This window comes from Rhizobium sp. FY34, assembly GCF_005222845.1.
Lineage (GTDB): Bacteria > Pseudomonadota > Alphaproteobacteria > Rhizobiales > Rhizobiaceae > Neorhizobium.
In genome coordinates, this window is record NZ_STFZ01000018.1 from 1 (window position 1) to 115,343 (window position 115,343).

Annotated in this window: 98 protein-coding genes and 3 pseudogenes (1 of these 101 running past the window's edge); 52 read left to right on the plus strand and 49 right to left on the minus strand. The window is 60.5% G+C overall.

The genetic code is table 11. From position 1 onward, the window contains the following. Window positions 1–90: 90 nt before the first annotated feature. The 5 genes and pseudogenes from E8M77_RS14270 to E8M77_RS14290 form a co-directional block, all read left to right on the plus strand. Window positions 91–534: pseudogene (locus E8M77_RS14270) on the plus strand (HNH endonuclease); the annotation flags it as partial. 150 nt (window positions 535–684) lie between these two features. Further along, the gene (locus E8M77_RS14275; protein WP_137131318.1) at window positions 685–912 is read left to right on the plus strand and encodes a helix-turn-helix domain-containing protein; all 228 of its coding nucleotides are present in this window, start codon (window positions 685–687) and stop codon (window positions 910–912) included. Next, the gene (locus E8M77_RS14280; RefSeq protein WP_137131319.1) at window positions 909–2,171 is read left to right on the plus strand and encodes a type II toxin-antitoxin system HipA family toxin; all 1,263 of its coding nucleotides are present in this window, start codon (window positions 909–911) and stop codon (window positions 2,169–2,171) included. The genes E8M77_RS14275 and E8M77_RS14280 overlap by 4 nt, the downstream gene beginning before the upstream one ends. A 454-nt stretch (window positions 2,172–2,625) precedes the next feature. Next, window positions 2,626–2,829: an ArdC-like ssDNA-binding domain-containing protein gene (locus tag E8M77_RS14285; RefSeq protein WP_137131320.1), complete on the plus strand. Its 204-nt coding sequence runs from the start codon at window positions 2,626–2,628 to the stop codon at window positions 2,827–2,829. A 96-nt stretch (window positions 2,830–2,925) separates the two neighbouring features. Beyond that, window positions 2,926–3,102 (plus strand): annotated as a pseudogene (locus E8M77_RS14290) (IS3 family transposase); the annotation flags it as partial. A gap of 219 nt (window positions 3,103–3,321) precedes the next feature. Here E8M77_RS14290 and rhaI read toward each other — a convergent pair. After that, on the minus strand, window positions 3,322–4,614 hold the full coding sequence (gene rhaI, locus E8M77_RS14295) for an L-rhamnose catabolism isomerase (RefSeq protein WP_137131321.1): 1,293 nt from the start codon (window positions 4,612–4,614) through the stop codon (window positions 3,322–3,324). 272 nt (window positions 4,615–4,886) lie between these two features. Continuing rightward, on the minus strand, window positions 4,887–6,983 hold the full coding sequence (locus E8M77_RS14305; RefSeq protein WP_137131323.1) for a bifunctional rhamnulose-1-phosphate aldolase/short-chain dehydrogenase: 2,097 nt from the start codon (window positions 6,981–6,983) through the stop codon (window positions 4,887–4,889). 204 nt (window positions 6,984–7,187) lie between these two features. Here E8M77_RS14305 and E8M77_RS14310 point away from each other — a divergent pair, with 204 nt between their 5' ends. From E8M77_RS14310 to E8M77_RS14345, 7 genes are all read left to right on the plus strand, one after another. Beyond that, on the plus strand, window positions 7,188–8,000 hold the full coding sequence (locus tag E8M77_RS14310) for a DeoR/GlpR family DNA-binding transcription regulator (RefSeq protein WP_137131324.1): 813 nt from the start codon (window positions 7,188–7,190) through the stop codon (window positions 7,998–8,000). 60 nt (window positions 8,001–8,060) lie between these two features. Next, window positions 8,061–9,065 (plus strand): rhamnose ABC transporter substrate-binding protein, encoded by a 1,005-nt coding sequence (gene rhaS / locus E8M77_RS14315; protein WP_137131325.1) that lies wholly within the window; start codon window positions 8,061–8,063, stop codon window positions 9,063–9,065. Between the two features lie 260 nt (window positions 9,066–9,325). Continuing rightward, on the plus strand, window positions 9,326–10,861 hold the full coding sequence (locus E8M77_RS14325; RefSeq protein ID WP_170975885.1) for a sugar ABC transporter ATP-binding protein: 1,536 nt from the start codon (window positions 9,326–9,328) through the stop codon (window positions 10,859–10,861). Between the two features lie 11 nt (window positions 10,862–10,872). Continuing rightward, window positions 10,873–11,862: an ABC transporter permease gene (locus E8M77_RS14330; protein ID WP_137131326.1), complete on the plus strand. Its 990-nt coding sequence runs from the start codon at window positions 10,873–10,875 to the stop codon at window positions 11,860–11,862. Beyond that, complete coding sequence (locus tag E8M77_RS14335) at window positions 11,859–12,869, plus strand: ABC transporter permease (RefSeq protein WP_137131327.1); 1,011 nt, start codon at window positions 11,859–11,861, stop codon at window positions 12,867–12,869. The genes E8M77_RS14330 and E8M77_RS14335 overlap by 4 nt, the downstream gene beginning before the upstream one ends. Beyond that, window positions 12,866–13,186 carry an L-rhamnose mutarotase gene (gene rhaM, locus E8M77_RS14340; protein ID WP_137131328.1) on the plus strand — a complete coding sequence of 107 codons (321 nt, stop codon included), beginning with the start codon at window positions 12,866–12,868 and terminating at the stop codon, window positions 13,184–13,186. The genes E8M77_RS14335 and rhaM overlap by 4 nt, the downstream gene beginning before the upstream one ends. After that, complete coding sequence (locus tag E8M77_RS14345) at window positions 13,183–14,565, plus strand: FGGY-family carbohydrate kinase (protein ID WP_137131329.1); 1,383 nt, start codon at window positions 13,183–13,185, stop codon at window positions 14,563–14,565. The genes rhaM and E8M77_RS14345 overlap by 4 nt, the downstream gene beginning before the upstream one ends. 18 nt (window positions 14,566–14,583) lie before the next feature. On the opposite strand, the gene iolG is transcribed toward E8M77_RS14345, so the two are convergent. Continuing rightward, window positions 14,584–15,573 (minus strand): inositol 2-dehydrogenase, encoded by a 990-nt coding sequence (iolG, locus tag E8M77_RS14350; RefSeq protein ID WP_137131330.1) that lies wholly within the window; start codon window positions 15,571–15,573, stop codon window positions 14,584–14,586. Window positions 15,574–15,696: 123 nt separating this feature from the next. Here iolG and E8M77_RS14355 point away from each other — a divergent pair, with 123 nt between their 5' ends. From E8M77_RS14355 to iolB, 6 genes are all read left to right on the plus strand, one after another. After that, a complete protein-coding gene (locus E8M77_RS14355) occupies window positions 15,697–16,512 on the plus strand; it encodes a MurR/RpiR family transcriptional regulator (protein WP_137131331.1) in 816 nt (271 codons plus the stop codon). Window positions 16,513–16,631: 119 nt separating this feature from the next. Then, window positions 16,632–18,554, plus strand: a complete 1,923-nt coding sequence (iolC, locus tag E8M77_RS14360) for a 5-dehydro-2-deoxygluconokinase (protein ID WP_137131332.1) — start codon at window positions 16,632–16,634, stop codon at window positions 18,552–18,554. After that, window positions 18,551–20,371 (plus strand): 3D-(3,5/4)-trihydroxycyclohexane-1,2-dione acylhydrolase (decyclizing), encoded by a 1,821-nt coding sequence (gene iolD / locus E8M77_RS14365; RefSeq protein ID WP_137131333.1) that lies wholly within the window; start codon window positions 18,551–18,553, stop codon window positions 20,369–20,371. Before iolC ends, iolD begins: the two co-directional genes overlap by 4 nt. 1 nt (window position 20,372) lies before the next feature. Next, window positions 20,373–21,266 carry a myo-inosose-2 dehydratase gene (gene iolE / locus E8M77_RS14370; RefSeq protein WP_137131334.1) on the plus strand — a complete coding sequence of 298 codons (894 nt, stop codon included), beginning with the start codon at window positions 20,373–20,375 and terminating at the stop codon, window positions 21,264–21,266. A 21-nt stretch (window positions 21,267–21,287) separates the two neighbouring features. Further along, window positions 21,288–21,536, plus strand: coding sequence for a hypothetical protein (locus E8M77_RS14375; RefSeq protein ID WP_137131335.1), 249 nt, complete (start codon window positions 21,288–21,290; stop codon window positions 21,534–21,536). Continuing rightward, window positions 21,533–22,342, plus strand: a complete 810-nt coding sequence (iolB, locus tag E8M77_RS14380; protein WP_137131336.1) for a 5-deoxy-glucuronate isomerase — start codon at window positions 21,533–21,535, stop codon at window positions 22,340–22,342. Before E8M77_RS14375 ends, iolB begins: the two co-directional genes overlap by 4 nt. A gap of 65 nt (window positions 22,343–22,407) precedes the next feature. Here the strand turns inward: iolB and E8M77_RS14385 are convergent, their stop codons facing one another. The 11 genes and pseudogenes from E8M77_RS14385 to E8M77_RS14435 form a co-directional block, all read right to left on the minus strand. Beyond that, window positions 22,408–23,067, minus strand: coding sequence for a TetR/AcrR family transcriptional regulator (locus tag E8M77_RS14385; RefSeq protein ID WP_137131337.1), 660 nt, complete (start codon window positions 23,065–23,067; stop codon window positions 22,408–22,410). A gap of 130 nt (window positions 23,068–23,197) precedes the next feature. Beyond that, on the minus strand, window positions 23,198–23,560 hold the full coding sequence (locus E8M77_RS14390; RefSeq protein ID WP_137131338.1) for a hypothetical protein: 363 nt from the start codon (window positions 23,558–23,560) through the stop codon (window positions 23,198–23,200). Window positions 23,561–23,646: 86 nt separating this feature from the next. Next, window positions 23,647–24,957 (minus strand): L-fuconate dehydratase, encoded by a 1,311-nt coding sequence (locus E8M77_RS14395; protein WP_137131339.1) that lies wholly within the window; start codon window positions 24,955–24,957, stop codon window positions 23,647–23,649. A 35-nt stretch (window positions 24,958–24,992) separates the two neighbouring features. Continuing rightward, window positions 24,993–25,838, minus strand: coding sequence for a fumarylacetoacetate hydrolase family protein (locus tag E8M77_RS14400; RefSeq protein ID WP_137131340.1), 846 nt, complete (start codon window positions 25,836–25,838; stop codon window positions 24,993–24,995). Window positions 25,839–25,862: 24 nt separating this feature from the next. Continuing rightward, window positions 25,863–26,594, minus strand: a complete 732-nt coding sequence (locus E8M77_RS14405; RefSeq protein ID WP_137131341.1) for an SDR family oxidoreductase — start codon at window positions 26,592–26,594, stop codon at window positions 25,863–25,865. Window positions 26,595–26,715: 121 nt separating this feature from the next. Then, window positions 26,716–27,723, minus strand: a complete 1,008-nt coding sequence (locus tag E8M77_RS14410) for a zinc-binding alcohol dehydrogenase family protein (protein ID WP_137131342.1) — start codon at window positions 27,721–27,723, stop codon at window positions 26,716–26,718. Window positions 27,724–27,727: 4 nt separating this feature from the next. Continuing rightward, a pseudogene (locus tag E8M77_RS14415) lies at window positions 27,728–28,546 on the minus strand (amidohydrolase family protein). Window positions 28,547–28,550: 4 nt separating this feature from the next. Further along, on the minus strand, window positions 28,551–29,564 hold the full coding sequence (locus E8M77_RS14420; protein WP_137131343.1) for an aldo/keto reductase: 1,014 nt from the start codon (window positions 29,562–29,564) through the stop codon (window positions 28,551–28,553). A gap of 63 nt (window positions 29,565–29,627) precedes the next feature. Further along, a complete protein-coding gene (locus E8M77_RS14425; protein ID WP_137131344.1) occupies window positions 29,628–30,575 on the minus strand; it encodes an ABC transporter substrate-binding protein in 948 nt (315 codons plus the stop codon). Window positions 30,576–30,666: 91 nt separating this feature from the next. Further along, window positions 30,667–31,686: an ABC transporter permease gene (locus tag E8M77_RS14430; RefSeq protein ID WP_137131345.1), complete on the minus strand. Its 1,020-nt coding sequence runs from the start codon at window positions 31,684–31,686 to the stop codon at window positions 30,667–30,669. Between the two features lie 7 nt (window positions 31,687–31,693). Beyond that, window positions 31,694–33,259: a sugar ABC transporter ATP-binding protein gene (locus E8M77_RS14435; RefSeq protein WP_170975888.1), complete on the minus strand. Its 1,566-nt coding sequence runs from the start codon at window positions 33,257–33,259 to the stop codon at window positions 31,694–31,696. A gap of 235 nt (window positions 33,260–33,494) precedes the next feature. Here E8M77_RS14435 and E8M77_RS14440 point away from each other — a divergent pair, with 235 nt between their 5' ends. The 3 genes from E8M77_RS14440 (at window position 33,495) to E8M77_RS14450 (ending at window position 36,319) form a co-directional block, all read left to right on the plus strand. Continuing rightward, on the plus strand, window positions 33,495–34,190 hold the full coding sequence (locus E8M77_RS14440) for a FadR/GntR family transcriptional regulator (protein ID WP_137131346.1): 696 nt from the start codon (window positions 33,495–33,497) through the stop codon (window positions 34,188–34,190). A 52-nt stretch (window positions 34,191–34,242) separates the two neighbouring features. Then, window positions 34,243–35,775 (plus strand): altronate dehydratase family protein, encoded by a 1,533-nt coding sequence (locus tag E8M77_RS14445; protein ID WP_137131347.1) that lies wholly within the window; start codon window positions 34,243–34,245, stop codon window positions 35,773–35,775. A gap of 187 nt (window positions 35,776–35,962) precedes the next feature. Beyond that, entirely contained in the window at window positions 35,963–36,319 is a 357-nt protein-coding gene (locus E8M77_RS14450) for a DUF4112 domain-containing protein (protein WP_137131759.1), read from the plus strand. A gap of 3 nt (window positions 36,320–36,322) precedes the next feature. Here E8M77_RS14450 and E8M77_RS14455 read toward each other — a convergent pair whose 3' ends face one another. The 4 genes from E8M77_RS14455 to E8M77_RS14470 form a co-directional block, all read right to left on the minus strand. Continuing rightward, window positions 36,323–37,333, minus strand: a complete 1,011-nt coding sequence (locus tag E8M77_RS14455) for an acyltransferase (protein WP_137131348.1) — start codon at window positions 37,331–37,333, stop codon at window positions 36,323–36,325. Window positions 37,334–37,357: 24 nt separating this feature from the next. Continuing rightward, the gene (locus E8M77_RS14460) at window positions 37,358–38,629 is read right to left on the minus strand and encodes an O-antigen ligase (RefSeq protein WP_137131760.1); all 1,272 of its coding nucleotides are present in this window, start codon (window positions 38,627–38,629) and stop codon (window positions 37,358–37,360) included. A gap of 5 nt (window positions 38,630–38,634) precedes the next feature. Continuing rightward, complete coding sequence (locus E8M77_RS14465) at window positions 38,635–39,900, minus strand: polysaccharide biosynthesis/export family protein (protein ID WP_137131349.1); 1,266 nt, start codon at window positions 39,898–39,900, stop codon at window positions 38,635–38,637. A 131-nt stretch (window positions 39,901–40,031) separates the two neighbouring features. Further along, entirely contained in the window at window positions 40,032–40,712 is a 681-nt protein-coding gene (locus tag E8M77_RS14470; protein WP_137131350.1) for a sugar transferase, read from the minus strand. 679 nt (window positions 40,713–41,391) lie between these two features. Here E8M77_RS14470 and E8M77_RS14475 point away from each other — a divergent pair. Beyond that, window positions 41,392–41,682, plus strand: coding sequence for an exopolysaccharide production repressor protein (locus E8M77_RS14475; RefSeq protein WP_137131351.1), 291 nt, complete (start codon window positions 41,392–41,394; stop codon window positions 41,680–41,682). A gap of 91 nt (window positions 41,683–41,773) precedes the next feature. Then, window positions 41,774–42,787: a glycosyltransferase family 2 protein gene (locus E8M77_RS14480; RefSeq protein WP_137131352.1), complete on the plus strand. Its 1,014-nt coding sequence runs from the start codon at window positions 41,774–41,776 to the stop codon at window positions 42,785–42,787. 19 nt (window positions 42,788–42,806) lie between these two features. Here the strand turns inward: E8M77_RS14480 and E8M77_RS14485 are convergent, their stop codons facing one another. Together E8M77_RS14485 and E8M77_RS14490 are read right to left on the minus strand one after the other, a co-directional pair. After that, window positions 42,807–43,757, minus strand: coding sequence for a polysaccharide pyruvyl transferase family protein (locus E8M77_RS14485; protein ID WP_137131353.1), 951 nt, complete (start codon window positions 43,755–43,757; stop codon window positions 42,807–42,809). Between the two features lie 32 nt (window positions 43,758–43,789). After that, a complete protein-coding gene (locus tag E8M77_RS14490; protein WP_137131354.1) occupies window positions 43,790–44,776 on the minus strand; it encodes a glycosyltransferase family A protein in 987 nt (328 codons plus the stop codon). Window positions 44,777–45,472: 696 nt separating this feature from the next. On the opposite strand from E8M77_RS14490, the gene E8M77_RS14495 reads away from it, so the two are divergent. The 7 genes from E8M77_RS14495 (at window position 45,473) to E8M77_RS14520 (ending at window position 53,952) form a co-directional block, all read left to right on the plus strand. Further along, window positions 45,473–46,618, plus strand: coding sequence for an acyltransferase (locus E8M77_RS14495; protein ID WP_137131355.1), 1,146 nt, complete (start codon window positions 45,473–45,475; stop codon window positions 46,616–46,618). Window positions 46,619–46,621: 3 nt separating this feature from the next. After that, window positions 46,622–47,410, plus strand: coding sequence for a glycoside hydrolase family 16 protein (locus E8M77_RS14500; RefSeq protein WP_137131356.1), 789 nt, complete (start codon window positions 46,622–46,624; stop codon window positions 47,408–47,410). Between the two features lie 71 nt (window positions 47,411–47,481). Beyond that, window positions 47,482–48,681: a glycosyl transferase family 1 gene (locus tag E8M77_RS23900; protein ID WP_246659269.1), complete on the plus strand. Its 1,200-nt coding sequence runs from the start codon at window positions 47,482–47,484 to the stop codon at window positions 48,679–48,681. A 3-nt stretch (window positions 48,682–48,684) separates the two neighbouring features. Continuing rightward, window positions 48,685–49,695: a glycosyltransferase family 2 protein gene (locus E8M77_RS23905; RefSeq protein ID WP_246659270.1), complete on the plus strand. Its 1,011-nt coding sequence runs from the start codon at window positions 48,685–48,687 to the stop codon at window positions 49,693–49,695. Then, complete coding sequence (locus tag E8M77_RS14510) at window positions 49,679–50,614, plus strand: glycosyltransferase family 2 protein (protein WP_137131357.1); 936 nt, start codon at window positions 49,679–49,681, stop codon at window positions 50,612–50,614. The genes E8M77_RS23905 and E8M77_RS14510 overlap by 17 nt, the downstream gene beginning before the upstream one ends. Further along, window positions 50,611–51,576, plus strand: coding sequence for a glycosyltransferase family 2 protein (locus E8M77_RS14515; protein ID WP_137131358.1), 966 nt, complete (start codon window positions 50,611–50,613; stop codon window positions 51,574–51,576). Before E8M77_RS14510 ends, E8M77_RS14515 begins: the two co-directional genes overlap by 4 nt. Window positions 51,577–51,615: 39 nt before the next feature. Next, window positions 51,616–53,952, plus strand: coding sequence for a Wzz/FepE/Etk N-terminal domain-containing protein (locus E8M77_RS14520; protein ID WP_137131359.1), 2,337 nt, complete (start codon window positions 51,616–51,618; stop codon window positions 53,950–53,952). A gap of 6 nt (window positions 53,953–53,958) precedes the next feature. On the opposite strand, the gene E8M77_RS24395 is transcribed toward E8M77_RS14520, so the two are convergent. From E8M77_RS24395 to cyoA, 6 genes are all read right to left on the minus strand, one after another. Beyond that, window positions 53,959–54,081, minus strand: coding sequence for a hypothetical protein (locus E8M77_RS24395; RefSeq protein ID WP_281408197.1), 123 nt, complete (start codon window positions 54,079–54,081; stop codon window positions 53,959–53,961). A gap of 93 nt (window positions 54,082–54,174) precedes the next feature. Next, entirely contained in the window at window positions 54,175–54,849 is a 675-nt protein-coding gene (locus E8M77_RS14525) for an SURF1 family protein (protein ID WP_246659294.1), read from the minus strand. Window positions 54,850–54,951: 102 nt separating this feature from the next. Beyond that, window positions 54,952–55,359, minus strand: a complete 408-nt coding sequence (cyoD, locus tag E8M77_RS14530) for a cytochrome o ubiquinol oxidase subunit IV (RefSeq protein WP_137131361.1) — start codon at window positions 55,357–55,359, stop codon at window positions 54,952–54,954. Beyond that, window positions 55,356–55,979 (minus strand): cytochrome o ubiquinol oxidase subunit III, encoded by a 624-nt coding sequence (gene cyoC / locus E8M77_RS14535; protein ID WP_137131362.1) that lies wholly within the window; start codon window positions 55,977–55,979, stop codon window positions 55,356–55,358. Before cyoC ends, cyoD begins: the two co-directional genes overlap by 4 nt. Window positions 55,980–55,984: 5 nt before the next feature. Continuing rightward, window positions 55,985–57,991 (minus strand): cytochrome o ubiquinol oxidase subunit I, encoded by a 2,007-nt coding sequence (cyoB, locus tag E8M77_RS14540; protein WP_137131363.1) that lies wholly within the window; start codon window positions 57,989–57,991, stop codon window positions 55,985–55,987. Window positions 57,992–58,021: 30 nt separating this feature from the next. Beyond that, window positions 58,022–59,170 (minus strand): ubiquinol oxidase subunit II, encoded by a 1,149-nt coding sequence (gene cyoA / locus E8M77_RS14545; protein ID WP_137131364.1) that lies wholly within the window; start codon window positions 59,168–59,170, stop codon window positions 58,022–58,024. 328 nt (window positions 59,171–59,498) lie between these two features. Here cyoA and E8M77_RS14550 point away from each other — a divergent pair, with 328 nt between their 5' ends. Beyond that, window positions 59,499–60,857 carry an MFS transporter gene (locus E8M77_RS14550; protein ID WP_137131365.1) on the plus strand — a complete coding sequence of 453 codons (1,359 nt, stop codon included), beginning with the start codon at window positions 59,499–59,501 and terminating at the stop codon, window positions 60,855–60,857. Between the two features lie 135 nt (window positions 60,858–60,992). Beyond that, window positions 60,993–61,721 (plus strand): hypothetical protein, encoded by a 729-nt coding sequence (locus E8M77_RS14555; RefSeq protein WP_137131366.1) that lies wholly within the window; start codon window positions 60,993–60,995, stop codon window positions 61,719–61,721. 65 nt (window positions 61,722–61,786) lie between these two features. On the opposite strand, the gene E8M77_RS14560 is transcribed toward E8M77_RS14555, so the two are convergent. Continuing rightward, window positions 61,787–62,566: a ParA family protein gene (locus E8M77_RS14560; protein WP_137131367.1), complete on the minus strand. Its 780-nt coding sequence runs from the start codon at window positions 62,564–62,566 to the stop codon at window positions 61,787–61,789. Window positions 62,567–62,850: 284 nt separating this feature from the next. Between E8M77_RS14560 and treZ the strand changes: the two genes are divergently transcribed. Next, window positions 62,851–64,632, plus strand: a complete 1,782-nt coding sequence (treZ, locus tag E8M77_RS14565) for a malto-oligosyltrehalose trehalohydrolase (protein WP_137131368.1) — start codon at window positions 62,851–62,853, stop codon at window positions 64,630–64,632. Between the two features lie 56 nt (window positions 64,633–64,688). Here the strand turns inward: treZ and cysG are convergent, their stop codons facing one another. The 9 genes from cysG to E8M77_RS14615 all read right to left on the minus strand — a co-directional run bounded on the left by cysG (window position 64,689) and on the right by E8M77_RS14615 (window position 77,380). Continuing rightward, window positions 64,689–66,191 (minus strand): siroheme synthase CysG, encoded by a 1,503-nt coding sequence (gene cysG / locus E8M77_RS14570; protein ID WP_137131369.1) that lies wholly within the window; start codon window positions 66,189–66,191, stop codon window positions 64,689–64,691. Next, on the minus strand, window positions 66,163–68,814 hold the full coding sequence (locus E8M77_RS14575; protein WP_137131370.1) for a nitrate reductase: 2,652 nt from the start codon (window positions 68,812–68,814) through the stop codon (window positions 66,163–66,165). The genes cysG and E8M77_RS14575 overlap by 29 nt, the downstream gene beginning before the upstream one ends. A gap of 226 nt (window positions 68,815–69,040) precedes the next feature. Next, window positions 69,041–69,373 (minus strand): nitrite reductase small subunit NirD, encoded by a 333-nt coding sequence (gene nirD, locus E8M77_RS14585; RefSeq protein WP_137131371.1) that lies wholly within the window; start codon window positions 69,371–69,373, stop codon window positions 69,041–69,043. A gap of 196 nt (window positions 69,374–69,569) precedes the next feature. Continuing rightward, complete coding sequence (nirB, locus tag E8M77_RS14590) at window positions 69,570–72,032, minus strand: nitrite reductase large subunit NirB (RefSeq protein ID WP_137131372.1); 2,463 nt, start codon at window positions 72,030–72,032, stop codon at window positions 69,570–69,572. A gap of 5 nt (window positions 72,033–72,037) precedes the next feature. Next, the gene (locus E8M77_RS14595; protein WP_137131373.1) at window positions 72,038–72,838 is read right to left on the minus strand and encodes an ABC transporter ATP-binding protein; all 801 of its coding nucleotides are present in this window, start codon (window positions 72,836–72,838) and stop codon (window positions 72,038–72,040) included. Between the two features lie 11 nt (window positions 72,839–72,849). Beyond that, entirely contained in the window at window positions 72,850–73,746 is an 897-nt protein-coding gene (gene ntrB, locus E8M77_RS14600) for a nitrate ABC transporter permease (protein WP_137131374.1), read from the minus strand. A 74-nt stretch (window positions 73,747–73,820) separates the two neighbouring features. Beyond that, window positions 73,821–75,110, minus strand: a complete 1,290-nt coding sequence (locus E8M77_RS14605; RefSeq protein WP_137131375.1) for a CmpA/NrtA family ABC transporter substrate-binding protein — start codon at window positions 75,108–75,110, stop codon at window positions 73,821–73,823. A gap of 361 nt (window positions 75,111–75,471) precedes the next feature. Further along, a complete protein-coding gene (locus tag E8M77_RS14610) occupies window positions 75,472–76,752 on the minus strand; it encodes a CmpA/NrtA family ABC transporter substrate-binding protein (RefSeq protein ID WP_170975889.1) in 1,281 nt (426 codons plus the stop codon). A 40-nt stretch (window positions 76,753–76,792) separates the two neighbouring features. Beyond that, window positions 76,793–77,380, minus strand: coding sequence for an ANTAR domain-containing response regulator (locus tag E8M77_RS14615; RefSeq protein ID WP_137131761.1), 588 nt, complete (start codon window positions 77,378–77,380; stop codon window positions 76,793–76,795). A gap of 198 nt (window positions 77,381–77,578) precedes the next feature. On the opposite strand from E8M77_RS14615, the gene E8M77_RS14620 reads away from it, so the two are divergent. From E8M77_RS14620 to E8M77_RS14635, 4 genes are all read left to right on the plus strand, one after another. Then, the gene (locus E8M77_RS14620; protein WP_137131377.1) at window positions 77,579–78,619 is read left to right on the plus strand and encodes a LacI family DNA-binding transcriptional regulator; all 1,041 of its coding nucleotides are present in this window, start codon (window positions 77,579–77,581) and stop codon (window positions 78,617–78,619) included. 259 nt (window positions 78,620–78,878) lie between these two features. Then, entirely contained in the window at window positions 78,879–79,802 is a 924-nt protein-coding gene (locus tag E8M77_RS14625; RefSeq protein WP_137131762.1) for a nucleoside hydrolase, read from the plus strand. Continuing rightward, entirely contained in the window at window positions 79,799–81,586 is a 1,788-nt protein-coding gene (locus E8M77_RS14630; RefSeq protein WP_137131378.1) for an adenine deaminase C-terminal domain-containing protein, read from the plus strand. The genes E8M77_RS14625 and E8M77_RS14630 overlap by 4 nt, the downstream gene beginning before the upstream one ends. A gap of 159 nt (window positions 81,587–81,745) precedes the next feature. After that, a complete protein-coding gene (locus tag E8M77_RS14635) occupies window positions 81,746–82,111 on the plus strand; it encodes a hypothetical protein (protein ID WP_137131379.1) in 366 nt (121 codons plus the stop codon). 28 nt (window positions 82,112–82,139) lie between these two features. Here the strand turns inward: E8M77_RS14635 and E8M77_RS14640 are convergent, their stop codons facing one another. Next, window positions 82,140–82,895 carry a response regulator gene (locus E8M77_RS14640; RefSeq protein ID WP_137131380.1) on the minus strand — a complete coding sequence of 252 codons (756 nt, stop codon included), beginning with the start codon at window positions 82,893–82,895 and terminating at the stop codon, window positions 82,140–82,142. 126 nt (window positions 82,896–83,021) lie between these two features. Between E8M77_RS14640 and E8M77_RS14645 the strand changes: the two genes are divergently transcribed. Beyond that, window positions 83,022–83,774, plus strand: a complete 753-nt coding sequence (locus E8M77_RS14645) for a helix-turn-helix domain-containing protein (RefSeq protein ID WP_246659271.1) — start codon at window positions 83,022–83,024, stop codon at window positions 83,772–83,774. Between the two features lie 32 nt (window positions 83,775–83,806). Continuing rightward, window positions 83,807–85,714 (plus strand): PAS domain S-box protein, encoded by a 1,908-nt coding sequence (locus E8M77_RS14650; protein ID WP_137131381.1) that lies wholly within the window; start codon window positions 83,807–83,809, stop codon window positions 85,712–85,714. A gap of 25 nt (window positions 85,715–85,739) precedes the next feature. Here the strand turns inward: E8M77_RS14650 and E8M77_RS14655 are convergent, their stop codons facing one another. Continuing rightward, on the minus strand, window positions 85,740–87,935 hold the full coding sequence (locus E8M77_RS14655; RefSeq protein ID WP_137131382.1) for an EAL domain-containing protein: 2,196 nt from the start codon (window positions 87,933–87,935) through the stop codon (window positions 85,740–85,742). 97 nt (window positions 87,936–88,032) lie between these two features. Beyond that, window positions 88,033–89,805 (minus strand): ABC transporter ATP-binding protein/permease, encoded by a 1,773-nt coding sequence (locus E8M77_RS14660; protein WP_137131383.1) that lies wholly within the window; start codon window positions 89,803–89,805, stop codon window positions 88,033–88,035. Window positions 89,806–90,110: 305 nt separating this feature from the next. On the opposite strand from E8M77_RS14660, the gene E8M77_RS14665 reads away from it, so the two are divergent. From E8M77_RS14665 to E8M77_RS14695, 7 genes are all read left to right on the plus strand, one after another. Beyond that, the gene (locus tag E8M77_RS14665) at window positions 90,111–91,724 is read left to right on the plus strand and encodes an AMP-binding protein (protein ID WP_137131384.1); all 1,614 of its coding nucleotides are present in this window, start codon (window positions 90,111–90,113) and stop codon (window positions 91,722–91,724) included. Window positions 91,725–91,903: 179 nt separating this feature from the next. Next, a complete protein-coding gene (locus E8M77_RS14670; protein ID WP_137131385.1) occupies window positions 91,904–93,040 on the plus strand; it encodes an ABC transporter substrate-binding protein in 1,137 nt (378 codons plus the stop codon). A 9-nt stretch (window positions 93,041–93,049) separates the two neighbouring features. Further along, window positions 93,050–93,970 (plus strand): branched-chain amino acid ABC transporter permease, encoded by a 921-nt coding sequence (locus E8M77_RS14675; RefSeq protein ID WP_137131386.1) that lies wholly within the window; start codon window positions 93,050–93,052, stop codon window positions 93,968–93,970. Between the two features lie 13 nt (window positions 93,971–93,983). Then, entirely contained in the window at window positions 93,984–94,955 is a 972-nt protein-coding gene (locus E8M77_RS14680) for a branched-chain amino acid ABC transporter permease (RefSeq protein WP_137131387.1), read from the plus strand. Next, on the plus strand, window positions 94,948–95,697 hold the full coding sequence (locus E8M77_RS14685; RefSeq protein WP_137131388.1) for an ABC transporter ATP-binding protein: 750 nt from the start codon (window positions 94,948–94,950) through the stop codon (window positions 95,695–95,697). The genes E8M77_RS14680 and E8M77_RS14685 overlap by 8 nt, the downstream gene beginning before the upstream one ends. Then, a complete protein-coding gene (locus tag E8M77_RS14690) occupies window positions 95,694–96,380 on the plus strand; it encodes an ABC transporter ATP-binding protein (RefSeq protein WP_170975906.1) in 687 nt (228 codons plus the stop codon). The genes E8M77_RS14685 and E8M77_RS14690 overlap by 4 nt, the downstream gene beginning before the upstream one ends. Window positions 96,381–96,496: 116 nt before the next feature. Continuing rightward, window positions 96,497–97,978 carry a PbsX family transcriptional regulator gene (locus E8M77_RS14695; RefSeq protein ID WP_137131390.1) on the plus strand — a complete coding sequence of 494 codons (1,482 nt, stop codon included), beginning with the start codon at window positions 96,497–96,499 and terminating at the stop codon, window positions 97,976–97,978. 50 nt (window positions 97,979–98,028) lie between these two features. Here the strand turns inward: E8M77_RS14695 and E8M77_RS14700 are convergent, their stop codons facing one another. From E8M77_RS14700 to E8M77_RS14710, 3 genes are read right to left on the minus strand one after another with little or no spacing between them, the layout of a single operon-like run. Further along, on the minus strand, window positions 98,029–99,243 hold the full coding sequence (locus E8M77_RS14700; RefSeq protein WP_137131391.1) for a pyridoxal phosphate-dependent aminotransferase: 1,215 nt from the start codon (window positions 99,241–99,243) through the stop codon (window positions 98,029–98,031). Between the two features lie 15 nt (window positions 99,244–99,258). Continuing rightward, window positions 99,259–99,903, minus strand: a complete 645-nt coding sequence (locus E8M77_RS14705) for a TetR family transcriptional regulator C-terminal domain-containing protein (RefSeq protein WP_137131392.1) — start codon at window positions 99,901–99,903, stop codon at window positions 99,259–99,261. Further along, entirely contained in the window at window positions 99,900–100,778 is an 879-nt protein-coding gene (locus tag E8M77_RS14710) for an arginine deiminase family protein (protein WP_137131393.1), read from the minus strand. The genes E8M77_RS14705 and E8M77_RS14710 overlap by 4 nt, the downstream gene beginning before the upstream one ends. Before the next feature lie 185 nt (window positions 100,779–100,963). On the opposite strand from E8M77_RS14710, the gene E8M77_RS14715 reads away from it, so the two are divergent. The 4 genes from E8M77_RS14715 to E8M77_RS14730 all read left to right on the plus strand — a co-directional run bounded on the left by E8M77_RS14715 (window position 100,964) and on the right by E8M77_RS14730 (window position 104,180). Beyond that, window positions 100,964–101,737: an ATP-binding cassette domain-containing protein gene (locus E8M77_RS14715; RefSeq protein ID WP_137131394.1), complete on the plus strand. Its 774-nt coding sequence runs from the start codon at window positions 100,964–100,966 to the stop codon at window positions 101,735–101,737. Between the two features lie 45 nt (window positions 101,738–101,782). After that, window positions 101,783–102,565, plus strand: coding sequence for a transporter substrate-binding domain-containing protein (locus E8M77_RS14720; protein ID WP_137131395.1), 783 nt, complete (start codon window positions 101,783–101,785; stop codon window positions 102,563–102,565). Between the two features lie 83 nt (window positions 102,566–102,648). After that, complete coding sequence (locus E8M77_RS14725; protein WP_137131396.1) at window positions 102,649–103,371, plus strand: ABC transporter permease; 723 nt, start codon at window positions 102,649–102,651, stop codon at window positions 103,369–103,371. Then, the gene (locus E8M77_RS14730) at window positions 103,368–104,180 is read left to right on the plus strand and encodes an ABC transporter permease subunit (protein WP_137131397.1); all 813 of its coding nucleotides are present in this window, start codon (window positions 103,368–103,370) and stop codon (window positions 104,178–104,180) included. Before E8M77_RS14725 ends, E8M77_RS14730 begins: the two co-directional genes overlap by 4 nt. A gap of 6 nt (window positions 104,181–104,186) precedes the next feature. Here E8M77_RS14730 and E8M77_RS14735 read toward each other — a convergent pair whose 3' ends face one another. Then, window positions 104,187–105,398, minus strand: coding sequence for an MFS transporter (locus E8M77_RS14735; RefSeq protein ID WP_246659272.1), 1,212 nt, complete (start codon window positions 105,396–105,398; stop codon window positions 104,187–104,189). A 1-nt stretch (window position 105,399) separates the two neighbouring features. Then, entirely contained in the window at window positions 105,400–106,761 is a 1,362-nt protein-coding gene (locus tag E8M77_RS14740; protein ID WP_137131398.1) for an LLM class flavin-dependent oxidoreductase, read from the minus strand. A 101-nt stretch (window positions 106,762–106,862) separates the two neighbouring features. Between E8M77_RS14740 and E8M77_RS14745 the strand changes: the two genes are divergently transcribed. Beyond that, complete coding sequence (locus tag E8M77_RS14745; RefSeq protein WP_137131399.1) at window positions 106,863–107,429, plus strand: XRE family transcriptional regulator; 567 nt, start codon at window positions 106,863–106,865, stop codon at window positions 107,427–107,429. A 113-nt stretch (window positions 107,430–107,542) separates the two neighbouring features. Here the strand turns inward: E8M77_RS14745 and cydB are convergent, their stop codons facing one another. From cydB to E8M77_RS14760, 3 genes are all read right to left on the minus strand, one after another. Next, a complete protein-coding gene (gene cydB, locus E8M77_RS14750) occupies window positions 107,543–108,547 on the minus strand; it encodes a cytochrome d ubiquinol oxidase subunit II (protein WP_137131400.1) in 1,005 nt (334 codons plus the stop codon). Beyond that, window positions 108,537–109,982, minus strand: a complete 1,446-nt coding sequence (locus E8M77_RS14755; RefSeq protein ID WP_137131401.1) for a cytochrome ubiquinol oxidase subunit I — start codon at window positions 109,980–109,982, stop codon at window positions 108,537–108,539. Before E8M77_RS14755 ends, cydB begins: the two co-directional genes overlap by 11 nt. A 260-nt stretch (window positions 109,983–110,242) precedes the next feature. Next, the gene (locus E8M77_RS14760) at window positions 110,243–111,001 is read right to left on the minus strand and encodes an endonuclease/exonuclease/phosphatase family protein (protein WP_137131402.1); all 759 of its coding nucleotides are present in this window, start codon (window positions 110,999–111,001) and stop codon (window positions 110,243–110,245) included. 89 nt (window positions 111,002–111,090) lie between these two features. Here E8M77_RS14760 and E8M77_RS14765 point away from each other — a divergent pair, with 89 nt between their 5' ends. Then, on the plus strand, window positions 111,091–112,032 hold the full coding sequence (locus E8M77_RS14765) for a lysylphosphatidylglycerol synthase domain-containing protein (RefSeq protein ID WP_137131403.1): 942 nt from the start codon (window positions 111,091–111,093) through the stop codon (window positions 112,030–112,032). On the opposite strand, the gene E8M77_RS14770 is transcribed toward E8M77_RS14765, so the two are convergent. Together E8M77_RS14770 and asnB are read right to left on the minus strand one after the other, a co-directional pair. Continuing rightward, window positions 112,006–113,553 carry a phospholipase D-like domain-containing protein gene (locus E8M77_RS14770; protein WP_246659273.1) on the minus strand — a complete coding sequence of 516 codons (1,548 nt, stop codon included), beginning with the start codon at window positions 113,551–113,553 and terminating at the stop codon, window positions 112,006–112,008. The two genes, E8M77_RS14765 and E8M77_RS14770, sit on opposite strands and share 27 nt — an antisense overlap. 69 nt (window positions 113,554–113,622) lie before the next feature. Beyond that, window positions 113,623–115,343: the 3' portion of an asparagine synthase (glutamine-hydrolyzing) gene (gene asnB / locus E8M77_RS14775; protein ID WP_137131766.1), read on the minus strand. 226 nt of this gene lie beyond the right edge of the window; the window shows 1,721 of its 1,947 coding nt (coding positions 227–1,947); the start codon falls outside the window, past its right edge; its stop codon occupies window positions 113,623–113,625.

The following is a 115,343-nucleotide window of genomic DNA, read 5'->3' on the forward strand; positions in this document are numbered from 1 at the left end:
CGCAAACTCGAAAGCCAGCCATGGCGGATCATGTCTATCGGACGCAGAGAATGGGCCAATGGGTTCTGATCAATGAGGACGCGTATTACAGATGAAGCTCAAGCGCCGTTCATATTCGAGCAGGAGCGCGACCGGGTCACGCAACTCTCGTCGCGAATCGTTCGAAATCGGCTGTTTCGCCGGCTTGTTCTGCAGGCCTATGACAAACGATGCGCCATCACGGGATTGAAGCTCATCAATGGCGGCGGCCGAGCGGAGGTTGATGCCGCACATATTCGCCCCGTGGAAGCGAGCGGGCCTGACATTCTTTCCAACGGGATTGCGCTTTCGGGTACCGCGCACTGGATGTTTGACCGCGGTCTGATTGGCCTCTCGGATGATCTTGATATCCTCATCTCGCGTCAGGCGAACGATCCTGGCAGCATTCAAGGCCTCCTCAACAAGACCGGAAGGGCGATCGTTCCGGGCAGGGTTTTCGAGCGGCCACATCCCCAGTTCCTGAGGTGGCATCGTGAGAACTGCTTCAAGCAGTGAACACTAGGGTAGTCTTGCCCTGTAGGATATTCATCCCGAACGGGTCTATTTCGGTGTTTTAACGCAAGTGTCCTTGCAAATCATCCCGATCGGTTCTTTTGTCTTCCCTTTGGACTTTCTGATGATATAATCGTCCCGATAGGGGTGATTATGGAAAAGATCAAAGATACGAAAAGCCTCGGCATGCTGATCCGTCAGGAGCGCAAACAGCAAGGATTAACGCAAGAGCAGCTCGCCGGGATGATTGGCGTTGGCGTACGTTTTCTGCGTGAACTCGAAGCCGGAAAAGAGAGCTGCCAGATTGGCCGTGCGATGCAAGTCCTGGCTGGTCTTGGCCTCGTCGTTTCGGTCGGGCGTCGCCAGAGTTTGCGATCATGACCCGGGTATTGGACGTCTATTTTCGCGACACCAAGGCTGGCGTGCTCGGCCGGCTGGACGACGGCCTGCTAACCTTCACCTATGGCGACGCGTATCTTCTGGACCAAAGATCGTGGGCGATATCGTTCTCAATGCCCCTGCAAGAAGAACCCTTTGGTGATCAGGTGGTGCGCCCGTTTTTCTCCGGTCTCTTGCCGGACGAAGGCGCGCGGCAACGGCTTGCTGGCGCGCTCGGCCTTTCGGCAGGCAACGCCTTCGGACTGTTGGAAGTTATCGGCGGCGAATGCGCAGGTGCCTTGTCACTCTATCCCACGGGCACGGCACCCGAACCTTCCGGCCAATCCCACGCCGAAATTCTCAATCCGGAACGTCTGGATGAAATTCTCAGCAGGCTGCGGACCCGCCCTCTGCTTGGTGGAGACGAGGGCATTCGTCTATCGCTCGCCGGCGCGCAGGATAAACTGGCGGTCATTGTCGATGGAGATTCCATTGCCCTGGCAAAAGACGGCAGACCAACGACCCATATCTTGAAACCAGTCATCCAGGCGTTGGAAGGCACGGTGGAGAACGAGTATTTTTGTATGCGCCTTGCTGCGCGCCTCAAGCTGCCGGTGCCCCATGTTGAGATTCGCTTGGGCGGAGCCACTGCTTTTCTCCTGGTTGAACGTTATGATCGGACGAAGGCTGCAGACGGCATCATTGAGCGCCTGCACCAGGAGGACTTCTGCCAGGCGCTTAGCGTTCCGCCCGAGTTGAAGTATGAGGCAGAGGGCGGACCGGGAACAGAACGATCTCTCGGGCTGATAGACCAGGCCTGCGCGAGACCTGTCGCGGATCGGTTACAGTTCATCCGAATGCTGATCTTCCATTATCTCGTGGGCAACGCCGACGCCCACGGCAAGAACTACGCCCTGCTTTACGGCTCCGATACACCGGATCTGGCACCGATCTATGATGTCGTTTGCACGGCCGTCTATCCCCGCTTGTCAAAGAGGCTCGCCATGAAGATTGGCGGCCGCGATGTGCCCGACACGATCCAGCTGAAGCATTGGACGACACTTGTGCCTGACACCAAATCTGCTCAACGCATCCTTGTTCGAGACCTTGCCCAAATGGCCGAGAGGATTGGGAGCGAGGCTGATGCCCTTGTTGCCGATTTGGCCAACGAAGGGGTCAAACATCCTATCCTGGACGCAATTCTCAAGGTCATCGCAAGTCGGGCTGGATCGCTGCAGAGGATCACCGAACAGATGGCTTAGCAATGAATGGTCGGCAGAATGTGGCGGTCTGTCCCTTGGATAGGCCGAGGTGAGTTGCGCCGGGATTGCCATGACATTCACATAAGGTGGGACAACCTGCCCAGAATGGCGTGCGTCTGGTAACGCGACGCATCCTGCGGACCGGGCTGTCGTGAACCGAGCCCATAGTCTCGGCCATCCGGCTTCCATCCCTTGCGTTTGACGGGCAGCTTTTGCGGCCCGTTTGCTGAGCACGGCTCATTTCTGAGCCCTGCGACTTTCCGCGGTTTGTTGGGGGCTTGCAGCCCCGTCCTCCGTCAAGGCCAAGCCCTTCGGGCAAAAGCATCCGGGCCGTGGCTCGGCGTTCGCCTGCGCCCGCACCACCCCGGACGCGTTTGGTCTGGACGGTTTCCCCCCTCTCTTCGCCAGAGGGGCAGATCGGTTGCATGCGCAACCCGATCAAAGGAAAAGGGACATGAAGAACGATGTTTACAGCCAAGTGACGGATAAGATTGTCGCCGATCTGGAAAAGGGCGAGCTGACTTGGCTGAAGCCTTGGAGTGCTGGCCATATGGAGGGAAGGATCACCAAACCATTACGGCACAACGGACTGGCCTATAGCGGCATCAACGCCTTGATGCTGTCCCGGATCAGCGCCCATGAGGCAGATTTGGTTTAATTGAGAAGAGAGGATTTTCGGCTCATCGTAGCTCATTCAAAGGAAGCGAAGATGAGATAGAAATCCGGGCCGCAGACATCGACGGTCGAGAAGACAATCAAGGACATTCGCCGCGCGACGCGCAAGCATCATTCGGCCGAGGACGAAATCCGCATCGTGCTGGAAGGCCTGCGTGGCGAAGACAGCATCGCCGTGATCTGCCGCCGTGAGGGGATCGCCGAAAGCCTGTCTTATAGCTGGCCGAAGGAATTCCTTGAGGCGGCCAAGATACGGCACATTTTCAACGTTGAAGACATTTAGCGCGGGCAACGAAACTGCGTTCGCATTTCGCCATCTCTTCAGCAAGTAGAAATGACTCATGGCGCGTCGTGCATCGTTTGACCCTGGACGTAACCAGTGTGACCGGTCTCATCACTGCGATCCCGATGGCGAACGGCCTGCAACTGCGCGATAGCAAGGCGGCCATAGCCGCCGCCCGGCTGATCCTCTGTCTCAGACAATGCCTCCGGAGCCGCCCTTGACGGCGGGACGTTGTGCGGCAACCCTTGCGCGGTAACCGCTCGACCGATAGGCGGCAACGGGATCGATAGCGCCGCCCGTGCGACGGCGGGCCTCAGCCAGGATCGGTTCCACATCGGTGCGATAGGCGCGCTTCAGGGTGTCGCTTGCCATCAGCGCATCATTGCCGGCCTGAAAGCCCTCAAGGCCTGCCCGATCCACCAGAAGCGCCTGCGCATAGGCACGGCGGATCTCATTGGCTGATGAAATGAGGCTCTCGATTGGGTCGGTGACATTATGGCTCTGGTCGATCATGTGCGCCGGGTGAAAGCCCTTCACGCCCCGGTGTTCGGCATCTACCAGTTCGTTGAACACCAGGAATAGGCGATAGGGCTCGACGGAGCCGGCATCCAGATCGTCATCGCCATATTTTGAATCGTTGAAGTGGAAACCGCCGAGCTTGCCGAACTGGATCAGGCGGGCAACGATCATCTCGATATTGGTATTGGGCGCGTGATGGCCAAGATCAACGAGGCAGAAGGCCTTTTCGCCCAGCGTCTGGGCGATCATGTAGCTTGTGCCCCAATCCTGCACGACGGTGGAATAGAAGGCCGGCTCATACATCTTGTGTTCGGAAAACAAGCGCCAGTCATCCGGCAAGGCCTTGTAGATGTCGCGCATGGCATCGAGATAGCGTTCGAACTGGCGGGTGAAATTCGTCTGTCCGGGGAAGTTCGAGCCGTCGCCGATCCACACGGTCAGCGCCTTGGAGCCCAGTGCTGCGCCGATTTCGATACATTCGATATTGTGCTCCACCGCCTGGGCGCGGGTTGCCGCATCCCCATGGCTGAGCGAACCGAACTTGTAGGAATGCAGCTGGTCGGGCGCGTCTGAAAACGTGTTGGAATTCATCGCATCAAAGCCGAGACCCAGTGCTGCGGCCTTGGCCTTCAACTCGCCCGGATCTGCCTTGTCCCATGGGATGTGTAGCGACACGGTGGGCGTTGCGCGGGTTAATTGCTGGATGACGCTGCAATCATCGAGCTTGTCGAAGATATGGCGCGGCTCGCCGGGGCCAGGGAAACGGGCAAAGCGTGTTCCGCCGGTGCCGACACCCCATGAGGGAACGGCGACGTAAAACTCCGAGACCTTTTTCGTGATGGCGCCGATATCGGTGCCGCTGCGAGCGAGTTTTTCACCCAGCGCCGCGTAATCGGCGGCCTGATCTGCTGCATGTCGGTCATTGTGTGCAGCGATCACGTCGCCTGCAATTTTCAGATCTGTCATTGGTTCCTCCCAAGTAGATCATTCATTCTCGATGGTTGCGCCATCTTAAGGCTTGCATTGTGGACGGTACCCCCCTCTGTCCTGCCGGACATCTCCCCCTCAAGGGGGGAGATCAACAGAACCGCCACCGCCTTACCCTGAAAAGATGCCAGGACGGTTCGGCATATCGATCTCCCCCCCCCTTGAGGGGGAGATGCCTGGCAAGGCAGAGGGGGGGCTAAATCAGACTGCAAGCGCAGAATGGCATCCCGTTTCAGCGAGATAGTGTCACTTCACCGCGTAAAGCTCTGCGCATTGCCGGCATCGACATTGATGATGTTGCCGGTCGATTTGGCTGAAAGATCCGACGCCAGGAAATAGATGGCCTCGGCGATGTCTTCCGGAAACACATTGAGCTTCAGCATCGAGCGCTTGCGGTAATGCTCTTCCAGATCGTCCACCTCGATCTTGGACGAGGCAGCGCGCTGTTCGCGCCACTCGCCGTTCCAGATCTTGGAGCCGCGCAACACCGCATCCGGGTTGACGGTATTGACGCGGATGCCGGCATCCGCCCCTTCCAGCGCCAGGCAGCGGGCGAGATGGATTTCGGCGGCCTTTGCCGTGCAATAGGCCGAGGCATTGGGCGAAGAGGCAAGGCCGTTCTTGGAGGCGACGAAGACCACGTTGCCGCCGAGCTTCTGGCGGCGGAAGAGACGGAAGGCTTCGCGCGAGACGAGGAAATAACCGGTCGCCAGAATGCTGATATTCTTGTCCCACATGGCAAGCGTGGTGTCTTCCACCGGCGCCGAGGAGGCAATGCCGGCATTGGAGACGAGGATATCGACGCCACCGAATTCGACGCAGGCGGCCGCAAAGCTGTCGATGACGGCGTTTTCCTTCGTCACGTCGAGCGTGACAGCGCGTACCGCATCGGCGCCGTGGCGTTTGGCAAAGTCGGCAAGCGTTGCGGCAAGCGCATCCGCATCGATATCGGCCAGAACCACGCAGGCGCCTTCGGCAACCAGGCGTTCAGCGGTTGCCCGGCCAATGCCGCCGGCACCGCCGGTGACGAAGGCAACCTTGCCGGCAAGGCTTTTCGGCTTTGGCATGCGCTGAAGTTTTGCCTCTTCCAGCAGCCAGTATTCGATATCGAAGGCTTCCTGTTCGGGCAGGCCCTGATATTCGGACACGGTGGAGGCGCCGCGCATGACGTTGATGGCGTTGACATAGAATTCGCCGGCAATGCGGGCGGTCGCCTTGTCTTTCGCAAAGGAGAACATGCCGACGCCGGGTATAAGGAAGATCACCGGGTTCGGATCGCGGATTTTTGGGGAATTATCGTGGCGGCAGGCCTCGTAATAGCGCGTGTAATCGGCGCGGTAATCTTCCAGCGCCTTGTCGAGCGCCGAAATGACGGCATCGACATCCGGCTTGGCCGGGTCGAAATCGAGGATCAGCGGGCGGATCTTGGTGCGCAGGAAATGGTCGGGGCAGGAGGTTCCCAGATTGCCGAGCGGCTTCAATTGCGCAGAATTGACGAATTCCAGCACGGCATCCTGATCGTCGAAATGGCCAAGCTTGCGCTCGGCCTTACCGATGCGGCCGCGGATTTCCGGCATCAGTCTGGCTGCCACGGCGCGGCGCTCATCGGCGGGAAGGCTCACCGTGACGCTGCCGCCAAAGATCAGCTTGCCATCGGTTTCTGCCGCAAACCAGGTGATCGCCTTGTTGATGATCTCAAGCGTCAGCAGATAGCAATCCTTGGCATCATTGGCCCAGGTAAACAGGCCATGGCTTTCCAGAACCACGCCCTTGGCTGTCGGATTGGCCTTCACAAAGGCTTCAAGATCAAGGCCCAGTTGAAAGCCGGGGCGGCGCCAGGGCAGCCAGCCGATTTCTGCGCCAAAGATCTGCTGCGTCAGTTCTCTGGAATTCTTGGAGGCGGCAATTGCGATGATCGCATCCGGATGCATGTGGTCCACATGGCTGAAATCGACGAAGCCATGCAGCGGCGTATCGATGGAGGCGGCGCGCGGGTTGAGGTTGAAGGTGCAATGGGGCAGGAAGCCCACCATGCGGTCTTCATCTTCGACGCCCTTGTAGATACCCTTCAGAGCATCCAGCTTCTCCTGGTAGAGCGTTGCAAAACCGTCCAGCTTGATCGTGCCGACATCGCCGCCGGAGCCCTTGACCCAGAGAACTTTGACCGTCTGACCGGTCAGCGGATCGGTTTCCATGACCTTGGCCGATGTATTGCCACCGCCATAATTGGTGATGCGCTTGTCGGCGCCCAACAGGTTCGAGCGGTAGAGCAGCTTGCCCGGTTCATCCAGGCCCGCTGCATAAGCGTCATCCCAGCGGTTATCGAGAAGGCGGGTTTTGCCCGTCATGGAAAGTCCTCCCAAGGTCGTGTCATTCGTGGCCACGCATCTGGTGACCACCTCCTTCTGGAACAGGGTATCGCGCAGGCTTGTGCAGTATGTCAATCAAAAACGATCACGATTGACCATTGTGCGCTGCAATATAATGTAATTTGATTGAAGATGATTGACATCAATCTTTTGCTAAGAATATATGAGCGGCAGGAGGAGCCCATGCACGAACGTGAACGCCATCGCATCATCCTGAGTGCCGTGCAGGAAAAACCTGTCATCACCGTGCAGGATATTGCCGAATTGACGGAGGCTTCCGAAGCCACGATCCGGCGCGATATTGCGGCCCTTCATGTGCAGGGCAAGCTGCGCCGGGTGCGCGGTGGGGCTGAAGCGGTGCATCCTCCACAGCTTGGCAATCTGGCGGCGCGGCCGTTCAGGGTTTCAGAATCGCTCAATATCGACAAGAAGCGCGCAATTGCGCGCGCCGCGGTGGAACTATGCGAAGAGGGCGATTCGATCATCATCAATGGTGGCACCACCACATTCCAGATGGTGCATTACATGTCGGCCCGCCGGTTTCAGGTGATGACGAATTCCTTCGTCATTGCCGAACATCTGGTGAAGCAGTCGAAATGCACGGTGAATGTGCCGGGCGGCGCGATCTACCGCGACCAGAGCCTGATCCTGTCGCCCTTCGAGAATGATGCCATCCGCCATTTCTATGCAAGGCGCATGTTCATCGGCGCGCAGGGCATTTCGGCGCTGGGTGTGATGGAGCCGGATGCGCTGGTCATCCAGAGTGAGCAGCGGCTGATGCGCCAGGCCGACGAATTGATTGTCATGGTCGATTCCAGCAAGTTTTCCCGTCGTTCGGCCATGATCCTCTGCCCGCTGGAAAGCGTGTCGACCATCATTACCGACGATGGAATTTCAGACGAGGCGGCGGCGATGGTGGAGAGCGTCGGCGTCAGACTGATTACCGTCAAGGCTTCGGCTGCGGCGGACAAGGAGAATACCCCTTCGGTCGCTTGAGGAGTGACCGTCGATCGTTGGGGGGAGTTCAACGGTCTTTGAACCTGGGAGGAATAAGACATGAAGATTTCGAGAAGACTGTTCGGTGCTGCATCGCTTGCGCTTGCGGCCTCCGTTTCCATGGCCGGCATGGCATCTGCGGCTGACATGAAGATCGCGATTGTCGTCAAATCGCTTGGCAATGGCTTCTTTGAAGCGGCCAACAAGGGCGCCGAGGAAGCAGCCAAGGAACTCGGTGGCGTCAAGATCATCTATACCGGCCCGACGACGACGACGGCGGAAGGCCAGATTGAGGTGATCAATTCGCTGATCGCCCAAGGGGTGGATGCAATCGCGATTTCCGCCAATGATCCGGATGCTGTCATTCCGGCGCTGAAAAAGGCCGCCCAGCGCGGCATCAAGGTGATTTCCTGGGATTCGGGCGTGGCACCTGCCGGCCGCATCATGCATCTCAACCCGTCGTCCAACGAGTTGATCGGCAAGATGTGCCTGACGCTTGCCAAGAACCACCTGCCGGGCGGCAAGGGCGATTTCGCCATTCTATCGGCCACCACCACCTCCACCAACCAGAATATCTGGATTGCGGAGATGAAGAAGCAGCTGAAGGATTTCCCCGGCCTGACCCTTGCCACCACCGTCTATGGCGATGACCTGGCCGACAAGAGCTACCGCGAAGCGCAGGGGCTTTTGAAGTCGCAGCCGAATGTGAAGGTGATCGTTGCCCCGACCACCGTTGGTGTTCTGGCCGCTTCGCAGGCGGTGAAGGATGCCGGCAAGATTGGTCAGGTCTATGTGACCGGTCTTGGCCTACCGTCTGAAATGGCGGGTGCCATCAAGTCCGGTGCGACGAAGGAATTTGCCATCTGGAACCCAATCGATCTCGGCTACTCGGCCACGCAGATCGCCTATCATCTCGTCAAGGGTGATGCGACCGGCAAGCCGGGCACGGAGATCAAGGCCGGCCGCATGGGCTCGATCAAGATCGGTGAGAATGGCGAAGCCGCGATGGCCGACCCGTTTGTCTACAATGCAGGCAATATCGACCAGTTCTCGAAGATCTTCTGATTGGTCTGTGGACGTCAGGCGGGAGCGGTATTGTTTACCCCCCTCTGCCCTGCCGGGCATCTCCCCCTCAAGGGGGGAGATCGGATGGGCGCGCCGCCTTTATCCACCTTCAACCTTTTTGCTCTCGGTATCCACCGAGGGATAGCTGCAGAACCGGGCTAGCTGTCTTGCCGATCTCCCCCCCCCCTGAGGGGGAGATGTCCGGTAGGACAGAGGGGGGTGCTCGGCTGCGATGACATTGAAACTGACCGGTCGAGCACATGATGCCTTTACGAAACCAGCCAATCGTAACCGAGTCGATCTCGGCCACCACCGCCATTCTGGAAATGCGCGGCATCAGCCAGATATTTCCGGGCGTGAAGGCGCTTGATCAGGTATCCATCAGCCTCTATCCGGGCCAGGTGACGGCGCTGATCGGCGAAAACGGCGCCGGCAAATCCACGCTGGTGAAAATCCTCACCGGCATCTACCGCCCCAATGAGGGCGAGATCCTGATCGACGGGCAGGCCGTGACATTTGCCAGCGCGCAGGCCGCCATCGATGCTGGCGTCACCGCTATTCACCAGGAAACCGTGCTGTTTGATGAGCTGACGGTTGGCGAAAACATCTTTCTCGGTCACGCGCCGCGCGGGCGTTTCGGCACTATCGACTGGGCCAGTATCCATGCTCGCTCGCGTGACCTTCTGCGCCAGCTGGAAAGCGATATCGATCCAAAAATCCGGCTGAAGGACCTGTCGATTGCCCAGCGGCATCTGGTGGCGATTGCCCGTGCGCTATCCGTCGATGCGCGCATCGTCATCATGGATGAGCCGACAGCGGCTCTGTCACGCAAGGAAATCGACGACCTGTTTCGTATTGTCGAGGGCCTGAAGCGGCAGGGCAAGGCGATCCTCTTCATCAGTCACAAGTTCGACGAGGTCTATGAGATCGCCGAGAATTTCGCCGTGTTTCGCGATGGCAAGGCGGTAGGCCATGGCCGCCTGAAGGAAACGCCGCAGGCGGAAATCGTCCGGCTGATGGTTGGTCGTGATGTGCATGATGTTTTCCCGAAACTTTCCGTCGAGATTGGCGGCACTGTGCTGGCGGTACAAAATTACTGCCACCCGACCGAGTTCCACGATATTTCCTTCGAGTTGAAGCGCGGCGAAATCCTCGGTGTCTATGGGCTGATCGGTGCCGGGCGATCCGAGCTTTGCCAGTCGCTGTTTGGCATCACCCGGCCATCTTCGGGCAGGCTGGTGCTGGATGGCAGACCCGTCGAGATCCGCTCATCGGCGGATGCCATTGCCGCCGGCATCGTCTACGTGCCGGAAGAGCGCGGCCGTCATGGCCTGGCGCTGCCCATGCCGATTTTCCAGAACATGTCGCTGCCGTCGCTTGCCCGCACCTCGCGGGCCGGATTTTTGAGCGCTGCCAATGAGCTGAAGCTTGCCCGCCAATATGCCGAGCGGCTGGATCTGCGCGCCGCTGCCTTGTCGGTTCCGGTTGGAACACTGTCCGGCGGCAATCAGCAGAAAGTCGTCATTGGCAAGTGGCTCGCCACCCAACCGAAAGTGATCATTCTCGATGAACCGACCAAGGGCATCGATATCGGCTCCAAGGCCGCCGTGCATGGCTTCATTTCCGAACTTGCCTCCCAAGGCCTCTCCATCATCATGGTCTCGTCCGAACTGCCGGAAATTCTCGGCATGTCGGACCGGGTCATGGTGATGCGAGAGGGGCTGCAGGCGGGATTTTTCGAGCGGGCAGGCGCAACAGCCGAACAGCTGGTGCGCGCCGCAACCGGCAATGCGTGAGAGTTTTCATCATGTCCAAGCTACTTAAAAATCGCGAATTGCTGCTGGCGGGGATCATCGCCCTGATGATTGCAGGCTTTGCCACCCGCGCGCCGGGCTTTGCAGCACCTGCCAATCTTGCCAATATTTTCAACGATACGTCGATCCTCATCATTCTGGCGCTCGCCCAGATGACGGTGATCCTGACGAAATCCATCGACCTTTCGGTGGCCGCCAATCTTGCCTTTACCGGCATGGCGGTGGCCATGACCAATGCCGCCTTTCCGGATCTGCCGCTTGTTGTGCTGATCGTGATGGCGCTCGGCATTGGCGTATTTTTAGGGGCCATCAACGGCTTTCTCGTGTGGATCCTGCAGATCCCGCCGATCGTGGTGACGCTTGGAACGCTCACCATCTATCGCGGCATGGCGTTTGTGCTGTCGGGCGGCAGCTGGGTGAATGCTCATCAGATGACGCCGAGTTTCCTCAACGTGCCGCGCTTTTCGCTGCTTGGTCTGCCGGTTCTCTCCTGGGTCGCCATTGCCGTGGTGCTTGCCATGATCTTTCTTCTGACCCGCACGCCATTTGGCCGCGCCGCCTATGCCAGCGGTGGCAATCCGGTCGCAGCCGTCTATGCCGGCATTGATATCGGCGCCACGCGGTTCTTTGCCTTCGTGCTGTCTGGCGCCATGGCCGGGCTTTGCAGCTATCTCTGGGTGTCACGCTATGCGGTGGCCTATGTCGATATCGCCAATGGCTTTGAACTGGATAGCGTAGCAGCCTGCGTCATCGGCGGCATTTCGATTGCCGGCGGCATCGGCTCGGTCATCGGCGCGGTGCTCGGCGCACTGTTTCTCGGCGTCATCAAGAATGCGCTGCCGGTGATCGGCATTTCACCCTTCGCCCAGATGGCGATTTCCGGCGTGGTGATCGTGCTGGCCGTTGTGTTCAACGCCCGCGCCGAAGCCCGCAAGGGCCGCATCATCCTGCGCAATCGCCAAACGACCGAGGTGCCGGCATGAGCGACAAGACCGTGAACCCCGCCCGCCGCGCGATCCCCGATCGGCTCGGCACGCCCCTGACCCGCAGTCTCGCCAGTTGGGAAGTGCTGCTGTTTGGCGTTGCCGTGTTGATCTTCATGGCCAATTCGCTGGCCTCGCCTTACTTTCTCGACGCCTGGAACCTCTCGGACGCGACATTCAACTTCACCGAAAAGGCGATGATTGCCTTTGCCATGGCGCTGTTGATCATTGCCGGTGAAATCGATCTCTCCGTGGCTGCCATTATCGCGCTTGCCTCGACGGCGATGGGGGCCGCTGCCCAGGCGGGTGTCGATACGCCCGGTCTGGTTGCCATCGGCATTGGCACCGGCCTTGCCTGCGGTGCCTTCAACGGTTTTCTGGTGGCAGGGTTGAAACTGCCCTCCATCGTGGTGACCATCGGCACGATGAGCCTGTTTCGCGGCATTTCCTATCTGGTGCTGGGCGACAAAGCCTATGGCGGCTATCCGGAAAGCTTTGCCTATTTCGGCCAGGGCTATCTGTTCTGGGTGTTTTCCTTCGAGTTCGGCCTGTTCCTGACCTGCGCTGCCTTGTTTGCGGTTCTGCTACATCGGACGAATTTTGGCCGGCAGGTCTTCGTCATTGGCAATAACGAGTTTGCCGCGCGCTTTTCCGGCGTGCCGGTGGAGCGGGTGAAGTTCATCCTGTTTCTCCTGACCGGGTTGATGAGCGGCATTGCGAGCGTCTGCCTCACCTCGCGGCTCGGTTCCACGCGGCCCTCCATCGCGCAAGGCTGGGAGCTGGAAGTGGTGACCATGGTCGTGCTCGGCGGTGTTTCCATTCTTGGCGGTTCCGGCACCATTCTCGGCGTGGTCATTGCCGCCTTCGTCATGGGCCTCGTCACCTTTGGCCTCGGGCTCCTCAACGTTCCGGGCATCGTGATGTCGATCTTCGTCGGCCTGCTGCTCATCATCACCATCGCGCTGCCCATTCTGGCGCGCCGCATCAAACAGGCGAGAAAATCATGACGCTTGAGAAACACGCCTTCAAGATGAAGCTCAATCCGGGCATGGAAGCTGAATATCTGAAGCGGCATGATGAGATCTGGCCGGAACTCATCGATCTTCTGCATCAGGCGGGTGTCAGTGATTATTCGATCCATCTCGATCGCGAGACGAATATCCTGTTTGGCGTTCTGACGCGTCCCAAGGATCACGGCATGGCAAGCCTGCCGGAACAGGCAGTGATGAAGCGCTGGTGGGCGCATATGGCCGATATTATGGAGACGAACCCGGATAATTCGCCCAAGGCGAGTGATCTCGTCACGGTGTTTCACCTGCCATGAGCACGCCGTCGCGCATTGCCGTTCTCGATATCGGCAAGACCAATGCCAAGCTGGTGCTGCTGGATTGCGCGACCGGTGAAGAGCTTGCTGTGCGCCGCATGGCCAACCGTGTTCTGGCCAGCCCGCCTTATCCGCATTACGATACCGATGCGCTGTGGGCCTTTGCACTTGATGCGCTCGCCGCCTTTGCCGTTGCCCCCGGATATGATGCGATATCCATCACCACGCATGGTGCCTCGGCCGTTTTGTTGGACGCGTCGGGTGATCTCGCCATGCCGGTGCTGGATTACGAGCATGCCTATCCAGCGGATATCCGAGAGGCCTATGCGGATCTTCGCCCGCCGTTTGCCGAAACCTTTTCTCCGGCTTTGTCCGGCGGGCTGAATGTCGGCGCGCAGATCCATTATCAGAAGACGGCGTTTCCCGAAGAATTCGAAAGCGTTCGGCACATTCTCACCTATCCGCAATACTGGGCCTACCTGCTGACCGGCGTGATGGCAAACGAGGTCACCTCGCTCGGCTGCCATACGGATCTCTGGAGACCGGCCACCGGCGACTATTCAAGCCTTGTCGACAGGCTTGCCATCCGGCCGCTGATGGCGCCCCTGCGCTCGGCTTTCGAGGTGCTGGGTCCGGTTTGCGCCGATATCGCTTCGCAGATAGGCCTCTCGAAATCGGTGCCGGTTCATTGCGGTATCCATGACAGCAATGCCTCGCTTCTGGCCCATCTGACAGATCGCGAGCCGCCGTTTGCCGTGGTCTCGACCGGCACCTGGGTCATCAATTTTGCCGTCGGCGGCGATCTGGACCATCTCGATCCGGACCGCGATACGCTTGCCAATGTCGATGCCTATGGCCGCGCCGTGCCATCCTCGCGCTTCATGGGCGGGCGGGAATTCGAGATGCTGGTGGCCGAGCTTGGACCGCTGGATATTGCGGCAGCGCTTGGCGCCATGCCGGATGTCATGGCCAGGGGCCTGATGCTCTTGCCGAACATCGCCTCCGGTTCCGGCCCCTATCCGGGGCAGATGCGCCAGTGGATTGCCGCAGACGAGGCAAGCGCGACGGATAAATGGGCGGCGGCCTGTCTCTATCTGGCGCTGATGACGCAGACCTGTCTGGATCTGATCGGTGCCAGGGGGCCGGTTCTGGTGGAAGGGCCGTTTGCCATCAATACGGCCTATCTGCAGGCTTTGCAGGCGCTGACCGGCCGTGAGGTTCTGGCGGTTGCCGGCTCGACGGGGACCGCGCAAGGCGCCGGATTGCTGGCCGGTGTCACGCTTGCCTCGGTATCGAGGGAAGTCGAAAGCCATCTGGATGGGGCGACAGTGCAAGCCTATGCGAAAGAGTGGCGGACAAGCGTGCGAGCCGCTCGTTAAGCGGCTCGCAGTGTTGCATCAAAGCGTGACGACCATGCCCGTAGTGGCGGATTTCAGCGCCGCATCGGCAAGCTTCAGTGCCAGAAGGCCGTCTTCTGCAGAGGGCGAAGGGGCCGTGCCCTTATCCAGGCAATCGATGAAGGCGGAGATTTCCGCCGCATAGGCCGCCGTGTAGCGCGTCATGAAGAAATCATGCAGCGGCGGGCGGGTATAGCCGTCCTTCGTCGCCACTTCGATGGAAACCGGGCGCTGGTTTTCAGCCGCAACCGAACCAAGCGAGCCATGCACTTCGATGCGCTGGTCGTAGCCATAGGTGGCGCGACGCGAGTTGGAGATGACGGCCTGGCGGCCGCTGGCAGTCGTCAGGATCAGGCTTGCGCTGTCGAAATCGCCGGCTTCGCCGATCTTCGGATCGACCAGAACGGCAGCGGATGCCATCACCGTCTTGATTTCTTCGCCGAGCAGATAACGCGCCATGTCAAAGTCATGGATCGTCATGTCGCGAAAAATGCCGCCGGAGACCTTGATATATTCGACCGGGGGAGCGCCCGGATCGCGGCTGGTGATCGTCACCATCTCGACCTTGCCGATGGTGCCCTTGTCGATTTCAGCGCGAACCGCCTGGAAATGTGGGTCAAAACGGCGGTTGAAGCCGAGCATAACCTTGGCGCCGGTTTCCTTCACCACATCGATGCAGGCCTGTGCGCGGGCGACATCCAGATCGATCGGCTTTTCGCAGAAGATCGCCTTGCCGGCGCGGGCGAATTTCTCGATCAGGTCCGCATGCGTATTGGTCGGCGTGCAGATGATGACTGCGTCCACGTCCTTGTTGGCCAGCACCGCCTCGATCGTGCTGACCTCGCAGCCCGCTTCGTCGGCAATCGCCTTTGCGGCTGCTTCCATGGCATCCACCACGGCCACCAGTTTTGCACGCGGGTCAGAGGCGATGGCCTTTGCATGCACCTTGCCGATACGTCCTGCCCCAAGCAGGGCCAATCTCGTCACCATGGGTTTCTCCTCCACTGAATGGCTGTGCGGCCCGCACTTAAGCTGGGGCCGAATTTGGAATTTCTGTTCCATTTTGCTAGAGTGTGGTCATATTCGTGTCAAGCGCAGAAAAGGGGTGATTGCATGGCAGAACCGGGGGCGCCCGCAAGTGTGAAGGAGTTTGAGGAGAGGCTCTTGGATGTCGCCCTCTCGCTTCCCAAACGGCTGAAGCAATGCGCCGATTACGTGGCTGCCAATATAGACCGGATTGCCGTCTCCACCGTGGCGGAAATGGCGGAAGCCGCCGGCGTGCAGCCGTCTGCCTTCATGCGCTTTTGCCAGATCATGGGATTTTCCGGCTATTCGGAAATGCAGCGGCTGTTTCGCGAGAGCTATGTCGGCGGCTGGCCGGATTATGCGACGCGGCTCGATCACCTGCGCGAAATGGGTGAAAACAGCGGACCCCGGCTTCTGGCAGAATTTGTCGATGCGGGGCGGGCCTCGCTGGAAAATCTTTTGAATACCGTTGACCCAACGGCGCTTGAACAGGCAGTCGAGGTGCTGGCCGGTGCCAATCTCATCCATATCATTGGTCTTCGCCGCTCGTTTCCGGTGGCAAGCTACCTGGCTTACGCATTTGAAAAGATGCAGGTACCGGCCATGCTGCACAGTGTCGCAGGCCGGCTCGACAGCACATCGGCCATCCGGCCCGGCGATGCGCTATTGGCGGTCACCTTCTCGCCCTATTCGGCTGAAACGCTGGATCTGGTGGAATTGGTGCGCGGTCGCGATGTGCCGGTTGTGGCGCTTACCGATGCTTCGGTGAACCCTCTGCGCAAGCTGGGGGCGGTGACGCTGACCGTGTCGGAAGTGGATTTCGGTGCCTTCCGCTCGCTCTCGGCCACGCTCTGTTTGGCCATTGCCCTGTCCACGGCAGTGGGTGCGCAGCGCAGAAGCTGAATATTCGTATTGAAAGCGTCAAAAATAGAATTTATAGTCCAAATATGAACGGCGGCTCGGGAGAGGCTGCTGAACGCGCCGAACCGGCGCCATTGCCATCTTGGCCAAGGGAGGGCCTCTTGAAGCCACTCGATCTGATTACCATCGGGCGTTCGTCCGTGGACCTCTATGGCGCCCAGGTGGGTGGCCGTCTGGAGGATATGTCCTCCTTCAACAAATATATCGGCGGCTCGCCGACGAATATTGCCGCAGGGGCTGCGCGCCTTGGCTTGAAGAGCGCGCTGATTACCCGCGTCGGGGCCGAGCATATGGGCCGCTTCATCCGCGAACAGCTGGTGCGCGAAGGCGTCGATGTGCGTGGCGTGGCGACCGATCCGGAACGGCTGACTGCGCTCGTGCTTCTCGGTATTCGAGATGAAAACCAGTTTCCGCTGATCTTCTACCGGGAAAACTGCGCGGACATGGCGCTGTGCGAAGACGATATCGATCCGGCTTTCGTGGCCGAAGCGCGCTGCGTCACCGTTACCGGCACGCATTTGTCGCATGCGCGCACGGAAGCCGCCGTGATGAAGGCGCTCAGGCTGGCGCGCGAAAATGGCGCGCAGACGGCGCTCGATATCGATTATCGCCCCAATCTCTGGGGTGTGGCGGGCCATGGTGACGGCGAAAGCCGTTTCGTTGAATCCGCCAAGGTGACCGCAAAGCTTCAGGGCACGCTGCATCTGTTTGATCTTATCGTCGGCACGGAAGAGGAATTCCACATTGCCGGCGGCTCCACCGATACGCTGGAAGCGCTGCGCGCCGTGCGCAAGGTGTCCAAGGCCGCTCTGGTATGCAAGCGCGGGCCTATGGGTGCTGCCGTGTTTGAGGGCGAGATCCCCGACAGCCTCGACAAGGGCCAGACGGGGCCGGGCTTTCCGATCGAAGTGTTCAACGTTCTGGGTGCCGGCGATGGTTTCATGGCCGGCCTGCTGAAAGGCTGGCTGACCGGTGAGGATTGGCCGACAACGCTGAAGTTCGCCAATGCCTGCGGTGCTTTTGCCGTGTCGCGCCATGGCTGCACGCCCGCTTACCCCAGCTGGGAAGAGCTGCAATATTTCTTCAAGACGGGCATCAAGAACAAGGCGCTGCGCAAGGATGCCGCACTCGAGCAGGTGCATTGGTCGACCAACCGCAAGGGTGACTGGTCGACCATGCGCGTCTTTGCTTTCGACCACCGCATGCAGCTGGAAGCGATGGCGGAAGAGGCGGGCGTGCCGGCGGACCGCATTGGCGCCTTCAAGACGCTCTGCCTTCAGGCGGCAACCACGGTGGCCGACGGGCAGGGCGGCTATGGCATTCTCTGCGATGGGCGTCTTGGCAAGGAAGCACTTTATGCCGCTGCCGGCACCGGTCTCTGGATTGGCCGTCCTGCCGAATGGCCGGGCTCCCGTCCGCTGACGTTGGAGCCGGAACTCGGCCTCGATTGCGGCGGGCTTGGCGAATGGGCTGCCGAGCACGTGGTCAAGGTGCTGTGCTTCTATCATCCCGATGATACGCCCGAGATGAAGAAGGACCAGGAAGATACGGTAAAGCGCCTGTTTGAGGCGGCGCGCCGTAACCGGCTGGAATTCCTGCTGGAGGTTATCCCCTCCAAGGTCGCTCCGGTGACTGACGAAACGACGGCGGCGATCATCGACCGTTTCTATGAGATCGGCGTTTATCCTGACTGGTGGAAGCTGGAGCCGATGAAGACGACGGCTGCCTGGGCCAATGCCTGCGCGGCTGTGGAGCGTCATGACGCCTATACGCGCGGCATCGTGGTTCTCGGTCTCGATGCGCCGCAGGCAGAGCTTGAGGAAAGCTTTGCGCTTGCGGCAGGCTTTGATCTGGTCAAAGGTTTCGCCGTCGGTCGCACGATCTTTGGCGATGCAGCCCGCAAATGGCTGGCCGGCAAGATCAGCGATCAGGACGCCATTGATGACATGGTGGCTCGCTACAAGAGCCTCTGCGCGATCTGGGATGGCGCGCGGGCCAAGGCCGCTCAGGGAGGACAGGCATGAAAACGATCCGTTTGACTGCAGCGCAAGCGCTTGTTCGCTATCTCGCCAACCAGCTGAACGAGGATGGCGTCCCCTATATCGCAGGCGTCTGGGCCATCTTCGGCCATGGCAATGTGGCTGGTATTGGTGAAGCGCTTTACGGTATCCGCGAGGAATTGCCGACCTTTCGCGGTCAGAATGAGCAGTCGATGGCGCATGCGGCGATTGCCTATGCCAAGCAGCTTGGCCGTCGGCGCGCCATGGCGGTGACCTCTTCGATTGGTCCTGGCGCCTTGAACATGGTGACGGCTGCAGCGCTCGCACATGTCAACCGTCTGCCGGTTCTCTTCATTCCGGGCGATGTGTTTGCCAATCGCGGCCCCGATCCGGTTCTCCAGCAGATCGAGGATTTCGGCGATGGCACCATCTCGGCCAATGATTGCTTCAAGCCGGTCAGCCGCTATTTCGATCGCATCATGCGCCCCGAGCAGCTGTTGACGGCATTGCCGCGCGCATTCCGCACACTGACCGACCCGGCCGATTGCGGTCCGGTAACGCTCGCCTTCTGCCAGGATGTGCAAGCCGAGGCTTACGATTACCCGGAAAGCTTTTTCGAGGCGAAGACCTGGCGCTTCCGTCGCCCCGAGCCGGATCTGGTGGAGTTCGACGCGGCTGTTGCGGCGCTAAAGGCCGCCAAAAACCCGGTGATTGTTGCCGGAGGCGGCGTGCATTTTTCTGGCGCCGCAGACACGCTGAAGGCCTTTGTAGAGAAGCACAAAATCCCGGTTGTCGAAACGCAGGCGGGCAAGTCGGCGCTCGCCTGGGATCACGCCTATAATTTCGGTCCGGTTGGTGTGACGGGCTGCGAAAGCGCCAATATCGTCTCGGAACAGGCGGATCTGGTCATCGGGATCGGTACGCGCTTTCAGGATTTCACCACCGGTTCCTGGGCGCTGTTCAAGAACCCGAACCGCAAGATCCTGGCGCTCAATGTGCAGGCTTATGACAGCGCCAAGCATGATGCCATTCCGCTGGTGGCCGACGCCAAGGTGGGGCTCGAGAAGCTATCTGCCGCACTTGGCGATCATGCCTTTGCGAGCCCGGATGCCGGCCTGAAGGCTAGCTGGTTTGAAAAGGCCGATGCGGTGACGGCGCCGCCGACGGATGCCAATACGCTGCCGACCGATATGCAGGTGATCGGTGCCGTGCAGCGCGCCTCGCGCGACAATACGGTCGTCATGTGCGCGGCGGGCACCATGCCGGGCGAATTGCACCAGCTGTGGAAGGCGAAGTTGCCGCTGTCCTACCACATGGAATACGGTTTCTCCTGCATGGGGTACGAGATCGCCGGCGGCCTTGGTATCAAGATGGCTGAGCCGGAGCGCGACGTGATCGTCATGGTCGGCGACGGTTCCTACATGATGATGAATTCGGAGCTGGCAACGGCGGTCGGCATGGGTGTGAAGATCACGCTCGTCATTACCGATAATCGCGGTTACGGCTGCATAAACCGGCTGCAGATGGGCACCGGCGGGGCGGAGTTCAACAATCTCTACGCCCATTCGAATGTGAGCCCGATCGGCATTGATTTTGCCGCCCATGCGGCATCGATGGGGGCACAATCGCACAAGGTTTCCTCGATTGCCGAGCTCGAGACGGCGCTCGATGCCGCCCGCGAGGCGACTGAGACGACCGTGATCGTCATCGATACCGACCCCTATCCGACAACCGGTGCCGGCGGGTACTGGTGGGATGTCGCGGTGCCGGAAGTCTCTGCAAGACAAGAAGTATTAAACGCCCGCGCCGCTTATGAGGCCGCGCTTAAGGAAAGACAGTAAGATGGTTCTGTTTGGCACCAATCCCATTGCCTGGTCTAACGATGATGACCGCACGCTCGGCGCCCATATCAGCCTGGAGCAGTGCCTGGACGAGACCGCAAAGATCGGTTTCGACGGCATCGAAAAGGGCCATAAGCTGCCCACCGATGCAGCTGGCCTGAAGTCGGTTCTCGAGCCGCGCGGTCTGAAATTCGTTTCTGGCTGGCATTCGCTGAACCTGCTGACCAACACGATCGAAGAGGAAAAGGCTGCCATGCAGCCTTTTCTCGACGTGCTGAAGGCCATGGGCTGCAAGGTCATCATCGTCTGCGAAACCTCCAATGCCATCCACGGTGCCGATGATACGGCGCTGGCAGATCGCCCGAAGCTTGCTGAAGCAGACTGGGCAAAGTTCGGTGCGGGCGTAGAAGCGCTGGCGGAATACTCGGCGGCTCAGGGGATTTCGCTCGTCTATCACCACCACATGGGAACAGTGGTCGAAAGCGAAGCGGAAATCGATCTTCTGATGCAGCACACCGGCCCACATGCCAAGCTGCTGCTGGATACCGGCCATTGCTATTTCGGTGGCGGCAATCCGGAAGCGGTCGCGAAAAAGTATATGGGCCGCGTCGGCCATATCCATGCCAAGAATGTGCGCCCGGTGATTGCCGATCAGGTGCGCAACGAACGGCTCTCCTTCCTCGAAGGCGTGCGCCGTGGCGTCTTCACCGTTCCGGGCGATGCCGAAGGTGGCGTTGATTTCCCGCCGGTTCTGAAAATTGCTGCCGAGCATGGTTATGAGGGCTGGATTGTCATCGAGGCCGAACAGGACCCGGATGCGCGCAATCCGTTCGAATATCAGAGCCTCGGCTTGAATTCGCTGAAGGGCTTCGCCAAGGATGCAGGTCTCATCTGATCCGTTCCGAAGGAAAAGCCGTTGAAGCTGCTCGATCCCACGCACCCGTTCTTCAAACCCCTCTGGGCACGCATCCTCACCGTGGTGCTGCCAGCACTCTGGGGCGGGGTGGAAGCCTATAACCAGTCGTGGGGTTGGGCGCTCATGTTCTTAGGCGCAGCTGCCTATGCGGCCTATGAATTGCTGATCATATACGATCGTTCGATCGCCAAAGCGGAAGCAGAAAAGGCGAAAGCCGCTGCCGCTCGCAAGGAAGGAAACGAGGAATGACCAATCTGCTACGCAAGCCATCCGGCACATCCGGCAAGGTGCATGACATCACGCCGGAAAGCGCCAATTGGGGCTATGTGGGCTTCGGCCTTTACCGGCTGAAGGCTGGCGAGACGGCCGCTGAGCCGACGGGCGAGACGGAAGTTATTCTGGTGCTTGTCGAGGGCAAGGCTGACATTTCCGGCGCGGGCAAGAGCTTCGGCGAACTTGGCGACCGCATGAGTGCGTTTGAAAAGAAGCCGCCGCATTGCGTCTATGTGCCGGCCGGAGCCGACTGGTCGGCGACCGCCACGACGGATTGCACGCTGGCCATCTGCACGGCCCCTGCCAAGCCCGGACGCGAAGCTGCCATCATCGGGCCTGCCGGTATCAACCTGACGGAGCGCGGCAAGGGTGCCAATACGCGTCACATCTTCCCGATTGCCATGGAAGACCGCGATGTCGCCGATAGCCTGCTGGTGACGGAAGTTTTCACGCCCTCGGGCAATTGGTCGTCCTATCCGCCGCACCGGCATGATGAGGATAATTTCCCGGACATGACCTATCTGGAAGAGACCTATTATCACCGGCTGAACCCGGCGCAGGGTTTCGGCTTCCAGCGCGTCTTCACCGAGGATGGTTCGCTGGATGAGACCATGGCAGTTTCCGACGGTGATCTCGTTCTGGTGCCTAAGGGGCATCATCCCTGCGGCGTGCCGCATGGCTATGAGATGTATTATCTGAACGTCATGGCGGGCCCCTTGCGCAAATGGCGCTTCCAGAACCACCCGGATCATGACTGGATCTATCAGCGCGATAATGCCTGACGCCTGATATCCGTCACACTTCGCCCGGCGGCCTTCCTGGTTCCGGGCGTACGTTTTTATGGTGTCTATCCGGGCTTATGCGGTGGCTTCTGCGTGCCGCGCACAAAGATCCCGATGGCCTGTTCCATGTGGCGCCGACGTTCTCCAAGGTCCTTCCAGCGCAAGGGTCCTGGGCCGCTGAACAGCAGGTCCATCAACATGCGGGCACCGTTCATCGGGTCCTCCAGCTGCAGGCGTCCTCGTTCCACCTGGCCGGCAAGCCATTCCGCCAGCTGCCGCTGCGATGTCTGCGGTCCTTCGCGGAAGAGGATTTCCGCCATATCCGGCAGCTGATGTGCCTCGCGCATAATGATATGAATGAAGGCGCTGCGTTCACGCTCCATGTCAGCATCGATGTCGATCATGAAAATGCTCGCGATGACATCGGCCAGGGGCGCATCCTCATCGGTAGGTCGCGGGAGATCCAGCATCATCTGCCGATGGGCTGCAACCACTGCGATGAACAGATCCGTCTTGCTGGGAAACAGCCGATAGAGCGTCTGTTTGGATATCTTGCAGCGGCTTGCCACGATATCCGTGGTAGTGCCGATCAGGCCCAGTTCGACAAAGGTGCGCCGGGCAGTCTCCAGAATGGAGCTGCGCCGGTCGCTGTCGCTGGCCGCTTTGGGACGGCCGCGCCCCCGTTTGGCGGGTGGGGCCGGTTCGCTGGATGTGTCTTGCGTCATCATATTTCGGCTAGGTTGTGCTTCTCGCCGACGATAGCGGAATGAGACGACCTAGTACAATTGCTGATGAGGAAATAGCGTCTTCTAAAGTGACGATACTATATTTCGTGCAAAGACGACCTGTAAACCATCACACATAGGCGGTTCGGTCGCCAAATTCGCTGTCCTCATCGAAATTCTTCGTTCCGATACGTTCGCTTTCTCCCGACATTTCGAGAGCCTCTTCCTGTCGTGCGGGTTCTGCCGGCTGGACTGCCGCAGTTTCCTGCTTGGCGGCTGCCGCCTTTGCCTGCTCGATCTGCTTTTGAAGGGCGGCGATCTGCACTTGCAACTCGTCCTGCTCCGCTTCGTCCTCGCTCTCGGCAAGCTTTGCCTGCTTGGCGGCAAGCTGGGATTCCAAGCTTGCCACATCCGATGTCGAAGACGAAGTGGATGTGGACGAGGATGTGCCACCTAAGAGCGTGGCGGCGGAACTGGATATGGCATCGACCATGGTGAAGCTTCCTTGTTGGAGAACACCACGAACGTTATTCGCCAGAAATGAACGCACTCCTAAATTTCTGTACTGATTCGTACTAATTATTGCAGCTTCTTTTCGCCGGTGCTGTTCTTCACCGGGGCGAAGGCGAATGCCTTCAGCGTCTCCTCCTTCATCTCGATGGAAAAGCCGGGTAGCGAGGGCGGCATATAGGCAGCGTCCCGGATCACGCAAGGATCAAGGAAATGCTCGTGCAGATGATCGACATATTCAATGACGCGGCCTTCCTTGGTGCCGGACACTGCCACATAATCGATCATCGACAGGTGCTGCACATATTCGCACAAGCCCACACCTCCGGCATGCGGCCAGACCGGCAGGTTGAACTTTGCGGCAATCAGCAGCACCGCCAGCACCTCGTTCAGCCCGCCCATGCGGCATGAATCGATCTGCACCACGTCGATGGCGCCTTCGGCGATGAACTGCTTGAACATGATGCGGTTCTGGCACATCTCGCCGGTTGCGACCTTCACCGGCGTGATCGCCTGGCGGATCTTGCGATGGCCGGCCACGTCGTCCGGGCTTGTCGGCTCCTCGATGAAGAAGGGGTTGCAGAAGGAAAGCTGCTTCACCCAGTCGATCGCCTGATCGACTTCCCAGACCTGGTTGGCATCGATCATCAGGTAGCGATCCGGGCCGATCACCTCGCGGGCTATGGTCAGGCGACGGATATCGTCTTCCAGATCGCGGCCAACCTTCATCTTCACATGGTTGAAACCGGCATCGATCGCCTCCTGGCAGAGGCGGCGCAGCTTGTCATCGTCATAGCCCAGCCAGCCGGCAGAGGTCGTGTAGCAGGCATAACCCTCGCGCTCGAGGATTGCGATGCGTTCCGCCTTGCCCGCCTCGGCCTTTTCAAGGATGGCCAGTGCCTCGTCGCGGGTCAGCACATCGGTAATGTAGCGGTAGTCAACGATATCGGCGATTTCTTCCGGCGAAATGTCGGCCACCAGCCGCCAGACGGGCTTGCCAGCCTGCTTGGCCAGAAGATCCCAGATGGCGTTGACGACGGCACCTGTCGCCAGATGCATGGCGCCTTTTTCCGGGCCGATCCAGCGCAACTGGCTGTCGCTCGTCAGATGCCGCCAGAATTTGCCCGGATGCGCCTTCACCACCGCAAGATCCGTTCCGACCACCAGATGCCGCATGGCGTGGATTGCCATGCAGCAGATGTCGTTACCACGGCCGATGGTAAAGGTCAGGCCGTGCCCGGCAAGACCGGGCACGTCGGTTTCCAGAATGACATAGGCTGCCGAATAATCCGGGTCCGGGTTCATCGCGTCTGAGCCATCAAGCGATTGCGAGGTTGGAAAACGCAGGTCGATGATGCGCATATCGGTGATTGTGGCCATGCTCGTATCTCCGGCAGGAATGTCAGTCAGAAAGATCAGGTATCGGCGCGGAAGGTCTGCTTCTGCGTGCCGAGCCCTTCTATGCCCAGTTCCACCACGTCGCCGGGCTTCAGGTAACGCTGCGGCTTCATACCCATGCCGACGCCGGGCGGCGTGCCGGTGGAGATGACATCGCCGGGATGCAGGCTCATGAACTGGCTGAGATAGGAGACGAGGAAGGCCACGCCATAGACCATGGTGGAGGTCGTGCCGTTCTGCATGGTCTGGCCGTTCACCTTCAGCCACATGGAGAGATTCTGCGGATCGGCGATCTCATCCTTCGTCACCAGCCAGGGGCCGATTGGGCCAAACGTGTCGCAGGACTTGCCCTTGGTCCACTGGCCGGACCGCTCCGTCTGGAAGGCGCGTTCGGACACGTCATGGGACACGCAGTAGCCGGCGACGTAATCGAGGGCGTCGGCTTCCGACACGTATTTTGCCGTCTTGCCGATGACGACGCCCAGTTCCACTTCCCAATCGGTCTTTTGCGAGCCGCGCGGGATCAGCACATCGTCATTCGGGCCAACGATGGCGGAGGTTGCCTTCATGAAGATCACCGGTTCGGGCGGAACGGCCATGCCGGATTCGGCGGCATGGTCGGAATAGTTGAGGCCGATGCAGATGAATTTACCGGTGCCGGCGACGCAGGCGCCCAAGCGCTCGGTGGCGGATACTTCCGGCAGGGCGGCCGTATCAAGCGCTGCGAGCTTGGAGAGATTGACCGGATCAAGCGCCAGGCCGGAGAGATCCGTCATATGGGCGGAGAGGTCGCGGATCGTGCCATTGGCATCGACGAGGGCGGGGCGTTCTGCGCCGGAGGCGCCGTAACGAAGCAGTTTCATGAGATTTCCTTCCCTGGATTTTGTTCAGATGGTCCAGCCGCCATCGATGGCGACAGCCTGGCCGGTGGTATAGGTTGCGCCGGCAAGATAGACGGCAAGGTCTGCGATTTCTTCCGGTGCGCCAAGCCGGCCGATCGGCTGGCGGGCGATGAAGGCGGCACGCGCCGCGTCATAATCGCCTTGCGCGCGTAGACGCTCCTGCAGCGAGGGGCTTTCCACCGTGCCGGGGCAAATCGCGTTGCAGCGGATGTTGTGGCCCACGTAATCAGCGGCAACCGCTTTGGTGAGGCCGATGACGGCCGCTTTCGAGACACCATAGGCAAAGCGGTTAGGCACGCCCTTGATGGAGGAGGCAACCGAGGACATGTTGATGATGGCGCCGTCGCGGCGTTCCATCATGCCCGGCAGCACGGCGCGAATGGTGCGGATCATCGCCTTCACATTGAGGTCGATGGCGAAATCCAGATCGCTGTCCTTCATCTCCAGCACCGAACCGCCATGCACGACGCCAGCGCAATTGAACAGTACATCCACCTGTCCGATGCCGGCCACGCAGGCCTGCACCGCCTCGGTATTCAACACGTCCAGCTTTTGTGTCTTGAGGTTCGCATGCCTCGGCAGTTCCGCCAAAGCCTGTTCGTTGATATCTGTGGCATAGACCAGTGCGCCAGCCTCTGCGAAAGCTATGGCGCTTGCCCGCCCGATGCCCTGGCCGGCAGCCGTGATCAGCACCGTCTTGCCTTGAAGATTAGCCATGTTCATTCCTCTCTAACGTCATGATCTGCTTGCCTGCCTTTCCATCCGCACGACTCATTGGCCGCGAATGGCCGCAGCCTTCAACCTCGCCAGTTTGATTGCAAGGCCAAGGCGACGGGTCTCAGACTTCCACCATGGCCTTCACGACACCGGCTGTCGGGTCAGTCAGGCCGGCAAATTTCTGCGGCACCTCGGACAGCGCCATGCGATGGGTGATCAGCGCATCCGGCACATGGCCGGCGCGCATGGCGTCCATCACATGCTCAAAATCGGCAAGCGTCGCGTTGCGGCTGCCGAGTAACGTGGTTTCCCGCTTGTGGAATTCCGGATCCGAAAAGCTGATATGGCTTGCCACGATCGACACCAGAACATAGGTGCCGGCATGGGCCACAAAGCCGAAGCCGCGCTCAATGGCTTTCGGGTTGCCGGTTGCATCAAACACGGCATCGAAGAAATTACCCTGGGTAATAGTGGACAGTTCCTCCACATCGCCTTCGCCCAGAAGCACGGTGGAGGTGATGCCCAGATGCTGGCGGGCGAAATCGAGGCGATCCTTGCGCCCATCGATCAGCGTGACCGAAGCTCCTTCCATCTTGGCAAACACGGCAACCGCAAGGCCGATCGGGCCAGCGCCGGCAATCAGCACGGTTTCGCCGACGCGTGTTCTGGCCCGTGCTACCGCATGGGCGCCAATGGCCAGAAACTCCACCATGGCCGCCTGATCGAGCGAAAGCCCCTCAGCCTTCACCAGAAATTCCGCTGGCACGCAGAGATATTCGGTCATGCCGCCATCGCGGTGAACGCCGAGCACGCCGATATTGCGGCAGCAATTGCTGCGGCCCTTCAGGCAGGCATTGCAGTGGCCGCAGGAAATATAGGGAATGACTGAAACAGTATCGCCAATCGCCAGATGGCTGCCGGGCGGTGCTTCTTCTACGGTTGCCGCCAGCTCGTGCCCCATGACCCGCGGATAGGAGAGATAGGGCTGGTTACCGGTGAAGATATGCAGGTCCGTGCCGCAGACGCCGATGCGCCGGATGCGCAGCAGCGCTTCGCCGGGACCGGGCTTCGGTTTTTCCCGCTCGATGGCAGAAAGCGTGCCGGGAGTATCGCAGATAATTGTCAGCATGGACTTACCCATTTAACCGGTAGAAGGATTGCGCATTGGCACCGAAGACGGCGGCGTGATGATCGTTCGGCACAATGTCGCGGCACTGATCGAACCAGCTGCGATAATCGCTGGCAAGCCGTATCACCGGCCAGTCACTGCCCCAGATCACGCCCCTTGCGCCAAACAGGCCAAGGATGGTCTCGGCATAGGGCCGCACGGCCTCACGCTTCTGGTCGCCCGCTTCGGTCAGCAGGCCCGACAGCTTGCACGACACATTGGGAAGGCTGGCCAGATCGGCCATGGCGGCGCGCCATTCGGTGAATTTGCCGTGGGCAATGTCGGGCTTGGCGCCGTGATCAATGACGATGCGCAGATCGGGCTGGCGTTCTGCAAAGGTAACGAGATGCGGAAGGTGTCTTGGAAAGACCAGCGCATCGAGGGCCAGGTCGGTTGCGATCATCGCTGCCACGGCCTCGTCCAGCGCCGGATCGGTGATCCATGCATCATCGGCCAGCCCCTGCAGCATGGGGCGCAGGCCCTTCAGCTTCGGATGCGCCGCAAGCCTTGCCACGGCCTTTGCCGCGTCCTTGGCTTTCAGGTCCGTCCAACCGACGACGCCCAGAATAACAGCGTGACGGTCGGCCAGATCCAGCATGAAACGGGTGTCGGCCTCGCTTTCCATGGTCTACACCAGAACGGTACCGGCAACGCCGCAGGCATCCAGCAGCGGCTTCAGGTCTTCCGGCATAAAATCGCGATGGATCGCCTCAAGCTCTGCCGGTGGCCATTCGCCCACCCGGTCTGCCAGCGTCCAGAAGTGCTGATGGGCATCGATCAGCATAAGATCAGGCTCCTTTACCCGGCAGGGGGGCACCCTCGGCAATCAGGCCCTTGTCCTTGAGGCGCGCCCAGAAGGAGGCCGGGATTTCCTCCTCGAACCAGCTGACATTGGCGGTGAGTTGCTCGGCATTGCGGGCGCCGGATACAATGGTCAGCACTGCCGGGTGGGCGAGCGGAAACTGAAGCGCTGCGGCCTGCAGGCTCACACCTTCCGCATCGCAGGCCTCCTGCAGAGCGGCCACTTTCGCCAGGATGTCTGCCGGAGCATCGGCATAGTTGAACTTGCGATTGCCGGCGAGAATGCCGGAATTGAACGGCCCGGCGATCACGATGCCGACGCCCTGTCTTGCGCAATCATTCATGAAGGCCAGGCTCTGTTGTTCGAGCAGCGTATAGCGCCCGGCCAGCATGCAGATGTCGATCTCAGCGACCCGCATGGCATCGGCAATGATCTCCCATTCATTGACGCCAAGCCCGATTGCCTTGGTCGAGCCTTCCTCGCGCAGCTTGACGAGCGCCCTAAAACCGCCGCCCTCGGTCAACTGGCTCCAGTAATGCGCGTGTTTTTCGCCATGCGTCATGGCTCCGATGTCGTGGACAAAGAGAATGTCCGGGGCCAGAAGCCCCAGCCGCTGCTGGCTTGCCTCAAACGAACGCATCACGCCGTCATAGGTATAGTCATAGACCGGGCGAAAGGGCAGAGGTGCCATGAAGCCGTCTGCTTCCATGCCCACGGAGGCATCCGGCGTCATGACGCGGCCAACCTTGGTGGAAATCGTATAGTCGTTGCGCGGCAGATCCGTCAGCATGGTGCCCATGCGCCGCTCGGCGCGGGTATAGCCATAGAAGGGCGCGCTATCGAAATAGCGGATGCCGCAATCCAGGGCGGTCTTGAAGGCAGTTTCGGATTCCGCGTAAGGGGTAACGCGGTAGAGATTGCCCATCTGCGCTGTGCCAAGGCCCATGCTGGTGAGTGCTACGCCGGTGCGGGCATGGGTGCAAAAATCTGCGGCCTTCATCATGTCATCCTTTGCCTTTTGGGGCGGACGCGCGAGATGTTCGCGCGTCCGGTTTTGCCAAACTCAGTAGAGAACGTTCTTGGCTTCCGGCTTGTCGATATTGTCCTTGGTGACGACAACGACGCCCGTATCGACGAACTTCTCGACCTTTTCCTTCTTGATCAGCTGCGACACGGTTTTCACGCCAAGTTCGCCCATCTGGAAGGAACCCTGCACGGCAATGGCGGCCAGCGTGCCGTCTTTGACGAATTCCTGCAGATCCTGGTTTCCGTCAAAGCCGACGGCGACAACCTTGCCCGCCTTGCCGGCCTGCTTGATGGCGCGGCCCATGCCGATTGCGGTCGGCTCATTGGCACCGAAAATGCCCTTGAGGTCGGCATTGGCGGCCAGAACGTCGGTCGTCTGGTTGAGCGCCGTTGCCATCTGCGACTGCGAATAATAAGGGCCGACGATGGACAGCTTGGAATTCGCCTTGATATAATCGGTGAAGCCGCCGACACGGCCGATTTCCGAGCCGGCACCTGCCACATAGGACATCACGGCGATCTTGCCTTCGGTGCCGACCTTTGCAATCAGCGCCTTGGCGGCCAGTTCGCCTGCCTTGCGGTTATCGGTGGCGAGGAAGGATTGGTAATATTGCTCGGCGCCCTTGGAGAGCATCGAGTCGATGATGACGACCGGAATGCGGGCTTCCCAGGCCTTCTTCACCGCCGGGATCAGCGCATCCGGATCGGATGGGGCCAGAACAATGCCGGCCACGCCGCGATTGATGGCATTTTCCACCATGTTGACCTGATCGGCGATGGCGGATTCGGCAGCCGGACCCTGAAAGGTCATGGTATTGCCGGACCCCGCCTGCTTCATGGCGGCATCGGCGCCCTTCTGCACGTTCTGCCAGAAGGTCGAGTTGACAGTCTTGACGATGACGGCGATTTCCGCGGCCTGGGCGCCAACCGATGCGGCGCAGACCATGAATGCCGATGTCAGCAATGCTTTAGCCAGTTTATGCATGTTTCCATCCTCCAAAATGAAGCGGCCATGATGGCCTCCTCCCGAGAGCTCCCACTCCCATGTTGTTGCGGATAAGGGTCCGCACCCTCTCTCATCGGCGGTTGCGCAGCTGGTCGATCCAGACGGTGAGCAAAATGACGAGGCCGATGATGATCTGCTGTGTGAAGGCGGAGACGCCATTCATGTTCAAGCCATTGCGCAGGATGCCGATAACGAAGGCGCCGATCGCCGTGCCGGAAATCGTGCCGACACCGCCGATCAGCGAAGTGCCGCCGATGACGGCGCTGGCAATCGCATCCAGTTCATACATCACGCCTTCATTCGGCTGGGCGGTGACAAGGCGCGACATCAGCACGCAACCGGTCAGGCCTGCCAGCGTGCCGGACAGCACATAGGTGAAACTGACGACGCGGTTGACATTGACGCCGGACAGCCGGGCGGCATCGACATTGGAGCCTACGGCATAGATATGTCGGCCAAGCACCGAGCGGTTCAGCATGAAGGATACGGCAATCGCAATGACGATCATCAGGATGACCGGATAGGGAATGCCGGGAAAGACGACATTCGGAAAGCCGTCATCGCCGATGGTGACCACGCGAAACAGCGAGCCATTGCCCAGTTCGCCAAAGCTTTCGCCAAGTCCGGATACGGCGCGTGCGCCGGTGATCTGCAGCGCCACGCCGCGGGCAATCAGCATCATGCCAAGCGTTGCGATAAAGGGCGGCAGCTTCATGCGGGTGACGAAAATACCGTTGATGAGACCGCAGGCCGAACCGGTGAGAATGCCGATCAGCATACCGATCGGAACCGGCATGCCCAGTTCCTTTACGGCAAGTGCGGCCACAACGCCCGACAGCGCCAGCACCGAGCCGACCGAAAGGTCGATGCCGCCGGTGATGATGACGCAGGTTGCGCCAATGCCGAGCAGTGCGATCGACGTGACTTGTAGCGCGATCGTCATGCCGTTGTTGACGGTGAAGAAGGCGTTGCTGGTGGCCGAAAACACGGCAATCAGCACGAAGAGGCTGCCAAGCGCTGCAAACTTCTGGATCACATCCTTCTGGCGATCGCTAAGGCGCCCGCTTTTCGGTTCGGTCGGAATGCTCATCTGAACCTCAATTCGCCGCCGGGCGGTGCGGGCTCAGCCCATAGCCCGAGGCGTAACGCATGATTTCTTCCTGGTTCGTCCTGGCTGTATCCAGAACGCCGGTGATGGTGCCGTTGTGGAAGACGGCGACGCGATCGGTCATGCCAAGGATTTCCGGCAGTTCCGAGCTGATCAGGATGACGCCGATGCCAGTGCGGGCAAGCTCGTCCATGATCTTGTAGATGGCAAATTTGGCGCCGACATCGATGCCGCGCGTCGGCTCGTCGAAGAACAGGATGCGCGATTGGCGAAACAGCCATTTGCCGATGATGATCTTCTGCTGGTTGCCGCCAGACAGCAGCCGGACCGGCTGCTTGACGGACGGCGTCTTGATGCTGAGCAAATCGACATAATGCTCTGCCGCCTTGGCGTGAGCGGCAAAATCGATGAGCCCGAAGCGGTTCGACACCGCCTCCATATTGGCAAGCGTCATATTGGCATCGACCGGCATCTTGATCGCTAGTCCTTGTGCCTTGCGATCCTCCGACAGATAGGCAAGGCCTGCGGCAATCGCATCGCGTGGCGATGTGATCGACAGGACCTTGCCATCCATGGTGACCGTGCCTTCGTTGAGCGGATCGGCGCCGAAAATGGCGCGCGCCACTTCCGTGCGCCCGGCACCCATCAGCCCGGCAAAGCCTAGGATTTCGCCGCGGCGCAGCGTGAAGCTGACATTGCGGAAAACCCCGTGACGGGTGAGGTTGTCGGCGCGTAGCAGCACATCTTCGGATGGTGTCGAGGTGCGTTCCGGGAATTTTTCCTCCAGCGACCGGCCAACCATGCGCGACACGATCTCGTCCACGCTTGTTTTGGCAAAGGCGCTGGTTGCCACATAGCGCCCGTCGCGCAGCACGGTGACGCGGTCAACGATGTCCGCCATTTCGTCCAGCCGGTGGGAAATATAGATGATGCCGACGCCCGAGGATTTGAGATCGTGGATCACCTTGAACAGCAGCCGTGTTTCCTGCTCCGTCAATGAAGACGTCGGCTCGTCCATGATCAGCACTTCGGCATTGAGCGACAGCGCCTTGGCGATTTCCACCATCTGGCACTGGGCAACCGAAAGCTCGCGCACCAGCCGGTCAGGAGAAATGGCAACGCCCAGCCGGTCGAGACAGGCCTGCGCATCGGCCTTCAGCTTGCGGCGATCGACTAGAAAGCCACGGCGCGGTTCGCGCGCCAGATAGATGTTTTCCGCCACGGTCAGATGCGGCACCAGGTTCAGTTCCTGGTGAATGATGGCGATGCCGAGGTTTTCGGCTTCCAGCGGATTGGCGAAATTGCGCGTCTGGCCCTTGTAGACGATCTTGCCGGATGTGGGCGTATAGACGCCACTGATGATCTTCATCAGGGTGGATTTGCCGGCACCATTTTCGCCGCAGACGGCATGAACCTCGCCGCGCTTCAGGTCGAAGCTGACATCGGCCAGCGCAGTGACGCTTGGAAATTCCTTGCGGATGTTTTCAAGGCTGAGCAGCATCTCGTCCGCAAACGAAGTGCCTGCCATGCCCTTTATGGCTTCGCCGTTTTGCATGATCTGCTCCTCCTTGCGCCCAAAGGCGCCAGCCGTTCGCGCTCCACCCGGCGGCTGTGGGATAGTGGTATGCGGCCTGACCAAATTGGTCAAGCCAATTTCAGAAATATTCGATACGGTGTGGGGATGGCCGCAATAAATTGATGTAAAACAAATAAAATCAATGGCTTGAATGTGGTCTTGCCAGTTCCCGATCTTCTGCCTATGGTAAGGCCAACCGAGGGCAATGGGTTTGATGAACGGGATCAGGACGAGCGAGCGCAGGCTTTACCAGCAGGTGGCAGACCAGATCCGCGCGCTGATCCAGGCCGGCCAGTTCAAGCTGGGCCAGCGCCTGCCGGCCGAACGGGATCTGGCGCAGCAGCTTGGCGTATCGCGTCCCTCGCTGCGCGAGGCGCTGATTGCGCTCGAAATCGATGGCACGGTGGAGATCCGCATGGGGTCGGGCATCTACGTCATCGCCACGTCCGAGCGTCGTCCGGCCTCTGCCTCCTCGATGGGTGAAAGCCCGGTGGAACTGATGCAGGCGCGCGCTGCCGTGGAAGGTGCAGTCATGGTGCTGGCTGCCTCGCGCATGACACCGGATGTTTTGAAAACCCTGCGCCAGACACTGGATGCGATGGGTCGCGAAATTGCCGAGGGGCGCAAGCCCGTGGAGCATGACCGGCAATTCCATCTGGCGATTGCCGCGCAAGCGGGCAATAGCGTGCTGGCGCGCATTGTCGGTGAATTGTTTGATGACCGTCATAGCCCGATCTCGACCCAGCTGCGGGTGCATTTCGAAACACCGGATACCTGGAGTTATGCGCTTGACGAACACGAGGCGATCTATGCGGCGCTGGAGGCGCGCGATGGATTGCTGGCGCAGGCGATGATGCATGTGCATCTGGAGGAATCCAAGCGCCGGTGGCTGGATAGCGAGCCCAGATAGGTCCGCGGTTTTCGACATAGAAGATGAATAAACCTCCAGGGAGGAGGATTAAATGAACGAGTTCGTATCCCCCGTCATCGTGCTGAACGCGCTGGATGATGTGGCCGTCGCCCGTCGCTCCATCCCGGCCGGTGGCCCGACCGGCTATAGGGATCTGCTGGCGCGCGACCTGATCGGCCGTGGCCACAAGGTGGCGATCAAGCCGATTGCTGCCGGCCATGAGGTGCGCAAATACGGCCAGATCATCGGGCTTGCCACGCAGGATATTGCGCCCGGCGCCCATGTGCATCTGCACAATCTTTCCATGCTGCCGTCTGAGCACGAGCACCAGTTCTGCGTCGATATCGAAGAGACCGGCATGGTGCCTCTTGCCGAGCGCCGCACCTTCATGGGCTATGACCGTGGCCTTGGCGGTGCGGGCACGCGCAATTTCATCGGCATCATTTCCTCGGTCAACTGTTCGGCGACCGTCTCGCGCTACATTGCCGACTATTTCAACCGCTTAGGTGGGCTGGATGGTTTTGACCATATCGATGGCGTTGTGGCGCTGACCCACAGCACTGGCTGCGCGCTCAACAACAAGTCGGAGGGCTATCGCCTGCTCATCCGCACCATCCAGGGCTATGCGCGGCATCCGAATTTCGGCGGCATCCTGATGATCGGGCTTGGCTGCGAGACGAACCAGATCGGCCCCATTCTCGAGCATTACAAGATGGAGGAGGGCGACCGGCTGCGCACGATGACGATCCAGCAGCATGGCGGTACGAAGAAGACGATCGATGCGGCGATTGCCATCATCAAGGACATGCTGCCGGTGGTGGATGCGGCTCGGCGCACGCCGCAGCCTCTGTCGAAGCTGAAGCTGGCGCTCGAATGCGGCGGTTCCGATGGCTATTCGGGCATTTCCGCCAATCCGGCGCTGGGCCATGCTTCCGATCTCATCGTGCGCCATGGTGGTACGACGGTTCTTGCCGAAACGCCGGAAATCTATGGCGCCGAACACCTGCTGACCCGCCGGGCGGTGACCCCTGCGGTGGCGCAGAAGCTGCTCGACCGCATCGACTGGTGGCGTGACTATACGGCGCGCAATGGCGATGAACTGAACAACAATCCCTCGCATGGCAATAAGCAGGGAGGGCTGACGACCATCCTTGAAAAATCGCTCGGCGCGGTTGCCAAGGGCGGTTCCATGCCGCTGAAGGCGGTCTATGAATTTGCCGAAACCGTCACCGAGCCGGGTTTTGTGTTCATGGATACGCCCGGTTACGATCCGGTCGCCGTCACCGGTCAGGTGGCCGGCGGCTGCAATGTCATCTGTTTTACGACCGGGCGCGGTTCGGTATCGGGTTTCAAGCCTTCGCCCTGTATCAAGATCGCCACCAATACCGACATGTACGAGCACATGAGGGAGGACATGGATCTCAACTGTGGCGGCATCGTTACCGGCGATGAGACCATAGAACAGTCCGGCGAGCGGATCTTCGAGCATATTCTGGCGGTTGCCTCCGGCCAGAAGACGCTTAGCGAAATCTACGACTATGGCGACAATGAATTCGTGCCCTGGCAGGTCGGCGCGGTAACCTGATCTTTCATCAGAAATATAAGCAAGACCTGTTGCACAAGAGGCATCTGCTTCCCATCTCCACGATTGCGCTATTGGCGCGTGTGATCGGGAGGTGATGATTGTGGCAAGTGCGGGTTCAAGATCCTGGACAAAGGCCGATGGCTGGGGCTCTGCTGCCGGTGGGCGCGCAGGCCTTGATGCCGACACGATGCGGCGCATTGCCCGCATGGCAAAGCTTGCCCGGCTGATGGATACGGCGATCCGCATTCCGGGAACCGGTATTCGTTTCGGTGCCGATTCGGTGCTTGGTCTTCTGCCGGTGGTCGGAGATGCCAGCGGCGCGGTGATTGGCCTTGTCATCGTCAACGAGGCGCGACGGCTCGGCCTGCCGCCGGAAAAGCTTGCCCGCATGCTCGGCAATATCGCAACAGATGCGGTGGTCGGCAGTGTGCCGCTGCTGGGCGACCTTTTCGACGTCTATTTCAAATCGCACCGCCGCAATGCCCAGATCATTTTCGACCATTTTGGCGTGAGCGCCGAAGAGGTGATGCGCAGCGGCCGCTGAGGTTTATTCTGCCGCCTGCCAGTGCGGCAGGCGAAAGACCAGGCGACGGTGCTTGATCAGATGGTGCAGTGGTCGCTCCACGGCTTCATAGCAGGCAATACCGAGCAGTGTGCCCAGAAACGCGCCGCCCCAGACGATGAGCCAGACGGGGATACCCAGCGCAAAGCCGAATTTCACCACAACCGCAATCGCCAATGTGTGCCAGAGATAGATCGAGTAGGAGGCATCGCCGAGATAGGCAAGGCCCGGAAGATTGGGCAGCAGATCGGCCTTTTCCAGCGCCAGAACGCCGATGACGAGGCATGCTGCGAGCGGCCCGCAGAGCCAGCTGTCAAACTCCATGCGCAGCAGGTAGATGCCGGTAAATGACAGGACGGAAAGGATGATCAGCATCAGGCCGGTATCGGCATTCGGGATGCGGCCCGAAATCCAGAGCCGTCCGATGACGGCACCGGCCAGAAATTCCAGAATGATCGGTTTCGTATAGAATTGCAGAAGCGGCGTGGACGGATCCCAAAGCAGGCCAACCAGCGCGAATGAGCCGAAGATGGCGGCAAGCACTAAGAGCCGCAGGCTGGGCGCAAGTGCCAGTGTCAGCGCAAAGGCGGCATAGAAGAACATCTCATAATTCAGCGTCCAGCCCTGCACCAGCACCGGCCATAGTGCGCCGCCATTCGGTGAGGGCAGGGGGATGAAGAGGTAGGAGCCGATAAGATGCGGCCCATCGAGGATCAGGTTGGGGAAGAGGCCGGCCATGGCGCCGAGCACCATGATCGAGGTGACGATCCAGTAGCTTGGCGCGATGCGCAGCAGGCGATCCTTCAGAAATGCCAGCGGCGTCTGATGGCGGTTGTCGGCAATGACGATCATGATGAAACCGCTGACGACAAAGAACACATCCACGCCGGCCGCACCAATGGCGAAATGCTCGCCGCTGCGTTCTGCAGCATGAAACAGCACAACGGCAAGGGCTGCCATGGCGCGCAGATATTGAATGCCGTAAAGCGTTTTCATGCGCATCTCCCTCGTGCCTATGCCTTAGATGGCATGCGGCCTCATGGAATGGATCGGCTGGCCAAGGCCAGGCATGGCGGCATAGGCCGGGCTTTTCAGCGTCAGCTTGCCCACTGAAAAATACAGAAGAAACGAACCGACATGATAGGGGTGCATGATGTCGATCTCGACGAAGGAGCGGATCAGCAGCAGCGCCAGAACGCTGAACAGCACGGTGGATTCCGGGCTGCGCCGCTCATGCAGCACGCGCTTCAGATGGCCGATAAAGCCGGTGAGCAGCACGAGGCAAAGAAGCACCGTGCCAATGACACCGGTTTCCACCATGGTTTCGATATAGGTATTGTGGAAATGGAAGCCGCTGCGCGAGCCGATGTAGAATTCCTCCCAGAGCCGTTCGGCTTCCGGAAAGCCCTGCACCCAATAGCCCTGATAGCCGGAACCGATGATCGGGGACTGGCGCGCCGCCTCTATGCCCTGCTGCCAGAGATAGGTGCGGCCGGTGAGCGTGGAATCCTTGCCGAAAATGCCGAGCACGGCATCCATGGCGCCGAGCCCCAGGGCGGCATTGGCGCCCACCACAAGCACCACGAGGCCACCGGCAAACAACAGCTTTCGCGCCGTCGGCGCCAGCCTGCCCAATACCTGCAGCCCGGCCAGCACACCAAGGATGAGCACGGTGGTCAGAACCGATGTGGCCGATTGCGAGGCGAGCAGGCTATAGGCAGATAGAAGTGCGGTTCCAGCGCCTGCAAGCAGCCAGAGACCCCCGAGCCGCAGCACCATGATGCCGGCATAGGCAAAGAGCAGCCCGAGCGAGGCGTAAAAGCCCAGCTGGTTCTTCGAGGCGAAGGCGCCGACAAAGCTGTAGCTGCCGTCCAGCGGATCGAAATGGTAGACGCCGAACAGAAGCGAATAGAGAATTACCACGGCGCAGCCGCAGATCGCCCCGCGTGTCAGCGTCGCGATGCTCAGTGTTCGCATGGCAATCAGCGCGCAGATGATATGTGTGAGGTACTGGATGGCGGTGCGAAGTGAAATGCCGGGCGCCGGCGACCAGAAGACGGAGAGAAAACAGAAGGCCGCAAAGCCGAAGATCCATAGGAAGCGGACGTAATTGCCCAGAACCCGGCGGTAATCCAGCAGTACCAGCGGCAACCACACACCGTAATAGGCAAGGATCGAGATCTGGCCAAACCGGCTGGAATAGGCAAAGACGAAAAGCGACAGCGCAACGGCCATCGTTCCGTAAAAGGCGTTTTGATCCGGATCGATGAGGCTGGCCTTGGCAATCCTCATCGGCATCACTGCATCAGCAGTTCGGACGTGACCTTGATCACGTCGCCGGGCAGAAGGCGGCTCGTCTCGCTGGCGGCAATTTCCTTCGGTCCCTCACCGTCATCGCGCACGATGGAATAGCGGATGGTGGCGGAGCCGCCGCTTGGATCAAATTTCAGGGCTTCGGCTGATTGAGCCAGCGCCTCTGCCATCAGCTGGCGGTTTGTACCGATTTGCAGGTTGAGCTTTTCGAGTTCGGCTTCTGTATCCTGCATGTCCTTGGCGCGCTGCGCCTGCCAGTCATTGCGCAGGTTGATCTCGTCCTGATCCGCCTGGCTGATCTGCTGCTTGGCACGCAGGATATTGGTGTCGATATCGAGAAGGTTTGATTGAACTTCGGCGGTACGCTCCTCGCTCGACAAAAGCCGTGAACTGAGCGCCAGGCCCTGCTCGCTCAACCGGCTGATTTTGTCGCGATCCTCCTGGGCTATGTCCAGCTGGCGGTTCTGCGTCTCGGCCTTGCGGGTGAGGGACTGCACCTCGCTATCCAGCAGAGCCTTCAGATTGCCGAGCGCTTTCAGCTGCAATTCGTAGCGATCGCGGCGCTGTTTCATCAGCGCCGTCTCGCTGCCGATGAGGGCCGACGCGTTCCCGACTTTTTCCAGCTCCTTCGGCATGGTGATCTCGGCTGCACCGGTCATCTCGGCGGTCAATCGCGCATGGCGGGCAATCAGCCGGGCCCGCTGGCTGTCATAGACGACCATTTCCCCGCGCGCATTGATGAAATCGCGGGCAAAGCGCTGGCCCGAATCCGAACGACGCAGACCGCCGGCAAGGCTCACAGCCTTCAGCACGGTCAGATTGGGCGAGAAGGGATATTCGCCGGGCGTGTGAACATCACCGGCCAGAAACACGGGGCGGAACTCTGCCACTTCCACAGAGGCCGATGGCAGGTTGCGCAGCGCAAAGGTTGCCTGCAGCCGGGCGCCGATGGCAGCGGCTACCTCGGCGGGCGTCTTGCCGGCGGCATCGAGATCGCCAATGAAGGGCAGCGACAGGGCACCGGATGGTCCGATACTGTAGTCACCGCTCAGGGCATCCCAGTTCTTCACCGCTTCTTCTGCCGGCTGCCATTCGGCCACCCGGATGCGCAGCTTGTCCATCACGCCCAGTCGGTATACATCGTCTGCTTCTGCCGCAAAGGGCGCCAGAAGCAGACCGAGAGAAAGGGTTGCACCAAGGAAACGGTGCCATGGACCGATGATCTTTGTCGGCTTTGGCTGAGAGGGCATGGGCAATGTCCTTTGCCGAGGCGCAAAGGACCTGCCGGATGTCAATCCGGCTCCTCTGCAGGCCTCTGTTTGAAAGCAAGCGTTGGGGAGCGTCTTCTGCGGCCACCTTAGAGGGTGGGCCGCTGACGACCTCAATAACTGCCGCGCGACATGCACACGGCTGGGATGGTCTTCACGATGATGCTCATGTCTTGGAGCAGGGACCAGTTCTGGACATAATGCGTGTCAAACGCGATGCGGCTTTCATAGGACACGTCATTGCGCCCGCTGATCTGCCACAGGCCTGTGAGGCCCGGACGGGTTCTGAGATAGTAGACGGCAAACGTGTCATAGATCGTCAACTCCTCGTCCACCACGGGACGCGGGCCGACAATGCTCATTTCACCGCGCAGCACGTTGAAAAGCTGGGGCAGTTCATCGAGGCTGAGCTTGCGCAGCACGGCGCCGACTGTCGTCACGCGCGGATCGTTCTTCAGCTTGCGCGTTGCTTGCCATTCGGCCTTGGCTTCGGGGTTGTTGTGCAGGTAGCGGCGCAGTGCCTCGTCGCCATTTGGCACCATGGTGCGAAACTTCAGGCACTTGAACGAACGGCCATTATGGCCGACGCGGGTGTGTCCGTAGAAAATCCGGCCGCCATCGGTGAATTTGACAAGGGCAGCGATCATCAGGAAAAGCGGAAGAAATATCACCAGTGCCGATATTGCAGCGAAGATATCGAATGCGCGTTTGGCAAGCCCGCCTGTGGGAAAGGCGAGATGCATCTCGTCAGTCTGGTTAAGCGGCGAAAGTGCCGATCGTGTCGCGGACTTCATAGAGAAGACTCCATTGCTGTAGCGAGTGGTCGGTGCCATTGCGGCGCATCATTGCCGCTGGATGTGATGATATTTGTGTGTTCTGAATTTGTTGCCAGTGGATTTTTGTGTCAGCGGCTTCCCGGCACGCCTAAAAGGAGCAACTTGGAGTTTTTTGCACGCAAAGCGCTTGCTATGCTCCAAGTGCAAACTGGGCGATGCACAGGCTGTTCCTCTGTAGTTTTGTGAAAATCTCTCACAACTCAACTTTAACATTTGGCATGTTGCAGGTTAAGTGAGCGCTAATCTACCCGGAGACATACACCTCGCTGCTACGAAAGCGCCGGAATTGATCGCATTTTAACTATCGAAACGCAATTTTTGTGCAATGCAATGTTTGTGCTGCACTGCAATCAGGCGTTTTAGCGCGGTGTGAACTGTGTAACAAATGTTGATCGCACGCCCGGTGTTTGCAGGGGTGCAACCCGGGTCAATTGTGTTGCAAATGAGGCGGGTGGTTTCGGTTCTGCGCACGATGCGTTTACCGATCAGCATAGTGCATTACCAAATAGTCATGGATACAATGACAGAAACCATGTTATCAAAGAGGCTGGAGAAGGATGATCTCGATCTTGCTCTCTGTTGAGTTCAGGCTTTGTCGGGTCGATACTTCGTCGCACATGCGTTCGGGAGGAACCTAATGTACGGACCGCGCGCTCTGGTCAGCATGCTAACGGTGCTGGTCGTCTTTGCTGTTACGACCTATCTGCTCAACGGCTCACTTGCCACGACCCTGTGGCATACGTTGCTCTGTGCGATCATTCTGCAAATCGGATATTTTGTCGGCGTGCTTTTGCTGGTGCGCAAGGAGGCATCAGAGCGCAATCGTGATCTTGCCGATACCAAATCCGCAGCCAAAAGCGCCGATAGTCGCCTGGATGACGACATGCATGCCAGTCCGGCCCCCAAGCTCAATATCGGCGACCGTTGAACGCTATTGCTTGCTTATCCTGACCTCTTCCATATCCTCGACATCTTCCTAGTTTCTGTTCCGTTTGAACGAACACGCAACGGAGTGCGCCATGAGCGAAACGACGAAAGCGGATGTCTGCGTCATCATTGCCGCCAAGGATGCAACTGAAACGATCGGCCGGGCCATCACCTCTGCCTTGCAGGAACCGTCTGTGGCGGAGATCGTGGTGGTGGATGATGGCTCCTCCGATGGCACGCAAGCGGTGGCTGCCGCGAAAGACGATGGAACGGGGCGCCTTCGCGTGCTGCGCTTTGAGGTGAACCGCGGTCCATCGGCGGCCCGCAATGCGGCGATCGAGGCCTCCTCTTCGCCGCTGATCAGCATTCTGGATGCCGACGATTTCTTCTTTCCGGGCCGCTTTGCCGCCATGCAGGCGCAGGGCGACTGGGACCTGATCGCCGACAATATCGGCTTCATCCATCACGATCCGGCTCTTGGCCTTGTTCCGGATCGGTTTCATACGCGTTGCCGCAGCCTGTCGCTGGTGGATTTCGTCGATGGCAATATCAGCCAGCCTGGCGTGCGGCGCGGCGAGATCGGCTTTCTGAAACCGGTCATGCGCCGGGCTTTCCTCGACCGACATGGCCTTCGCTATAACGAGGATCTGCGGCTCGGCGAGGATTACGATCTCTACCTGCGTGCACTCGCCCATGGTGCCCGCTATAAGGTCATTGATCATTGCGGCTATGCGGCAGTCGTGCGCGCCAATTCGCTCAGCGGGCGCCACCGCACCGAAGATCTTCGGCGTCTCTATGAGGCCGAGCGTGCGGTTCGCCAGACTTCCGGCCTGCTCACACCCCAGCAGGCGGCGGTCGTGCGTCGTCATGAGCGGCATATCAAGGCGCGCTATGATTTGCGCGTGGCGCTCGACATCAAGGCGAAAGGCGGTCCCGTGGCTGCAATCCGCCATCTGCTTGCCTATCCACGTGCCGTTCCGGCGGTTCTTGCCGGCGTGCTGCAGGACAAGCTCGATGCGCGCCGTGGCATCGCCGATACCGGCCCGCCGGTGCCGGCGGGCAAGCTGCGCTATCTTCTGCCCGGCGTGCCGGTGGCACAGAAGTGATGGGTCCGATCAGGCGGCGTTACAAATAGTCGCGTCGCACGCCTTCGATTACCTCGCGGAACAGCGCCTTGCGCTCCTCCAGCCGTCCGTCCGGCGAAAGCTGCGGCTCTGCGCGGCTTGCCTGCCAGAGCGCAAGCGTGGAGGGTGCGGCCAGCATTTGCTTGGCCGCTGACCGAAGCCGCGTCCTGGTGTCCTGCTTCTCAGTCATCGTCATGCCGTCTTCGGCCTCAGCCGGTGCAGCGCCCGCTCCAGATCCGCTTTCACCACCAAATTGCAGGCCCCAGAATCTGGACTGCTTGCGCACGGCCTCCGCCCGTGTGGATACCGGCACATAGCGGGGGCTGTAGCTCGCCCCAACAGTCTGCACCCAGTCCGTCCACTTGAAACTGTTGATGGCGCGCGAGGTGCTGACCGCGACCCACGGCACCCGGAAGGCATCGGCAAGGATGGCGCCATGCATGGATTCCGCCACGATCAGTTCCGATTGGGCAATGGCGGCAATCACCGATTTTGCCTCTCCACGCGGATCAAGATAGGTCAGGCCTGCCGGTTCGCAGGCCTGCCTCCAGATGCCGAATTCCGCCGATTCCCAATGGGGGATGAAGGTTTTCGCGTGGCGCTTCGGCAGGTTCTGAAATTCCGGCATATCGGTCACCATCACGGCCGGATCGATAATGCCCATGCTTTCGGGCAGGCCGAGCTTTTTTGCCGTCAGCGGACCGCGCACGCAGCGCACATCCCATTCGGTGGGGTCGCTGATGTCTGGCGGCGAGCCATAGCCATAGCCGCTGCCGATCACCAGCTTGCGAATGTTGCGCGGGATAAGGTCCGGATTGAGCACGGTGCCAACGCCGACCAGCATGGTTTCCGGATGCACGTCCCGCAGACCGGGCAACAGGAAATCCCAGAGCCAGAGATTGAGATCATCACCGAAATTGCCGTGATGGGATTCCCAGAAATACGGTTTCATAATGTGTTTCCTCAAAGCCCGGTTGCAGGTGTTCAGGTGCTGGCAGCGGATGCGCTGTCGCGCGGCTTCAGCTTGCCGGCGCCTAGTTCGAAGGCGGTTCTGAAAAGAGCCGGGTCACGCCAGGCCCATTGCGCCAGCATGGAGAGATCCGGCACCCGGCGGCGGCGCATCAGCCCGGCCTGGCTCCACAGCGCCTGGCGGCGGGCGGTATTCTTGTAGGCGTTGATCGAGGCGATCGCGTCAGGGCGCCTTGCAAAACGCAGTTCCAGCCGGTCAAGAGCCACCCAGGTGTTGAACTGCTGGCGCAGGAACTGCGGCGACAGGTTGTCTATGCCATGGAATATGTTGATGCCCCGCCCGCGCGTGGCGCCGGCGTCATCGCAGAGCAGCGGATGTCTGGCCGCCAGTATGCAGTCGCAGAAGAACAGCACGTCTTCGGCGGCCAGCCGCAACAGCGGCTCAAACCGCACCTTTTCGAAGATCGGCCGGGCGATGACCATGCAGGACAGGTGCAGGAAGCTCCAGTTCTTCAGCATGACGCTGGCAAGATCCGGCACTTCCAGCACCAACGGCGCCTCCAAGACCCGTCTTGCCCCGTCTTCCTCCTCCAGCTTTGCCATGCCGAAATGATAATAGAAATCCTCATCTGCCTGCATGGAGGCCCAGTAGCAGTCGCCATCCAGCCGGGTCAGGCTCTTATGGGCGTTTTCCAGATGCGTCGGCAGCCAGATATCATCGGAATCGAGGAAGGCGACAAAGCGCGTTTCAGCCGGAACGTTGTCGAGCCCGGTATTGCGCGCACCGCCTGGACCCGCATTCGCCTGCTTGATCAGGCGCACCCGGCTTCGCTCTTCATCGCTCAACTCTTCCAGTTCCCGCTCGCCCGGATAGGGAGAGGCGTCATCCACGACGAGGATGTCATAATCGGAAAAGCTCTGGGCGAAGATGGAACGAAGCGCACGCAAAAGCACGCCGGCATCCCTTTGGTAGAAGGGTATGATTACAGTGAAGGTTGCCATGGGTAGCCCCGCTATTGCCAGGAAATCGAGGTTGCTGACCGTTGTCAGGAACCGGTGACCGCTCTTCCGCGAGGGTTCTTGGCGCCGCGAAAGTCCGTGTGTCTTTCAAGAGGCCATGCTGTCGATCCGGCCTCTTCCCCATCGAGCTCCTATCGAGCCCTGTCATTCCGGCTGAAATTTGTCCCCTTTTTGCATTGCGGCAAGGGTGTTGCGCTGCAGCATGACGAATTCAATGTTTTCAAATGCCTGGCAGTTGTTGCGTGGTGTCCGCCAGGGTTCTCGGTCCCGATCGGCTTTGGCTGTCGCGAAAGCGTGATCGGCTGCAACAGTGGTTTTGCCACCTTTATGCCACAATCAGGCGGCCCAACTGCGGTTCAGTGTGGCCAAAACGGTCGCGCATGGCAATTAATTTGACAGGGTGTCGGAAAGTTTTACCTTAAGCTGGCGCCACTGGGGATCTGGGAATCCCATTGTATTCCTTGAGGGGTGCCGGGATTTTCGGGCATTTTGGACTTGTCTTTGCCCCGCTTGCACGCCTTTACAGCCGCCAATTGCGCCTAGCATGCCTTGAGTTTTTGCTGCGCTGCCACATTTTGCCCGAAACAGAACCGCATCATTTCTGCTCACGGGCTTAAGATCTGCTCTGTTTGAAACGGTTGCGATGGGAGGCGCAACCCTAATAAAGGGGTGACCGATGTGACTGTTGATCAGAACATATCCTCCCGTATCAATCTGATGCGCATTCTATTGATCTGCGGCATCGTCTTCGTGCATGTGCCCTATGATGTTGACGCAAGCCCATTCCTGCAGGCCAATGGGGCCTTTGACTGGATGCGGGTCTTTCTCGGCGAAAGCCTGTTTCGCATCGGCGTTCCCTGCCTCAGCGCCATTTCCGGCTATCTGCTGTTCCAGCGTGGCTATGATGCCTTTGACTATCGCAAGACGCTCATCTCCAAGAGCCGCACTGTGCTCCTGCCCTTCCTGCTGTGGAATTTTGCGCTTCTGATCCTCGTGCTGGCCGTGCAGAGGATGGACATGGGTCTCGGCTATTTCCCCGATCTCTGGGGCGCCACGCGGGCAGATTGGCTCGATCACACGCTTGCGTTCAATGATTTTCCGGTCAATCTGCCGCTCTATTTCCTGCGCGATCTTTTGGTCTGCATTATCCTGTCGCCCATTCTTGCCTTCCTGGTGCGCCACGCACCGGCCATGACGCTTGGCATCCTGTTTGCAATTGCCGTCGTGCCTGCCCTGGATACGGGCCTTGTGCTGAAGGACTCGATCCTGTTCAGCTTTACGCTTGGCATTTATCTCGCCCTGTTTCACGTCGATCTGAAGGCGCTGGACCGCTACGCACCGGTCGCTTTCGGTCTGCTGCTCGTGGTGTCCGCACTGCTCGCGCTGGGCCTCTTCCACACCGGGCCGGATTTCCCGCTGCCCATCCATATGGCGCGTAATGCGCTGTCTATTATCGGCGTTCTGGGCTTCTGGCTCCTGTCTGCACCGCTTGTCCGCACCTCGGGCGGACAGTGGTTATCGCGCACCGGCAGCCTCAGTTTCTGGATCTTCTGCGGCCATTATCCGCTGTTGATGGTGATGTGGATGGTGTGGAACCGCAGTGCAGATGCGAGCATCTATCCGATTTTTTATGTTGGCGCCGTCCTCCTTACCTTTGCCGCTGTTACCGTGAGCAATCGCCTGGCGCTCAACTGGATGCCAGGCGTGTATGGGGTGCTGACCGGCAATAGGGGCCGGGCATCAACCTCCAGGGGATCGGCAGGGCAGCATGCCGCCGATCCGGCGGGAAGCCCTCCGGCTTCCGTCTCAGGAGAACAGAGGTAGACAATGACCAACTATCGTTCCCCCGCTTTTTGCAATCTGGCTTTGCTCGCTGCAAGCCTCATGGCTGCAACCGGTCCTGCTCAGGCGCAGCAGACGAGCGGCGCATCCTTCACCGAAACCTTCGACAGGTTGGATACGGCTTTCTGGTATATTTCCGATGGCTGGAACAATGGTGCCCACCAGAATTGCACTTGGTCGAAAAGTCAGGTGCGCGTCGCAAATGGTGAATTGACGCTCGGCTTTGCCGCTCAGCAGGCCGGCGACCGCGCTTATGTCTGCGGGGAGTTGCAGACGCGCCAGCGCTACGGTTTCGGCACGTATGAAGTGCGGATGAAATCGGCGACCGGCTCCGGTCTCAACTCGGCCTTCTTCACCTATATCGGCCCGACCGACAAACAGCCGCATGACGAGATCGATTTCGAGGTGCTGGGCAAGAACTTACGTCAGGTCCAGCTCAACCAGTATGTCTCGGCCAAGGGCGGCAATGAAAAGCTGGTGCCGGTCGCCGGCGGAGCAAACCTTTCCTTCAACGACTATGCCTTCATCTGGGAGCGCAACCGCCTGCGCTATTTCGTGAATGGCACGCTCGTCCATGAGGTAACTGACCCGGCAAAAATCCCGCCCAATCCGCAGAAGATCTTTGCCAGCCTTTGGGGAAGCGACACGTTCAAGGACTGGATGGGTCCCTTTTCCTACACGGGACCTGCCGAAATGAAGATCGACCGTATTGCCTTTACCGCGATGGGCGAGACATGCCGCTTTGCGGAATCGGTGCTCTGCAAGCTCGATTGAGGCGCCAGCGCCTCTTTCTTTTCCGTTGATGCAGCGCCTCGATCGGGGCGGGACACCAGGAGTTGAACGACGTGACGTTGAACGTTCTTTACCTCGCCCACGATCTTTCCGATCCGGCCATTCGCCGGCGCGTGATGATGCTGAAGGCCGGTGGCGCGACTGTCACCGTCGCCGGCTTCCTGCGCGATGAAAACCGCATGGCGGGGGATCCGCAGGTCAAGGTGGTTGTGCTTGGCGAAACGGCCGATGGCAGGCTCGGTCAACGGGTGGCAGCCGTGGTGAAGGCCCGGCTGTCGCTTGCCAGCCTGTTGTCGGGCGTCGCAAGGCCGGATGTTATTCTCGCTCGCAATCTCGAAGTGCTGGCACTGTCCGGTTCCACGTCTGCACAGTTCGGTGGTTCGGTGCCTATCGTCTACGAATGCCTGGATATCCACCGGCTGCTGCTCGACCGGGGCATGAAGGGCCGGATGCTGCGCGCTGCCGAAGGCTTTTTCGGGCGTTCGGCCTGCCTGCTTGCCACCAGTTCGCCAGCCTTTGTCGAACACTATTTCAAGCCGCTGTCGAAGCTCGATCTGCCGATTCTTCTGCTGGAAAATAAGGTTCTGGAGCTTGAACCGACAGCGACCGCGACAAAGCCTGCGCCCCGGCCCCCGGCTGTTGGTCAGCCTTGGCGCATCGGCTGGTTCGGCGCCATTCGCTGCCGCAAGAGCTTTGCGATCCTCTCTGCCTTTGCCGCAGCCATGCAGGGCCGCGTCGAGGTGGTCATTCGTGGCCGCGTGTCGCCAAAGGAATTTCCCGATTTCGAGGCGATGGTGGAAGGCGCTGCGCATGTGTCGTTTCACGGCACCTATCGCAACCCGGAGGATCTCGCCCGCATTTATGACGAGGTGCAATTCGTCTGGGCGATCGATTTCTTCGAGGAAGGCCTGAATTCGCTCTGGCTTTTGCCGAACCGGCTTTACGAAGGCGCGCTGCACGGCGCCGTTCCCATTGCGCTTTCGGCAACAGAGACCGGCCGCTTTCTGGCGGCACGCCAGATCGGGCTTCTGCTCGACCGTGCCGATCCACAGGCGCTGCAGCAGCGTTTCGACGCGCTGGATGGCGCAGAATACCAGGCGCTGTTTGATGCCCTTGCCGCCACCGAGCGCACGCAATGGGTCACTGACCGCAGCGATTGCCAGGCGCTGGTGCGCCAGTTGGCAGCGCTGGGTCGCGCAGCGCCTGCGCCCGCCGGTCTCACCATCCCATCCCCCCTGCAATCGGAAGGTTAGAGCATGTCGTTACCGATCCTGCCTGAGATGAGAGCGCTGGTGGTTATTCCCTGCCTCAACGAGGCACGCCATATCGAGCCGCTCTTGCGCAAGCTGGCTAAAAACCGCGGCAATCACGACATGCTGATCGTGGTGGCCGATGGCGGCAGCACGGATGGCACCCGCGCCATCGTTTCGCGCCTGACGGCGGAGATCACCGATCTCGTCATGCTCGACAATCCGCAGCGCATCCAGAGTGCCGCGACCAATCTGGCCGTAAAGCTTTTGGGCGAGGGGCGGGACTATCTGATCCGCGTCGATGCGCATGGCGATTACCCGGATGATTACTGCCAGGTCCTGCTGCAGGAGGCGGTGGATACCGGCGCCGATTCCATCGTGGTCGGCATGAAGACGGTCGGTTTCGACCTTTTCCAGAAGGCAACGGCGATGGCGCAGAATTCAAAGCTCGGCAATGGCGGCTCCAAGCATAGGGAGGGTGCGGATGGCCACTGGATCGATCATGGCCATCATGCGCTGATGCGCATTGAGGCGTTTCGCGCCGTCAAGGGCTATGACGAGAGCTTTTCGCACAATGAGGATGCGGAACTGGATTACCGGTTGGGCCAGGCGGGCTTTCGCATCTGGATGACGGCCAAAACCTTCATGACCTATTATCCGCGCACGAAACCCTATGCGCTCTTCCGGCAATATCTCGGCTATGGCCGGGGCCGCGCCCGCAATCTCCTGAAGCACCACGCCTTGCCAAAACTGCGCCAGGCGCTGCCACTGATGGTCATGCCGGTCATCTTGGGCGTGCTTCTGGCTGTCATCCACTGGGCAGCCCTGGTGCCGTTCGCCCTCTGGGCCATCGCCTGCCTTGGTTACGGCGTCTGGATTGGGCTGTCGCAGCGCAATCCGCTGGGGCCGCTCGCAGCTGTCTCGGCGATGATCATGCATGCTGCATGGTCGGCTGGCTTCTGGCTTGAATTGTTCGGCATCCGTAAAAGAGGATCGGTACATGAGAAGCGGTCTTGATCAATCGCTGGTGCATGTCGATATCGGTGTGTGCACTTTTCGCCGGCCCGAACTGCAGGACACCTTGGCTTCGCTGTTTGCCCTTGTTGTGCCTGCCGATATACGCATCCGCCTGATCATTGCCGACAATGACGAGACGCCGAGCGCCTCTGAGCTGGTGGACAGCCTTCGGGCGCGTTCGCCCTTCGAGCTTGTTTATGTCCACTGCCCGAAATCAAACATTTCAATTGCCCGCAATGCCTGCCTTGCGGAAAGTGACGGCGATTATCTTGTCTTTATTGATGATGACGAGACGGCAGCGCCTGAGTGGCTTGCAGCGCTTCTCGACAAGGCTTCGGAAACGGCAGCCGATGCCGTGCTGGGCCCGGTGCGCGCACTTTATGATGAAGGCGCGCCGGACTGGATGCGGGAAGGCGATTTTCACTCCACGCGACCCGTCTGGGTGGGCGGCGAAATCCGCACCGGCTATACCTGCAACGTGCTTCTCGACATGCGCTCGCCGCGCATTCGCGGCCGGCGTTTTGCGCTGGCACTCGGCCAGAGCGGTGGCGAGGATACACATTTCTTCACGCAGGTGACGGATATAGGCGGCAGTATCGTCTTTGCGGAACAGGCATTGCTGGAAGAGAAGGTGCCGGCAAAGCGGGCAAGCCTTGGCTGGCTGATGAAGCGGCGCTTCCGCTCCGGCCAGACGCATGGCCGGATTGTCGGCGCACGTCATTCGCTGATCCAACGCATCAAACATATCGGTCTTGCCATGTTGAAGGCTGGTTTCTGCGGCATGGCTTTTCTGGGCACATCTGCGTCGCCCATCACGCGCAACCGCTATCTGCTGCGCGCCACACTTCACTGTGGCGCGATCAGCGGTATCATGGGCATGCGCGAGATCCGCCAATATGGTTCCATGGAGGCTGCATGAGCGGTCAAACCGTCCCGGATGTCAGTTTTATCATTGCCGCCTACAATGCCCGCGATACGATCGGCCGGGCGCTCGACAGTGCGCTGGCCCAGATCGGCGTTGCGGTCGAGGTGATCGTTGCCGATGATCGCTCGACCGACGGGACTGCCGAACTCGTGCGCTATTTCGGTGATCCGCGCGTCCGGCTGCTTGAACTGCCGGTGAATGGCGGGCCGGGCCGGGCTCGCAATGCCGCGATTGCAGCAGCGACCGGCCGCTGGATTGCGGTGCTTGATTCCGACGACGAAATCCTGCCGCAGCGCTCTGCCGCGATGATCGAATGCGCCGGCCGCATGGATGCGCAGATCGTTGTCGACAATCTGAAGGTCGTGAAGCCCGGCGCTCTGGCTGAGACGATGTTTGCGCCGGCGGAGTTGCAGAAGCGCCCGGCGCTGACATTGGCCGATTTCATCGATTCCAACGTTATTTTCCGCTCCACCTTCAATTTTGGCTATATGAAGCCGATGTTCGAGCGGGAGTTCCTGGCGCGCAAGAGCCTGCGCTTCGATGAGAACCTGCGCATCGGCGAGGATTACATCCTCTTGGCGTCGGCGCTGGCAAGCGACGGTATCTGCGCCATCGAACCGTCGCCCGGCTATCTCTACCATATCCGCGAAGGTTCCATCTCGCGGGTGCTCAAATCCCAGCATGTGCATGCCATGATGGAGGCCGACCGTCGCTTCCTGGAGCGCTATGCGCTTGATCCGGCAGCCCATGCGGCACAGGAACGCCGCAGCCGCAGCCTTGAAGAGGCCGATGCGTTTCTCGCTCTCGTCGAGGAGATCAAGCGCGGATCGGTCATGGGCTGTTTGAAGCTCGCGGCCGCGCATCCGACTGCCATACGTCATCTCAGAATGCCGATTGCGGCACGCATGCGCCGGCTTTTCGGTTCCATGTCGCCGGCCGGCAAGGCGTCGTCCTGAACATATACCCCCCGACCGGGGCGCGAAAGGGTATCCAAGATGGACCATATCAACCTGCGTTCAACGACGTTTTCGCCAAGAGGCCGGGATGCGGACCAGTTCATCGATCTGGATAGGCTGTTTTCCGCCGTTATGCGGCGGGCAAAGCTCGTCATCATATCCACGGTGATTGCCATGCTGCTGGCCGGGGTCTATCTGGCGCTGACGCCACCGACCTATACGGCGCTGACGCAGATCCTGATCGATGAGAACCTGTCGCGCTACGCGGAAGATGAAACTGACGTGCAGACCGCCCAGCAGATCGACAATCGCATTGCGAGCGCAGTGGAGATCCTCAAATCCAAGACACTGGCGCTTCGGGTGGTCGATCAGGTGAACCTTGCAGAGAACAAGCTGTTTCTCGACCCGCCAGCCTCACCCATCGACCTTGCCAAAGATGTGGTCAAGAGCGTCGTCAGCCTGGTCAAGTCTCCAGAACCGGAGGCCTCCGAAGAGGCTGCCCGCAATGGCCGGCGCGAAAAGGCCGCCGCGATCCTGCAGCAGGCGGTGAGTGCCGACCGCGTGGGCCGCAGTTCGGTGATTGCCGTAGCCGTCCGTTCGCCGGATGCACTTCTGTCTGCGCGGCTGACCAAGGCCTTTGCGCAGGCCTATGTTTCCGAGCAGTTGAGCGCCAATTATGACGCTATCGAGCGCTCCTCTACCTGGTTGCAGGAGCGGCTGACGGACCTCAATCATCGTTCGCAGGGAGCGGCGCTGGCGGTGGAAAAATACAAGAGCGACAATGGCCTCATCTCGCCACGCGGCGAGCTTTTGTCATCGCAGCAGCTGGCCGACCTGACCAGCCAGCTGATCGTGGCGCAGGCCGATACGGCAACCGCTTCGGCGCGCTACAGCCAATATAAGGCGATCCTCGATCGCGGCCCGGATGCCGCCGTTACCAATGCCATCATCTCAGCGCGTGATGCCGACAATTCGGTGATACAGGATCTGCGCCGGCGCTATCAGGCGGCGGTGGAGCGCGAGCGGTCTATCGTCGAGCAGTTCGGGGCCGATCATCCGCAGGCGCGGATGCTGGCGACTGAAAAGGGTGAGATCGCCCGCCAGATCTACAGTGAACTGCAGCAACTCACGACAGGTTTCCAGAACGAATTCCAGGTGGCTGCATCGCGTGAGCAGTCGCTACGTGACAGTATCGACAAAGTGGCGGGCAGCAATTCGCTCGCCAATGTTTCGATGGTGCAGATGGGCGAATTGCAGCAGAAGGCGGATTCGCTGAAAACGCTCTATCAGTCCTATCTCGCCCGCTTTGAGCAGGCATCGCAGCAGCAGTCCTTCCCGATTGCCAAGGCGCGGGTGATCTCGGATGCCGGCGTGCCAAGTGCGCCATCAAGCCCGCGCAAGACGCTCACCATGGCACTGTCCATCGTGCTGGGCTTGTTTGCAGGCGGTGGCATTGCCGCCGTTTTGGAACTGAAGGAGCGTGGTTTTCGGCTCGGGCAGGATGTCCGCAACCGTCTTGGCCTACGCTTTCTCGGCTATCTGCCGCTGTTGCGCGCAGCATCCTCCAAGCCGCAGAAAGAGGAGCAGGAGCCTGATCTTCCCCAGCCGGCCGGCGAGGTGAGGGAAGGTGAGGTTGATGAGTTCTCCGCAAAGCTGATGCGCTATGCGGCCGACTATCCACGCTCCAGCTTTGCCGAAACGCTGCGCAGCGCAAAGCTTGCCTGCGATCAGGCCACGCCCAACCGTGCATGCCGGGTGATTGGTGTCGTCTCGGCACTGCCGGGGGAGGGCAAGTCGGTGGTGGCCGCCAATCTGGCCGTTCTGCTCGGCGCCATGAACAAGCGCACGTTGCTGATTGATGCGGATTCCTACAATCGCGGCGCAAGTGCCGGCCTTGGGACGGAGCCGCCCAACGGACTGATGGAAGTGCTGCGGGGCGAAGCGCCCTGGACGAGTGCGATTACCATCGATCCGAAAGCAAAGCTCGCCATCCTGCCGGTCGCCTCGCGTGACAAGGCCATGCCGCATACCAGCGACCTTCTGGCATCTGCCGATATGACGCGGCTGATGGAGACGGTGAATGGCCGCTTCGATTATGTGGTGGTTGATCTGGCACCTCTGGTACCGGCAATCGATGCCAAGGCCTTTTCGCCGCATGTCGATAGCTATCTGCTTGTCATCGATTGGGGTGAAACGCCGGTGAAGCTGATTCAGAATATCCTCGATTCAGAACCCACCATTGGCGGCAAGGTGGCGGGTGTCATCCTCAATCGCGCCGACATGGACGCTTTGCCCAAATATGCCGAGGCCGGCGCACCAGAGCGCTTCCGTCGCAAGACCGAATCCTATCGCTCCGATGAGCCGGCAACCATCTGATGCATGTCAGGATGCAGAAGCAATGCTGCCATAGATGATGATGGCACGTCCGGCGCGCTGCTTCTTACGGCCCTCGGCGGGCGTGTCACTGGGGCTTATGACGGGCTCGCTCTTGGGGTCAGGACTCATGGCTGATGTTCTCCTGTTCTGGAGATAACCGGCAGAGATGGGCGAGGTTCCGCGATTGCCTTGGTTTGAGGCCGGAAATGCGCCGTTTTAGCCTCAGGCCTTGTGGCGCTGGCGCAAAAGATAGACGACAGCGCCGATCGACATCAGGGCCAGCGTGTACCAGGTGAGAGCATAGACCGCGTGGCTGTTGCGGAAGCTGACGACGGTCATGCCGCCGACCGGCAGGCCACCAGGATTGCCGGTTGCATCGGCGTCGATGAAATAGGGCGCTGTGTCTGAGAGTTGTTGCCGGGCTGCGATGGCTGCCACGTCACGCGAAAACCAGCGATTGGCGGCGGGATCATTATGGCGCAGGAAGCCGCCGCCGGGTTCGGTGATGCGCAACAGGCCGGTGACGGTCACCGGGCCGGACAACTGACCCTCTGCGCGGCTCGCCGGCTGGCGCCTGTCTGGCGGCACGAAGCCACGATTGATCAGCATGGTGCCGCGATCATTTGTCTGCAATGGTGTGACCACCCAGAAACCGGCACCGCGTTCGGTGACGGCCTGAACCAGAACTTCGCGATTATGCAGAAATGTGCCGGTGGCCGTGACGCGGCGGTATTCGTCGTTGGCAGCGGTGACGGCCGCCCAGTCTGTCGGGCCGGGTGCAGGAACCGGTGCGGCATGAATGCGGGCATCGACGCGCGCAATTAGGTCCAGCTTCCAGAACAGGCGCTGAACCTGCCAGGTGCCGAGCACCAGGAAGATCAGCACGAGGCCCGCCATCACGAGAGCAAAGGCTGTGTGGCGCTTTGCAGTGTGGGGGCGAGCCTCGGCTGTCATTGTCAGATCCTTGTCAGGGCGGCGAGATCGCCGCCCGCATGCCGGTCAGGGCATGTTCTTCATCATTTCCGGGTTCATCGGCATCATATTGGTGTTCAGATGATGCATGACCCAGAGCGAGCCGGTCAGCGCGATGACGACGATGATGATCGTGAAGATCAGCGCCAGCATCGTCCAGCCGCCTTCCGACTTGGTGTTCATATGCAGGAAGTAGACCATGTGGACGACGATCTGCACGGCAGCCAGACCCATGACGATGGCAACGGTCAGCGATTTGCTTTCCAGAACCTCGCCCATCACCAGCCAGAAGGGAATGACGGTGAGGATGACGGCGAGGACAAAGCCGGTCATGTAGCTCTTGAACGTGCCATGGGCGGCATCATGCCCGTGGCTATGGGCATGATGCGTGTTGTGAGCGCTTTCCTGTTCGGGCGCGTGGGGGTGCGAGCTCATCCGAGGACTCCGATCAGGTAAACGAGGGAGAAGACGCCGATCCAGATCACGTCGAGGAAGTGCCAGAACATTGACAGGCACATCAGGCGGCGGCGGTTGGCTTCAATCAGGCCATGCTTCGAGATCTGTACCATCAGCGTCACAAGCCAGATGCAGCCGAAGGTGACGTGCAGTCCGTGGGTGCCGACAAGCGTGAAGAAGGCCGAGAGGAAGGCCGAACGCTGGGGCGTTGCCCCTTCCAGGATCAGGTGATGGAACTCATAGAGCTCGATGCCAAGGAAGGCGAGACCGAAGAGACCGGTGATCGCCAGCCATTTCAGCGTGCCGCTCTGGTCGCCCTTTTCCATCCGTAGCATGGCAAAGCCATAGGTGATGGAGGAGAAGAGCAGCATGGCCGTATTGATGGCCACGAGATTAAGATCGAACAGGTCGGCAGGCGAAGGACCAGCCGCATAATTGCGGCCGAGCACTGCATAGGTGGCGAAGAGGACTGCAAACATCAGGCAGTCGCTCATCAGGTAGATCCAGAAGCCCAGCATGGTGCTGTTTTCCGGATGGTGGTCTTCCGTCAGGTAGAATTGCGGGTTCTCTGCTGATACGGCGGCTTGGTTTTCACTCATGACGTTCACGCCTGTTCCGCGAGCTGCTTGGTCCGTGCATTTTCCGTCTCGATGACGGTTTCCGCCGGAATGTAGTAGTCGCGATTGTAGTTGAAGGTGTGGGCGATGGAGACAACCAGGATGCCGAGGAAGGATAGGCCCACCAGCCACCAGATGTACCAGATCATGCCGAAGGCCAGACCGACGCTCAGCGCCGAAATGATCACGCCCGTGCCCGTGCCCTTGGGCATATGGATCGACCTGAAGCCTTCCACGGGACGGATATAACCACGACGCTTCATGTCATACCAGCCGTCATGGTCATGCACGACCGGCGTGAAGGCGAAGTTGTATTCCGGCGGCGGCGACGAGGTCGACCATTCCAGCGTGCGGGCATTCCAGGGATCGCCCGTCAGGTCACGCAACTGGTCGCGGCGCAGGAAGCTGACGACGAGCTGGATGATGAAAGCGCCGATGCCCAGTGCGATCAGGAAGGCGCCGAAGGCTGCAATCACAAACCAGATCTGAAGCGACGGATCCTCGAAATGGTTGACGCGGCGGGTCACGCCCATCAGGCCGAGCACGTAGAGCGGCATGAATGCGAAGTAGAAACCACTCAGCCAGCACCAGAAGGAAATTCTGCCCCAGAAATCGTCGAGCTTGTAGCCGAAAGCCTTCGGGAACCAGAAGTTAATGCCTGCCAGAAGGCCAAAGACCACGCCGCCGATGATGACGTTATGGAAGTGGGCGATCAGGAATAGCGAGTTGTGCAGCACGAAGTCGGCCGGCGGAATGGCGAGCATGACGCCGGTCATGCCACCGATGACGAAGGTAATCATGAAGCCGATCGTCCACAGCATCGGCACTTCGTAGCGGATACGACCGCGATACATCGTGAACAGCCAGTTGAAGATCTTGGCCCCGGTCGGGATCGAGATGATCATCGTGGTGATGCCGAAGAAGGCGTTGACGCTGGCACCCGAACCCATGGTGAAGAAGTGGTGCAGCCAGACGAGATAGGAGAGGATGGTGATGACGACCGTGGCATAGACCATAGAGGCATAGCCGAACAGACGCTTGCCGGAGAAGGTCGAGACGATTTCGGAAAAGATGCCGAAAGCAGGAAGAATGAGGATGTAAACTTCCGGGTGACCCCAGATCCAGATGAGGTTCACATACATCATCGGGTTGCCACCAAGGTCATTGGTGAAGAAGTTCGTTCCGGCATAACGGTCGAGCGTCAGAAGCACGAGCGTGGCGGTCAGGATCGGGAAAGAGGCAACGATCAGCACGTTGGTGCAGAGCGAGGTCCAGGTGAAGATCGGCATCTTCATCATGGTCATGCCGGGCGCGCGCATCTTGACGATGGTTGCCACCAGGTTGATGCCAGAAAGCGTTGTTCCGACACCCGCGACCTGTAGGCCCCAGATATAGTAATCGACCCCGACCCCCGGCGAATAGTCTGCCCCCGAAAGCGGCGGATAGGCGAGCCAGCCGGTGCGGGCGAATTCGCCCACGAACAGCGACATCATGATGATCACGGCGCCGGCCGCCGTCATCCAGAAGGAGAAGTTGTTGAGGAAGGGGAAGGATACGTCGCGTGCGCCGATCTGCAACGGCACGACATAGTTCATCACGCCTGTCACCAGCGGCATGGCGAAGAAGAAGATCATGATCACGCCATGGGCGGTGAAGATCTGATCGTAGTGATAGGGCGGCAGATAGCCTTCATTGTCGCCAAAGGCGATGGCCTGCTGAAGACGCATCATGATGGCATCGGCAAAGCCGCGCATCAGCATGATCAGTGCCAGAACGACATACATGATGCCGATCTTCTTGTGATCGACGCTCGTGAACCACTCGTTCCACAGATAGCCCCAGAGGCGGAAATAGGTGATCGCGCCGAGAACGGCGGTACCGCCGATCATGACGGCGATGAACGTCATCAGGATGATCGGGTCGTGGGTGAAAGCCAAAGAGCTCCACGACAACCGACCGAAGATGAATTCCATCAGGTTACTGTTCGTAAACATCGGAGTTTCCAGTGCGTGTCTAGCCGATTGTCACGGCTTCGTGTTGGTGTTCAGCTGGTCCGGCGCCGGCCCATGGCCCTCATGGCCAGTTGAGTGACCCTGTCCGCCCTCAGTTGCCGCTGCCGGCTTGTTGACGCCTTCGGCCTCCTGGCTTTCCTTTGCGCCATGGCCTGTGGCCGGGAAGGTTGCGCCCGGTGCGGCGTCATTGGTCCAGCGAGTGTCATACTCGAGGCGCGCACGGTTTTCGTGGCTGTCGACGCCTGCGCCACCCATCATGTCGATATGCATCATTTCGTTTTGACACATCTGGCCCGGCTGGACGCACAGGTTGAGGATGGCGTTGTAGAGGCCATTCTCGACATTGGCGTAGTAGGTCACCGGCACGCGGGTGCTGGGACGTTCCAGCTTGATATACGTATCGCGGTTCAGAGCGGATCCCTGGTTCTTGACCTGAGCGACCCAATCATTGAAGCCCTGGTTGCTGAGGCCATGGAACTTGAAGCGCATTCCCGAGAAGCCGTCACCGCTATAATTGGCGGAAAAGCCCTCATAGACGCCTTCCTTGTTCATCACCGCATGCAGCTTGGTCTGCATGCCCGGCATGGCGTAGATCTGGCCTGCCAGCGCCGGGATGTAGAAGGAGTTCATCACAGTCGAGCCGGTAATCTTGAACTCGATCGGCGTATCGATCGGGGCTGCGATCTCGTTGACCGTCGCAATGCCCTGTTCCGGGTAGAGGAACAGCCACTTCCAGTCGAGCGCCACCACCTCGATGGTGATCGGCTTGGTTTCCGGTGTGACCGGTCTTTGCGCATCGATGCGGTCCAGTGGACGGTAGGGATCAAGCTTGTGGGTGCTGACCCAGGTCACTGCGCCGAGCGCGATGATGATGGCAAGCGGTGCTGCCCAGATGACCACTTCCAGCCGTGTGGAGTGGTGCCATTCCGGATCATACTTCGCTTCGGTGTTGGACCGCCGATAATGCCAGGCGAAATAGAACGTCAGGCAAATGACGGGAATGATGATGAGCAGCATCAGCACCACCGAAATGATGATGAGGTCACGCTGCTGCATTGCAATGTCGCCGGATGGAGACATCACGACGAGATCACAGCCCGCGAGGGCGAGGGGTAGAGTGAGGGCACTAAGCCGGCGAATGAGCTTCATCAACCGTGGCATCTTTCGGTTCGAAATTTGCGTTATGTCTACTTGCGACTAAAGCACTAGGTCAGGGCTCTCTATGAGGTCTTTCGTCGCAGTGCAAAACATTTTCGTGCAGCGCAGCAGGAACTCACAGAACGGTAGGCTGTTTCCATACCGTCGGACCGAGACCTCGACCGGCGGCATATTTTTGCCTTTGCCCCTTGCACGCCGCCTGCCGGGATCGCTCACTTGACACGAAGCGAGTATGGCAGATTTTTCAGGCTTTGCACGAAACAGACTTGATAACAGCCAAATATGCATCATCCTCCTGATTGGGAAGGCGACTATTCGCCGCAAAGGAGGAGTGTATTCAATGTCCAACGCTGGAAGTCCCACATCGTCCGAGTTCGAGCGTGACGCCCGGCGCATGCATGAAGACGGCAAGCCGCTGTCGCCGGGCAGCATTGCCATCGGTGTCATCATCGGCCGCATGTCTGAATTTTTCGATTTCTTTATCTACGGTATTGCTTCGGTTCTGGTGTTTCCACGCCTGGTGTTTTCATTCGAAGCCAATCCGGTCACGGCAACGCTGATGTCGTTTGCCATCTTTTCGCTGGCTTTCATGGCGCGCCCGGTCGGTTCTCTGGTCTTCATGTGGGTGGATCGCACCTATGGCCGCGGCAGCAAGCTCACCATCGCCCTGTTTATCCTGGGCGGCTCGACGGCCTCGCTTGCCTTTCTGCCAAGCTATGAAACGATCGGCATGTGGTCGGTTGTGCTGCTGGCACTGTTTCGGCTTGGCCAGGGCTTTGCGCTCGGCGGCGCCTGGGATGGCATGGCCTCGCTTCTGGCGTTGAATGCGCCGAAGGAACATCGTGGCTGGTATGCTATGATCCCGCAACTGGGGGCGCCGATCGGTTTTGCACTGGCAAGCGCCCTGTTCGGCTATTTCTATGCCAGCCTGTCCACAGCGGATTTTCTCTCCTGGGGCTGGCGCTATCCGTTCTTCGTGGCTTTCGCCATCAACGTTGTTGCGCTGTTTGCCCGTCTGCGCATTGTTGCCAGCCGGGAGTTCGGCGAATTGTTTGAGAGCAATGAATTGCAGCCGACGCCGGTTCTGGAAACCATCCGCGTCCATGGCCGCGATATCCTGCTCGGCGCCTTCGTGCCGCTCGCAAGCTTTGCCATGTTCCATCTGGTGACGATCTTCCCTTTGAGCTGGGTAACGCTGTATGGCGGCCAGAGCGCCGGCGAGTTCCTCTTCGTGCAGATTATCGGTGCAGCCGTCGGCGTCTGTTCCGTCATCATCTCGGGCCTCCTTGCAGACCGCATCGGACGCCGAAAGCAGTTGATGATTGGCGCGGTCATCATCGCTATCTTCAGCTTCACCGCACCATTCCTGCTCGATGCCGGCGGCAAGGGGCAGGATGCCTTCATCATCATCGGCTTTGCCATCCTTGGCCTGTCCTTCGGTCAGGCGTCCGGTGCAGTCTCGTCGCGCTTTGGCCTGCGGTATCGCTATACGGGCTCGGCGCTCACCTCCGATCTGGCCTGGCTGCTGGGTGCTGGTTTCGCGCCGCTGGTGGCCCTGGGTCTTGCCAGCAATTTCGGCATCATCTTCATCGGTGGCTATCTGATTTCGGGTGCGATCTGCACGCTGGGCGCCTTGACGCTCAGCCGCATTCTCGGCAATGCCGAGCATCAGGCACCGGCCAACCGCTGAATGGTTGGTCCTATTGAACATCGGCGTCGGGGCTTTCCCCGGCGCTTTTTTTACGATTGCGATCCCGATTTCCGGCGCAATCAAGGCATTGTCGGGCAATAACCCGCAGGAAACGATGAGATGACAGGGGCAGACATGAGTGAAATGAGCTTGGCCGAAGCGCTTGCCAAGGCCGTGAAGACGGTAACGACCGTGGACAAGACGGGGCTGGCCGTGCCGGATCTGGCGGCAGCCTATGGCGTGCAGGCGGCGGTGCGGACCGCACTCGGGCTTGGCGCGCCGCAGGGTTACAAATTCTCGTTGCGCCAGGACAAACTTTATGGCGCGCCGCTGCTGTTTGTCAGCCAGGCTCTCAGCGCAGCCTTCGAGCCCGGTCTGCGGGTGGAAATCGAACTGGCTCTGACGCTTGCCGAGGATCTGCCGCCGCGCGGCGAACCCTATGGCCGCCAAGAGATTGTCGATGCCATCGGCAGCGTGGCGCTGGGCGTGGAACTGGTGCGCACCCGCTATATCGACGGGCCTGGCGACAATCTGACGCTGCTTCTCTCCGATATGATGAGCAATATCGGCTATATCGTCGGGCCTGAGCTGGATCGCGCTGTTCTGGCGCCGGGTGCCGATCTTGGCCCGCTGACGCTGACGACGGGTGGCGTTTCCCTCTACGATGCAGACGCCAAGCACCCGGATGGCGATCCACTGGCCGCTCTCGTTGCCTGCGCCAATGGCGGCCTGCCAATGGGCGGTTACCTGAAGGCTGGCCATGTGGTGACGACCGGCACGCTGTGCGGCGCGCCCTATATCGAGACACCATCGGATTTTACCGCAATGCTTGGTGGCCGCTCGATCACGGTTTCGCTCACCTGAGCACCGACCCAAAAAAGCGCCCGCGACAATCGCGGACGCTCCTGTCTTGCTGATGGAATGCCTGTTCAGGCGACCTTGCGCTTGGCCGTCTCGGGCTTGTTTGCGGCAACCTTTGTTTTCTTTTCTGCTTTTGCCGTGCCGTTCTTGGCCGTTTCGGTCTTCGCCGCTCTCGGCTTTGCCACTTTCAGCGGTACCAGGCTGATGACTTCATCACCGAACAGGCGGGCATTGTCCTGTGCCTTGTCAAGATTGCTGACGCGCAGCGGGTCCATGCTGTAAAGCGTGCCGCCGGTGACGAACATGTCGCGATAAGCCGCCCGTTCGATCAGCGCAGTGTCCAGCACCTGCACCCGCTGCTCGGCCAGAAGCGCCTTGACGGCCATCAGCGCCCGCGTCGTGATGATCGAGTTGATGCGGGTTAGCACCACGGAATGCGGAATGTGGATTGCGCATTCCTTGTCCAGCGCCTTCAGGATATCCAGCACCTGCGCGCCGCCCACGGCATCCATCGCACAGCCCTGTACGGGGATCATGACGCGGTCTGAAAGGCCGATCGCCTTGGCCAGCAGCGGCGTTACGCCACCGGTCACGTCGATCAGGATATAGTCGGCCTTTTTCTTCAGGGCCTTCACTTCAAGCTCGATCGTCGCTTCATTGACGTTCGAGACAAGGGTGAGATTGGCCGGCGTGGCGCCCAGGCCATGCCAGCGGGTGATCCACTGTTGCGGATCGCTATCGAAAAGGGCAACGCGGTGGCCGCGTTGTGCAAGTTCGGCGGCAAGAATCAGAGCAACGGTTGTCTTGCCGGCTCCTCCCTTGGTATTGGCAAATGTGATCGTGGCCATGGCATCCTCGAGATGAGAGATTGGGAATTCATCCCGTGCGAGGCGCGTTGTGTGGCGTCGTCTGGGTCGGCTTTCGCGGAGATGATGTGTAACATTTCAGGACAAAGCTTGTGCCAGCCTGATTCTACTGTTGCAAAACCCACAAATTGGCGGGGGTTTTCAAATAAAACGTCACATTTCGCGGGAATCATGCTGCGTCGCCGCTTGCGGGCCTGAAACAGCTGGAAACCTTTCTTCCAAGCGAGCGTTATCCGGCCGTTCCCGCAGAGACAAAGGCACTTCCCTTGACTGATGTTCTATTCGGCCCCGTCCTTCATCCGTCCGAGACGCAATTCCGTTTCTGGTCGCCGCTTCACCCGCATATTCAGCTGCACATCGATGGCGAAAAGCCCATCGATATGCAGGTTCGCGGCCACGGCTGGCACGAAAGCGTCGTGCCAGGTGCCGGGGTGGGCACGCGCTACAGCTTCATTCTGCCGGATGGCTTGACGGTGCCGGATCCGGCCTCGCGCCATCAGCCGGAGGATGTGCATGGACCGAGCGAGGTCGTGGATCTGGAGGCCTATCGCTGGCGCCATCCGGACTGGCAGGGAAGGCCGGTCGAGGAACTGGTGGTCTATGAAATGCATATCGGTACGTTCACGCCCGAGGGCACGTTTCGAGCCGCTCTCGAAAAGCTCGATCATCTGGCTGATCTCGGCGTCACCGCTCTGCAGATCATGCCGATCAGCGATTTTCCCGGCGGCTACAATTGGGGCTATGACGGCGTCATGCCCTATGCGCCGGACAGCAGCTATGGACGGCCCGAAGACCTGATGGCGCTGATCGATGCCGCCCATGAGAGGGGCCTCTGCGTGCTGCTTGATGTTGTCTACAATCACTTCGGCCCGGACGGAAATTACCTGCCCGCCTATGCGCCGATCTTCACCGAGCATCACAAGACGCCCTGGGGCAATGGCATCAATTATGATGGCGATGCGTCAAAGCCGGTGCGGGAATTCGTCATCCAGAATGCCATCTACTGGGTGCGCAATTTTCGCTTCGACGGCCTGCGGCTGGATGCCGTGCACGCTATCAAGGATGATAGGGGCGAGCATTTGCTGCATGAACTGGCGCGTCGCGTGCGCGAAGCAGCCGGCAGCCGCCATGTGCATCTCGTGGTCGAGAACGAGGATAATGACAGCGATCTCTTGCGTCGCGATGCGGAGGGGCGGCCGGTGCATTTCACTGCCCAGTGGAACGATGACATTCACCACGTGCTGCACATTGCCGCGACCGGGGAAACTTTCGGCTACTATAAGGACTACGCCGACCGGCTGACGCAAAAGACCGGCCGGGCGCTGGCGGAAGGTTTCGTCTTCCAGGGCGAGCATATGGACTATCGCGGAGAGACGCGCGGCAAGCCGAGCGGCCACCTGCCGCCGACGGCCTTCATCTCCTTCATCCAGAACCATGACCAGATCGGCAACCGGGCGCTGGGCGACAGGATGATCACCTCGCAGCCGCTTGAGGCGCTAAAGGCAATTGCCGCCGTCTATCTTCTTTCCCCGCAACTGCCCATGCTGTTCATGGGCGAGGAATGGGGAGCGACAGAACCCTTCCCCTTTTTCTGCGATTTCAACGAGGACCTGAACGAGAAGGTGCGTATCGGCCGGCGTCTGGAATTGTCGCGGCTGCCCGGCTTCGATGCTGATGACTTGCCGGACCCGACGGCGCACGGCACGTTTGAAAGCGCCAAGCTCGACTGGTCGAAACTGTCTGCGCCGAAGGCTGTGGACCTGCTCGGCTTTTACCGCAGCCTGCTTGCCCTTCGCCGTCAGCATGTCACGCCTTTGCTGGCCGGTGCCGGTGCCGGCGGCGGTAGCGGACGATTCGAGGTGGATGGCGAATGCCTGTTTGTCGAATGGCAGCTTTCGGGCAAACGCCTGCAATTGCGGGCAAACCTTACCGCTAAAGCCTGCCGCGTGGCGCAGGCTACGTCTGGCGAGGTGCTTTACCGTTTGGGCCGGATGGAACCGGTCGAGGCTGCTCCCTGGTCACTGGTCTGGAGCCTTGCCGATGGTTGACGACACCCCCGGCACGGGAAAACAAGGCGCTGGCGGTTGTCTTTCCGCGCCTGCCTCTACAGGTTTACCGCCCGTGCATCGTCGATAATGTCCAAGCCATCCACGCTACGCTTTGCCTTGATGAAGGCGTCGCCGATACCGATCAGTACCGGGTTCTCATAGCCGATCTCGGCCATGGCAGCGGGAAGGCCAGACAGCTCGCCCACCCAGCGGCGCTCGTCATGACGAGCAATGGCGCTGACGATGACGGCAGGTGTCGCGTGGCTCATGCCGTGGCCGGTCAGCTTCTGCGTGATCGCAGCAGCCGTGCGACCACCCATGTAAAACACGGTGGTGACGCTTGGATCGGCAAGCTTCGACCAGTCGAGGTCGGAGGGAAGTTCGCCCTTGCGCGAATGGCCGGTGACGAAGCGCACCGATTGCGCATGGTCGCGATGCGTCAGCGACACGCCAAGCCGTGCGGCCATGGCGGTGGCGGAAGTGACGCCCGGCACGATTTCCACTGGAATGCCCTCGCGCTCCAGGCTCTCGATTTCCTCGCCGGCCCGCCCGAAGATCATCGGATCGCCGGATTTCAGCCGCACGACGCGCTTGCCGGCCTTGGCCAGCGTAATCATCGTGGCGTTGATATCTTCCTGCTTGCAGCTTTCGCGGCCGCCGCGCTTGCCCACCAGCATGCGCTTGGCTTCGCGGCGCGCCAGTTCCAGCACATCGGCGGATACCAGATCATCAAACAGGATCACATCTGCCGCCTGCAGCGCACGCACCGCCTTCAGGGTCAAAAGCTCGGCATCGCCGGGGCCTGCACCAACCAGCGTCACGCGGCCCATGCTGTCTTCGCCGGCGGCGCTGGCAATGCGATTGGCGTCATTCACCAGAACAGTGGCGATACCGTCTGCCGGGGCCTCGCGAAACACGCGGTCAACAAAACGCTCCCAGAAGCTGCGCCGCTCGGTGCCGGGCTTCAGTCGCTCGTTGATTGCCTCGCGGATCTCCTGGGCAATGCCGGCCCAGGCTTTCAGCGCTGGCGGCAGCAGGGTTTCGATGCGCCGGCGAATGGCCTGCGCCAGAATGGGGGCGGCGCCATCGGTGGAAATGGCTATGACGACCGGCGAACGGTTGACGATGGAACCGAACTGGAACTGGCAGAAGGCCGGCTTGTCGATGACATTGACGGGCACGCCGGCAGCCTTTGCCGCGCAGTAAAATGCCTTGGCTTCCTCGTCCGTTTCGCAATCGCCCAGCGCCAGGGCGGCGTTTTCGAAAATGCCGATATGCCAGGGGTGATCGTGGTGGATGATGGCCGGCTCCGGCTTTGCCGCCTGCTCAGCGATAAAGCCTTGCATGACCTCGCCCAGGTCATGCTGCGGACAGAAGACATGCACAGTTGCACCGCAGGCGACCAGCAGTTCGGCCTTCCAGGCCGCGCCATCGGAGCCGCCGGCCAGCACGGTGCGCTTGCCCTCCAGCCCGAAAAAGACCGGCAGTTTCGCCAGTGGCTCCATGCGGGCCGGCGTCGAGCGGCGCTTGTCACTCTGCAGCGGCTGCAAGGCTTCCATCGATGATCTCCCTGATCTCTGCGCGGCAGGAGCCGCAATTCGTACCCGCACTCGTTTCCTTGCCGATCGCCTCGACGCTTGTGCATCCCCGGCCAATGGCGCCGAGGATGTCATGCACGCCGACGCTCATGCAGGAGCAGACGATGGCGCCCTTGTCCGGCGCGCCTGCATCCGGCCGGCCAGCGGTTATGGCAAGGCGCTGGCGCCTGTCATCATGCGGGCGTGCAAGCTGCGACACTGCCCAATGGCGTGCCACTTCCACTGGTTCCTTCGCAAGGAATATTAGTGCCAAAAGCTGGCCCTTGTTGAAAAATGCCAGTCGCAGGCGCCCATTTGCCCCGTCATGATAGGCAATCGGCTCGATATCCGGCGCAATATGGAAGGTCTTGCGGCACCAGTCAGTCCAATCTTCCACCGGTTTGGCAAAGGCCAGTTCCAGTCGCCAGCCGCCATCGGCCTTGGCAAGCGCCCAGTAGTCTGCCTCGATATCGGTTGGCTTTTCGAAGCAGACGGCAAAGCCATAGTGTTGCGCCCGAAATGGACGGGCCACAACGCGTGCCATCTTGGAGGCCGGCTGGCCGGAGACGGGATCGGTGCGCGCTGCAATGACGGTACTGACGCGCGCATGGGATGCCGATTGTCCGGTCCAGTGAATGGGGGCAAACAGGCTGCCCACCGCCTGTCGCCGCGTAACCAGCGCCCGAAGTACGGCGCGTCCATGCTGGCTTTCCACCTCGACCAGATCGGCAGGGCCTATATCAAGCGCTGCGGCATCCGCCGGGTGGATCTCGACATAGGGTTCGGCGATATGGGCGGACAGTCTTGCGCTTTTGCCGGTGCGCGTCATCGTGTGCCAGTGATCGCGCACGCGCCCGGTGTTCAGCGTGAAGCGACCTGCCTCACCGGGTTGGGCGGGCATCCCCACCGCGATGAACCGCGCCTTGCCATCGCCATGGTAGAAACGACCCTGGGCGAAAAAACGGGTGTCCTTGCCCGTTTCGCTGCCTGGCTGCGGCCATTGCATGGGCAAAAGCGCGTCATAGGTCTCAATGCTCAAGCCCGACATTCCGCCGATATCGAAATCACGGGTTCCGTCATTCTCGAAGGCGGAAAGGGCTGCATGTTCGGCAAAAATGGCGCCGGCATCCGCAAAACCGAAGGCATTGGCATATCCCATGCGCCGGGCCACTTCGCGAAACTGCCACCAGTCGGCGCGGGCTTCGCCGGGAGCTGTGAGGAACGCCCGCTGGCGCGAGATGCGCCGTTCGGAATTGGTGACTGTGCCGTCCTTTTCGCCCCAGCCAAGCGAGGGCAGCAGCACATGCGCATGTTTCGTCGTATCGGTCTCGGCCATGATGTCGGACACGACGACGAAGGGGCAGGCGGCAAGCGCTGCCGCCACGCCATCGGCCTGCGGCAAGGAGACGACCGGATTGGTCGCCATGATCCAGATTGCCTTGATGCGCCCATCAGATACGGCACGGAACATATCGACGGCCTTCAGGCCCGATTTTTCTGCGATGCGGGGGGAGGCCCAGAAGCGCTGCACGCGGTCGCGATGCGCGGGGTTCTCGATATCCATATGGGCGGCCAGCATATTGGCAAGCCCGCCGACCTCGCGCCCGCCCATGGCATTCGGCTGGCCGGTCAGTGAAAACGGCCCCATGCCGGGGCGCCCGATGCGCCCTGTCGCCAGATGACAGTTGATGATGGCATTCACCTTGTCTGTGCCGCTTTGTGACTGGTTGACGCCCTGGCTGTAGCAGGTCACCGTCTTTTCCGTCGTCTCGAACAGCCGGAAGAAATCCCGCAACTGCATGGCCGGCAGACCGGTTGCCTCCATCAGGTCGGCGAGTGTCAGCGCCGACGCCTTGTCGAAGGCATCGGCAAAACCCAGAGTATGGGCGCCTATATAGTTTTCGTCGATCCGTCCGGCTTTCACCAGATGCGCTAGAAGCCCCATGAACAGCGCCACATCGCCATCCGGGCGTATGGCCAGATGCAGGTCGGCGATATCGCAGGTCATGGTGCGGCGAGGGTCGATCACCACCACTTTCATGCTGGGTCGCGCCTGTTTGGCCGCTGCCAGCCGCTGGTAGATCACCGGATGGCACCAGGCGAGATTGGAGCCGGCAAGGATCACCAGATCGGCAAGCTCGATATCCTCATAGGTGCCCGGCACGGTATCTGCCCCGAAGGCACGCCTGTGACCTGCAACCGAAGACGACATGCAAAGTCTTGAATTCGTGTCGATATTGGCGGAACCGACAAAGCCCTTCATCAGCTTGTTGGCGATGTAATAGTCTTCCGTCAGGATCTGGCCGGAGACATAGAAGGCCACCGAATCCGGCCCGTGCTCGGCAATCGTCTCAGAAAAACGCTGTGCTACGAGATCGAGCGCTCTATCCCATTCCACTGTCTCGCCTGCGATCTGAGGCGCAAGCAACCGGCCGTCGAAATCAAGCGTTTCGGCAAGCGCCGAGCCTTTGGAACAGAGCCTGCCGAAATTGGCCGGATGATCCGGATCGCCCCGGACACTGACATGCCCATCGTCCTCAACCTTGGCAATCACGCCGCAGCCGACGCCGCAATAGGGGCAGGTGGTGCGCGTTTCAGCGGCCATGGGTGACCTCGGATGTCACCGAAGCGATACCCCCCTCTGCCCTGCCGGGCATCTCCCCCTCAAGGGGGGAGATCGACTTGTGTCGGCTGTCATAATCCCTGGTCACCGTCTGAGCGAGGTGCACCCACGACCAATGAGGATCGATGAACGAGCCACAACCGATCTCCCCCCTTGAGGGGGAGATGCCTGGCAAGGCAGAGGGGGGTAAACAAGCGAACATCGGTCTCTACTCCGCCGCGACCAAAAGTTGATCTTCCAGCAGGATCGACAGCTGGCCGTTGTCGTTGCGCAGCGCAATGGTGCGCACTTCGCCCTCATCCGCGCCCTGTGCCTTGCCGGTTTCCAGCGAAATCACCCAGTTGTGCAGTGGGCAGGTGACGGAGGCGCCGTGCACAATGCCTTCCGACAGCGGGCCGCCTTTATGCGGACAGCGGTTTTCGATGGCATAGACCTCGTTTTCGCTGGTTCTGAACACGGCGATGGTCACGCCCGGCGTTTTCACGCATCGCGCGCCGCGCAGCGGAATGTCGTTGATGTGGCCGATGTCTGTCCAGTTCATGGAATGCTTCTCCTGGTTGAAGACCCCTCCCCAACCCCTCCCCACAGGGGGGAGGGGCTAAGCTGCCGAACCGTCACGGGTAAAATGAAGCGGTGCTGCAATGTGTCTCCCCCCCCTTGTGGAGGGGTCCGAAGGAAGGGTCGAGACGAGTGGCTAGACCCAACAGGCCGGCAGGCCAGAGGGGGTATTGCTTTGGTTACTCCGCTGCCTCGCCATAGCCCACGGTCGCCATCGGCTTGAACTCGTGCTTGTCCTTGCCCGAAACACGCTCGGACCAGGGGTCCACCTGGGCGAATGTTTGGGAAAAGACGAAGCGCTCGTAATAGGCTCGGCGCTTGGTCGTATCGGTCATGATCTGGCGGCGGATCTCGTCATGGCCGATGCGTTTTGCCCATTTGTAGATGCGCTCCAGATAGCGGCCCTGTTCGCGGTACATCTGGGTGAGTGCCACGATATGCTCCAGTGCCTCGTCCTCTGTCTTGACGAGACCCAGAACATCGGTGCCCTTGATGTCGAGGCCGGCGGCGCCGGCAAAATGGATTTCGAAGCCGGAATCCACGCAGATGACGCCGATATCCTTGCACGTCGCTTCGGCGCAGTTGCGCGGACAGCCCGAAACGGCAAGCTTCAGCTTGGCCGGTGTCCAGGAACCCCACATGAATTTCTCGATGCGGATGCCAAGACCGGTCGAATCCTGCGTGCCAAACCGGCACCAGTCGGAACCGACGCAGGTTTTCACCGTGCGCAACCCCTTGGCATAGGCCTGGCCGGAGATGAAACCCGCCTTGCCGAGATCGGCCCAGACGGCGGGCAGATCCTCCTTCTCGATTCCGAGAAGATCGATGCGCTGGCCGCCGGTCACCTTCACCATCGGAATTTCGAACTTGTCCACCACATCGGCAATGGCGCGCAGTTCGGCGGCATTGGTCACGCCGCCCCACATGCGCGGCACGACGGAGTAGGTGCCGTCCTTCTGGATATTGGCGTGCACGCGCTCGTTGATATAGCGGGACTGGTAGTCGTCGGCATATTCATCCGGGAAATCGCAGACGAGGTAGTAATTCAGCGCCGGTCGGCACTTGGCGCAGCCGCAGGAGGTTTTCCATTCCAGTTCCTGCATGACGGCGGGAATGGTTTTCAGCCCCTTGGCCTTGATCAACCGGCGCACATCATCATGGCCAAGCTCGGTGCAGGTGCACATCGGGGTGACGGCTGCGGGATTGTAGCTATCGCCCAGCGTCAGAACCATCAGCTGCTCGACAAGGCCGGTGCAGGAACCGCAGGAGGCGGACGCCTTGGTATGGGCACGCACTTCGTCCAGCGAGGTCAGCCCCTTGGCCGTGATGGTGGACGTGATCTTGCCCTTGCAGACGCCGTTGCAGCCGCAGATTTCCGCATCATCCGGCAAGGCTGCAACGGCCGCCATAGGGTCCAGCGGAGACCCTCCCTGGTAGGACTGGCCGAAAATCAGGGTATCGCGCATCTGCGAAATATCGGTTCCCTTTTTCTTCAGGTCGTTGAACCACGCGCCATCGCTGGTTTCGCCGTACAGCACGGTGCCGATGATGCGGTTGTCCTTCAACACCAGACGCTTGTAGATGCCGGCGGAGGCGTCGCGCAGAACAATCTCCTCGCGGTCCGGCGCTTCGGCAAAATCGCCCAGCGAATAGAGGTCGATGCCGGTGACCTTCAGCTTGGTCGGCGTATCGGAATGCTTGAAGGCTGGGCTCTTGTCGCCGGCCAGATGTGCTGCGGCAATGCGGGCCATTTCATAGAGCGGCGCCACAAGGCCATAGACCTGACCACCCACTTCGGCGCATTCACCCAGCGCCATGATATGACCATCCGAGGTCAGCATGCCATCATCCACGACAATGCCGCGATTGATGGCAAGGCCGGCGTCCCTTGCCAGCTGGGTGCTGGGGCGGATGCCGACGGCCATGACGACGATGGAGGCGGGGATGATGCGACCGTCATCCAGCTCGACACCTTCCACGCGGTCCGTGCCGAGAACGGCTTTCGTATTGCCCTTGCAGACAACATTGATGCCGCGATCCTCCAGTGCCTTTTGCAGCAGATAGCCGGCAGCCGGATCAAGCTGGCGCTCCATCAGCGTCGGCATCACATGCAGCACGGTGACATTCATGCCGCGTGCCTTCAGCCCGGCTGCGGCCTCAAGGCCCAGCAGCCCGCCGCCGATGACGATGGCATCTCCTCCCATCTCGGCTGCGGCAAGCATGGCGCCGACATCATCCAGATCGCGATAGGCGACAACGCCTGGCAGATCATGGCCGGGTACGGGAATGATGAAGGGCGTGGAACCGGTGGCAATTACCAGCCGGTCATAATGGGCAGTGATGCCGCTTTGCGACGTGACGGTGCGGTTGGCGCGGTCGATCGAGACGATCTTTTCGCCGCGATGCAGCGTCACGCCATGCGTTTCATACCAGGCATCGCCATGGATGATGATGTCCTCGTAGGTCTTTTCGCCGGATAGGACCGGCGAGAGCATGATGCGGTCATAGTTGACGCGCGGTTCGGCGTTGAAAATGGTCACTTCGAACTGGCCGGGTGCCAGTTCGAACAGATGTTCCAGCATGCGCCCCGGCGCCATGCCATTGCCGATGATGACGAGTTTTTCGCCTCTTGCCTCTGACATGGCCATTACTCCGCCGCTTCCACGAAGCGATGACGCTCGTAGAGGAATTTCAACACGGCCTCGCGGCACTTGAGGTAAGTGCGGTCGGAGGCCAGCTCGATGCGGTTGCGCGGGCGCGGGATCGGCACATCCAGCACTTCGCCGATTTTTGCCGCCGGGCCATTGGTCATCATGACGATGCGGTCGGAAAGCAGCACGGCCTCATCCACATCATGGGTGATCATGATCATCGTGTTGCCGAGCCGTGCATGGATTTCCATCACAGCGTCCTGCAAATGGGCGCGGGTGAGCGCATCCAGCGCGCCGAAGGGCTCGTCGAGCAGCAAAACCTTCGGTTCCATGGAGAGCGCACGGGCAATGCCGACGCGCTGCTTCATGCCGCCGGAGATTTCGGCAGGGCGCTTGTCTCTCGCATGGGCCATCTGCACCAGATCGAGGTTTTCCATCACCCAGTCATGCCGTTCCGACCGGCTCTTCTTGCCGCGAAACACTTTGGAGACGGCCAGATCGATGTTTTCGTAGACGGTGAGCCAAGGCAGAAGCGAATGGTTCTGGAATACCACGGCGCGTTCCGGGCCGGGTGCATCCACATGCTTGCCATCCAGAAACACCGCGCCGGATGTGACGTCGATCAGGCCGGCGATGATGTTGAGAACGGTGGATTTTCCGCAGCCGGAATGGCCGATGATGGAGACGAACTCACCCTTGTCGACGCCGAGCGAAACCTGTTTCAGCACTTCGCTTTTCGTGCCGTTGCGCTCAAAGGTCTTGTCGATGAATTCCAGCGAAAGATAGGATTGTGCCATGCTAACTCTCCTCAAGCGTTCGCGGTGCCGCGGGTGATAAGGCGCCCGATGAGGGCGATGAAGCGGTCAAGGAAGAAGCCGACCACGCCGACATAGATGAGCGCGACGATGATGTCGCTGATCAGCGAGGAGTTCCACGCATCCCAGATGAAGAAGCCGATGCCGACGCCACCGATCAGCATTTCGGCCGCCACGATGGCCAGCCAGGAGAGGCCGATGCCGATGCGAAGGCCGGTGAAGATGTAAGGAGCAGCAGCCGGCAGCATGATCTTGGCGAAATATTCAAAACCGTTGAGGCGCAGGACCTTGGCGACATTCTGGTAATCCTGCGGGATATTGCGGATGCCGACGGCGGTGTTGATGATGATCGGCCAGATGGCGGTGATGAAGATCACGAAAATGGCCGATGGCGTGCCATCGCGGAAGGCAGCGAGCGACAAAGGCAGCCAGGCAAGCGGCGGCACCGTGCGCAGAACCTGGAAGATCGGGTCAAGGCCGCGCATGGCCCATTGGCTCTGGCCCACCAGAACGCCAAGCGCGACGCCGGCAATCACGGCCAGGGCGTAACCGATGGCGACGCGCTGGATACTGGCGAAGATATGCCAGAACATGCCCTGGTCCGTGCCCTGTCCGACATAGAAGGGGTGGATGATCAGCTCCCAGCTTTCCTCAAGCACGCGCGACGGCGCCGGCAGGCTGGAGGTTGGCGACGAACAGAGCACCTGCCACAGCAGAAGCATCAGCGCCAGCGTGACAAGCGGCGGCAGAAGATTGGCCATCAAAGCGCGGCCATGCTGCAGAAGGCGTGCGATCTTCGGTGTCGCCGGCTTTTGCGGCGTGAAAGCCACCACGCGGGCGCTGCCTGCCGGTTTCTGATCGTCCTTGATGTTGAGCTGGGTGACGGACATGGCCGCTCTCCTTTGTCGATGGTCGGATGCCGGGCGGCACACCGATTGCGTGCCGCCCACGGTCGCCGAGGGGTTCAGGCCATGCGGGTGATGCTGAGGCTCTTCAGGTAGGCTTCGGGGTCTTCCGGATCGAAGACCTTGCCGTCGAAGAAGGTTTCCTTGCCGCGCGAGGTGGAGGCGGGGAGGTCCGTCACGCCCAGTTCCTTGGCCGCTTCACGCCACAGATCCTCGCGGTTGACCTTGGAGACCAGTGCCTTCACGTCGAGGCGGTGCTCAAACTTGCCCCAGCGGATGTCTTCCGTGAGGAACCAGGTGTCGTGGCTCTTGTAGGGATAGGAGGCGTGATCGCGCCAGAACTTCATGAAATGCGGGCTGTCTGAAACAACCTTGCCATTGCCGTAATTGTATTCGCCCTTCAGGCGGTTGACGATGTCCTTGGAGGGAACGTTGAACCAGCTGCGCTTGCCGACGATATCGGCCAGCTCATCCTTGTTCTTCATGTCATCGCACCATTGCGCGGCTTCCAGCACCGCCATTAGCAGGGCCTTTGTCGCGCGCGGGTTTTTCTCCACCCAGTCGGCGCGCATGCCGAGTGATTTTTCCGGATGCTTTGCCCAGATTTCCGCCGTGTTGGCAGCCGTATAGCCGATGCCCTGGTTAACCAGCTGTTCGTTCCACGGCTCACCGACGCAGAAACAGTCCATGGTGCCAACCTTCATATTGGCCACCATCTGCGGCGGCGGCACGACGATGGTTTCCACGTCCCTGTCGGGGTCGATGCCGCCGGCGGCCAGCCAGTAGCGGATCCACAGATCATGCGTGCCACCGGGGAAGGTCATGGCCACCTTTGCGGGGCTGCCAGCGGCCTTCTTCTTGGCGAAGGCGTCCTTCAGCGCGCCGGAATCCAGACCGACTTTCAGGTCGGCATAGGCGGAACCGACCGAGATCGCCTGCGCATCGAGGTTGAGGCGGGCGAGGATCACCATGGGCAGCGGCTGGTTGTTCTGCGTCACCTTGCCGGTCGAGATGAGGTAGGGCATCGGCGTCAGGATATGTGCGCCATCAATACCGGAGCCGGCCGAGCCAAGCACGAGATTATCGCGCGTCGTGCCCCAGGATGCCTGCTTGACCACTTCGACATCTGGCATGCCGTATTTTGCGAAAAGCCCCTTTTCCTTGGCGACAATCAGCGGTGCGCTGTCGGTCAAGGCAATGAAGCCGAGAACGGCCTTGGTGGTTTCCGGGCCCGCCCCTTGAGCAAAGGCGCCGGAGGGAAATGCGGCCTTTGCTGCGCCAACCAATGCGGCTGTCGCGGAGGTTTTCAACAGGCTGCGCCGGCTGATGCTGGAAATGATCTTGGTCATGCGCAGGTTCCCCTTTTGCGTCTTTGACGGAAATTCAGGCACAAAAAAACGCCGCTCGGAGATTGCGTCTTCGGAAAAGCCTCTAGGGCTCAGTCCGGACTGCAAAAACCTTACGACGTCGATGTCTTTGAAGAACGCTATCGCGCGTTCCAAATGCGCTGGTCGCCATTGACCTGCACAAGGCTACTAAAGCAAACGCTATGCCAGTTTGCGCTTAGCCAGATTCCCCCTTGTTTCCATTGCGCAATCCTGGAAAATTTGGTCTTTTCTCTGCACAGTTGCTTTTGCTGTGTTGCCGCAAGTTTAGGCGTGTCGCTGTGGAATGGGCGAAAGACATGCCAATTTCAAAGGCAGGCCGTGCTCAGGTTTCATCCGGAGCCGGCGCCAAGGCAAGGCCGGCATGTACCGGAAAGCCCGCCACATAGTCCGACAACCGTGTCGGATCGAACACATATCCGTCCATGAAGCGGTCGTCATCGTCTGCGCCTTCGATGCGCAAATCTCCGTCGTCCGGCATATCGGCAAGGGAGAGGGCGGCGCGATAAAGATCCGGTCGGTAGGCGGATGCCGCAGCCTTTGCGCCGGCTTCTGACGCGTGTGCCTGTCCCCAGCGGATCATCTGGGAATAGATCCACAGTGCCTTGGACGGGCGCGGATAGTTGGCATGATCTTCGTGGAAGGTGAAATAGCGGTCGATCACGCGCCGATTGCCACGTGCATCGAGGTTGAACTCGCCGGACAGGACATGGCGGATAATGTGCACGGGGGCTGCGATATAGCGTTGCTCGGCCAGCAGCTGCGCCAGCGCATCGTGGTTTTCCGGCCGGTCGCACCAGCGCGCGGCGGCATCCAGCGCAACGATGAGGCGCGAAACGGTGTCCGGATGGCGTTCGGCCCAGTCCGGTCGCATGCCGATCACCTTTTCAGGTGCGGACGGCCAGATATCCTGCTTGGCCGCGACAATGCGCCCGACGCCGCGTTCGGAGGCGACCATGTTCCAGGGCGCCCCGACGCAAAAACCGTCAATGGCGCCGGCGGCCAGGGCATCGGAGGTGAGCGGCGGCGGCACCACCACCAGTTTCACATCGCGATCCGGATCGATGCCGCCGGCTGCCAGCCAGTAGCGGAACTCATAATTGTGCGAGGAAAACGGATAGGTCATGCCCAATGTCGGCGCCGGTTCACCGGCCTCGCGCATGGCATTCAACACAAGGGCGAGCGCTCGCGCGTTTTCGAGCGCGGTCCCGGTTTCGGCAAGGCCTGCCACGTCCTGCATGCGGGCAAACAGCCGTGTGGACAGCGTGATGGCATTGCCGCCGCGGCCAAGCGAAAAGGGCGTGATGGTGGGAGACGGGTTGGAGCCGAGACCGAGCATGGAGGCCACTGGCATGGGCGACAGCATATGCGCGATGTCGAACTGGCGAAAGGCCAGCCGGTCGCGCACATTGGCCCAGGATACGTCTTTTACGAGGTCCAGCGTCAGGCCCTCGCGGGCGGCAAAGCCGAATTCGGCAGCCGCAATCAGGATGGAAGCATCGACCAGCGGGATGAAGCCGGCACGCAGCAGCTTTGGTCCTTCACCTGCCACACGGGCGGGTGCGGACAAGGGGCCACCCGTCTCTGCTGTCGCCATCATATCCACTCCTGTCCTCTCCGGCCTGCCGCATATGCACTCTTGCGCATCACATCAGCAGCCCTGCAGCCGTGACCACGCTCTGGGCGATCTCGGACATCTTCTTTTTTTCATTCATGGCCGTCTGGCGCAGCAGTCCGAAGGCATCTTCCTCAGACAGGCCGCGCATTTTCATCAAAATGCCCTTGGCGCGTTCGATGACCTTGCGGTCTTCCAGCGCCGAGCGCGCATCCGCCAGTTCCCGTTGCAGGCGGCTGAAGGCATTGAAGCGCGACACCGTCATGTCGAGGATCGGCTTTACCCGCTCCTTCTTCAGTCCGTCGACGATATAGGCGGATACGCCCGCCTCGACAGCGGCTTCGATCGAGGCGGTATCGGAGCGATCGACGAACATGGCAATCGGGCGCGATACGGCGCGCGTCAACTGGAACAGGTGTTCCATCATGTCGCGATTGGGATTTTCGATATCGATGATGATGACATCCGGCCGTAGCGTGTCGATGATGCGTGCCACGCCATTCACCTCGTGAATGACGGTCACCCGGTGATGCCCGGCCTCGCGCAAGCCTTCCTCGATGATGGAGGCGCGGATTGCGTTCTCATCGAGGACAAGGATGGTGAGGTCACTGTGCAGCATGCGGCTACTGATGCCGCAGTGCAAAACGCTTGGCAAGCCAGTCGCCTAAAATTCATGCAAATTAAGTATCTGCTTAAGATTTGTCTCTGCTGCCCTCCTGCCACGGGTGCTGCATAAAATCGTACTTTTATGGCGGTGCTCTCGACAGGCCGTTATTTTACCATTATCGCTTAAACGATTAATCAATCTTGGCCTGCCATGAAGCCTGAAAAACCCAAATTGGCGCTGCTTGCCGGTGCCCTCGGCGTATCGGTCGCCACCGTTTCCAATGCCCTGTCCGGCAAGGGGCGTGTGTCGCCGGAACTGGCCGAGCGCATCCGCGCCAAGGCCGATATGCTGGGCTATGTGCCGAGTGTCGCCGGGCGCGCCCTGCGCACCGGGCGCAGCGGCGTCATCGGCCTGGTTCTGCCGGATATCGGCAATCCGCTGTTTCCGCAAATCGCCCAGGCCATCGAGCAGGCGGCATCCATGCGCGGTTATGGCGTGCTGATCGGCGATTCGCGCGGCGAGGTCGATGGCCAGACCCAGGCGATTGCCCGGCTGATCGATCGTGGTGTCGATGGAATGGTGGTCATTCCCCGGCGCGGTACGCGGGTCTCCGACATCGGCTGTCCTGTGGCCGTGATCGATTCCCCCTCGACGCCCGGCAATACGGTCTCTGCTGATCACTGGGATGGTGGGCGCCAGATGGGCGCGCATCTCGCAAGCCTTGGCCATCGTCGGGTTCTACTGGTCGGCACAAGTCCGCTCTCCAATGTCCAGGCGGACCGCATTGGAGGGTTGAAGGAAGGTCTCGGTGATGGAAGCATCACCGAGACCGTCTGGATCGAAAAGCTCGAAGCGAACCTCGGCCCCGGCTGTCCGCTCGGTCTCGTCGCGCGCGTCGCGCAAGGGTTCACTGCGATTGCGACCCTGTCGGATCTGACGGCGCTTCGGGCGCTGACGGAATTGCAGGTGGCCGGCATTGCTGTGCCGGCTGCGGCAAGCGTGACCGGGTTTGACGACCTAGTCTGGGCTTCCGTCGTCACGCCGGGGATTACAACGATGCGCCTGAATGCAACGGAGGTGGCGCAACTGGCCGTGACCGCGCTGACGCAAGCGATCGAGGCCATACCGCGTGGCGAGCTGTCACCTTTAGGCACCGTCATGGCTGCGCGCGAGTGCGTTCCGATGCAGCTGGTCATCCGCCAGTCATCCGGCCCCGCCGTGCAACCATCCGATCAGGGACAGCCCTCATGAGCGCTCAACGCTTCGTCCTTGTCGCCTTTGTCCGTGGTCGCATTTCCGCCTTGCTCAAGCTATTTAAGAGGATGCAGACACACAGATCTCCCGTCATTGCCGGTTCTGCCTCACTGCGAGGCTACTTGAGCATACCCCGGTCCATCCCCTCAGCGGCGGGATTGTCCGGGTTGCCGCGCGCGGTTTTCCTGGTTTCAGATCCTTTCCAGGATGTCGCGTGCGGCGCATCTCTTTGTCTTTCATCCGGGAGGCCGTGCTGATGGCCGTGTGGATCGATAGCGACATCGGTTTCGATGACATCGCGGCCATTCTTGTGGCTTGCCATGCAGGCGATCCGATCTCTGGCCTCTCGCTCGTGTTTGGCAATGCGCCGCTGGCGCAGGTTGAAGAGAATGCCGCCGGTGCGGCGCATGCCTTCGGCTGGACATTTCCGGTCTATCGTGGCCGCGCGCTGCCCGTGCTGGGTGTTCTGGAAACCGCGCAGGGCATTCTGGGCGATCACGGAATGCCGACGGCGGGCCAGCGCCTGCCGCAGGTACACGCTGAGATGCAGGCGGAAACGGCCTTTGATGCCCTCTGCCGCTTTCTAACAGCTGATGGTCCTCACCGTATCCTGGCGCTTGGTCCTCTCACCAATCTGGCGGCGCTTTGCCTTGCCCGCCCGGATCTTGCCGCCCGCATCGATGAGCTGGTCTGGATGGGCGGCGGTGTCACCAGCGGCAATCACACCGCCTCTGCCGAATTCAATGCGCTGGCCGATCCGGAAGCTGTTGCCATCGTCATCGTCCATGGCCTGCCCTTGCGCATGGTTGATCTTGACCTCTGCCGCAAGGTTCTTGCCACGCCCGCCGATGTCGAGCCGGTGCGGGCTGCCGGTGGGCGCAATGCGGACCTGATCGCCGATCTTCTCTCCGGTTTCATCGATATCGCCATCCAGCGCGGTCGCCACGCCATGTCGCTCTATGATGCGGTTGCCGCCGTTTGTTTCGTGCGCGAAGATCTCGTCACCTGGCGCGAGGCGCGGCTCGATGTGGAATTGCAGGGCCTGCACACGCGTGGCCGCACCGTGGTGGAAACGCGCAGCGGCCGCCAACCTTTCAACGCCTCCTATGCCGTCGATATCGATGTGGAGGCCGCCCGCCGCCTCATTCTCGACAGCCTCAGAAACGAAGCATCCCGATGACCCGTCCCTTTGAGCTATTCGATATCAACCTGCCGGAATTGCGCCATCGTGCGGTGCAGGCGGCACGCGGCGATGTTGCCTTCGACGTGCTGTTGCGTGGCGGCACAGTGGTGGACGTGGTGACCGGTGAATTGCGGCTTGCCGATATCGGGCTTGTTGGGCCGATGATCGCTAGCGTCCATGCGCCGGGTTCGCGCGCTGACAGCGCGACCATCATCAATGCCAGCGGCGCCTTCATCGCACCGGGTCTTATCGATACGCATATGCATATCGAAAGCTCTATGGTCACTCCTTCGGCCTATGCGCAGGCTGTCGTGCCGCGCGGTGTCACTACCGTCGTCTGGGACCCGCATGAATTCGGCAATGTGCTGGGAATTGCGGGCGTCAACTGGGCCGCCGATGCGGCAATCGATCTGGCGCTGCGCGTCATCCTGCTTGCACCCTCCTCGGTGCCGTCGGCGCCGGGCCTTGAAATGGCCGGTGCCGATTTCGGGCCGCAGGAACTGGCCGAGCTTCTGGCGCGGCCGGATATTGCCGGCATTGCCGAAATGATGAACATGCGCGGCATCATCGAAGGCGATGCGCGCATGGAAGGCATTATCCAGGCGGGGCTCGAGACGCAGAAGCTGATCTGCGGCCATGCTCGCGGTCTCTCGGGTGCCGATCTTCAGGCTTTTATCGCGGCGGGCGTGACATCCGATCACGAACTGGTCTCGGCCGATGACCTGATGGAAAAGCTGCGCGCTGGCCTCACCATCGAGCTTCGCGGCAGCCATGACCATCTTCTGCCCGAATTTGTCGAAGCGCTGAACCGGCTTGGCCATCTGCCGCAAACGGTGACGCTGTGTACTGACGATGTCTTCCCCGACGATCTTTACGCCGCCGGCGGTCTCGACGATGTGGTGCGCCGCCTTGTCGGCTATGGCATGCGACCGGAATGGGCGCTGCAGGCCGCTACGATCAACGCAGCACGCCGGCTTGGTCGTCCCGATCTCGGCGTGATCGCGCCCGGTCGCCGGGCGGATCTTGTGCTGTTTGAAGACCTGTCCAGTTTCGAGGCGCGGCGCGTCTTCGTCTCGGGCCGCGAAGTGGCAGCCGGCGGTGCGCTCCTGTCGCCGCCGTCCGCCACCGACACGCTCGTTCTGACCGAAACGATGAAGCTCGAGCCGCTGACCTCTGCCGATTTCCAGGTTTTCGCCGGTGGTTCCGCCGTTCAGGTCGCAACCATCGACCGGCCGCGCTTCACGCAATGGGGCGAGGCAACGGCAGAGGTCGTGGATGGTGTCGTAGTGCCGCCGCCAGATGCGACGCTGATTGCGGTTGCGCATCGCCACGGTCTGGCCGATGCAAGGCCGCGTGTCGGCTTCCTCACCGGCTGGGGAGAGTGGCGCGGTGCTTTCGCCACCACTGTCTCGCATGACAGCCATAACCTCACAGTTTTTGGCCGTGACCCCGAAGACATGGCAGCGGCTGCCAATGCAGTGATTGCCGCAGGCGGCGGTCTCGCCGTTGCGGCGGGCGGCGAAGTGAAGGCGCTTCTGGCCCTGCCGCTCGCCGGCCTCGTTTCCGATATGGGCGTGGCCGAAGTGGCGCAGGGCTTTGCCGGCATTCGCGAGGCTATGGACGGCATCATCGACTGGCAACCGCCTTACCTGGTGTTCAAGGCCTGTTTTGGTGCAACGCTTGCCTGCAATGCCGGACCGCATCAGACGGATCGCGGTATTGCCGATGTATCGACCGGCCAGTTGCTGGAAACACCTGTTCTGTCGAAGCTTGCCGGGTAGGAAACGTCCCTGCATTTTTCGTCGGTAAATTTGTCGCGGTTGATTCTGCGCAAAGTCTGACATCGGTTTTGCGGCTAGATCTTCTCTTCGATGAATTGCGCAAGGATATGGGGGATGTCCCTGCGCCAGGGGAAGGGGAAGCCCTCCGAAGGAAGGCCAATGAGTTCCGCTTATCAGGTGTCCGATATGACGGTTGCCCAGGTCGATCGCGCCTATCCGCTGGTCGATGCGTCTGAGGTGATTTCAGATCTGCCGCATTGGCGAGGCTTTTGTCGCCGCATCATCAAGGCCAATGGTGATGGCAATACCACCGAACGCCTGCTGGTCTGTGTCAATACTCTTGGCTATCTGAAGGGCGTGTGCCTGGCGATCTTTCGCCAGAGCGAGAACGGCCCCATTCTGGATGTTCCGCTGCATGTGGTGGCAACCGTTCTGGATGAAGAGGGCGTGCGGGAGGCCCTTCGGGATCGGTTGCAGGCTCTGGCTGCCATGGCCGGATGTGCCGAAATGCATCTGCCGGCGTGATATCATTCAGGCATGAAGGGTGCGCGTTTCAGGCGCCGCGTGCCTCAGCCGTGCCTGATTGGCCTGCTTCGCCGGTGAAGATGTAACCCACGCCGCGCACTGAACGGATGAAGGTTGGATGCGCCGGATCGCTCTCGATCTTCTTGCGCAACCTGGCAATCTGCGCATCGATGGCGCGGTCAAAGGCCTCCAATTGCCGGCCACGCGTCTGGTCCATCAGCATTTCGCGTGTCAGAACCCGGCCGGCATTGCGGACCATGACCGCCAGCATGTCGAATTCGCCCGTGGTCAGTTCAATTTCCTGATCGTCCGGGTTGAGCAGCCGGCGCCGGCTGATCTCCAGGCGCCAGCCATCGAAAGCCAGAACCTGGCCCAGATCCTGTTGCGGTGTTTCAACTGGCCGGCGGCGGCGCAGGATGCTGCGCACGCGGGCCAGCACCTCGCGCAGGTGGAAGGGCTTGGGGATGTAATCATCGGCGCCGACCTCCAGCCCGATAATGCGATCCACCACGTCGTCGCGACCGGTCAGCATGACGATCGGCACGTCCGATGTCGTGCGCACTTCGCGTGCCAGGGCAAGGCCGTCTTCGCTATTGGGCAGCACGAGATCCAGCAGGATCAGGTCGACGACATGATCGGCAAGCGCCCGGCGCATGGATGCGCCATCGGCCGCGCCAATCACCACAAAGCCCTCGTCCTCGAAATACCGGCTGACCATTTGGCGGATGCGGGGATCGTCATCCACAATAAGGATTCGGTCCGACCGCCGTTCGAGCTTCGTCATTCCACTAACCAGACTGCAAAATGCGCTGTTACAAACTGTTACACGATTCAACCGACCGTAACATGCCCGGCATCCTTCTGTCACCGCCAACCGCCATAGTTTGGACACCAAGACAGAGGGACGCACATGCTTTCGACAGCTCACACCGCACATTCCGCTTTCGCCCCCATGGCGACGATGAAGCCGCAACTGACGACGCTGGACGAACTGTTTTCCACTGTCCCCCGCGAAAGCCTGGATATAGGCGAAGGCCTGTTCTGGCAGGGCGATCGCGCTCAGCACATCTTCGAGATCAGCGAAGGAGTCTTGAGAATTTTCAAGATCATCGGCGATGGTCGCCGGGTCATTACCGGTTTTCTCTATGCGGGAGACATGGTCGGCCTGTCGCTGAAGGACGTCTATATCTACAGCGCCGAAGCGGTTACACCAGTCAAGGTTCGCCGCGTCACCAAGAAGAACTTTCGCGATGCGCTGGAAAATTCCCCCGAGCTTCGCCCGCAGCTTTTCGCGCTGATGTGTGACGAAATGGCTGCCGCACAGGACCAGATGGTGCTTCTGTCGCGCAAGAGTGCCGAGGAACGCGTTTGCAGCTTCCTGTTGCTGATTGCAAAGCGCATGCATGGCGATCAGCAGATCGGCCGTTCCGTCCAGCTCCCGATGAGTCGGCAGGATATGGCCGACTATCTCGGCCTGACCATCGAGACGGTGTCGCGCACCATCACCAAGTTGGTCACACGCGGTGTTATCAGCCCGAATGGCCGTCACGCATTTGATATCGCAAAGCCCGGAAAACTGCTTGCGCTGTGTGGCGACGGCGATAGTTATGAGGATGCCGGCGAGCGCGCCGTAAAGACGAGACAGGCTGTCTGGCCGCATTGATGGATCGCCCGCGGGGGTACCAAGAGGATTTGATGGACGAGAAGACCAATCGCGGCGCGCAGACTTCCGAACTGGTTCGTCTTTTGTCTCTTCTCGACCCGGTCAATGTCATTGCCCATGATGGCAGTGGCATGATCTGCCACTGGAGTTCCGGCAGCCGCGACCTGTTCGGCTGGACTGCCGAAGAGGTGGAGGGCGAGGATTTCATTCGCCTGCTCGCCCCGATGCCCTCGCTGTCGATCGATGAGATCGTCACGCGGATCCAGGCAGATGGAGCGTGGAAGGCCAATCTCGAATATCGCCACAAGGATGGCCATAGGATCTCGGTGCTCAGCCGCTGGGTTTTGTCAGAGATGAACGGGCGTCCCCTGATTGTGCAGCTGAACGAGGATTTCCGCGCCGCAGCGACCGTGCAGGAAAGCCTTGCGGTGCGTGAGGCGCATTTCCGCTCGATCCTGCAGACCGTTCCGGAAGCCATGGTGGTGATCGACGAAACGGGCATCATTACGTCCTTCTCCTCGACCGCCGAAGACCTCTTCGGTTATGAGGCCGCAGAGGTCGAGGGTCGCAACGTCAGCATTCTGATGCCGTCGCCGGACCGCGACAGTCACGATGACTACATCCGTAACTATATGACCACCGGCCAGCGCCGCATCATCGGCCTTGGCCGTGTGGTGAAGGGGTTGCGCAAGGATCGCAGCACGTTTCCGATGGAGCTTGCGGTCGGCGAGGCGGTCTCCAACGGCAAGCGCATCTTTACCGGCTTCATCCGTGACCTGACCAGCCGCCACAAGATCGAGGAAGAACTGCGCCAGGCCCAGAAGATGGAGGCCATCGGCCAGCTGACCGGCGGTCTGGCGCATGATTTCAACAATCTTCTCACCATTATCAGCGGCAATCTCGAAATGCTCGAGATGAAGGTACATGATCCCAAGGCGCAGGTCCTGTTGAAGGAAGCGCAAGGAGCAACCGATGATGGCGCAAAGCTGACGGGGCAATTGCTTGCCTTCGGTCGTCGCCAGCCGCTCAATCCGCGCATGACCGATCTTGGCCAGATGATCTCGAATTTCTCCGAGCTGATCCGCCGCACAATCGGCGACCGCATCGAGTTGCGCACCGTCATTCGCGGTGGCGGAAACGAGGTTCTGGTCGATGGACCGCAATTGCAGAACGCGCTTTTGAACCTGACGCTCAATGCGCGTGATGCCATGCCGCACGGTGGCCAGCTGACGATAGAGGTCAGCCGCGTGCATCTCGATTTCGATTATGCGCAGATGTATCCGCAATTGCGGGCCGGCGACTATGTGCTGGTGGCTGTGACCGATACCGGCAGCGGCATGACCGATGAGGTGAAAACCCGCGCTTTTGAACCCTTCTTCACCACCAAAACGATGGGCGCTGGCACCGGGCTCGGCCTCAGCATGGTCTATGGTTTCGTGCGCCAGTCAGGCGGCCATATCCAGATCTACAGCGAGACGGGGCAGGGAACCAGCATACGCCTGTTCCTGCCGGCCGTGACCGGGATTGCCGGCGGCGCAGGCGGTGATGACCGGATGGCACCCCGCGCGGAGATCCCCGGCGGCACGGAAACCATCCTCGTGGTGGAGGACGATCCGCGCGTGCGCCGGGTTGCCGTGGCGCGGTTGGAAAGCTCCGGCTACAGCGTTCATCAGGCCGGCAATGGGCTGGAGGCGCTCGACGTGCTGGATGCGCATCCCGAGGTGGCGCTCTTGTTTACCGATATTGCCATGCCCGGCATGTCTGGCGATCAGCTGGCCAAGGTCGTGCGCGAACGGCGGCCGGATATCCGTATCCTTTTTACCTCCGGTTATGCCGAACCGGACATTGCCGGCAAGCAGCTGGCGGCGGATGGCAGCTGGCTTAAAAAGCCCTATACGGCACGCGAGTTGGCTGTGCAGTTGCGGCTGCTTCTCGATTGACCGGAGGGAGATGGTGCCGCCTGCTTCAGGTGGAGCGGCGGCGGGTTCTCTTTTGCCCTGCAACCGGTTTGCGGCTGGACAGCATGTTGCGGATATCATCCGCCGGCATGGCCTTGCCGAACAGATAGCCCTGGCCGAAATCGCAGCCCATCAGGCGCAGTGCGATCTGCTGTTCCATCGTCTCGATGCCTTCGGCAATGATGCTGAGGCCGAGATCCTTGCTCAGCATGATGAGGGCGCGGGTGATCGAGGCATCGCGCTGGCGCGTCATCAGGTCGCGTACGAAGCTGCGGTCGATCTTCAGCGTGGTGATCGGATAGCGTTGCAGTGATCCGAGCGAGGCATAGCCAGTGCCGAAATCATCAAAGGCGACCCCGATGCCGAGTGCGCGCAGCTCGTTGATCAGGTCCAGTGAGCGATCTTCATCCTGCAACGTGGCCGTTTCGGTAATTTCCAGCTCCAGCCAGCGCGGATCGACCGCGTGCAGGCGGCATAGGTCCGACACTTCGCGGGCCAGATCGCTGCCGCGCATTTGCGATGGGAAGAGGTTGATGCCCATCTTGACCGGCACAAGACCGGCTTGCGTCCATTCGCCCAACTGGCGGATGGCCTCGCCGAGGACCCAGAGGCCGACATCGAGGCTGAGCGCGCTCTGTTCCAGTGCGGGGAGAAAGTCTCCCGGCATGATCAGGCCCTTTTGCGGGTGGTGCCAGCGGATAAGGGCTTCGATGCCGCTCACTTCGCCGGTTTCCAGAAGAACTTGCGGTTGATAATGCAGCACGAACTGGTGTTCGTGCAAGGCGCTCAACAGCTCGTCGCGTGCGACGCGACGCTGCTGGTCGGCAAGCTCCACCTGTCCATCATAGCTGCTGATCGTGCGGCCGCCGGCCTTGCGGGCATTCCATAGGGCAAAATCGGCATTGGCCAGCAATTGCTGGCCATCCTGCTGTGTGTCGCTGGTGGCGTGGCCGATGCTGGCGCTGAGCTTCAGCCGATGGCCGGCAATCTGGAAAGGTGTGTCCAGGGCGTCAAACACGGCCTGAACCAGCGCATCGCGCTTTGCGGCCTCTAGCGGGGTATCGACAAAGGCCCCAAACAGGGTTTCGCCCATGCGTGAAATGACGCTGTTCTTGGGTAGAACCATTGGCAGGCGGACGGAAATATTCTGCAGCAGGCTGTCGCAAACCTCCTGACCCAGACGATCGCCGATCTCGCTGAAATCGTCGAGTTCGATCAGCAGCAGGCTGATGCGGCTTTCTGTCAGGCATGCGTCATGCAGAAGTTCTTCGAAGCGGTGCCGATTGTGCAGGCCCGTCAGCGTGTCGTGATTGGCAAGCCGCAGCAGTTGCGCATCGCGTTCGCGGCGCGCCGAGACATCCTTGATGATGGCGCCGATGCAGTGCTGCGCATCATCCCCCCAGTTCGACAGCGTGATCTCGATCGGCACTTCGGTGCCATTGCGCCGGCGGGCCGTTACCTCGACGCTCTTGCCGGTCAGGCTCGGCGCATCCGGATTGCCTGTCCGGGCAAAACTATCCTTATGCGCCTCATGAAAGCGCTTCGGAATGATCATCTCGACATTCTGGCCGACGAACTCGGCATGGCTGTAGCCGAACAGGTTGCACATCGCGGCGTTGATGAACTGGATGCATCCGCTTTTATCGACGGCAACCATGGCAAGGTCGCTCGCATTGACGAAATCGACGGCGATGTTGGCCTGGAATTGCAGACGACGGTAATCCATCCGCTCGATCACCAGCCGCGCCATGAAGGCCAAATTCGCACATTCTTCTTCAGAAAACGCGGCGCGCGGTGTTTCGTCGGCGATGCAAAGCGCGCCGATCCGCTCCCCGTTTGCCGTGATCAGCGGTGCACCGGCATAAAACCGGATGAAGGGTGCAGCGGTCACAGGTGGCAGATCGCGCATCCGCTCGTCTTGATGCGTATCGAGAATGACGAGAATGCTCGAGGTTTGGATTGAGAAATTGCAAAGCGAACTGTGTCTGTCGCCGCTGGTCAAATGGCGCCCTGCAGCAGACTTGATCCAGCATTTATTGGCATCGACCAGGGACACGTAGGCCATGTCGCTTGAGAATAAATGGGCGGCAAGTTCACAGATGGAAGCAAAACCATCTTCCTTCTCCGGCCCGCTCATGCGGTATGGGACCAGAGCTTCACAGCGACGGTCTTCCGCATGTTGATCGAAAAAGCTGTGTGCCATGTCTGCTTCCGGCGAACCAATAGTCTCCCATGCCTAGCATTCAAATCGTTAGAAAACGAATAACAAAACGCAAAGTTGTCGCTAAGACCCCCCTTTATTAGGGGGCTTGCGTATGAAGCGGGGAGAGATGCACGGGTCGTGGAGAAAGTGACAGGAATGCCTCGGAACGGCCAATATAGATGATTGCCGTTGCTTTCATTTCGTCCAAAATTGTTGTGATCTGCTTCTGGGTTTCGGGATCCAGCGTTTCAAGAGCATCATCGATGATGATCCACTTGGGCTTGATGAGCAGGGCATGGGCAAGCCTCAGCCGCGCCTGGTCCTCTTCTTCCAGCGCGCGTTCCCAGCGGTCACGGGCATCCAACCGGTCGGCCAGCCGCTCAAGACCAACATGTTCCAGCGCTGCCATCAGCTGGGTGTCGCCATAGGCTGTCACGGCATGCGGATAGGTGATCACTTCGCGCAGGCTGGTATCGGGAAAATAACCTTTCTGGGGAATGAACAGCATTTCGCCGGGCGGCGGCAGGCGGATCTCGCCTTCGCCCCATTGCCATAGACCCGCCATGGCTAGAAACAGCAGATGCCGGTTGGCGCGCGGATCACCATTCACCATCACGCGCTCGCCCATCTCTATGACGGTTTCGCCGGCAAGCCGCAGCCCCCGCTCGGCACTGGAGCCTGTGGGCGGCGGCGAGAGGACGAGATCGCGGATCACCATCCGGTCTTCGTCGTTCAATGTCACGTTGAGGGCGGAGGGTGCATCGCTCGTCTGGTCCATGTCCTGCAATGCGCGACGGAAGACGGACACGCGGTAGAGTGCTGCCTTCCAGTCAGCGATCGGCCGGAAATTGTCGACATACCAGCGCAGTGCTGTGTTGACCTGGTTGAAGGCGCCAACCGCCATCATCAGCCCGCCGAAGGTCAGGCTGCCGCTGAAATAGACCGGTGCTGCAATCAGGATCGGTGCAATCGTCGTCAGCCAGCCGAAGCCGGCCGAGACCCAGGTGAGATTGGTATAGGCCAGCGCCAGCCGCCGGATGATTTTAAGCACTTCCGTGATGGACAGCTGGATGCGCCGGCGCTCGCTCTCTTCGCCATTGGTCACCGTGATTGCCATCAGGTTCTCGTTGGTGTGCATCAACGAAAAGCGCAGTTCGGCTTCCTTGGAATAGCGCTCGGTATTGAGGCCGGGCAACCGGCGTCCGACCAGCTTGCTGAGCGCAGAGGCCGTGGCGGCATAGATGAGGGCGGCCCAGACCATATATCCGGGAATGGCGATTTCCCGGCCTTCTATGGTGAAGGCGAAATCGGCGGAAATAATCCACAGCACGCCGATGAAGCTGGCAAGCAGAATGGTGGAATTGACGAGGCCGATGGCAAGCGTCGTCGTCAATTCCGCCAGGTTGCGGGCATCCTCATGCAGCCGCTGGTCCGGATTGATGCCGATCTTGCCGATATTGGCGAGCTTCAGCGCCCGGCGCGGCATCATCCACTGATCGACCAGATCGCGTGCCAGGCCCTCGCGCATGTAAAGCGCTGTCATCTGGTTCAGCCAGGCCTGGATGACGTTGAGGACCAGAAGGGCACCGGCGATGATAAAGAAGACCTGCAACTGCTCCAGGAAGGCCGGCAGGTCGCGCTGTTCCAGGGCGTTGTAGAAAGGCGTGTTCCAGTGGTTAAGGCGGTACTGCCCGTAGACCGTCGACAGGATGACGGTCAGCAGCGCAATTGTCAGCAGCAGCACCCGGTTGCGCACCTTCGTGGCCCAGAAAGCGCCAGCCATGACCTTGAGCTGGGCGCCAAAGCCAAACTCGGCACTATCGATCTCGAACTCGGAGGTCTGTTGGTTGGAAAGGTCGGTCTGGGCCATCTGATAATCCATGCTGCGCGGCGGGCGAGAGTGGTCTGTCTGCCGTCGCTTCATACCTACACGACAATTCTAAAGCGATGACTTCTCTTCCTGCCAGCCCCCACAGGTTGTTGTCCGCATCGGCGCGGTGGTGGCCATTGTTTTGCGATGAGTATCAAAAATTATTACAAACTTAAAATTTCTGTCTTGCATGTCGGTGTTTCTGATGCAATTCTTTGCCCATAAGAGGCGGAAACAGCCTCACCAAAAGTGCTTTCGCGGGAGAGGAAACCCACGGCATGCACTCGTAAAATAGGGGACTGACGATGCTGGGACCGACCAGTCACGTGGATACGTTTGCCCGCGATAATCTTCCGCCGTTCGAGGAATGGCCGGAGCTTCTGATGGATGGTTTTGACTATCCGGATTATCTGAACGCTGCAGTCGAGCTGACCGACCGTATGGTCGAAAAGGGTTTTGGCGATCATACGGCGCTGATCGGCAATGGGCGCCGGCGCACCTACAAGGAACTGTCCGACTGGACCAACCGCATCGCGCTGGCGCTGGTGGAAGATTACGGTCTGAAGCCCGGCAACCGGGTGTTGATCCGCTCCGCCAACAATCCGGCCATGGTCGCCTGCTGGCTTGCCGCCACCAAGGCCGGTGCCGTGGTGGTCAATACCATGCCGATGCTGCGGGCCGGCGAACTGGCAAAGACCATCGACAAGGCCGAAATCTCGCTGGCGCTCTGCGACACGCGGCTGATGGACGAGCTGGTGGCGGTTGCCAAGCAAAGCCCTTTCCTGAAGCAGGTCATCGGCTTTGATGGCACGGCCAATCACGATGCCGAACTGGATCGCGCGGCCCTCAACAAGCCGGTGCGTTTCGAGGCGATCAGGACCGGTCGTGATGATGTGGCGCTGCTCGGCTTTACCTCTGGCTCCACCGGGATTGCCAAGGCCACCATGCATTTCCACCGCGATCTGCTGATGATCGCCGATGCCTATGCCAAAGAAGTGCTCGCGGTTACCGAGAATGACGTGTTCGTCGGCTCGCCGCCGCTTGCCTTCACATTCGGGCTTGGCGGGCTTGCCATCTTTCCCTTGCGCTTTGGTGCGGCGGCCACGCTTCTGGAAAATGCCACGCCGCCGAAAATGATGGAGATCATCGAGACCTACAAGGCGACGATCTGCTTCACGGCTCCCACCGCCTACCGCGCCATGCTGGCGGCTATGGCAGACGGCAAGGCCGATCTTTCATCGCTGCGCATTGCCGTGTCTGCCGGCGAGACCCTGCCGGGACCCGTCTTCGAGGAATGGACGCAAAAGACCGGCAAGCCCATTCTCGATGGCATTGGCGCAACGGAAATGCTGCATATCTTCATTTCCAACCGCTTGGGCGAGGCGAAGCCCACCTGCACCGGCCGGCCGCTGACCGGCTATCAGGCGAAAATCGTCGATGAGGCTATGAACGAGGTGCCGCGCGGCACAATCGGGCGGCTTGCGGTCAAGGGGCCTATCGGCTGCCGCTACATGGCCGATAGCCGCCAGAAGGAATATGTGCGCGATGGCTGGAACCTGACTGGCGACAGCTTTACCCAGGATGAAGACGGTTTCTTCCATTTTGCTGCCCGCTCCGACGACATGATCGTGTCTGCCGGCTACAATATTGCCGGACCGGAGGTGGAGGCTGCTTTGTTGAAGCACGATGCGGTGCTGGAATGCGCCGTCATCGGCGTTGCGGACGAAGAGCGCGGTCATATCGTGCAGGCGCATGTGGTGCTGGCCGATCCGTCGAGCGCCTCCGATGCAATGGCGAAGCTTCTACAGGATCACGTCAAGGCAATCATCGCGCCTTACAAATATCCGCGCTCGATCATCTTTGCAGAGACACTGCCGAAAACGGAATCCGGCAAGATCCAGCGGTTCCGGCTGAAATGAAATCAGACGGCCGCGGGGTGCTTGTCTGCCTGCAAGCAGCTGTGGATGTTTCGTTTCACTTGTGAAAATCTGCCGGTGCATCGTTAAGATCGCAATCGAACACGTGTGGCGGTTGGGGATAAAAGCCCGCCACAACAAGAACAATCACTGGAACATCAGCAAAAACGGGAGTGCATGACATGAAGACCATTCTGAAGGCTGCAACCTTGGCGCTCGCTCTGGGCTCTTCTTCGCTTGCCATGGCCGAACCGATCAAGATCGGCCTCATCACCACGCTGTCGGGCGGCGGCGCTGGCCTCGGCGTCGATACGCGCGATGGCTTCATGCTGGCCATCAAGCAGTCCGGCAACAAGGATATCACCGTCATTACCGAGGATGATGCCCAGAAGCCGGAACTGGCCGTGCAGATCGCCGACAAGATGATCCAGAGCGACCAGGTGGATATCCTGACCGGTATCGTCTGGTCGAACCTTTTGATGGCGGTGGTGCCCGGCGTCGTGGCGCAGGAAAAGCTCTACATTTCCACCAATGCCGCACCGGCGGCGCTGGCCGGAGAGAAATGCGATCCGCTCTATTTCAACGCCGCCTACCAGAACGACAATCTTCATGAGGCCATGGGCGAATATGCCAACAAGGTCTACAAGAAGATGTTCATCATGGCCCCCAACTATCCGGCGGGCAAGGATTCGCTGACCGGCTTCAAGCGCTACTTCAAGGGCGATGTCAGCAAGGAAATCTACACTCAGGTTGGCCAGACGGATTATGCAGCTGAAATCGCCCAGATCCGCGCCTCGGGTGCCGACGGCGTATTTGCCTTCCTGCCCGGCGGCATGGGCATCGCCTTCATGAAGCAATATGCTCAATCGGGCGTGAAGATCCCCGTCATCGGCCCCGGCTTCTCGTTCAGCCAGGACGTTCTGCCGGCCATCGGTGATGCTGCACTCGGTGCCAAGGCATCCGGCCAATGGGCCAAGGATCTCGACAATGCGGCAAACAAAAAGTTCGTGCCGGCCTTCCAGGCTGAATATGGCCGCCTGCCATCCATCTATGCCGTGCAGGCCTATGATGCGGGTCAGCTGATTGTCGCTGCCGCTGCCAAGGCCAGCATCAAGGATACGGCAGCCTTTGCTGCGGAATTGAAGAAGGCCGATATCCAGTCGCCGCGCGGAAAGTTCAAGTTCAACACCAATCGTCATCCGATCCAGGATATCTATGTGACCGAAGTGGTGAAGGACAATGGTGTGCTGACCAACAAGATCGTCGAGAAGATCTTCACCGATCACGGCGATGCCTATGCAAAAGACTGCAAGAAGTAAGGACGCCTCGTGACCTTTGCTCTGGCAATCGAGCAGTTGCTGAACGGGGTTCAGCTCGGCGTCATGCTGTTTCTGATGGCGGCCGGGCTGACGCTGATCTTCGGCGTCATGGGCCTGATCAATCTGGCCCATGGCTCGCTCTACATGGTCGGCGCCTTTGCCTGCGCAAGCGTGGCGGCCTGGACCGGTTCCTTCTGGCTCGGCGTCATCGCAAGCCTTGCGGCGGCGGCGGCTGCCGGTGCCATCATCGAGATCACGGTGATCCGCAGGCTTTACGATCGCGATCATCTGGACCAGGTGCTGGCCACTTTCGCGCTGATCCTCATCTTTTCAGAAGGTACGCGCTGGCTGTTCGGCTCGTTTCCGCTCTATCTCGATATTCCAGCCGCCCTGCAAGGGGCAATGGAACTGCCGGGCGGCGCGCAATATCCGGTCTATCGTCTGGCGATCATCGTTACCGGCGCGCTGGTAGCCCTCGGGCTCTATCTTTTGATCTCCAAGACGCGGCTTGGCATGCGCATCCGGGCCGGCGAAAGCGACCGCGAGATGATTGCAGCGCTCGGCGTCGATATCCGCACGCTCTATACGCTGGTCTTTGCGCTGGGGGCAGCCCTTGCCGGGCTTGCCGGTGCCATGGTTGGCGCGCTGCAATCGGTGCAGGTCGGCATGGGGGAACCGGTGCTGATTCTGGCCTTCGTCGTCATCATCATCGGCGGCATCGGCTCCATCAAGGGTGCACTCATCGGCGCTCTGCTGGTCGGCGTTGTCGACACGATGGGACGCTTCCTGTTGCCGCAGGTGTTTGCGCTTGTCGTGCCGCCGGCCCAGGCTGGCCTGATCGGCGGGTCGCTTGCCTCCATGCTCATCTATATCCTGATGGCGATCATCCTGGCGGTCAAACCGCGCGGGCTGTTCCCGGCGCAGGCATGAGGATCAACCCATCATGAAGCGCGAAACCATCATCAACCTTGTTCTGGCCGCTCTGTTGCTGGCGGTGCCCTTCATCGCGCAGGCCATGGGCCAGACCTTCACCATTACGCTTGCCACCCGCATCGCCATCCTGGCGCTGGCGGCAACCGGGCTCAATATTGCGCTCGGGCTTGGCGGGCTTGTGTCTTTCGGCCATGCCGCCTTCTTCGGTGTCGGCGGTTATGTGGCCGGCATTCTGTCTGCCCATGCCTTTTCCGGCGAACCAATGGTGTTGGGTTTTGAAGGCACGCGCCAGATGCTCATCGTCTGGCTGGTCGCCATCACAGCTGCCGGTCTGCTTGGGCTTTTGATCGGCGTCATCAGCCTGCGCACCTCCGGCGTCTACTTCATCATGATCACGCTCGCCTTTGCGCAGATGGTCTACTACTTCGCCATTTCCTGGCCGGCCTATGGTGGCGAGGACGGGCTATCGATTGCCGTGCGCAACCAGTTTCCCGGCGTCAACAGCATGCGGCCGCTGAACTTCTTTCTCATCTGCTATGGCGTGCTGATCGTCGGGCTGGTGCTTTCGGCGCTGATCAAGGCTTCGCGCTTCGGCGCGGCCCTGCAGGCGGTGCGGCAAAACGAAGTGCGCGTCGCCTCGATCGGCATTTCGCCGATGCCGATCCGCCTGACGGCTTTCGTCATTTCGGCCATGCTGACGGCTGTGGCAGGCGCGCTGTTTGCCGATCTCAACCGCTTTGTCAGCCCCTCCATGCTCTCCTGGCACATGTCGGGCGAACTGATCGTGCTGATTATTCTGGGCGGCACGGGGCGGTTGATGGGACCGGTGGCCGGTGCTGCCCTATACGTGATCCTCGAATATCTGCTCGGTGGCTTGACCGAGCGATGGCAGTTCTTCCTCGGCCTCATTCTTCTCGGCACGGTTCTTTTTGCCCGCGGTGGCGTGATCGGGCTTCTGGCCGGAAAGGTGCGTCATGGCTGATCCCATTTTGTCCATCCGTGATCTGCACAAGAGCTTCGGCGCGCTGAAGGCGACCGATGGCGTGTCGATAGATCTTTATCCCGGCGAAATCCATGCGCTGATCGGCCCGAACGGGGCCGGCAAGTCTACGCTCATCCACCAGATCTGCGGCACGCTGCGGCAAAATTCCGGCAAGATCAGCTTGGTTGGCCGCGATATCAGCCATCTGCCGGTGGCCGAGCGCGCACGTCTGGGGCTTGGGCGCACGTTCCAGATCTCGTCGCTTGCCGGCGAGTTTTCGGCGCTGCGCAATGTCATGCTGGCGGTGCAGGCGGGCCAGGGCTCCAGCTTCCGCTTCTTCAAGCCGGTCATGCAGGATGCGTCGCTGAGGGATGAGGCCATGGCCAAGCTCGAGCGCGTCGGGCTTGGGGGCCGCGCCGATGTGCCGGCCTCCGAACTGTCGCATGGCGAAAAGCGCCAGCTGGAGATTGCCATTGCGCTGGCGCTCAATGTGAAGGCCTTCCTGCTCGATGAACCGATGGCCGGCATGGGGCCGGAAGGCTCCAAGGTGCTGACCGGTTTTCTCCACAGCCTGCGCCAGGAAGCGCCGATCCTTCTGGTGGAACACGATATGGACGCCGTTTTTGCGCTGGCCGACCGCATCTCGGTTCTGGTCTATGGCCGGGTGATTGCCTCGGGAACGGTCGCTGAAATCCGCAATGATCCGGCCGTGCGACAAGCCTATCTGGGAGATCACGCCTGATGCTGCTCGATGTTCAGGATATCACCACCTTTTACGGCGGCAGCCAGGCCCTGTTTGGCGTGGAATTTCGCATGGCCGAGGGTGAGGTCGTGGCGCTGATGGGCCGCAACGGCATGGGAAAATCGACGACGATCAAATCGATCTGCAACCTGATGCCGCCGCGATCCGGCCGCATCTTCTTCGATGGCAAGGAAACCCTGCGCCAGCCACCGCATAAGGTGGCCCGGCTTGGCGTGGGCCTGGTGCCGGAAGGGCGGCGCTGTTTTCCCAATCTGAGCGTCTATGAAAATCTGGTGGCGGCTGCACGTCCCGGTCGCTGGACGCTGGAACGCGTCAACGATCTCTTCCCACGGCTTGCCGAACGGCGCGACCAGATGGCCCGCTCGCTGTCTGGCGGCGAACAGCAGATGCTGGCGGTCGGGCGTGCACTGATGACCAATCCGCGCCTGCTGATCCTTGATGAGGCAACCGAGGGCCTCGCACCGGTCATCCGCCAGGATATCTGGCGGGCCATCCGCACGCTGAAGGATGACGGGTTGTCGATCCTCGTCGTGGACAAGACATTGTCGGAACTGCTACCGGTCGCAGACCGCTGCGTCGTGCTCGAAAATGGTCGCACGGTCTGGGCCGGTACACCCGATACGCTGTCTGCCGAGCTGCAGGATCGCTATCTGGGTATCTGAACAGGCTCATCCTACCTATTGGCGAAATTTATCATATGACTTCCTCCGAACGTGTATTATAGATTTCCGTAGCGCCAGCTGCGGTTGCGCTGGCGTGCTTCATGGGAGGAGAAATCATGAGCAAGCGATTGAGAAGGATGCCGTGCCTGGCTGCTGCACTGCTGGCAGGCTTTGTCGCCTATGGGCCGGCGGTAGAGGCGCAGACGGATCTGCTGCGGCAGGCGATTGTGGAAAATGATGGCTGGGCGGCTGGCACCGATGGCGGTGCCAAGGCAGCCGAGGCCAATATCTATGTGGTCACCAATCGCGCCGAACTGGTTCAGGCATTGCAGGCGGGCGGAAATCCCAGTCTGCCAAAGATTATCCAGGTGAAGGGTGTGGTGAACCTGTCTGCCGACGATGCCGGTAAGGAATTGACGGAAAAGGACTATGCCGATCCTGCCTATGACGTGGACGCCTATCGCAAGGCCTATGCGCCTTCGGTCTGGAACGTCAAGCTGACGGACAAGAAGCGGCCGGAGCGGGAGTTGACCGGGCCTCTGGAAGAGGCGCGCAAGCGGTCTGCAGACATGCAGAAAGCCCGTATGGTCATCAAGATCACCTCCAACACGACGCTGATCGGTATCGGTACCGACGCAAAGATCATCAAGGGCAGTCTGGTGATCGGCGAGGGCACGGAAAACGTCATCATCCGCAACATTACCTTTGAGGATGCTTTCGATTATTTCCCGACCTGGGACCCGGGCGATTCCTGGAAGGTCGATACAAGTTATCCCGGTTGTCAGGAGAGTTTTGTCGATGCCGCAACCGGACCGCAGCTTTGCCCCGGTGGTCGCTGGAATTCCGACTATGACAATATCTCGATCAGTGGCGGCAAACGGGTGTGGATCGACCATTGCACCTTCACCGATGGCGATCGTCCCGACAAGCTGTTCCCGCCCGTCTATCCCTTCCCGCACAATATGGTGGAGCAGAAGGTGCAGCATCACGATGGCCAGGTGGATATCACCAATGGTGCCGATCTGGTGACGCTGACCTACAACCACTTCCAGGGCCACGACAAGACATCGCTGATCGGTGGCAGCGACAGCCGTGTCGAGGATGCGGGCAAATTGAACGTGACCTACCGCGCCAACTGGTTTGACAATGCCGGCCAGCGCCTGCCGCGCGTGCGCTTCGGCAAGGTGCACAGCTATAACAACTATGTTTCCGGCGTGGCCGCCGTGCCGTTGAAGGGCGTGACGGACCTGCGGGAAAAGCATGAACTGGCGTTGAAGAACATGGGCGATGCGCCGATCTTCCGCAGCGCATTTGGCGTGGGCAAGGAATCGGCCATCTATTCAGAAGCCAATGTCTTCGACATCCAGAATGGCGATATCGCTGATGTTGTCACGGTGCAGGGCGGTACGCGCTTCTTTGACCAGGGTTCTGTGGTGAATGGTGCACCGGCCGATTTCGCCAGCCTGCTCAACAAGGATCCGAAGAAGCCGATCTCTGACGATCTGGGCTGGAAGCCCTCGCTGTATGGCAAGCCGCCTATCCCGGCTGCCGAGGTGCCGGCCTATGTGAAGGCCAATGCCGGCGCCGGCAAGCTATAGCAAGACCAGCGCCCCGGTCGCGTATCGGGGCGCTGTCTTTTTGTTCCTGATCAGGCGCCAAGCCGCATGGCGGTTGGCTTCTGGTCTGCCGGCAATGCCGCAAGACGCCCGGCAAGCGTTGCCATGCGCTTGACCGCCTCTTCCAGCACGTCATCCGGAACGGTCAGTGAGATGCGGATGAAGCCTGCCGCCTGATGGCCGAAGGACGCGCCGGGCATCACCGCCACCTTTTCCGTTTGCAGCAGTTCCCAGGCATAATCGGCGCCGTCGAGACCGGTTGCCGTTACATCCACCACGACGAACATGCCGCCTTCCGGCATCATCGGCTTCAGGAGATTGCTGCCGGCCAGCGTGTCCTGCACGATCGTTGCGCGGCGCTGATAATTGGTGCGCATCACGCCGGCGGTCTCGAAGGGTTTTGACAGCGCCAGCGCCGTCATGTCGGAAATGAAGGGCTGAACGCCAAACAGCATGGTTTCCGAAACCGGCAGCAGCTTCAGGCAGAATTCCTCCGGTCCGGCTGCCCAGCCGCTGCGAAAGCCCGGTGCGGCATGCGATTTGGAGATGGAGGAGACGACGATGGTGCGCTCTGCCAGATCCGCCATGTCGAAGGGCGAGGCGAAGTCTTCACCAAAGATCAGCTGTTCATAGACTTCGTCGCAGACGATCCAGAGATCATGCTTGCGGCATATCTTGCCGATGGCAACGATTTCCGCCTCGCTGAGCACCGCACCAGTCGGGTTGTGCGGCGTGTTGAGAAGAAGCACGCGGGCTTCCGGTGTCACGGCGCGTTCCAGATCTTCCGCCTGCATGTGGAAGCGGTTTTCCGGGCGAAGCGGCACGGGAATGAAATGCGCGCCGGTGGAGGCAATCACGCCTTCATAGGTCGCATAGAGCGGATCGCCGACCAGCACGCCGTCACCTGCTTCCACCAGGCCGGTCATCACTGCGTAAAGCGCTGTCTGCGTGCCGGGAAAGCAGAGGAAGTTCTTCTCCGTCACGCCGGGGCGGCGCTTGGAGTATTTTTCGACCAGCGCCTTCAGCACCGGCGGTTCGCCGCGACCGTTGGAATAGCGGGTGCGGCCGGCATACATGGCGCGGGCGCATTCATCCAGCAGCTCTTTGTGCGGCGGCTGGTCCGGTTCGCCGATGGTTAGTTCGATGATCGGCTCGCCGGCGGCCTTCATGCGGCGCGCAGCCAGATGCAGGGCCCAGCGGCCGGACCCCAGATCGGCAAGACGGTCGGTAATGGATGCGTAACGCACAGTCATTTCTCCAGTTCAGGTCGCGTCGAAAGCAGAAAGCGCGCCGGATTCCAGACCCAGCAGCCTCTCGACGGAAATCAATGCCGTTTCGGCAAGTTCATTTTCAGCAAACATATCGGAGACCAGCGTGCCCTCCAGCCACAGTCCGTCGATCAGGCCGTTCAGCGCAATCGCATAGGACCGGTAGGTTTCGGCAGCGCCGGGGCAGCCTCTTTCCTGAAAGAAGGCGCTAAGGATCTTTTCCAGCGAGGCGAGGAAGGTCGTATAGTGTTCCCGGTGAATGGCGGAAAACACCGGATCCACGCGGATATGGCCGATAAAGGCCGCCCAGAGCGAAATGGTTCGGGCTTCCGCCACCGGTGGCGCCAGATTGGCCTGCACGAAGCGGCGCAGACGGTCACGGCCCGTGCCCTCGCTCTCGGCAATCGCATGGCTCGGCGCGCACATTTCAGACATCAGCTGGCGATAGGCCGCCTGCATCATCTGATCCTTGCCATCGAAATAATGACGGATCAGCCCGCCGGTCACGCCGGCACGCGTTGCAATCTGGCGCACGGTTGCGCCCTGAATACCGAATTCGGCAATGCAATCCAGCGTCGCCGCGATGAGGTCCTCGCGGCGTTCGGTTTCCGTTGCCCGGTGATAGGGCCGGCGTGTCACGCGGCCTGCCGCAGGATCGGGCGCGTCAGGCAGGTCGGGCCGCCTTCGCAGGCAATGCACAGCGCGTCGGCCTCAAAGGTTTGCACTTCACAGCCATGCGCTTCCATGGCCGCTTTGGTGGCTGGAAAACCCTCGACCATGATGACCTTGCCGGGGCTCAAGGGCAGAACATTGAGGTTGAGACCGTTGCTTGCGGCAAAATCGGCTTCCGGCGCGTGGATCAGGGTGTAGCCGCGCGCTTTCAACATCAGGTAGAAGGCAGCCGGCATCAGTGGCGCATGCACCAGCGCCATCTTTTCTGTAAGCGGGCTGATGACCGACATCAGATGCAGGCAGGCTTCCTCGCCGGCCCAAAGCGGCAGGTCATAGCCGAGAACCTCGACGCCGATCGGGCCAAGAATGGCCGACAGCTGTTCGATACCTGCCTGATTGGTGCGCACGCCGCGCCCGACGGCCAGCGTGTTTGCGTCTACCCAGACGCAATCGCCGCCCTCCACCGTGCCCGGTGCTTCGATTGTGCCAAGGATCGGGATGCCGGCTGCGCGGTAGGCCTTGGCATGCAATTGCGGCTCGGCCATGCGCAGCGGCTTGCCCATGCGCAGGATCACGGCGCCCTGATCTGTCATCAGCGAGGGATCATGGGTGAACATGGCATCGGCAAGACCGTCGCCCTCATCCTCCAGCCAGAGAATGTCTGCGCCTGATTGCGCAACCATCGCGGCAAAATGCTGATGCTGGAGGATCGCCTTTTCGGCGTTGAATGTCGGCCCATAGTGCCAGTCCGAGGCCTTGGCCTTTAACAGGCTGTCTGCTGGTCTGCGCATCAGAACACGGGTGAGCGATGTCGACATGGCCTGAGAGCCGTATCCGTTCATGAAAGACCTCTGAATGGCTTGGAATTTTGATTTTCGGACGGGTTTTATTATACGCTTGAGTAATGTGGGGACAAGTGCAAAACTCTTACAACAAAGTTGCGGCGCCAGCACCGTTGTATAAAAAGAATGCTGGGGGAACAGTTGGCAGATGATCGGATGATGGCACATCCGGCAGTGAAGGTAACATGGCGGATACGGCGCAAGCCATTGAAGTTAAAGGGCTTTTTAAGCGCTTTGGCCCCCTTGAAGTTCTCAAGGGTGTGTCTCTCACGGCAAATCAAGGCGATGTCATTGCCTTGATCGGCGGCAGCGGGTCGGGAAAATCCACCTTCCTGCGCTGCATCAATTTACTGGAATTGCCCACGGCAGGCCAGGTCACCATCCATGGTGAAACCATCGCGATGAAGAAGGACGGCAATGGCGGGCTGATGCCCTCCAATCGCCGGCAGGTTCAGCGCATCCGCACAAAACTCGGCATGGTCTTCCAGAGCTTCAATCTCTGGCAGCATATGACCGTGATGCAAAATGTCATCGAAGTGCCGGTGCATGTGCTGGGCCAGCCCCGCGATCAGGCCATTGAAGTGGCAGAGGCGCTGCTGCGGCGTGTTGGGCTTTATGAAAAGCGCGATGCCTATCCCGCCTTCATGTCGGGCGGCCAGCAGCAGCGCGCAGCCATTGCCCGCGCGCTCGCCATCCAGCCGCTTGTCATGCTGTTCGACGAGCCGACCTCGGCGCTTGATCCGGAACTGGTTGGCGAAGTGCTGACGGTGATCGGAGATCTGGCGCGCGAGAAGCGCACGATGATCCTTGTCACGCATGAAATGAAATTTGCCCGTCAGGTGGCAAATCACGTCGTGTTCCTGCATGGCGGGTTGATCGAGGAGCAGGGCTCTCCGGAGGCCATATTCGAGGATCCGCAATCGGAGCGGCTGAAGAAATTCATCAGCTCCGTTCACTGACCTACACAGACAACCGTAAAAGACCATTCCGAAAAGGGGAAGATCATGAAAAACCTGCTCAAGTCCGCAGCCGTGGCACTGGCCGTCAGCGTCGCCGCATTCGCGCCTGCTGTCGCCCAGGAATTGAAGATCGGCGTTGCTGCCGAGCCTTATCCGCCTTTCTCCTCGCCGGATGCGAGCGGCAAATGGGTCGGCTGGGAAATTGAATTCATCGACGCGCTCTGCGGTGAAGCCAAGGTGAAATGCGTCGTGACCCCGGTTGCCTGGGACGGCATCATTCCGGCGCTGACCACCAAGAAGATCGATGCCATTATCGGGTCGATGTCGATTACGCCGGAACGCGAAAAGACGATCGCCTTCTCGGACAAATACTATAACACGCCGGCCGCCGTGATCGGCCCGAAGGGCCAGAAGTTCGATGCCACGCCGGAAGGCCTGAAGGGCAAGATCCTCGGCGTTCAGGTGTCCACCGTTTCGGCCGACTATGCCAAGAAGTATTTCGCCCCGGTCGTTTCCGAGATCAAGGAATACCAGACGCAGGACGAAGCCAACCAGGATCTGGCAGCTGGCCGTATCGACGCGACGCAGGCCGACCTGATCACGCTCCAGGCGTTTCTGGATAGCGACCAGGGCAAGGCCTGCTGCGAAACCAAGGGCAATGTGAAGGACGATCCGGAAATCCTCGGCGCTGGCATCGGCATCGGTCTTCGCCAGGAAGACAAGGCGCTGAAGGACAAGTTCAACGCCGCCATCAAGGCTGTTCGCGCCAATGGCACCTATGCCGCCATCTCGAAGAAGTATTTCGACTTCGACATCTACGGCAAGTAAGCCGCTCCGGTCTGCCTGCCGGTCTGTCATCCTTTTCGGGTGTCTGGCCGGCAGTGCATGGACTGCTTTGAAAGCGCCTCTTCATGGACGCCACTCTCACGCTTTTATCCTTTTCGCCTCCCGGCTGGGGTGGTGTGCTGCTTGCCGGCCTTCTGGCATCGCTGCAGGTCGCCTTTGGCGGCTATCTGCTCGGCCTGTTGATCGGCACAGGCGGTGCGGCTGGAAAGCTCTGGGGTGGCCCTATCCTGCGTGATCTGCTCGAGGTCTACACGACCGTGGTGCGCGGCGTGCCGGAACTCGTGCTGATCCTCATTCTCTACTATGCCGGCACCGACGCGGTGAACCAGGTCATGCATCTGCTGGGCCTGCCCTCCGTCGATATCAGCGGGCTTGCCGCCGGCATTTTCGTCATTGGCGTGGTGCAGGGCGCCTATGCGACCGAGGTGCTGCGCGGCGCAATTCTGGCTGTGCCGCCGGGCCAGATCGAGGCGGCGCGCGCCTATGGCATGTCGCCGTTGATGTCGCTTCGCCGCATCACTTTGCCGGCGATGTTGCCCTATGCGCTGCCGGGACTTTCCAACCTCTGGCTGATCGCGACGAAGGATACGGCCCTGCTTGCCGTTGTCGGCTTTGCCGAACTGACGCTCGTGACCCGCCAGGCAGCCGGCACCACCAAGGCCTATCTCACCTTTTTTCTTGCCGCCGGCGCTTTGTATCTCGCCGTCACGCTTGTCTCGAATGTCGTCATCTCCATGCTGGAAAAGCGCGCCCGCCGTGGCATGGTGCGTTCGGGAGGTGCGGCATGAGCGAGGTGCAGGCGCCCGTTACCTATGTGCCGCCCAAGGCACGCAGTCTGTTTGAGCCGCACCGTCTGGTGCTGATGGCTGTTGCGGCCGGGCTCGTCTTTTGCATGGCCTGGTTCATGCGCTGGGACTGGCTGCCGCGCTATCAGGAGCGGCTGATCTATGGGGTCGGCCAGACGCTGCTGATGCTGTTTTCCACCGCCATTGTCGGCTTTCTATTTGCTGTGCCGCTGGGGCTTGCCCAGGTGACTGGTCCAAGGCCGCTGGCTTGGGCGGCGCGCGGCTTCTGCACGCTGATCCGCGGCACGCCGCTTCTTCTGCAGCTCTGGCTGCTCTATTACGGCCTGGGCTCGCTGTTTGCGCAATATCCGGAAATCCGTTCCTCCTTCCTCTGGCCCTATCTGCGCCAGGCCTGGCCCTATGGCTTTGCCGCGCTGATGCTGTCCTTTGCCGCCTATGAGGGCGAAGTGATGCGCGGCGCCTTTGCCGGTGTGCCGAAGGGTGAACTGGAGGCGGCGCGCGCCTATGGCATGGGCCGATTCACGCTGTTTCGCCGCATCTGGCTGCCGCGCGCTGTCCAGCGGGCTTTGCCGACGCTGACCGGCGAAACGGTATTGCAGCTGAAATCGACACCGCTGGTGGCAACCGTCACCGTGGTCGATGTCTATGCGATCATTTCGCGCGTGCGCCAGGAAACCTATCTGACCTATGAGCCGCTGCTGCTTCTGGCTCTCATCTATCTCTGCCTCACCGGCATGCTGGTCTATGCCTTCAAGCTTCTGGAAAACCGCATTCCCAATCGCGGCGCCTGATCCGTCTCAGCCGGTCTCTCGCTTGCGGTGCAGGTGAAGCATTGCCGCCGCGCCCAGAAACGGGCCGGGGGCGAGGAACAGAAAGGTCCAGCGCCAGCTGCCCAGCCAGTCGGCAATCTGCGGCATCAGCCAGATGCTGATGCTGGTCAGCGCAAAGCCAAGCCCCATCTGCAGCGACAGTGCCGTTCCGACAAGATGGCGCTCGCAAAGCTCGGTAGCGGCAGCGGAAAACTGCGCTGAATCGCCGATCACCGTCATGCCCCATATGAGAACTACTAGCATCAGCAGCCAGAAGGGGCCGTCGAAGACGAAGCCGACGAGGAGCGCGCAGCTTCCCGAGGCGATCATCATGCCGGCGGTGGTAAGCGCCCGGCCGAAGCGATCCGACAGGAGTCCGCCGGCAATGCAGCCGACAATGCCGGCGCTGAGCGCTGCAAATGTGGCAAGCGATCCGGCCCCGGTTGCGGCCCCGGCAAATGCGGCGGGCGAGGCGGAGAGAAAAGCGAGAAGCCAGGCCCAGAGCGCATAAAGCTCCCACATATGGCCAAGATAGCCAGCATTGACGAGCGCCAGATCACGGTTCCTCATCACCTGGCCGATCTGACGGGGATCGAAAATCGCGCGGGCAAACGGGTAGGGGCCCTCGCGCACGACGACCAGGAAGATCAGCGCGCCTATGAGGCCGCAGAGCGACGAGAGCTCCACCACGATGCGCCAGTCCAGGCTTGACGTGAGGCCGCGAAACAGATGCGGCAGGGAGGATCCGGCCGTCAGCGCGCCGATGACGAGGCCAAGTGCCAGGCCCCGGCCTTTCTCAAACCAGGTGGCAGCCAGTTTCATGGCCGGGGGATAGACGCCGGCCAGCGCGAAGCCGGCGGCAAACCGGCAGGCCACGGCGCCGGCAAGGCCCGGCTCCAGCAAAAGGCCGGCATTGGCGAGCGCTGCAAGCGCCGCAGAGGCGCCGGCCAGCCGGCTCATGCGCAGGATATCCGGCAGGTTGACGAGGCTGGCAAGAAGCGCGCCGGTGACGAAACCAAGCTGCACGCCATTGGTCAGCCAGGCGGCGCTGCCGGGCCCCAGCGCCAGATCCCGCGTCATTTCCGGCGCAACGGCGGTGGCCGAAAACCAGGCCGAGAGCGACAGGACGACGGCAAGGCAGAGCCAGCCCAGCATGTGCCAGCGTGCATGAGGGGGTGTCGTGACTGGCACGTTTGCCACTTCAACCTCTCCGAATCCGTTGGCTCGCGCCGATATGGCGGGCGGGAAGGTGGGGGCTGCCGAACAGCTTTTCGCGCAAAGGCCCCTCCCGGTAGCTGGTCTTGTAGACGCCGCGCTCCTGCAGGATCGGCACGACATGCGCGATGATATCGTCAAAGCATTCCGGCACGACGCTGCGTGACAGATTGAAGCCGTCTATGCCGGCCTCGCCCGACCAGGCCATCAGCTGGTCGGCGATCTGTTCGGCAGAACCGATCATCGGTGTCTGCCGGCTGCCCAGCACCATCTGCTCCAGAAGCTTGCGCTTGGTCCATTGCGGGCCGGCCTGACGGCTCACGGCTTCCACATTCGACACGATGGCATTGCTTTTGCCCGTGTTGATCGGCTCATCCAGATCATATTTGGCAAAATCGATGCCGAGCGAGGCCGCCGCATGCACGAGAGCGGCTTCCGAACTCACATAGCGGCGGTAATCCTCGAATTTCTCGCGTGCTTGCGCCTCCGTCCGGCCCGTGATGATGGTGGCGCCCATGAAGACCTGCACATCCTGTGCCTCACGGCCATAGTCCACCGCCTTGGCGCGGATGTCATCGACGATTGCCTTCACGCCCTCGATCTTCTGGCCGTTGACGAAAACGCATTCGGCATGGGTCGCGGCAAATTGCCGGCCACGGGTGGAGGAGCCCGCCTGATAGAGCATCGGCGTGCGCTGCGGCGAGGGGGAGGTGAGGTGCATGGCATCCAGCCGGTATTGCTTGCCCTCATGGCGGATCTTGTGAACTTTGGTTGGATCGGCATAGAGATGGGCGGCCCGGTCGAAAAGCACGGCATCTTCCTCCCAGCTTTCCTCCCATAGCCGGTACATGATCTGCATATATTCGTCTGCCAGATCGTATCGATCATCATGGGCGGCCTGCGCATCAAGGCCGATGGCCTTCGCCGCGCTGTCCAGATAGCCGGTGACGATATTCCAGCCCATGCGTCCACCCGTCAGGTGATCGAGGGTGGACATGCGCCGTGCAAACAGAAACGGCGGCTCATAGGTGAGGTTGACGGTGACGCCGAAGGCCAGATGTTTCGTCACCGCCGCCATGGCCGGCACCAGCATCATCGGATCATTGACCGGCACCTGCACGGCGCCGCGAATGGCGGCATCCGGGCTTGCCCCCAGCACATCGTTCACACCCACCACGTCGGCGAGGAATATGCCGTCGAACAGGCCTTTTTCCAGCCGCTGCGCATAATCCATCCAGTAGCCGATCTCGTTGAAGCGGTGCGACTGGTCACGCGGATGCGCCCAGAGCCCGTGCTGGATATGGCCGACACAGTTCATGTCAAAAGCGTTGAAACGGATTTCGCGCATTGTTCCCCTCCGGTATTGCCGGTTAAACTTGTCTACCCGCAGGTGTTTCCTATAGGGTGTATTTTGTCCACTATAAGAGACGTGATTGGAAAAAGGCAAGAATGGACAGGCACGAAAACCAGTCGGCCCAGGCGATTGCGGATCGCATCAAGATCGAGCGCGAAGCGCGCGGCTGGTCGCTGGCGGAACTTTCAGACCGTTCGGGCGTGTCGAAGGCGATGATCAGCAAGATCGAGCGCTGCGAGGCAAGCCCGACGGCAACGGTGCTCGGGCGCCTGTCCGGTGCCTTCGGCCTGCCGCTTTCAGTGCTTTTGGCGCTGGCGGAACGCGCCGAGGAGCGGCTGTCGCGCGAGGCTGATCAGCCGCTGTGGACCGATCCGGAAACCGGTTATACCCGCCGCGCCATTTCGCCCGCCAATGGCGGCGGGCTGGACCTCATCGAGGTGACGCTGCCACCCGGCGTGCGCATACCCTATCCGGCCTCTGCCTTTGCCTTCCAGCGCCAGCAGATCTGGCTGATCGCCGGGCGGCTGGATTTTGCCGAGGGGCCGGTGACGCATCAGCTATTGCCGGGCGACTGTCTGGAGCTTGGTGCGCCGCAGCCTTGCGTGTTTGCCAATCCGGGCACGGATGAGGCCCGCTATCTCATCGCGCTGACGCGGCGCTGATCATCAGGCGCCGAGCCACAGCTTGATGATCAAGCCGACGATACCAACCGCCAGAACGCCGGCCACCCAGAGGCCGGCGAACCAGGCGACCTGCCGGAGTTTCTCACCCGGCATCAGTGATAGCCCTCTTCGGGGTCGATCTTGCCGCGAAACACCCAGTAGGCATAACCCGTGTAGGCCAGGATGGCCGGGATCAGCACGGCCGCCCCCACCAGCAGGAAGAGCAGGCTTTCATCCGGCCCCGCCGCATCCCAGATCGTCACCGATGTCGGCACGATATAGGGATAGAAGCTGATGCCGATGCCGATAAAGGCAATGACGAACAGAGCGAGCGCGGAGAGGAAAGGTCGCGTGTCACGCTTGGTATTCAGCCCATAGATGAGCGAGACGAGGCAGCCGAGCACGAGCGGCGGCACGCAGATGCTGAAAATGGCGCCGGGGAAGCGGAACCAGCGATCCAGATATTCCGGCTTCAGGAAGGGCGTCCAGATGCTGACGATACCCATGGCCAGCACCGTGATGATGGCCGATATCAGCGCATAGCGTCTGGAGCGCTCTGCAAGTGAACCGGTGGTGCGCATAACGAGCCAGGTGGAGCCCAAGAGCGCATAGCCGATCAGCACCGCAAAGCCAGTGACGATGGAAAACGGCGTCAGCCAATCCCACCAGCCGCCGGCATAGGCGCGGTTGACGACCGGAATACCCTGCACCAGCGCACCGAGCGCCACCCCTTGCGAAAAGGCAGCCACCATGGAGCCGCCGGCAAAGGCCCAGTCCCACAGCCGCTCGGCCCGTTTCGTGCGCCAGCGATATTCGAAGGCCACGCCGCGGAAGATGAGCGCCAGCAGCATGGCGATGATCGGTGCATAGAGCGCCGGCAATATGGTGGCATAGGCCAGCGGGAAGACCGCCATAAGGCCGCCGCCGCCCAGCACCAGCCAGGTTTCGTTGCCGTCCCAGACGGGCGCCACCGAATTCATCATCACGTCGCGGTCGTGTTTTTCGCGAAAGAAGGGAAAGAGGATGCCGACGCCGAGATCAAAGCCATCCAGCACCACATAGGCCAGCACGGCAAAGGCAATCAGCGCTGCCCAGATGAAGGGAAGATCAAGCTCCATGGTGAGCACCTCCGTGATGTTCTGAAGCGCGGGTGCCGCCGGTGCTGTCATTCATGCCGGGGGCTGGCGTAATGCCGGTAGTGCGGATCGGTCCCTGGCCGAGGTCTGGGCCGGGATCGCGCGGCAATCTGGCCATCAGGCGCAGGATGTAGAAAGTGCCGGCGCCGAAGACGAGGAAATAGACGATGACGAAGGCGATCAGCGACGCCGCCACGGCCGGTGCCGAGACCGGCGAGATGGACTGCGCGGTCAGAAGCTGGCCATAGACCGTATAGGGCTGGCGACCGACTTCCGTGGTGATCCAGCCGGCGAGCACGGCGATGAAGCCGGCAGGGCCCATGGCAAGTGCGAAACGGTGCAGCCATTCATTCTGGTAGAGCGTGCCACGAAACCGACAGTAAAGGCTCCAGAGCCCAAGACCCAACATGGCAAAGCCGAGCGCGATCATCACCCGAAACGACCAGAACACGACCACGACCGGCGGTTCCAGCTCATCCGCTACGCTATCCAGCCCGGCAAGCGGTGCATTGAGGTCATGCTTCAGGATAAGGCTCGAAAGCTTGGGGATCTCGATGGCGTAATCCACCCGCTTTTCGGCGGGGTTTGGAATGCCGAAGAGAATGAGCGGCGCTCCATCCGGATGGCTGTCGTAATGGCCTTCCATGGCCATGACCTTGACCGGCTGATGCTCCAGCGTGTTCAGCCCATGGGCGTCACCGGCAAGGATTTGCAAGGGAGCAACCACGGCAATCATGCCCATGGCCATCGAAAACATCGTGCCGGCGCGCAAGGGGGCCGTGCGGCGCAGCAAGTGATAGGCGCCGACAGCCCCGACCACGAGCGCCGTGGTGAGGTAGGCGGCCATGACCATATGCGTGAAGCGGTAGGGGAAGGACGGGTTGAAGATGGCGGCCCACCAGTCGGTCGGCACGAACTGGCCGACATCGTTGATGGCAAAGCCTGCCGGCGTCTGCATCCAGGAATTGACCGAAAGGATCCAGGTGGCCGACATCAGCGTGCCGAAGGCGACCATCAGGGTTGCAAAGTAATGCAGGCCGGGGCCAACGCGCTTGCGCCCAAACAGCATGACACCGAGGAAGCCGGCCTCCAGGAAGAAGGCGGACAGCACTTCATAGCCCATCAACGGCCCGATGATCGGCCCGGCTTTGTCGGAAAACACGCTCCAGTTCGTACCGAACTGATAGGACATGACGATGCCGGAGACGACACCCATGCCAAAGGCCATGGCGAAGATGGTCTTCCAGAAATCGAACAGCTCGAGATAGACCGGCTTCTTCGTCCAGAGATAGAGGCCCTCCAGCACCGCCAGGTAGCTGGCAAGGCCGATAGAAAAGGCTGGAAATATGATGTGGAAGGATACGGTGAACGCAAATTGTATCCTAGCCAGTATCGCGGCGTCGAAGGTTTCGAACATGGGGGCACTCGCTTTAAACGTTTGGCCCGTTCAAAACGGGCCTGTGGCGAAGCGTAGTCTGACCGGGCCTGTTGCACTGCACCATGTGTGGCGTTGCCGCAGGTGCCAGATTGGCGCAGGCGGATTGTCGCAGGGGGCATGCATGCGTCAAAGGGAACGGACTATGATGCTGTAGCCACGCTTTCGCATGACGACGTCCTAGGAATACGCGCCTCGTCAAAATGTTCCAGCTGGGTCGGAGATTTAGGATCAGTCGATGGTCACGACAGCTCGACGACCGCCAGTAGAGGCAAATGATCCGAAGCACGCCGTGCAATTGGCGTGCGGATTGCCTCGACGGAGAGGATTTTCGGGCCGCCGGAGACGAAGACATGGTCCAACCGTAGAAGCGGCCAGCGGGAGGGAAAGGTCGGTGCGGGCAGGCGGCCCATCTGCTGTCTGGCATCCTCAAGCCGGGTCAGAAGCGTGCGGTAGGCTGGCGAAGACGGGATCGAGTTGAAGTCGCCGATCAGCACCGTGGGCCTGTTGCGGGCATCGGGATGCGCCAGCCAGTCTTGCCCGCAAAGCTCGTTCACTTGGCGCTGGCGTTCGCGACGCAGCAGGCCCAGATGTGTGTTGAGCACCTGAAGCGCGCCGGCCTCCGTCTCGATATCGGCCCAAAGTGCGCCGCGCGGCTCACCGATCGAGGTGATCGGCCCGGCCTTGACGAGACGCATGGGAAGCGCGGTCAACAGCGCGTCGCCATAGCGCTCCTCCTTGATCTGCAGGGCCGGATGAAAGTGCACATCCATCCTGATGCGCTTGGCAATCGCCTCAGCCTGATCGATGCCGCCTGAGCGCTTTCGTCCGACATCCAGTTCCTGCAGGCCGATGATCTCCGGTGAAAGCTCGGCAATCACATCGGCCACGCGGCCCGGATCAAGCTGTCGGTCCGTGCCCACGCAACTGTGAACATTATAGCTGAGGATCCGGATGGTCCGGCGCGCCGGCTGGGGCGTATCTCGTTTGGGTTCAATCATGACGCAGGGAACCCCTTATCTTGCGTTTCGTTCCCTTGGAACCAGAACAACTCCGGCGCTTGTGCCGGCCTGAACAGCGGGGAGCGTTCGTGACGCGGCTACTCATCAGACTTCTTATCGCCCTCATCATCTGCGCGGCGATCGTCCTCGTCTATCGCAGTCTCAGCCGTTACAGCTGGGAGGATATTACCGCATCGCTCGCCCTCATTCCCGGTTGGCGGCTGATGACGGCCTCCCTCTTCGTTGCGGCATCCTATACCTGCCTGTCGCTGTTTGACTGGCTGGGACTGCGCTATGTCGGCAAGCCGCAATCCTATCCGCGTGCGGCGCTTGCTTCGTTTACGGCGCTCTCCATCGGTCACAATGTCGGCGGTGCGGCGCTGTCGAGCGGGGCCGTGCGCTATCGTTTCTATACGCGCTGGGGGCTGACGGGTGACGAGGTGGCAAAAGTCATCCTGTTTTGCGGTGCGACCGTTCTTCTGGGGCTGAGCACGCTGGCCGGCATCACGCTGCTTCTGATGCCGGAAGCGGGCGAGGGCCTGCTGCAACTGGGGCCGCAGGCACGCTTCTGGCTCGGCATCGCATTTCTCGCATATCCGGTCGCTTACTTCATCTGCTCGATCTGGGGCCGGCCGCCGTTGAAATTCCGTTCTTTTCGGATGGAGATGCCGACGACGCCCATGTGTGCCGCACAGATCCTTGTCGGCACGGTGAATTTCGGTTGTGTTGCCGGCGCGCTCGACCAGTTGCTGACCACATTTACCGAAGCCGGCTACCTGCAGGTGGCCTCGGCCTATGTCACCGCGACGATTGCCGCGATGTTGAGCCATGTGCCGGGAGGTCTTGGCGTGCTGGAGGCCACGATGCTGCTGCTGCTGCCGGCCAGCGCTTCCATCGGCGCGCTGGTGGCATTCCGGGTGCTCTACTATTTCATTCCACTGATGATCGGCGTGCCGCTGCTTCTCGTCTCGGAGGCCTATTTCCGCCGCTGGCCGCCCGCTACCCTAGGAGAAGCTGCGCGTCAGGCGTGAGAGTGCCCAGCGCGTGCCGACCTTCAACTGGCGAAGCGGCCAGAAAGGCCGGCGAGGATCGACAATCGATGTGCCGACGAGCGAATCCGTTTCGCCGTTCAGCACATCGACGGCAAAATTGCGCAAGCCGCGTGGCTTGTAGTTGAAGCGGTCGATGGTGCGGATCAGCGAGCCGGTTTCCGCCATGCTGCGGGCGATCTCGGCGGGGGTCGCATCGAGATGTTCGGCCATCAGATCATGGCGCAAGGCGAGCACCGCCCGGCGGCCTTCCTCGGTGACGGGTTCAAAGGCAAGGTCTGCTTCGGTATCCAGCCCTTCGGACCGGTTGTTGAGGTTGGAGGAGCCGACGCGGATGAAACGATCATCGATCACCACCAGCTTGGAATGCACGATGATCTCGCGCTCCTTGCCGGTCTCATCGCGCGTCACGGCAAAATAGACGCGCAGCCTTCCGTGGCGATCCTGTCGCTTCATGCGGCGGATCAGCCGCGTGCGATTGTTGCCCATCATCAGCTTTTCCAGAAAGCCGTGCGATTCCTGCGTCACCAGAATGACGATTTCCGGGCCATCCGGCTCACGCAGGCGATCGATGATCGTGCGGGCTATGCTGAAGGAGGCCAGATACTGCGATTCCAGATAGATGTGCCGCTTGGCGGCTCGAAGAGCGTCATGCGTCATCTGTATGGCATCGCGGCGGCCATGCCTGCCGTTCCAGAACAGTGGTTCGGTCAGCGCCAATGCCGCCGGGCAATCGCGAAGGGCAGGCTCCAGATCCGCAGGCCAGAGATCGTCCGTATCATCGTGCGACGGATCCAGAACCTCGCTGGTTGCGCGTTTCCAGCGTATGCGGCAGGCATCGCCGACAAGCCTTGCGGCATCGCCCGAGATGATCGATTGCAGGTCATGGACCGGGCCGTAACAGGTGCCATCCGGCGAGCAGCGCAGCGGATTGGGCAGCGCGTGGCGCCGGTCATCCCAGCGGCGGGCGGTCAGATCAATCCCGCCGAGAAAGGCGACGGCCTCGTCGACGCAGACCATTTTCTGGTGGTGGCTGGCGCGCAGCGGATGGTGGAAATCAAACTCCAGTCGAATGCGGGGATGGTCGTTCCAGCCAGCTTTCTGGAAGAGCTTCAAGCTCTTGCCGGAATAGACAGGGCCCATGGCCCAGACGAGGATGTGCACTGTCAACTCTTGGCAGGCATCGACGCGGGCGCGCAGGATCTCACCCAGCGTCGGGCTGTCCGGTTCAGTCGGCGTGAGGCGAATGTCCGGGTTGAAATCCCAGCCGACAATCAGGATGGTGCGGCGTGCCTTTTGCAAAACCTGCTCAAGCCTTTGGTAATAATCGGCACCATCGATCAAAAATGCAGCGCGGTCGCAGGAGACGCTGCGCCAGGCATTGCGACCCGGCTGAATAATGCTGTGCGTCTTCGGTTTGGAAATCCCCTGCGCCATCGGCCTGCTCACATCCACGGTTGTACCCCCCTTGCTCCGCTGTTTTGCCGACAGAAACGCAGACATGCGCCGGCGGTTCCCGAAGGCCGCCGGCGTATCATCGATCAGATGCGAGGTGGGTGGTGGCGGATTGTGTCAGGCATGCCGCCGGGCGCGGGCCGTCTGTGCTGCAAATCGCTGCTGCCAGATCTGGCTTGAGAGCATGCCGATAAAGGCGGCGTTATCGCGAAAGCCGGTGAGCGGGCGGGCGGCTGCCTTCTGCGCCAGTTTGGTCGTGGCGCGCGGATCAAACAGTCCGGCATCCGTGACCGCCTTTTCCGACAGAAGACCTGCGGTGACGGCCTGGCCGGCAGGACCGGCAAAGGAGGCGCTGTCTGGCGCGCGATAGGGCTGTTTTGGCCGCTTGCCGACGAGTTCCGGCAGGAGATCACGCGCCACCTCGCGCAAGATGTGCTTTTCCGTCAGTCCCTTCAGTTTCAGGGCCGGCGGCAGGCGGGTGGCAAGCTCAACCAGCCGGTGATCGAGGAAGGGAAAGCGCCCCTCCACGCCATGCGCCATGGCCATGCGATCGCCCTGGCTCGACAGGATATAGCCGGGCAGAAGGAATCGGGTTTCCAGATATTGCGCCTGATGCAGCGGGTGCCACTGGCCAAAACGCGCCGGCAGGCGCGAGACAAGATCCTCTGCCGCATCATAGCCGGCAAGCGTGCTGCGCAGGGCATCGGAGAAGAACAGCTTGGCGCCGGCTGTGTTGCGCATGCGCGGGCGGTGCGAAAACAGCGGATCGTCGAGCCGGTCCTGGCTTGTCCCGAAAAAGGCGGAGAGATAATCGGCGGTCTGCGTCTGCAGGCCGGGCAGATAGGGGTAGAGCTTGCGAAACAACAGCGGCCTTCGGCGTGAACCGGGCTGGCTTGCGCAGAAACGGCGCAGTTTCGCCTCCTTGAAAATGTCGTAGCCGCCGAAAATCTCGTCGGCACCTTCGCCCGTCAGCACGACCTTCATGCTATTGTCGCGCACAAGGCCCGCCAATGAATAGAGCGGCGCCGGTGCCGTGCGCAGGATGGGCCGTTCGGCAAAGCGGATCACCTCGGCAAAGACACGTGCAATGTCATCCGGCCCGCAGCCTATGGAGCGGTGATGGGTGGAAAGCGCGCCTGCAACATCGTGCTGGAAGGCGCTCTCATCGTGCTCGGCGCTGTCGAAGGTCACGGAAAACGTATTGAGCCCGCCTTGCGCCATCGGGGCTGCCAGCGCGCAGATGAGCGAGGAATCAAGCCCGCCGGACAGATAGGCGCCGACCGGCACATCTGCACGCATGCGAAGCCTGACCGCATCCGTCAGAAGCGCCAGCACCTCTTCGCGTGCGGTTTCCGGGTTTGTCTCAACGGGTGTGTCGCCAAGATCGGGATAGTCGAGCGTCCAGTAGGGACGCACGTCGAGGTGGCCGTTTTCCAGCGCCATGCACTGGCCGGGCTCCAGCTCGAAAATATCCTTAAAGGCGGTGCGCGGTGCAATCGGTGCCCAGAAGGTGAAAATCTGGTCGAGCGCGAAGGGGTCCATGGTGGCGGTCATGCCGGGCAGGGCCAACAGCGCCTTTACCTCGGAGCCGAAGACGAGGCCACGGCCGCGACGGGCATAGAAGAGCGGGCGTACGCCCATCCGGTCGCGGGCCAGCAGCATGCGGTGGCGCCGGGCATCCCAGAGGGCAAAGGCAAAATCGCCGTTCATATGGGCAAGGCAGGCGTCGCCATAGGCCTCGTACAGGGCGAGGATCACTTCCGTATCGCTGCCGGTGCGAAACCGATAGCCTTTGGCCTTCAGTGCCTCGCGCAGCTCGACATAGTTGAAGATCTCGC

What these genes read in the sequence shown, in the direction of transcription:
- E8M77_RS14770 (WP_246659273.1), bottom strand. Translation starts at nt 113,553, where the DNA reads ATGTCTGCGTTTCTGTCGGCAAAACAGCGGAGCAAGGGGGGTACAACC.
- E8M77_RS14405 (WP_137131341.1), bottom strand. Translation starts at nt 26,594, where the DNA reads ATGGCTAATCTTCAAGGCAAGACGGTGCTGATCACGGCTGCCGGCCAG.
- E8M77_RS14730 (WP_137131397.1), top strand. Translation starts at nt 103,368, where the DNA reads ATGAGCGAGGTGCAGGCGCCCGTTACCTATGTGCCGCCCAAGGCACGC.
- E8M77_RS14575 (WP_137131370.1), bottom strand. Translation starts at nt 68,814, where the DNA reads ATGGCCGCTGAAACGCGCACCACCTGCCCCTATTGCGGCGTCGGCTGC.
- ntrB (WP_137131374.1), bottom strand. Translation starts at nt 73,746, where the DNA reads ATGTCCGTCACCCAGCTCAACATCAAGGACGATCAGAAACCGGCAGGC.
- E8M77_RS14440 (WP_137131346.1), top strand. Translation starts at nt 33,495, where the DNA reads ATGAACGGGATCAGGACGAGCGAGCGCAGGCTTTACCAGCAGGTGGCA.
- E8M77_RS14760 (WP_137131402.1), bottom strand. Translation starts at nt 111,001, where the DNA reads ATGATTGAACCCAAACGAGATACGCCCCAGCCGGCGCGCCGGACCATC.
- E8M77_RS14325 (WP_170975885.1), top strand. Translation starts at nt 9,326, where the DNA reads ATGATGCCTTTACGAAACCAGCCAATCGTAACCGAGTCGATCTCGGCC.
- E8M77_RS14515 (WP_137131358.1), top strand. Translation starts at nt 50,611, where the DNA reads ATGAGCGGTCAAACCGTCCCGGATGTCAGTTTTATCATTGCCGCCTAC.
- E8M77_RS14615 (WP_137131761.1), bottom strand. Translation starts at nt 77,380, where the DNA reads ATGCTGCACAGTGACCTCACCATCCTTGTCCTCGATGAGAACGCAATC.
- E8M77_RS14455 (WP_137131348.1), bottom strand. Translation starts at nt 37,333, where the DNA reads ATGAAAACGCTTTACGGCATTCAATATCTGCGCGCCATGGCAGCCCTT.
- E8M77_RS14605 (WP_137131375.1), bottom strand. Translation starts at nt 75,110, where the DNA reads ATGACCAAGATCATTTCCAGCATCAGCCGGCGCAGCCTGTTGAAAACC.
- E8M77_RS14740 (WP_137131398.1), bottom strand. Translation starts at nt 106,761, where the DNA reads ATGCGCGAAATCCGTTTCAACGCTTTTGACATGAACTGTGTCGGCCAT.
- E8M77_RS14665 (WP_137131384.1), top strand. Translation starts at nt 90,111, where the DNA reads ATGCTGGGACCGACCAGTCACGTGGATACGTTTGCCCGCGATAATCTT.
- E8M77_RS14520 (WP_137131359.1), top strand. Translation starts at nt 51,616, where the DNA reads ATGGACCATATCAACCTGCGTTCAACGACGTTTTCGCCAAGAGGCCGG.
- E8M77_RS14345 (WP_137131329.1), top strand. Translation starts at nt 13,183, where the DNA reads ATGAGCACGCCGTCGCGCATTGCCGTTCTCGATATCGGCAAGACCAAT.
- E8M77_RS14275 (WP_137131318.1), top strand. Translation starts at nt 685, where the DNA reads ATGGAAAAGATCAAAGATACGAAAAGCCTCGGCATGCTGATCCGTCAG.
- E8M77_RS14710 (WP_137131393.1), bottom strand. Translation starts at nt 100,778, where the DNA reads ATGAACGGATACGGCTCTCAGGCCATGTCGACATCGCTCACCCGTGTT.
- cydB (WP_137131400.1), bottom strand. Translation starts at nt 108,547, where the DNA reads ATGGAGCTTGATCTTCCCTTCATCTGGGCAGCGCTGATTGCCTTTGCC.
- E8M77_RS24395 (WP_281408197.1), bottom strand. Translation starts at nt 54,081, where the DNA reads ATGAGTCCTGACCCCAAGAGCGAGCCCGTCATAAGCCCCAGTGACACG.
- E8M77_RS14450 (WP_137131759.1), top strand. Translation starts at nt 35,963, where the DNA reads ATGCGGCGCATTGCCCGCATGGCAAAGCTTGCCCGGCTGATGGATACG.
- E8M77_RS14640 (WP_137131380.1), bottom strand. Translation starts at nt 82,895, where the DNA reads ATGACGAAGCTCGAACGGCGGTCGGACCGAATCCTTATTGTGGATGAC.
- E8M77_RS23905 (WP_246659270.1), top strand. Translation starts at nt 48,685, where the DNA reads ATGTCGTTACCGATCCTGCCTGAGATGAGAGCGCTGGTGGTTATTCCC.
- E8M77_RS14500 (WP_137131356.1), top strand. Translation starts at nt 46,622, where the DNA reads ATGACCAACTATCGTTCCCCCGCTTTTTGCAATCTGGCTTTGCTCGCT.
- E8M77_RS14650 (WP_137131381.1), top strand. Translation starts at nt 83,807, where the DNA reads ATGGACGAGAAGACCAATCGCGGCGCGCAGACTTCCGAACTGGTTCGT.
- cysG (WP_137131369.1), bottom strand. Translation starts at nt 66,191, where the DNA reads ATGGAAGCCTTGCAGCCGCTGCAGAGTGACAAGCGCCGCTCGACGCCG.
- E8M77_RS14460 (WP_137131760.1), bottom strand. Translation starts at nt 38,629, where the DNA reads ATGAGGATTGCCAAGGCCAGCCTCATCGATCCGGATCAAAACGCCTTT.
- E8M77_RS14425 (WP_137131344.1), bottom strand. Translation starts at nt 30,575, where the DNA reads ATGCATAAACTGGCTAAAGCATTGCTGACATCGGCATTCATGGTCTGC.
- E8M77_RS14725 (WP_137131396.1), top strand. Translation starts at nt 102,649, where the DNA reads ATGGACGCCACTCTCACGCTTTTATCCTTTTCGCCTCCCGGCTGGGGT.
- E8M77_RS14355 (WP_137131331.1), top strand. Translation starts at nt 15,697, where the DNA reads ATGGCAGAACCGGGGGCGCCCGCAAGTGTGAAGGAGTTTGAGGAGAGG.
- E8M77_RS14490 (WP_137131354.1), bottom strand. Translation starts at nt 44,776, where the DNA reads ATGGCAACCTTCACTGTAATCATACCCTTCTACCAAAGGGATGCCGGC.
- E8M77_RS14335 (WP_137131327.1), top strand. Translation starts at nt 11,859, where the DNA reads ATGAGCGACAAGACCGTGAACCCCGCCCGCCGCGCGATCCCCGATCGG.
- rhaI (WP_137131321.1), bottom strand. Translation starts at nt 4,614, where the DNA reads ATGACAGATCTGAAAATTGCAGGCGACGTGATCGCTGCACACAATGAC.
- E8M77_RS14555 (WP_137131366.1), top strand. Translation starts at nt 60,993, where the DNA reads ATGAGTGAAATGAGCTTGGCCGAAGCGCTTGCCAAGGCCGTGAAGACG.
- E8M77_RS14625 (WP_137131762.1), top strand. Translation starts at nt 78,879, where the DNA reads ATGGCCGTGTGGATCGATAGCGACATCGGTTTCGATGACATCGCGGCC.
- E8M77_RS14510 (WP_137131357.1), top strand. Translation starts at nt 49,679, where the DNA reads ATGAGAAGCGGTCTTGATCAATCGCTGGTGCATGTCGATATCGGTGTG.
- E8M77_RS14465 (WP_137131349.1), bottom strand. Translation starts at nt 39,900, where the DNA reads ATGCCCTCTCAGCCAAAGCCGACAAAGATCATCGGTCCATGGCACCGT.
- E8M77_RS14680 (WP_137131387.1), top strand. Translation starts at nt 93,984, where the DNA reads ATGAAGCGCGAAACCATCATCAACCTTGTTCTGGCCGCTCTGTTGCTG.
- E8M77_RS14470 (WP_137131350.1), bottom strand. Translation starts at nt 40,712, where the DNA reads ATGAAGTCCGCGACACGATCGGCACTTTCGCCGCTTAACCAGACTGAC.
- cyoA (WP_137131364.1), bottom strand. Translation starts at nt 59,170, where the DNA reads ATGCCACGGTTGATGAAGCTCATTCGCCGGCTTAGTGCCCTCACTCTA.
- E8M77_RS14685 (WP_137131388.1), top strand. Translation starts at nt 94,948, where the DNA reads ATGGCTGATCCCATTTTGTCCATCCGTGATCTGCACAAGAGCTTCGGC.
- E8M77_RS14670 (WP_137131385.1), top strand. Translation starts at nt 91,904, where the DNA reads ATGAAGACCATTCTGAAGGCTGCAACCTTGGCGCTCGCTCTGGGCTCT.
- cyoC (WP_137131362.1), bottom strand. Translation starts at nt 55,979, where the DNA reads ATGAGTGAAAACCAAGCCGCCGTATCAGCAGAGAACCCGCAATTCTAC.
- E8M77_RS14445 (WP_137131347.1), top strand. Translation starts at nt 34,243, where the DNA reads ATGAACGAGTTCGTATCCCCCGTCATCGTGCTGAACGCGCTGGATGAT.
- E8M77_RS14280 (WP_137131319.1), top strand. Translation starts at nt 909, where the DNA reads ATGACCCGGGTATTGGACGTCTATTTTCGCGACACCAAGGCTGGCGTG.
- E8M77_RS14410 (WP_137131342.1), bottom strand. Translation starts at nt 27,723, where the DNA reads ATGCTGACAATTATCTGCGATACTCCCGGCACGCTTTCTGCCATCGAG.
- iolD (WP_137131333.1), top strand. Translation starts at nt 18,551, where the DNA reads ATGAAAACGATCCGTTTGACTGCAGCGCAAGCGCTTGTTCGCTATCTC.
- E8M77_RS14485 (WP_137131353.1), bottom strand. Translation starts at nt 43,757, where the DNA reads ATGAAACCGTATTTCTGGGAATCCCATCACGGCAATTTCGGTGATGAT.
- iolG (WP_137131330.1), bottom strand. Translation starts at nt 15,573, where the DNA reads ATGGTGACGAGATTGGCCCTGCTTGGGGCAGGACGTATCGGCAAGGTG.
- E8M77_RS14480 (WP_137131352.1), top strand. Translation starts at nt 41,774, where the DNA reads ATGAGCGAAACGACGAAAGCGGATGTCTGCGTCATCATTGCCGCCAAG.
- E8M77_RS14420 (WP_137131343.1), bottom strand. Translation starts at nt 29,564, where the DNA reads ATGAAGGCCGCAGATTTTTGCACCCATGCCCGCACCGGCGTAGCACTC.
- E8M77_RS14595 (WP_137131373.1), bottom strand. Translation starts at nt 72,838, where the DNA reads ATGGCACAATCCTATCTTTCGCTGGAATTCATCGACAAGACCTTTGAG.
- E8M77_RS14715 (WP_137131394.1), top strand. Translation starts at nt 100,964, where the DNA reads ATGGCGGATACGGCGCAAGCCATTGAAGTTAAAGGGCTTTTTAAGCGC.
- E8M77_RS14620 (WP_137131377.1), top strand. Translation starts at nt 77,579, where the DNA reads ATGAAGCCTGAAAAACCCAAATTGGCGCTGCTTGCCGGTGCCCTCGGC.
- E8M77_RS14435 (WP_170975888.1), bottom strand. Translation starts at nt 33,259, where the DNA reads ATGCAAAACGGCGAAGCCATAAAGGGCATGGCAGGCACTTCGTTTGCG.
- iolB (WP_137131336.1), top strand. Translation starts at nt 21,533, where the DNA reads ATGACCAATCTGCTACGCAAGCCATCCGGCACATCCGGCAAGGTGCAT.
- E8M77_RS14430 (WP_137131345.1), bottom strand. Translation starts at nt 31,686, where the DNA reads ATGAGCATTCCGACCGAACCGAAAAGCGGGCGCCTTAGCGATCGCCAG.
- E8M77_RS14695 (WP_137131390.1), top strand. Translation starts at nt 96,497, where the DNA reads ATGAGCAAGCGATTGAGAAGGATGCCGTGCCTGGCTGCTGCACTGCTG.
- E8M77_RS14660 (WP_137131383.1), bottom strand. Translation starts at nt 89,805, where the DNA reads ATGGCCCAGACCGACCTTTCCAACCAACAGACCTCCGAGTTCGAGATC.
- E8M77_RS14285 (WP_137131320.1), top strand. Translation starts at nt 2,626, where the DNA reads ATGAAGAACGATGTTTACAGCCAAGTGACGGATAAGATTGTCGCCGAT.
- cyoB (WP_137131363.1), bottom strand. Translation starts at nt 57,991, where the DNA reads ATGTTTACGAACAGTAACCTGATGGAATTCATCTTCGGTCGGTTGTCG.
- nirD (WP_137131371.1), bottom strand. Translation starts at nt 69,373, where the DNA reads ATGAACTGGACAGACATCGGCCACATCAACGACATTCCGCTGCGCGGC.
- E8M77_RS14400 (WP_137131340.1), bottom strand. Translation starts at nt 25,838, where the DNA reads ATGAAACTGCTTCGTTACGGCGCCTCCGGCGCAGAACGCCCCGCCCTC.
- nirB (WP_137131372.1), bottom strand. Translation starts at nt 72,032, where the DNA reads ATGTCAGAGGCAAGAGGCGAAAAACTCGTCATCATCGGCAATGGCATG.
- E8M77_RS14720 (WP_137131395.1), top strand. Translation starts at nt 101,783, where the DNA reads ATGAAAAACCTGCTCAAGTCCGCAGCCGTGGCACTGGCCGTCAGCGTC.
- E8M77_RS14755 (WP_137131401.1), bottom strand. Translation starts at nt 109,982, where the DNA reads ATGTTCGAAACCTTCGACGCCGCGATACTGGCTAGGATACAATTTGCG.
- cyoD (WP_137131361.1), bottom strand. Translation starts at nt 55,359, where the DNA reads ATGAGCTCGCACCCCCACGCGCCCGAACAGGAAAGCGCTCACAACACG.
- E8M77_RS14525 (WP_246659294.1), bottom strand. Translation starts at nt 54,849, where the DNA reads ATGGCGGGCCTCGTGCTGATCTTCCTGGTGCTCGGCACCTGGCAGGTT.
- E8M77_RS14655 (WP_137131382.1), bottom strand. Translation starts at nt 87,935, where the DNA reads ATGGCACACAGCTTTTTCGATCAACATGCGGAAGACCGTCGCTGTGAA.
- rhaS (WP_137131325.1), top strand. Translation starts at nt 8,061, where the DNA reads ATGAAGATTTCGAGAAGACTGTTCGGTGCTGCATCGCTTGCGCTTGCG.
- rhaM (WP_137131328.1), top strand. Translation starts at nt 12,866, where the DNA reads ATGACGCTTGAGAAACACGCCTTCAAGATGAAGCTCAATCCGGGCATG.
- E8M77_RS14475 (WP_137131351.1), top strand. Translation starts at nt 41,392, where the DNA reads ATGTACGGACCGCGCGCTCTGGTCAGCATGCTAACGGTGCTGGTCGTC.
- E8M77_RS14330 (WP_137131326.1), top strand. Translation starts at nt 10,873, where the DNA reads ATGTCCAAGCTACTTAAAAATCGCGAATTGCTGCTGGCGGGGATCATC.
- E8M77_RS14745 (WP_137131399.1), top strand. Translation starts at nt 106,863, where the DNA reads ATGGACAGGCACGAAAACCAGTCGGCCCAGGCGATTGCGGATCGCATC.
- E8M77_RS14635 (WP_137131379.1), top strand. Translation starts at nt 81,746, where the DNA reads ATGAGTTCCGCTTATCAGGTGTCCGATATGACGGTTGCCCAGGTCGAT.
- E8M77_RS14395 (WP_137131339.1), bottom strand. Translation starts at nt 24,957, where the DNA reads ATGGCCACAATCACCGATATGCGCATCATCGACCTGCGTTTTCCAACC.
- E8M77_RS14310 (WP_137131324.1), top strand. Translation starts at nt 7,188, where the DNA reads ATGCACGAACGTGAACGCCATCGCATCATCCTGAGTGCCGTGCAGGAA.
- iolE (WP_137131334.1), top strand. Translation starts at nt 20,373, where the DNA reads ATGGTTCTGTTTGGCACCAATCCCATTGCCTGGTCTAACGATGATGAC.
- E8M77_RS14645 (WP_246659271.1), top strand. Translation starts at nt 83,022, where the DNA reads ATGCTTTCGACAGCTCACACCGCACATTCCGCTTTCGCCCCCATGGCG.
- E8M77_RS14385 (WP_137131337.1), bottom strand. Translation starts at nt 23,067, where the DNA reads ATGACGCAAGACACATCCAGCGAACCGGCCCCACCCGCCAAACGGGGG.
- E8M77_RS14305 (WP_137131323.1), bottom strand. Translation starts at nt 6,983, where the DNA reads ATGACGGGCAAAACCCGCCTTCTCGATAACCGCTGGGATGACGCTTAT.
- E8M77_RS14630 (WP_137131378.1), top strand. Translation starts at nt 79,799, where the DNA reads ATGACCCGTCCCTTTGAGCTATTCGATATCAACCTGCCGGAATTGCGC.
- E8M77_RS14560 (WP_137131367.1), bottom strand. Translation starts at nt 62,566, where the DNA reads ATGGCCACGATCACATTTGCCAATACCAAGGGAGGAGCCGGCAAGACA.
- E8M77_RS14390 (WP_137131338.1), bottom strand. Translation starts at nt 23,560, where the DNA reads ATGGTCGATGCCATATCCAGTTCCGCCGCCACGCTCTTAGGTGGCACA.